Source organism: Burkholderia theae, from assembly GCF_048565265.1.
GTDB lineage: Bacteria > Pseudomonadota > Gammaproteobacteria > Burkholderiales > Burkholderiaceae > Burkholderia > Burkholderia theae.
The window spans coordinates 173015-287528 of the sequence record NZ_CP183462.1 but is presented as its reverse complement, the minus strand read 5'-3'; the positions used below and the strand labels follow the sequence as shown (position 1 = coordinate 287528).

Sequence of the window (114514 nt, the reverse complement as noted above, 5' to 3'; positions counted from 1 at the left end):
GGACTCCGAATTGAACAGCGCAAACTGATCGGCGCGGACCTTTCTCCACGGTATGACCGGCAATTCCATTTGGGCGGTCACGCGGTCCAGTTTTTCCTGGCTCCAGTCCGTGTCGCAGAACATCTCACGCCACGCAAATATCCCGGCGGCCTCGTACAACCTGGCAAATTCCGCAACCGCATACGCCGGCAGTTCCAGTCCGTCACGGTCACTAGCCCATCGCACCGTCATCGTGATGCGAGACAACTGGTTATCCCGGTTCAGGATCAGCCGTTTCTGGCTGGCCGCAAAGCCCATGTGCAGCGCGATGGCATAGCCATTTCCCGACCGGAACGGCTGGGTATCGAACCGCGAAGCGGGAACCGGCATGCACAGGAGACCACTCGCATTTTTCAAGAACAGGGCTTCCAGCAGCGCATCGAAATAGGACAGAAAACCACTCACCGCGTTAGTGTCCGGTTCCTTACGCTGAACGACCAGGTTCCGGGTTACGTCCTCCTGCAATACCCATACCCTGGTGGATGTGAAACTCGACGGAATAAACTGCGCGGATTCAGTCATCATCGCACGCTCGAAATCAGGTGGCAGCCGCATGTGCCTCGATGACCGGCACGCGCAACCGGAACACCTTCGTCGGTGATCTCTTCATCGCCTTCCTCGATCACATTCGGGCGCACTTCAGGATGCTGCGGGCAGGTGATCCGATCACCTTTGCGAGCGACCGCGATATCGCCATAGCTCATGGTTGGCGAGGCACTTACAACCTTGCCGGCGTGGTCGGTCGCGTCGCCGAGACGGATAAGATCAATCATGGTTTGTTCGTTGACAGAAATGGATTCACGAGGTCAGCGGAACGGATCCAGCCGGTCTTGATGTGCCTCTTATCGTCATCTTCGATTAACATATCCGGGTTAACATAACGAATGTACGAATATTTACCTTTTCGCTTAATCACGACAACCACATCACCAGGAAAAAGATAGCCAACCCTATCGATCAAATCAAAATTTCTATAAATAGACGATCTGTTATTTAAAACGCCAATTCCCACACCATAAATTCTCCCAACCTCCGTATACGGAAGACCGCCATCACTCGGAAAAAATCCTGCCGCACTCTGACATCCAGCACGCGGCTTTTCGGTGCTTATCGTGATAGTTTTACTTTTTTTAACAAAAAGCCACGAATAGAAGACGCGGGGTCAATTCGAGCATATTTGTACCTCTGATCACGATAATCGAGATCAAATGTTTCTATTGGAAAACCCCCACCCAAAACGCGAACGGATTTCTTTGTATAAAACAAAAATCTACAATAAAACAATTCATTATGAGCCGAATAATATCCGTACAATCTCCCCCCATCTGAAAAAGTAACAAACCGGGACTCATCGTATAGGAATATCTCCCCTGCAATTGCCCAATGCAGATGTAAGGATCCCACAACAGCACAAAGGAGACGAAGAAGTTTATTTGAATTCATTGTAATATTTCTCCATCCGCGCCGGGTAGACCGGGGGATATCCCGCCCCGTTATAGTTCCTTGCAAATTTCTCCCAGTTCTTTTTTTGAAGAGCACTCAAGGCCCCGACACTGACCTTTGTCATATAAGCCACAAATATCTCGAACTGCTCATCGACACCAGTCATCGCTTTGTTTGCCAGCTCCATTGGACTTGAGTATCCCATTCGATAGTAGAAAAAACCCATGACTTGGAATACCCCCCAGGAACACGCCATAATTGAAGCAGGTAGGTTTAAGTCCGCAGCTCTAGTCAGTCGCTCGTACTGATACATCACATCGCCATCCTCATGCCCCCATCCGCCATCACCCTCTTTTTTCTTACCGATTGAATAGCCACCCGCTTTCGGCAAACAAAGATCTGGAAACTGAGGAAATAAATTAATCATATTGGATAGATTTCGATCCTCCCAACGCGACTCATCTTGTATCGCCCGAAAAAAATAGTGCCGTTCATATCGAATTTTTGGCAATCCATTTTGACAAAATGGAGCACCAGATGATTCCGTCGCCGCCACCGCTTTCAACGCAGCCACCTCAACTTTCAACTCGCCCGCAATTTCCCTAAATTTCAACTCAGAAATCTCAGTTGTTTTTGGATAATTAAGTCGAGAGCCCAATACATTAAATGCAACAGTTGTTGGTTTCTGCGTATCAACGACCTTTTAGTGATGTTCAATTGTTTCTTTTATTTTCTTTTTATGAGTTTTCTTGTCCTCAACCACTTCCTTCTTGCGAGTTGGAAAATCCTTCTTCACTCGCCCTTGCTCAGTGACTTTCTGCGACCAACCAATGTACGGTCCAAATTCGCGAACCAGACGTTCGATGGTCATGATCTCGCCCTGCTGTACAACAGGTAAATCAAGGTTCTGCTCCAGTGCCTCCTTTGGCGTCATCCTCGTAGTTGCTTCGAGGTGATACTCGGGACTGACGATTGTGAAGGCACTGATATCCTTTTTCGGCATCACGGTCGCCTTCAACACGTGTTCCCCACGCCGATTCTTCACTAGAACATCGATCGGCTGGTTACGTGCGGCGTTCTGGATTGTCATCGCGTAGCCATCCGTGTCCGTCACTGCTTCCATCTGGTTATTCATCATTGATGGCATTGAAGTCTCTGCCGGAACTGATGCACCGCTGGGAGCAGAAGCGGATTCCCGTGACGCCGCTGGAACTGCAACTGGCGGATCATCGCTGCCTGCTCCAAGTTTCCATGCAGGGGCTAACGGTGCGCCTGTACCAGCCTTGATTTGCACGGACAACCCTTCGATCGGCTTTTGCAAGGTATCCCTGAACACGAAAGTTACTTCGACATAAGGCGATGGCGTCGCCTTACGAGGCGCCGGTTGAGACTTACGAGACGGATGATTCGGTTGCGTCATCTGTTACCTTTGACAAGTCACTTTAAAAGAACGGGCTGATCTCAAGCCTGTTCTGAACCATCTTCAAGTTCGTGGTGGTCGTAAGCGTCTTCGGTGACGCACCAGTCTCCGGCCCCAATCTCGCATCTGACCGTCGTTGGCTCCGCCGTGCTGACGGTCAGCGTTGCGCCATCGGTCAACATGCCTTGTTGTTTGAGCGTGCCGTCCGGCAAATAGATACGATAGGGTTGGTTCGCCACGGTCAGTCCATCCCCCAGGTTCTCAACAACCGTACTGACATCAAACTTCTGCGTGTAAAGCTCCGCGGGATTCTGCTCCAACGGCGCAACGGGCATGACCGGTAACGGGCAGCGCATGAACGACGCAGCCGGCTTCCCCCATTTCGGCGTCTTTTCGAGAATTGGTCCCGGCGAGCCGTTGATGATGCCGCTACCGTTGATCTGGATATACGAGCCGCCCGCACCAATCCAGATTTCCTTTGATGCACTGAGAATGATCTTTCCGTCCGTGCTCGTAATGGTTAGATCCTTTAGCGCGGCCAGCGCCATCGCATCGCCCTGCGCTTGAATTTCGACTTTCCCTTTCCCCGCGAACAATCGGATGCCGAACTGCGCCGCAAACAACGAGACGGCACCACGCACCGCCGCAATCAGAGAACGGCCGCCCGAAATGCTGATATCCCGACCGGCGGTTACGGCATGATCCCGCTCGCTCACCAAGTGGACACTTTCGGTTGCCGTCACGGCGAAGCCCGCCGCGCTCGCGATCGCCAGATCGGCCCGAGTCATTTCGGGGAACCGGTTGTCGTCTGTGCCAGCGCTGCCGCGCAGCGCGTCGTTTTGCGCCTTCATTGCTGCCGTTGCATCGCTCTGTCTCACGTCCGAATCCTGGGCGCGGTGGCGCTGCGCAAGTTGCGACAGATCCTCATGCTGCTGGCGAGCCTGTGTAAGACGCTGCACCGTCTCACCCATCTCCTTGACGGGTGCCGTCGCCCCCGCGCGCGTCTCGGTCGTTATCAGCATGCCGCGATTGGCGCGCAGCACGCCCCACGCATCGGTTGCCAGTTCCCAGCCGATGCCGCGCGCTTCCTTGCGTCCCGCGTTGCCGTCGATACGCGTGTTGTAGCCGAGCACCAGGCGCGACTGCGCATGGTCGCTCGACACTTGCACCTGCAATTTGCCCGGCGTGTCATCCGTTACGATCTGGTTCGCCTGCATACCTTCCAGATCGCGCGAGCGTATGCCTGACAGCGCCTGATTGTCCGGCAGCACCCACGGCGGTTGGTTGAACTGATTCACCATCCGCGACGACACATACGGTCTGTCCGGATTTCCTTCGTGATAGCTGACCTCCACCTCCTGCCCGATGCGCGGCAGGTAAATGGTCCCGAATCCGCTGCCCTGCCACGGCGAGGCCACCCGCACCCAGCAACTTGAATTCTCGTTGCGTTTGCCGTGGCGATCCCAAATGAACTGCACCTTCACCCGCGCGTAGCCATCCACCCACATCGCCTGTTTTTCCGGGCCAACCACAACCGCCGTCTCCGGGCCACATCGTGGTTTTTCTCTTGGCCGGCTGCGAAAGAACACATTGGCCGGTTGCAGCACGAAATCCGTCACGCACCGGTAGCGCGCTTGGCCGCCCGCTGGCTGACTGGTCTCATCCACGTTGCGGATATCAAGCGTGGTCGCAATCACCAGATACTCGGCGTTGACCTGCCGGTCGGGATGCCCTTTGAGATGGAACGTATGGCCGGTCGTCAGTCCCCGCAGGTTGCCGCGGCCTTTCGCCCGCAGGCGGCGGCAACGCAGCGCATCAACCCGCACACGCGCGAGATGTCCGCCCTCGCCCTGCCATTCGTTCGGCGTGCCCGCCAGCCCTCCTTTGCCCGCCAACGGTTGCGAATAGTTGCCCCAGCCATAGTGCTCGGCATTGGCGAACGGTTCGTCACGGCCGTCATCTTTCGTCACACGCAGATCGGCAAGCGACTGCGTCGAATCGTAATCCGTGAGGCTCACCACGCCCGCCGTCAGCGCACGGGAGACTTTCAGCGTGTGAATGTGTTCCTCGTCGATGCGCGCACCGTCCGGCGCATGCCAGGTAATCGTGTCGTACATGTTGCCGTGCGGCTGGTGAGAACCCGGCGAGTCGCACAGCACCAGCGTGGCGCCTTCCATGAAGAAATACAGTCCCCATTCGCGCCACAGCCGCGTGAGGAAGTCGTAATCGCTCTCCCAGAACTGCCGCACGTAATCACGCTTTGGATAGACGCCACGCAGGCCAGGTGCAGCCAACCTCAACTCAAACGTGAACGGATAGCGCCGGTCCGTCAGGACCGTTTCGGTGATCTCGACTACGCTCTGGTTCTGGAAAATCCGGTTCTCGCGGTTGCGCGTGGCCAACCACAGCCACGGACGCACGGTGAACTGGTAGAACGCATGGCGGTCGTTCGCGCCGGTGCCGTGCACGGCGGTGATCAGGCCGATGATCGTGCGCGTGCCCGCGCCGACGTTGCCCAGGCCGCTGCCGCCGGGCAGTCCCGCGATGAACTCTCCCTTGCCGTCAAATTCGAACGAGACGGCAATTTCGGTGCCAACCAGTTTGTCGGGCTGCACCCGCACCTGTGCCTCGTAAACGGGCAACGTCGGATCATCGGCGGTGATCAGTTCCAGCGTGTACCTGTACAGCCTGCCAAACTTCTCGGTGCCGGTCACACGAGAAGGCACGAGGACAGGCCTGCCGCCCCAGGAAGGCAGCGCCTCGCCGGAAACGGCAAGCGTGCGGGATTGCTGCGGATTGAACATGGCGAATGGAGAACGAATGATTCAGGACGGGTCACCGTAAGCCGGCGGCCGGAACGGCATCGACATCGGGCTGTCGACGCTAAGCACGTGGTGTTCACGACACGTGAGCGGCGGCAGCAGATCTGGCGAACGGCGTGCCTCGGCCGCGTGGTATTCGGGCGGCGCGAACAAGCGCAGGATTTCCGGCACTGGCTTGTCTGAAATGAGATCGAGGTTCTCGTCCGGCCCCAACGGATCAAAGGCCGCATCGACGTTCATCCTGCCGCCGAGCCACGCTTCCATCGAACCAGTGTCGCTCTGCACCGGCTCCGGTTCGGCAGCCTGCGGCGGCATCAAATCGCTTGCCTCTTCGCGCGACGGCCAAACGTCTATCGCGAGCACCACCGACGGATCGATGAGCGCCTGCCAATACTGTCGCTGCAGCGAATCAATGAGATCGCCCACGGCTGATGGGACGCTGCCACCTTCGGCCTGAAACCCACTTCTGTCGTATGCCAAAGGTGAACCGATCAGATCGAACACGGCGTTGTTGTCGTGCAGATTCTGCTGATCATCGTCGTCGTTCATTTCTTTGAGACAAGTTTCGGAGGATTCTCATTTTTTATTGGATTCCCTTCCGCCCGTCTATTGGACAAGTTCCAAAGTCGTCGATAGATGTTATCGAACAGGAAACTTGCATGACGCGTGAAAACACACGGCGCCTCTAACTCCGTCATCGCCCACCACTTATGGACAGGACCAGATCTGTTACTACTCCACATATACTTCGGAGTTCTTGATTCATAAAGGAATCTGGCCGCACCCCGTTACTTGGATATCGCCCGTAAGATGCACGTTCCGCGCGTATTAATAGACAACTTTGTCAATTGTCAATAACGTGATCTGTTATGTACGAGCGGCCACGGCCTCGCCGTCACGGTGCGCTTCGATGCGCCAGCCTGGGTGCCGGTGCGAAGGGCGATTTGTCCACAGATTTTGTTGGCAAGCTTGTGGATATCCTGCGCAAGCGTGCGCTAACTCGTTGATCGGCCAATGGTTCAGGCTTCGCGTCACCCATGCGGCAACGTGCGGCGCGAGCCTGCGCGAAACCGGACGATCCGGCGCCCCGGCAACGCGCCGCCCGCGCCTTGACGCCCGTGCATGCCAAGCGTCAAGATCACGCGAGCCGCACGCGGCCGCGCATCGTCGGTTTCGCGCGTCGGCACACCGTGCCGGCCGTTCCGCCGGCGCCGCACCACAACACAACACATCACTCCGAGGAAGGCCATGGAACACTTCACCGCGTGGCAGTTGCTCGTCTCGCTCGTGCTCGTCGCCGTCGTCGTCTATCCGTATGTCCGCATCGTCCGGCGCACCGGGCATTCGGGCTGGTGGATCCTGACGATGTTCGTCCCCATCCTGAACTTCGTGATGTTGTGGGTGTTCGCGTTCGCGCGCTGGCCCACCGTCGACGATCGGCACGGCTGAATGCCGCGCCGGCGGACCGGCGAGCTTGTCCACAGATTTTGTTGGCAAGCATGTGGATAGCCTGCGCATACCGCAACCAAGCGCTTGATCCGAAAGACCTTGTCCGCGCCGCTTCGAATGCGGCACGCGGCCGGTAAATCGCCAGTCGCGGCCCGTCTCGTCGCGTAACGGGCCGGTCGACCGGCTTGTCCACAGATTTTGTTGGCAAGCATGTGGATAGCTTGCGCATACCGCAGCCAAGCGCTTGATCCGAAAGACTTTGTCCGCGCCGCTTCAAACGCGGCACGGCGGCTCGCGGCGCGCCGAACGCGGCCGCTTGCCGACTTGTCCACAATTTTTGTTGGCAAGCATGTGGATATCCTGAGCATGCGCGACCTAAGTCGTTGATCGCACAACGTTTGGCCGCGCAGGTCACGACTATGGCACGGCGTGCTGGCGGATCCCGTCGCGCACGCCGCACCGCCCTGCTTAACCGAACGTCGCGACCGCGATGCGTGTGGCCGCCGCGATCACGTCCTCCTTCGCCCGCGCATCGGCACGCGTCTGCGTGTAGTACACGGTCAGCACGATTGGCGCACGCGACGGCGGCCACACGACGCCCGCGTCGTTCGTCGTCCCGTAGTCGCCGGTGCCCGTCTTGTCGCCGACCGTCCACCCGGCCGGCACGCCCGCGCGGATCCGCTTGTCGCCGACCTTGTTGCCGCGCAGCCAGGCAACGAGCTGCGCACGCTGCGCGGCCGGCAGCGCGTCGCCGAGCGTCAGCACGCGCAGGCTCGCGGCCATCGCGGCAGGCGTCGTCGTGTCGCGCAGGTCGCCCGGCAGTGCGGTATTCAGTTCGGTCTCCCATCGATCGAGCCGGAACGTGTCGTCGCCGATCGAGCGCGCGTACGCGGTCACGGCCGACGGGCCGCCGAGCAGCTTCATCAGCAGGTTCGCGGCCGAGTTGTCGCTGTACTGGATCGCGGCCGCGCACAGATCGGCCACCGTCATGCCCGTGTCGACATGCTTCTCCGACACCGGCGAATACTTGACGAGGTCGGCCTTCCCGTACGTCACGCGCTGTTGCAGCAACCCCGGACGCTCGACGCTCTGCGCGAGCACCGCCGCACTCAGCATCGCCTTGAACGTGCTGCAGAACGGGAAACGCTCGTCCGCGCGATGCAGCGCGCGCCGGCCGCTCGCGGTGTCGATCGCGCACACGCCGAGGCGGCCGCCGGCGGCACGCTCGAGCGCATCGAACGACGTCGCGGACGAAACGTCCGGCGCACCGGCCCGCGGCGACGCACACGCGGTGACGGCAAGGACGAGCGGCGCCGTCGCGGCGGCCAGCAACAGGGTTCGGCGTTGCGATGAGTAGGTCATGTCATGTGTCTCGTGGTGGAATGGATGCGGAACGAAGGCAAAACGCTGAAGCAGGACGGCGGCCGCCGAGACAGCACTATCGGGACTTTACGGTTGCCTGACAAGCAACGATAATTGAGCGCTGACCAAAGAAAATCTTATGATGAAGCTCCGCCCTCATCTTCCACTCAATGCGTTGCGCGCGTTCGAATCGTCGGCGCGCCATCTGAACTTCACGCGCGCGGGCCTCGAGCTGAGCGTGACCCAGGCCGCGGTCAGCCAGCAGGTGCGCTCGCTCGAGGAGCGGCTCGGCTGCACGCTGTTCACGCGGCTGCCGCGCGGCCTCGGGCTCACCGACGAGGGGCGCGCGCTGCTGCCGGTGCTGAGCGACGCGTTCAGCCGTATCGAGACGGTGCTCAAGCAGTTCGACGGCGGGCGTTTCCGCGAGGTGCTGACGCTCGGTGTCGTCGGCACCTTCGCCCTAGGCTGGCTAATGCCGCGGTTGAAGCAGTTCGGCGATACGCACCCGTTCGTCGAGCTGCGGCTGCGGACCAACAACAACGTCGTCGATCTTGCCGCCGAGGGTCTCGACTTCGCGATCCGGTTCGGCGAAGGCAACTGGCCGGCGACGCGCAACGAGCGCCTGCTCGACGCGCCACTCACCGCGCTGTGCGCGCCGGAGATCGCGCGGCGCCTCGCGCAACCGGCCGATCTCGCGAACGAAACGCTGCTGCGCTCCTACCGCACCGACGAATGGCTCGGCTGGTTCGACGCCGCGCAGCTCGAACCGTGGACGGTCAACGGGCCCGTGTTCGATTCGTCGCGGCTGATGGTCGAGGCCGCGATGCAGGGCGCGGGCGTCGCGCTCGCGCCGGCCTGCATGTTCTCGCGCGAACTGCAGCTCGGCCTGCTCGCGCGGCCGCTCGACATCGACGTGCGCGCCGGCGGCTACTGGCTCACGTCGCTGAAGTCGAAACCGCTCACGCCTGCGATGACACTCTTTCGTGACTGGATCGTGACCGAGGCGGCCGACACGGCGCCGGCCGAGTGACGCTCGCCGCGTTGTTGTCCACAGAAAGTGTTGGCAAGGATGTGGATATCCTGGGTACCCGGGGCCTAACTCGTTGATCGCGCACGAATTAACGTGCCGACGCACGTATCGGGCAGCCCGTCTGCACGGGCTTCGCGCACCGGTCGCCGCATGCCGGATCCTCAACTGTCGCGACGCAATCGATTGCAAGTTGTCCACAGATTTTGTTGGCAAGCCTGTGGATATCCCTCAGATCTGGCGCGTAACACATTGATACAAAAGGGGATTCGATACGGGGACCTTGACCGGTCACCGACGTGGCAGCGCAAGGGCTTTTGCACGGCGCGTGCGGCACGCCCGGCCCGGCGCGCGCAGGTTCTCCACAGATTGTGTTGGCAAGCTTGTGGATATCCTGCGCATCGGCCACCTAACTCATTGAACGCACGGGGTTTTGTGCTTTGTCTGCGGAATCGGGCAGCGCCGGCGCGGCCCATGCGGCAAGCGCCGGCGCCATCCGTGCATCAATGCCGCTCGAGCCCGCCGCGCAATTCGCTCGCCTTGTCGCGCAGCGCCTCGTAACCCGAGCGCGCATGCTCGGGCAGGTCGGGATCGCCGATCAGCGCGCCGAGCGTTTCGATCAGGCTGAACAGGATGCCCTTCGCCGCGCCGACCGCGATGCTCTGCGATTCGATCGACTTGTGCAGGTGGTCGACCGCCGCTTCCAGATTCTCGAGCTTCTGCTCGCCGTCGTCGGGCCGGTTGTCGGTCGTCATCGTCTACCTCCGCATCGTTCAAGGGTCATGTCACGATTCTATGCCGCTGCGCGCGAACATGGCGCGACATCGCGCAATGTCCGCGCAGCGCCGCACCAGGGCCTGTTCCCGCTAATAACGGGCTTGCGAACGTGCCTTGCCGGCTGTCCCCCAAGGGGACTTCCTTCGGGGCGCGTGCAAGAAGCAAGGAGCGCCGTTTGGCCGCGCCAAACAAGCGACGTGCGACGCCGCAATGCGGCCGGCAAGGCACGTTCCCCTGTTTGGAAAAAAACATTCGTGGGGCTGGCCCGTTATTAGCGGGAACAGGCCCTAAAGCACCGCGACCACCTTCACACGGCCCGGCTGCTCCGCCGACGCGACGACCTGGCCGTCAACGCGGCGGAACGTCAGCGACACGGTTTCGTCGCCGACGCGCAGCGCGTCGATCCGCAGCCAGTCGACGCCTTCCGGCAGCGCCGGGCGCTCGACGCGCACCTCGTGGCGCGTCGCGTCGATGCTCACGCCGAGGCACGCCTGCAGCATCATGAACGGCGCGCCGGCCGCCCACGCCTGCGGCAGGCAGGCGACCGGATACGCGGTCGGCGGTTCGCCGCGCCGGCGCGGGAACCCGCAGAACAGTTCCGGCAACCGCATCTCGAAGCTCACCGCCGCCTCGAACAGCGCGCGCAGCAGGTTCACCGCGGCCGTCTTGTCGCCGTAGCGCGCGAGCCCGCGTGCGATGAGCGCATTGTCGTGCGGCCACACCGAGCCGTTGTGATACGCCATCGGGTTGAAGCGCGGCTGGCCGGCCGCGAGCGTGCGGATGCCCCAGCCGGTCTGGAACAGCGCCGAGCCGAGCACGCCGGCGACCGCCGCGCCGCGCTCGGCGTCGGGCAGCCCGAACGCGAGCAGGTGGCCCGCGTTCGACGCGAACACGCGGCACAGGTCGCCATGACCGTCGAGCGCGATCCCGTAGAAATCGCCTTCCGGCATCCAGAACAGCGCGTCGACCTGGTCGCGCAGCGTCTTGGCGCGCAACGCGTAACGCGTGGCGTCGGCCGCGTGGCCGCGCCGGTGCGAACACATCGACATCGCATCGAGCGCCGCGCACGCATAGGCCTGCACTTCGACGAGCGCGATCGGCCCGTCCGGGAAGCGGCCGTCCGCATGGAACACCGAATCGTGGCTGTCCTTCCAGCCCTGGTTCGCGAGGCCGCGCTCCGACGTGCGCTGGTAATCGAGCAGTCCGTAAGGATTGCGGTCGCACTTGTCGATCACCCATTGCGCGGCACGCTCGAGCGCGGGCCACAGCTCGTCGATCAGCGCGTCGTCGCCGGTGCGTTCGACATACGCGCCCGCGAGCACGATGAAGAGCGGCGTCGTGTCGACGCCGCCGTAGTACAGCGCGAACGGCACCTCGCCCGTCGCGGCCATCTCGCTGCGGCGGAACTCATGCATGATCTTGCCGGGCTCCGCATCGCGGAACGCGGAGGTCTCGCGCGCCTGGTGCTCGGCCAGGAACCGCAGCACGCCGCGCGCAAGCGACGGTTGCAGCCACAGCATCTGCAGCGACGTGATCACCGCGTCGCGGCCGAACGGCGTCGAGAACCACGGAATGCCCGCATACGGGTACGGCCCCGTGTCGAGCTGCGTGGTGAGCAGCCCGAGATCCGCGAGCGAACGGTCGAGCCACGCGTCGAACAGCGGATTACCGGTGTTCACGCGCGCCATCGACTCGCGCCGCGCGCGCATCTCGCGGTGCACGCCGACGAGCGCGGTGCGCAGCGCGACGCGGCCGCACCCCGGGCTGTCGGCATGCGCCGCGCCGAGCGTCGCGTCGACAGTCAGGTAGATCGACACGCACGCCTGCGCTGCGATCGTCAGCGTGTAGTCGGCACGATCGACCGACAGCGCATCGGGCGCCGGCGAGAAATACACGGTCACGTTGCGCTCGACGCTGTCGAGGCCGTCGTAACGCAGCCGCACCGCGCCTGCGTCGACGCGCGGCGCCACCACGGTGCCGCGCTTCGGGCGCTGCGTGCCGCGCACCTCGAACATGTCCTTGAAATCGGCCGCGAACGACAGCGACAGCGGCACCTCGGCTTCGCTCGCGCCGTAATTCGTCAACGTCAGCGCTTCGTAAAGCACGTCGCCCGCGAGCACGCGCATCCGTTCGATATGGATCACGCCCTCGGGCGTTTCGTGGCCGCCGAGCGGCGGCAGCGGGCGATTCGTCAGGTGGGCGGTAAACGACGCGTTGTCGGCGCTCGTCGCGCCCGACAGCAGCGACGGCGCGCGGCCGCCGAACGTCAGGCGCCATTTCGACAGCACGCGCATGTCGTCGACGAACAGGCCGTCGTCATGACCGCCGATGTCGCCGAGCGCGTCGCTGACCACGAACGCATCGCCGGATTTCAGCACGTACTGGTTGTTGCGCGCGAGTGCCTGCGGATCGGTCTCGGGCGCGATGAATGCGGGGCCCGACGCTGAGGTCGGGGCAGCGGGCGCAACCTGCGGCGCCTGCGTCGTCGTGGCTTCGGCGTGATTCGGCATCGATGCTCCTGTGTCGAGGCGCAACGCGCGGCGCGCGTCGCGTGTTTCGCACAGGATAGGCCAGAACCGATCACGCGTGCAGCGCCGCTCCAGCGCGTCATTGAGATTCTGTTGACATTGATGGCCGGCCCGCCGTGCGTCGCGAAGAATGGCGCCCTGTTCAGCGACGCCGAGCCGACACGGCCGTTCGTCATCACAAGACTTCCACCCGCCCCATGCAATTCGTTCACTACAAAGACCGCGAGTACGGCGTATTCGCCGTTCAACGCGCCAATCAGCGCTGGGACGGCGTCTACGAACTCCGTACGCGCCATCCCGCTCCGCCACGTGTGCGCCGCTTCATCGTCGCGTCGATGTTCGGCTTCGATTCGAAGCTGAGCGCGATGCACGACGCCGAGCGCAATGCGCGCGCCGATATCGACCACGGCCTCGGCTGCGATCCCCGCGCCGGCGACTGACCGTCGCCCTGCCGTGACCGTGCCCTCGCCGCTGTCGTCCGTCGCCCGCCCGATGCGTCGTGCCGCGCGGGTCGCCATCTTCGCCGTACTGCTGAATGCGCTCGCGCCGGCGATCACGTCGGTGCAGGCAGCCTGGCGCGACGACGCGGAAACGACACGGGCCGTGCTGCAACTCGTGCATCTCGCCGACGAGAGTCATGGCGCGCACGCGGATCATGCCGGCACGCCCGCGCACGATACCGGCGCGCATCACGGGCACGGCGACGATACATGCCCGTTTTGCCATGTTCACGCCGGAAGCTTCGGCCTTCCGCCCTTGCCGCCGCAAGCGGTGCCCCTCCTCGCGTTCGCCGAACGGCCCCCGGCCGCACGCGCGCGGATGCTTCGTCATGTGCCGCCGTGGCCGCACGCGTTCTCGCGCGGCCCGCCGCGCGCCGGTTGAATTCACGGCCGCGCGGGCATTCGTTCCGGTCTTGCGTCATCCGGCTGCACGGCGGCTTCTCGCCGCCGCGTACGGGACACGCTGCGCGCAGTTTTTTGCATGCACGAATCATCCATAGGAATCCAAATTGTTTACCCATCGCTTTCCGACGCTCAAGCGCCATGCTCTTTCGGCGGCAACGGCCGTCGCCCTCTCCGTCGGCTTCGCCGCGACGCCCGCCGTCGCGCACGAGTCGCCCGTCGCCGGCCTCACGCCGGACAGCCACGCGCCCGCCGGCGTCATGTATGACCACATGCACAAGAAAGGCGGCTGGATGATCGGCTACACGTACTCGCATCAGAACACCGGCGGCGCCGTGAAACGCGACGGCCAAAGCGTCGACGATCATGCGCTCGCGATGGCCGGCTACACGATGAAGCCGACCGGCATGCAGATGAACATGCACATGCTGCACCTGATGTACGCGCCCAGCGACGCATTCAACCTGATGGTGATGCCGATGTACATGGACATGCCGATGACGATGCAGGGACTGTCCGGCGGACACGGTGGACACGGCAGGCACGGCGGCGGACATGGGACGGGCGGTGGCGAGATGTCGCACGGGGCGTCCGGGCTCGGCGACACGGTCGCCGCAGGCCTGTTCCGGCTGTACGACGACGGCCGTCATCACCTGCATGCCGGCCTCGGCATCAGCATGCCGACCGGCTCCGTGTCGCGCCGCAACGGGGACGGCACGTTCGCCCACTACGGGATGCAGATGGGGACCGGTACCTGGGATGCGATCCCGAGCATCACGTATACCGGCCAGATGCAGCGCTGGAGCTGGGGCGCGCAGGCGCTCGCGCAGTTACCGATGCAGCACGCAAACCGTTCGGGCTACCGTGTCGGCAACCGGTTCGAGGCGAACGCCTGGGGCGCCTTCCGGCTGACGCCGTGGCTGAGCGCGTCCGCGCGCCTGAACTACACCGCGCAGGGTGCGATCCGCGGCGCCTACGACGGCCCCGTACACGTCGCCAGCCCGGACGATCTGCCCGGCAACTATGGCGGCCGCGTGCTGAAGGTCGGTGCGGGCCTGAACGCCGTATTCCGCTCCGGGCCGCTCAAGGGGCACCGGATCGGCGTCGAGTACCTGACGCCCGTTGCGCAGAACCTCAACGGCTATCAGCTCGAGCAGCGCGCTGCGTTATACGCCAACTGGTCAATCGCGTTCTGATGGCCGGGGCGGCGGGCCTGCCCCGCCGCCCCGCGCCGGTCAGAACTTCCACAGGATGTTGCCGAGCACCGCGTTGTCGCGCACGCCGCTGCCGTACTGGCCGCTGTACGTGAGGCCGAGCGTCAGGCGCTTCGTGATGTTCGCGTCGATGCCGGCTTCGAGCACCGCGCTGTCGCGAGCAATCGGCACGCCCGACACCTGGAACGACGTGCCGCCGCCCGCGAACGTGAACGCCGACGACGGGTGCACGTTGCCGAACGCGTGCCGCCAGCCGACCGTCCCGCGCGCGGTGAACGTACCGCTCGCGATCGAGCCGATCTGCGACGCCGCGCGCAGGCCGAGCGTCGAGAAGCCCACGTGGGTCGTCTCGCCGCCGGCGCGCAGCGCGGCCGCGCCACCGCTTTCCGTATAACCATCGGTATGCAGGTTCACATACGCGAGGCCCGCGAACGGTTCGATCGCGACGGGCCCGACCGGCAGCGCATAGCCGACTTCGCCGAACACCTGCGCCGAATTCGCGTCGTAGCCGGCAGAGTCGTGATCCGAGAAGCCCGCGAAGCCCGGATTACGGTCGCTGTTGATCCGGTACCACGTGTACGACGCGCCACCGCGCACGCCGAGCGCACCGTACTGCGCGCCGCCGTACAGCGACAGGTAGTAGCTGTTTACCGACGCCGACGAGCTCTGGTCGTTGTCGAGCGAGCTGTGCGTGACGCCCGCGGCCAGACCCGCACGCCACTTGTCGTTGAGCGCCATGTCGGCACCGGCGATGAAGCCCGTCATGCTGCGGTTGATCGTCGATGCATTGCCGTCGCCGGTGAGCCGGCTGCGGCCGCCGAACGCCTGTCCCCACACGACCGGCTGATACGGCGTGCCGCCGTAGCACCCGTCGCGCGAACCGATCCGGCGTTCCGGCGGCAGCGTCGGGTCGACCGCGCCGGCCGTGTTGTCGCCGCACAGCGCGGCGCCACCGGACGACAGCGCGGCGAGCGGGCCCGATCCGGGCGCGAGCCCCTGGCGGACGCGATCGGTCACCGCATCGCGCACATAACGACTGTCGAGCAACAGCATGCTCTTCATGCTCGCCTGCAGTTCGCCGTCGAGCAGCCCGTACGCACGGCGCGCGGTGCCCGCGTCGGTCGTCAGCACCGCGTCGTAGAGCGGGTTGCCGGCGCCGAGCCCGCCGAGCGCGGTCGCGACTGAACGCTGGTTGGGCGTCGTTGCCACGTCGGGCAGCGAGGTGCCGTTCGCGACGAGTCGCAGGTACACGTGGTCCGGATCGTAGCTGAGCGTCGGCATCAGGAACGCGTAGTTCGCACTCACCTGGCTGAATGCGCCCTGCACGCCCGACGTTGCGGTGAGGATCGTGTAGGTCGTGCTCGGCTGGTAGCCGTTCTGGTTCGCGAGCACCTGCACGGTGCCGCCGTTCAGCGTCGCCGTACCCGTCGCGGCGACGCTGCCGCTTTGCTGCGGCGCCGCCGCGACCTGGAACGTCGAGCCCGGCTGGAACGTGACGTTGCCGGCCACGTTCAGCGCCGCACCCGGCTGCGTTGCGGCCGCCGTCGCGCCACCCTGCACCACGAGGCCGCCGACAGTGCCGGTGCCCGTCAGCGTCGCGCCATTCTGTACGGTCACGGCCGACTGGCTGAGCGAACCGTTGACGGCGAGCGTGCCCGCGCTGACCGTGGTCGGCCCGCTCAGCGTGTTGGTGCCCGTCAGCGTCAGTTGCCCGCTGCCAGCCTGCGTCAGCGCGCCCGTGCCGGACAGCACGCTGGCCACCGTCACGTTGCCGGATTGATTGAAGATCAGCGCGCCGTTGTCGACGACGTTGCCGGCGATGCTGCCCGACGTGCCGCCGTTGCCGAGCTGCAGCGTGCCGCCGGTGGCGATCGTGGTGCCGCCCGTGTACGTGTTGCTGCCGGTCAGCACCTGCGTGCCGCTCGCGACCGTGACACCGCCCGAGCCGCCAATCGTGCCGCCGAATGCGGTGCCGCCGCCGTTCAGCGTCAGCGCGTTGGCACCGAGGCTCACATTCGTGCCAGCCCCGCCGGACAACGCGCCGATCGTCTGCGCACCCGTCGCACCGCTCGCGTCGAACGTCGCGCCCGTGCCGGCGAGCGTCACCGCGCCCGTCGACGCGAGGCTGCCGCCCGCGCCCAGCGCGAGCGTGCTGCCGCCGTTGATCGTCGTGCCGCCCGTGTACGTGTTCGCACCCGTCAGCGTTTGCGTACCCGTACCGGCAACCGTCACGCCGCCCGCGCCACCGATCGTCCCGCCGAACGTGCCGGCGCCGCTGCCGCTCAGTGTCAGCGCGTTCGTGCCGAGATTCACGCTGGTGCCGGCCGCGCCCGACAGCGTACCGATCGTCTGCGCGCCCGTCGCGCCGCCGAGGTTGAACGTCGCGCCCGCGCCGGCGAGATTCACCGTGCCGGCCGACGCGAGACTGCCGCCCGCGCCGAGCGCGAGCGTGCTGCCGCCGTCGATCGTCGTGCCGCCGGTGTAGGAGTTCGCGCCCGTCAGCGTTTGCGTGCCGGTGCCGGCCAGCGTCACGCCGCCCGTGCCACCGATCACGCCGCCGAACGTGCCGTTGCCGCTGCCGTTCAACGTCAGCGCGTTGGCGCCCAGGGTCACGTTCGTGCCGGCTCCGCCGGTCAGCGTGCCGATCGTCTGCGCGCCCGTCGCGCCGCTCAGGTTGAAGGTCGCGCCCGTACCGGCGAGATTCACCGTGCTGCCCGACGCGAGGCTGCCGCCGGCGCCCAGCGCGAGCGTGCTGCCGCCGTTGATCGTCGTGCCGCCCGTGTACGTGTTCGCGCCCGTCAGCGTTTGCGTACCCGTACCGGCAACCGTCACACCGCCCGCGCCACCGATCGTCCCGCCGAACGTGCCGGCGCCGCTGCCGTTCAGCGTCAGCGCATTCGTACCGAGGTTCACGTTGGTGCCGGCCGCACCGGTCAGCGTGCCGATCGTCTGCGCACCCGATGCACCGCCCAGGTTGAACGTCGCGCCTGCGCCTGCGAGGTTCACCGCGCCGCTCGCCGCGAGGCTGCCGCCCGCACCGAGCGCCAGCGTGCTGCCGCCGTTGATCGTCGTGCCGCCCGAGTAGGTGTTCGCGCCCGTCAGCGTTTGCGTGCCGGTGCCCGCGAACGTCACGCCACCGGTGCCACCGATCGCGCCGCCGAAGGTGCCGCTGGCGGTCCCGTTCAGCGTCAGCGCATTCGCGCCGAGGTTCACGTTCGTGCCGCCCGCACCGGTCAACGTGCCGAGCGTCTGCGCACCCGATGCACCGCTCAGGTTGAACGTGGCGCCCGTGCCCGCGAGATTCACCGCGCTGCCCGACGCGAGGCTGCCGCCCGCGCCGAGCGCAAGCGTGCTGCCGCCGTTGATCGTCGTGCCGCCCGTGTACGTGTTCGCACCCGTCAGCGTTTGCGTGCCGGTGCCCGCGAACGTCACGCCACCGGTGCCGCCGATCGCGCCGCCGAAGGTGCCGCTGGCGGTCCCGTTCAGCGTCAGCGCATTCGCGCCGAGGTTCACGTTCGTGCCGCCCGCACCGGTCAGCGTGCCGAGCGTCTGCGCACCCGACGCGCCGCTCAGGTTGAACGTGGCGCCCGTGCCCGCGAGATTCACCGCGCTGCCCGACGCGAGGCTGCCGCCCGCACCCAGTGCGAGGGTGCTGCCGCCGTTGATCGTCGTGCCGCCCGTGTACGTGTTCGCACCCGTCAGCGTTTCCGTGCCGGCGCCGGCGAATGTCACGCCGCCGGTTCCGCCGATCGTGCCGCCGAAAGTTCCGCCGCTGCCGGTCAGCGTCAGCGCGTTGGCACCCAGGGTCACGTTCGTGCCGGCCGCACCGTTCAGTACGCCGATCGTCTGCGCACCCGATGCGCCGCCCAGGTTAAACGTCGCGCCTGCGCCCGCGAGGTTCACCGCGCCGCTCGCCGCGAGGCTGCCGCCCGCACCCAGCGCGAGCGTGCTGCCACCGTCGATCGTCGTGCCACCGGTGTAGGTGTTCGCGCCCGTCAGCGTTTGCGTGCCGGTGCCGGCCAGCGTCACGCCGCCCGTGCCACCGATCACGCCGCCGAACGTGCCGTTGCCGCTGCCGTTGAGCGTCAGTGCGTTCGCACCGAGATCGACATTCGTATTGGCCGCGCCGGTCAGCGTGCCGAGCGTCTGCGCGCCCGTCGCACCGCTCATATTGAACGTGGCGCCCGCGCCGGCGAGATTCACCGCGCTGCCCGACGCGAGGCTGCCGCCCGCGCCCAATGCGAGCGTGCTGCCGCCGTCGATCGTCGTGCCGCCCGTGTACGTGTTCGCGCCCGTCAGTGTCTGCGTGCCGGTGCTGGCGAACGTCACGCCGCCCGCGCCGCCGATCACGCCGCCGAAGGTGCCGCTGGCCGTCCCGCTCAGCGTCAGCCCGTTACCGCCGAGCGTCACGTTCGTACCGGCGGCGCCCGACAGCGCACCGATCGTCTGCGCGCCCGATGCGCCGCTCACGTCGAACGTCGCGCCCGTGCCCGCGAGATTCACCGCACCCGTCGCCGCGAGGCTGCCGCCCGCACCGAGTGCCAGCGTGCTGCCGCCGTCGATCGTCGTGCCGCCCGAATACGTGTTCGCGCCCGTCAGCGTTTGCGTGCCCGCGCCCGCGAACGTGACGCCGCCCGTGCCGCCGATCGTCCCGCCGAACGCATGGTTGCCTGCGCCGCTCAACGTCAGCCCGTTACCGCCGAGGCTCACGTTCGTGCCGGCCGCACCGGTCAGCGCGCCGATCGTCTGCGCACCCGACGCGCCGCTCAGATTGAACGTCGCGCCCGCACCGGCCAGGTTCACCGTACCGGTCGATGCAAGGCTGCCGCCCGCGCCAAGCGCCAGCGTGCTGCCGCCGTCGATCGTCGTACCGCCCGTGTAGGTGTTCGCGCCCGTCAGCGTCTGCGTGCCGGTGCTGGCGAACGTCACGCCGCCCGTGCCGCCGATCACGCCGCCGAAGGTGCCGCTGGCCGTACCGCTCAGCGTCAGCCCGTTGCCGCCGAGGGCCACATTCGTACCAGCGACACCCGACAGCGCGCCGATCGTCTGTGCGCCTGTTGCACCGCTCACGTCGAACGTTGCGCCCGCACCGGCCAGGTTCACCGCACCCGTTGCCGCAAGACTGCCGCCCGCACCCAGCGCAAGCGTGCCCGCGTTGATCGTCGTGCCGCCGGTGTACGTGTTCGCGCCCGTCAGCGTCGTAGTCGCCGCGCCGTTCTTCACGAGGCTGCCGGCACCGGCAATCCCGCCGCTCAGCGCGAGCGCGTTGCTGCCACCCAGCGTCAGCGCCGCACCCGTGCCGAGGTTGACCGCGTTGCCGACCGTCAGGCTCGCGTTCGTATCGAGCGTCGCCGAGCCGCCGACGTTCAGCGCGCCGGTGCCGAGCGCCGCGTTGTTGCCGAGCACGAGACCGCCGCTGTTCAGGTTCGTGCCGCCCGTGTAGGTGCTCGCGCCGTTCAGCGTCTGCGTGCCGGTGCCGGCCAGTGTCAGACTGCCCGCGCCGCCGATCGCGCCGCTGAACGTGCCGCTGGCGGTCCCACCCAGCGTCAGTGCATTGCCGCCAAGGTTGACCGTCGATCCCGCGACGCCCGACAACGCACCGAGCGATTGCGCGCCCGTCGCGCCGCTCAGGTCGAGCGCAGCGCCCGCGCCCGCGAGATTCATCGCACCGGTCGTCGCGAAGCTGCCGCCCGCACCCAGTGCAAGCGTCCCGCTGTTGACCGTCGTGCCGCCGGTGTACGTGTTCGCGCCCGTCAACGTCGTGGTCGCCGCGCCGTCCTTCACGAGGCTGCCGGCGCCGGTAATCCCGCCGCTCAACGCGAGCGCGTTGCTGCCGCCGAGCGTCAGCGTCGAGCCGGCGCCGGCGAGGTTGACCGCGTTGCCGACCGTCAGGCTCGTATTCGTATCGAGCGTCGCCGCGCCGCCGACGGTCAGCGCGCCGGTGCCGAGCGCCGCGTTGTTGCCGAGCACGACGCTGCCGCTGTTCAGGTTCGTGCCGCCCGAGTAGGTACTCGCACCATTCAGCGTCTGCGTGCCGGTGCCGGCCAGCGTCAGGCTGCCGGTACCGCCGATCGCACCGCCGAAGGTGCCGCTGGCGGTCCCGCTCAGCGTCAGGCCGTTGCCGCCGAGGGCCACATTCGTACCAGCGACGCCCGACAGCGCGCCGATCGTCTGTGCGCCGGTTGCACCGCTCACGTCGAACGTTGCGCCCGCACCGGCCAGGTTCACCGCGCCCGTTGCCGCGAGGCTGCCGCCCGCGCCCAGCGCCAGCGTGCCCGCGTTGATCGTCGTGCCGCCGGTGTACGTGTTCGCGCCCGTCAGCGTCGTGGTCGCCGCGCCGTCCTTCACGAGGCTGCCGGCACCGGCAATCGCGCCGCTCAACCCGAGGGTGTTGCTGCCGCCCAGCGTCAGCGCGGCGCCCGTGCCCAGATTGATCGCATTGCCGACCGACAGGTTCGCGTTCGTATCGAGCGTCGCCGAGCCGCCGACGTTCAGCGCGCCGGTGCCGAGCGCCGCGTTGTTGCCGAGCACGAGACCGCCGGCGTTCAGCGTCGTGCCGCCCGAATAGGTGTTCGCGCCGGACAGCGTCGTGGTTGCCGCGCCGTTCTTCACGAGACCGCCGCCACCTGCGATCACGCCACCCAGACCGAGACTGTTGCTGCCGCCGAGCGTCAGCGTGGTGCCCGTCGCGATGTTGACGCCATTCGCGAGCGATACGTTGGTGGTCGTATCGAGCGTCGACGAACCGTTGACGTTCACCGAGCCGAGGCCGAGCGCCGTATTGCTGCCGACGACGAGGTTGCCGCCGTTCAGGTTCGTGCCGCCGCTGTACGTGTTCGAACCGGTCAACGCTTGCGTGCCGGTGCCGGACAGCGTCACGCCGCCCGTGCCACCGATCGTGCCGGCATAGGTCGCGTTGCCGCTGCCGTCGAGCGTCAGCGAATTGCCGCCCAGATTCACGTTCGTGCCGGCCGCACCGGCCAGCGCGCCGATCGTCCGCGCACCCGACGCGCCGCTCACGTCGAACGTTGCGCCCGCACCGGCCAGGTTCACCGTGCCGGTTGCCGCCAGGCTGCCGGCGCCGCTCAGCGCCAGCGTGCCGCTGTTGATCGTCGTGTTGCCGGTGTACGTGTTCGCGCCCGTCAGCGTGGTCGTCGCCGCGCCGTTCTTCACGAGCCCGCCGGCTCCGCCGATCGAGCCGGCCAGCCCGAGATTGTTGCTGCCGCCGAGCGTCAGCGTCGAGCCGGTTGCGATATTGACCGCGTTGCCGAGCGTCACGTTTGCGCTCGTGTCGAGCGACGCGTTCGTGTTGACGTTCAGCGCGCCCGTGCCGAGCGACGCATTGTTGCCGACCACCAGGCCGCCACCGTTCAGGTTCGTGCCACCCGAGTAAGCATTCGCACCGGACAGCGTCAGCGTGCCGCCGTCGTTCTTGGTCAGCGCGCCGCCGCCCGTCACCGAGCCCGACAGCGTGAGCCCGGTCGCGCCCTGCACGGTCAATCCGCCGGCACCCAGCGTCACGTTGTTGGCGACGTCGAGTCCGGCCGCCCCTGCCTGCAGCGCGCCGCCATTCGCCGTGACGTTACCGGTGCCGAGCGATGCATTGTTGCCGATGATCGCGACGCCGCCGTTCAGCGTCGCATCCTGCACAGTGGACGCGCCGTTGATCGTCCAGTTGCCGCTGTTGACGTCGAGGTGGTTGAAGTTGGTGTAGTTGTTGACCGCGATCGTGCCGTTCGCGTTGATGCCCTGCTGCAGGTTGAGCGTGTTGTTGCCGCCCGCGCCGCCGTCGACGATGCCCGTCGCCGCGACGTTGAGCGTGTTCGGGCCAACCGTGATGTTGAACGCGCCGCCGGTGCCGCCCGCCGTGTTGACCGACGAGCCCGTCACGGCATTGAACGTGTTGTTGCTGTTCGCGCCCATCGACACGCCGCCGTTGATCGTGCCCGAGTTGGTGAACGTATTGCCCTGACCGGGCGTGCCGTTCGAGCCGAACGATACGCGGCCGTTGATCGTGCCGCTGTTGTTCATGTTGACCTGGCCGCCGCCGTATGCGGTGACCACGGGCGCGTCCGCGCCGACGAGGGTCGCACCGACCAGCGGGTTGGACCCGATCGTGCCGGTGTTTGTAATGTTCGACGTGCCGCCTGTACCGTTCTGGACCGACAGCGCCATGCCCGTCACGCCGCTGATCGCCACGCCGGTCGAGCCGTTCATCGTGCCGTTGTTGACGACGGTGGTGTTCGCGCTCGCGGACGCATTGCCGACCACGGCCCCGCTCGACAGCACGCCAAGGCCCGAGCCGAGTGCGGACGGATCGATCGTGCCGTTGTTGGTCAGCGTGACGCCGTTGCCGGTCAGCGACATCGCGGTGCCACCGACGCCGAGCAATACGCCGACGCTCGCGCCGGGGTTGACCGTCGCGTTCACGTTGTTGGCGCTGTTCGAGTAGCTCGGCTGCAGCGGGTTCGCGATGCCGGAACAGGTTACCGTCGTGCCCGCCGTGCTGCAGGTCGCATAGGCGGGAACGATGCCCGCTCCGGACAGCGCCAGGAAAACACCCGTCGGCAACAGCAGTCTCGGAAACGGCTCGCCGGCTTTTCTCGAACGCGCAAGATTCATGCTTTTCCTCGATTTTGGTTTTGGATTTGATATTGGTATTGCCGTTGTACCGGACGGCATACAGCAGAGAATCACGGACAAAAGCGTGCCCGCCGGCGGTCGCGATGCGACGTCGGCTTATTCATCGATGGCGGGTTGATCGGCCCTGGATTGCGGACGCGTAACTAGTCGAATGACATGACGGTGGCCCCCTGTTTTTCTGCAGCGACTTTCTGGTTGATTTGATTACTGCCCTGCTTTTGTCAGACAAGGCTATATCAAAGTCCTGCCATTTTCCAGTCGATGTTTACCCATTGGATCAAGGGTCAACGAGCATGTATTTTTTACCCGCCAACGCAGGTCGGGCCGTCGCATTCGCAGGTTTTTCGCCTGCTTGTTTTGATCTTTCTCAAAAACGTCGAAATCAACGCATCCGATAAAATGCGGATTTACGACCTCGACACAATGCAGCCGATTATTGCACCGCAATATCTTCATGCCGACAAATTGCCGACACCGATAATCAGCGTCCGTTTAATAATCAAATACGAGCCGGGTTTCCGCGTGCGCGGCGAAATCGCTGCGATTTTCGCGTTGCATCGAACCTGAAACGCGAATCGTTATCGCTTGCCCGTGCAACTATTACTGATATGGCGGTGAGAAAAATGGGAACGCTGCGGCCGGCGTGAAGCGGCAGGAAATCGGAAGGCGGAGAAAATCAGGCACCGGAGGCGTTCACCCCCGTGCGCCACATCAGGAAAACAGGCTCATCAGGTACAGCATCGGCCGGAACGAAATCGGCCTCGCATCGGGATTCACCCACAGACGCAGCGCATACACCGCGTAGGCCGGCACTTCGCGCCAGCTCGAATAGACATCGCGCAACTGGAAGCGGCGTGGATACGCGGCGAAGATGTCGGCACGCGCGATGCCGACGCGCTCGAACGCGAGACGGGCCCGCGCAAGATGGTAGTACTGGCTGACGATCAGCACGCGCGACAGCCGGTGCGCCTGCAGGTACGCAAGTGTGTGCTGTGCGGTTGCAAGCGTGTTGTCGCCCTGGTCGTCGACGGCGATCCGGTCGGCCGGCACGCCGCGCGCCACGAGATAGTCGCGCATGGCCGTCGCCTCGTTCAGCCCGGGCCCGTCGATCGCGCCGCTGACCAGAAACGCCGGGCACTGCCCGGTGCGGTAGCAGCGCACGCCGACGTCGAGCCGGGCCGCGAGCACGGGTTTCGGCGCGCCGGTATCGTCGAGCGCGTTGCCGAAGATCACGGCGACGTCCGCCGGTTGGCTCGGCATCCGCATCCCGTACGCGACGAGCGCGACGGCCGCGGCGACCCAGATGCACGCGATGACAGCCAGCAGGCGGCCCGTTCGGGCCGCGAAGCCCCGTTTGGTGTGGTATTTCAAGGTTTTCGGTCTCTCAGGTCGTCGGGCGGATCGGCCAGCCCGGCCCCGGATGGGCGCGTAACGCTAGCACGGCGCGCTCGCGCGTGTCCACGCGGCGGATCGACGACGGCCCGTGGTCGCGCGGTCGGCAACATGGCCGCCGCAGCGCGCTCGACAAGGAGCCGGTCATCCGGAGATCGAAAGAATGTGAATGGCCGCGCCGCGATGCGCGCCCTGGCCCGCGCCGAATCAGTCGACCGGGCACATCGTGAGCCGCCCCATCGCCTCGCCTGCGCCGCGCACCGCGCAGGTGGCCGGCTCGTCGGCGATCCGGGCCACCAGCCCCGTCTCGTCGTACAGCAGGCGTTCGAGGTCGGCGAGCAGCGCGCCGCCGCCCGTCAGCACCACGCCGCGATTCGCGATGTCGGTCACGAGCTCGGCCGGCGCGTTTTCCAGCACCGACTTCACCGCGCCGATCACCTGCTTGAGCGGCGCGGCCAGCGCGTCCGCGACGTCGTGGTTGGACAGCTCGACCGAGCGCGGCAGGCCGTCGCCGATGCCGCGCCCAACCGCGCGCGTCGACGTGCGCGGCACCGCGCTGGTGGCCGAGCCGATCGTCTTCTTCACGTGCTCGGCCGTCTGCTCGCCGAGCAGCACGCCGTACAGATTGCGGACGTGGTTGACGATCGCCGCGTCGAACTGGCTGCCGCCGACGCGGATCGCCTCGCGGTAGACGATGCCGCCGAGCGAGATGACCGCGACTTCGGTCGTCCCGCCACCGATGTCGATGACCATCGAGCCGACCGGCTCGGTCACCGGCAAGCCAGCGCCGAGCCCGGCAGCCAGCGATTCCTCGATCAATTCGACATCCGATACACCGGCCGCGAACGCGGCCTCGCGGATCGCGCGGCGCTCGACGGCCGTCGCATCGGACGGCACGCACAGCGTGACCTCGACGCGGCGGCTGAAGCGCGAGCGCGTGCGCGACATGTCGATGAAGCTGCGGATCATCTGCTCGGCCGCGTGCGCGTCGGCGATCACGCCGTGCCGCATGGGCCGCACGGCTTCGAGATGCCCCGGTTCCCGGCCGAGCAGCGCTTTCGCGAGTTCGCCGACCGCCTCCAGCGTCGGCCGCGCGTCGGTCGCGCCGGCCTTGCGGAAGCAGACGACCGACGGCTGATTCAGCACTACGCCGCGCTCATGCGTGTAGATCTGCGTACTCGCCGTTCCAGGGTCGATCGCAACGGGTTGCGCAAACAACTTTCCGAACAGCGGTGTCGACATATCAAACCTTTGTGAGCGAACGGGACGGGACGGCCGCACCGCATTCCCGCGGCGCGTCCACGCCGCCCTATCACGAGCTTAGCGGCAAATCGTTCCGATACTTTAGGCAATTCCGATGATTTTTTCGCGACGCAATTGTCAAAAATGCCATTCCGGCCGTTTCCGGCTACGCGACGGCCTCTCGCATTGCGCCTGTAAAACACGGTAATCTCTCGGTCTTGCCTGCTCCCGGCAGGCCTCAGACGCCCGATCACGCCAGATATTTCCACCATGACAGCGACCGTTTTCTTCCGCTGGGCGCGGGTGCGCCCGCTCTGCACGACGCTCGTCGCCTTCTGGTGCTGCACGGTCGCCGCGCAACCGCTGCCGGCCACCGCCACCGCGCCCGCCTCCGCTGCACCCGGCACGCCGGTAGTCGCAGCCGCCGCCGCCCCGACGCCCGCCGTCACGCACGATTGCACGGCCGACGGCGGCCCGGCCGGCCGCCCGTCGATCGGCCTCGTGCTGTCCGGCGGCGGCGCGCGCGGCTACGCGCACCTCGGCGTGCTGAAGGTACTCGAGGAAAACCGCATCCCGGTCGACTGCATCGCGGCCACCAGCATGGGCGCCGTGGTCGGCGGCCTGTACGCGAGCGGGATGGCCGCCGCCGACATGCAGAAGCGACTGTCGGAGGTCAACCTCGCGGATATCGCGTTCGACGTGGTCGAGCGCGCGGACTTGCCGCAAACCAGCCGGGAAGACGAGCGCCTGTACATCAACGGGCTGACGCTCGGCTTCGGCAAGAACGGCGTGAAGGCACCGGTCGGCCTCGTACAGGGCAACCGGCTGCAAGCGCTGCTCGCGAACTGGACGGCCGCCGTGCCGACCAACCAGCCGTTCAACCGCCTGCCGATCCCGTACCGCGCGGTCGCGACCGACCTGCAGACCGGCCAGATGGTCGTGCTCGACCACGGCTCGCTGCCGCTCGCGATCCGCGCGAGCATGGCGATGCCCGGCCTGTTCGCGCCGGCCGAGATCAATGACCGCGCGCTGGTGGACGGCGGCCTCGTCAGCAACCTGCCGGTCGACACCGCGCGGCAGATGGGCGCGAACGTCGTGATCGCCGTCGACATCGGCTCGCAGCTGCGCCCGCTCGATGCGCTCGCATCGCCCGCCGACGTGATGCAGCAGATGGTCGGCATCCTGATTCGTCAGAACGTATCGGCCCAGCGCCAGCAGATCACCGCGAACGACGTGCTGCTCACGCCCGCGCTCGGTTCGCTCGGCTTCACCGATTTCCAGAACGCGCGCCAGGCCATCTCCGCCGGCGAAGCGGCGGCAACCGCGGCGCTGCCGCGCCTGAAGCGCTACGCGCTCAGCCCCGAGGAATACGCCGCCTACCGCTCCGCGCACGCGCAGCCGCTGCCGCCGCCGGTCCGGATCACGCGCATCGACATCAAGACGAGCGGCGGCGTGCCGAAGCGCGTCGTCAGCGACGCGCTGCACGTGAAGCCCGGCGATCTCTACGATCCGCAGACCGTCAGCCAGGATCTGCTCGGGCTGACGACGGGCGGCAACTTCGAGAGCGTCACCCAGCAGGTCGTGAGCCACGGCGACGACAACGTGCTCGAGATCAACGCGCGGGAAAAATACTGGGGACCGAACTTCCTGCTGTTCGGCCTGGGCATGTCGAGCAGTTCGACCGACGAGGGCGGCTTCCGCCTGCATGTCGGCTACCGGCGGCCGTGGCTCACCGAATCGGGCCTCGAGTTCCGCGCGGACACGACGATCGGCAGCGACCTGCAGTCGGCGCGCGTCGAATTGCGCCAGCCGCTGTCGATGGCGTACGGCGTCTACATCTCGCCCTACGCCGAATACCAGCGCCGCTACGCGAACCTGTACGACTCCACCGGCGACGTGAAGATGACGCAGTACCTGATGCAGACGGCGCGCGCCGGGATCGATTTCGGCCTGCCGATCGCGCGGCTCGGCGATTTCCGGATCGGTCTCGGTTACGTGACCGGCCACGGCACGCCGACCTACAACCTGCCGTTCGACGACGGCACCGGCCAGACGCTGCTGTGGCCCAGCTTCACGTCGCAGGCGCTGGTTGCGCGCGCGCGCCTCGTCATCGACCAGCTCGACGATCCGATGTTCCCGCGCAAGGGCTACTACACCGAACTGCGCGTCGAACGCTCGCTGGTATCGCGCAACGGCGAATCGGCGCAGGACTTCGCCGACGGGGTCACCGACGCGCCGTACACCGAAATCTACGGCAAGGCGATGATCGCGCAGCAGTTCGGCCGGCACAGCTTCAGCGCGACGATCGAAGGCGGCAAGAGTATCGGCGGCACCAACCTGATCAACGCGTTCAACTTCACGCTCGGCGGCTTCCAGCATTTGTCGGCCTATGCGGCCGACCAGTTGAACGGCAATGAGCTCGCGTACGGACAGGTCACCTACATGAATCAGTTGATGACGTTCAATGCGTCGCCGATCAAGGCGCTGTCGATCGGCGCCAGCGCGGAGGTCGGCAATGTCTGGTCGAGCGGCGTGAAGGTCGGTGGCGGTACGCTCAAGCAGAGCTATACGTTCTTCACGAGCCTGTCGACCGCATTCGGCCCGTTGTATATGGGTATCGCGCTCGCACCGGGCGGGCGGCGCAACATCTACCTGCAGCTCGGGCGCACTTACTGAGCGCGCGCGACCTTCGTTGCTGCCGAGGCTTCGGCCTCGTGCAGCGACTCGCTAGACCGGCCAGCTGATCTCGAAGCGCGCGCCGCCAAGCTCGACCGGATCGACGACCGCGATCCGGCCGTTGTGCGCATGGAGCACCTGCCGCGTGATCGACAGGCCGAGCCCGTAGCCGCCGGTGCGGCGGTCGAGGCGCACGAACGCGTCGAAGATCCGTTCGCGCTCCTGCTCCGGCACGCCGGGGCCGTCGTCCTCGACGAAGATCCCGATGTTGCCGTGCACGAGCGAGATCCCGACGACGATCCGCGATTGCGCATACTTGCTCGCGTTGCGCAGGAGGTTGCGCATCGCGTACGACATCAGCCGCCGGTCCATCTTCACGCGCAAGTCCGACTCGAGCGCGATGCGCGCCTCGATCGTGCGCTCCGGATACAGCAGCTGCGCGTCCTTGATCTGGTGTTCGAACCACGCGACGGGCGCGGTCATCTCGAGGTTTGACTGCAGCGAACTGTATTCGAGCCGCGCGAACGTGAGGCTCATGTCGATCAGTTCCTCGAGCTCGGTCACGTCCTGCGCGATGCTCTCGAGCGCACCCTGGTATTCGGCCGCGGAAGCCGGCTCGCGCAGCATCTCCAGCGCGAAGCGCACGCGCGCGAGCGGCGTGCGCAATTCGTGCGAAATGCCGTTGGTGAGATCGCGCTGCGCGGCGATCAGCCGCTCCATGCGCATCGCGAGCGCGTTCAACGTGCGCGCCAGCGGGCCGATGATCACGCTGTGCGATTCGCGTGCACGCGTGTTGAAGCGGCCGCCCGTGAAGTCGATCGCGCGTTCGCGCACCATCACGAGATCCGACCAGACGGGCCGCATCCACCGATAGGCCGCGAGCGCGGGCGCGGCGAGCACGAACGCGATCACGATCCAGATGTCGCCCGGCAGCGAGTCGAACGAATGCCACACGACCTGCGGCGACAATTCGACGCACAGCGCGAGCGCCGGCACGAGCGCGGTCAACAGCACGAGGCCGAGCAGATGCAGGTAGGTGCGCACATAAAGGCGCGACCAGCTCGGGATGCGGTCGGCGCGCGTATCGGTCCACGCACGGCGGAAATGCAGCCAGCGCCATTTGACGTAGCGCAGCGTCGGCAGCGGCGGTGCATCGGGGTGCGAACGGGTTCGTCGGATCATCGTGGTTCCCGTCTAGCGGGCGGAATGCCCGCGCGGGACGTGACGGCGTCGCACAAAGGCGGCGTCATTCCCACGCGTGTTTGCTGAATTGATAACCCTTGCTGCGGATCGTCTTGATCCGCTGCGGGTTGCTCGCGTCGTCGCGCAGCTTGCGGCGCAGCTTCGAAATGCGCCCGTCGATCGTGCGGTCGAGGCCGTCGAATTCGACGCCGCGCAACTGCAGCATCAGGTCGTCGCGACTGACGACCTCGCCCGCATGGCACACGAGCGCCCACAGCAGGTCGAATTCGGCCGACGTCAGATCGGGCGTGCTGCCGTCGGGCAGCACGACGGTGCGGTCGGTGCGGTCGATCGAGAACTTGCCGAACGCGTAGCGTTCGGGTTGCTGCGCGTTGCTCTCGGTCGTGCGCACGGGTGCGCGGCGCAGCTGCGCCTTGATCCGTGCGAGCAGGATGCGCGGCTCGACCGGCTTGTGCACGTAGTCGTCCGCGCCGAACTCGAGGCCGAGCAGCTCGTCGAACGGCTCGTCGCGCGCCGTCACCATGATGATCACGCCGTCGTACTGCTTGCGCGCCTCGCGGCAGATCTCGAAGCCGTCCTTGCCCGGCAGGTTCACGTCGAGAATGACGAGATCGGGGCGAATGGACAGGATCGCCGGCACCGCGGCGTCACCGTGCAGCACAGTGTCGACTTCATAGTCGTTCTTGCGCAGGTAGCCGGCGATCAGCGTGGACAGGCGGGTGTCGTCTTCGACGAGCAGGATGCGAAAAGGCATGGGCAGCGGTCGGTTCATCGGGGAAGCCACGGCGGCGCCGGCTGGTGCCGGGCACCGGCCATCGGCCGAAACGTACCGCATGATACTGCGCCTGCCGCTCGTCCGTTTGCCGGTCTCAAAAATAAGGGCGCGATGCCGGGCGCGCTTGACGAATCGGCGCCGAAACGGTTCCATACGGGCTCGCCGGAATCCGGGCCGCGCACCTACCCGCCTGATGTTATGAATTACCAGACGATCCTCGAACGCATCCACACCGAACTCGCCCCCTGGATTGGCCAGGGGCGGGTCGCCGACTACATTCCCGAGCTCGCGAAAGTGCCCGCCGACAAGTTCGGGATGGCCGTCGTGACACTCGACGGACATGTTTACACGGTCGGCGACGCGCACGAGCGTTTTTCGATCCAGAGCATCTCGAAGCTGTTCGCGTGCACGCTCGCGTTCCAGATGCTGGGCGACGCACTGTGGGAACGGGTCGGCCGCGAACCATCCGGCAACGCATTCAATTCGCTGGTCCAGCTCGAAAGCGAGCGCGGCAAGCCGCGCAATCCGTTCATCAACGCCGGCGCGCTCGTCGTCACCGACGTGCTGTGCCGCCGCTTCGTGAAGGCCGAGACGGCACTCGTCGAATTCGTGCGGCGGCTGATCGGCACCACCGACATCGACTACGATTCGCGCGTCGCGCTGTCGGAGCTGCAGCACGCGGAACGCAACCGCGCGATGGCGCACTTCATGGCGAGCTTCGGCAACATGCAGATGCCGCCCGACACGGTGATCGATGCGTATTGCCGCCAGTGCGCGATCACGATGAACTGCGTCGAGCTCGCGCGCGCCGCGCTGTTTCTTGCGAACGGTGGCGTCGCGCCGGCGACGGGCGAGCGGGTGGTCGATTCGAGTTCCGCGAAGCGGTTGTCGGCGCTGATGTTGACTTGCGGTACGTATGATGCGGCGGGGGATTTCGTGTATCGGGTCGGGTTACCGGCGAAAAGCGGCGTCGGTGGCGGGATCGTTGCGGTGCTGCCTGGTGAGATGGCCGTGTGTGTTTGGGCGCCAGGGCTCGATGCGAATGGGAACTCGCTGGCGGGGACGCTGGCGTTGGAGTGGTTGACGACTTATACGGGGAGGTCGATTTTTTGAGGGGGTGAAGCAAGGCGCTCAAGTCCCCAGCACGGTCTTGCCCGAGAAATTTTTACCAAGTCGGACGAGCAAGCTCGAGCCGCCGAAAATTCTCGCACTCCGATCTGCATCGCTTCTGACTGGCGCCGAGTCGGTCAGAGCAATGCTTTTGGCGGAAAATCTTCATAAGACTTCGGGGCATAACCCCAGACTCTGGCAACGTCACCTCTCGCCTCAAATTCGAAGCCTATTTCCGCGAGCTTACTCAAAACAAGCACTGAGTGATCGATGACCTCGTGCCTGAGCGAAGCCTGCTCATGTAACCCGATATCAATCCATTCGACTCCCACGAATGGAAACGGCAGGTGGTAGAACCACTCGACATCCCACCCCGACACATGGCCGTTGACCCATTTTGAACGGTAGGAAGGTCGCCATCCGTCCAGACCGCGCATGAAAGAAATCAGTTCGTTCCATTTTGTGTCATTGGCCAGTGCCCCGGCAAACTTGTTGCGCACCTGGGATAGAATTTTTGCCTTGTCGATACCGCGTGGCACGGCATCAGCCATAGGAAGCTCCGACTGCATGTACTCACCTGTTTCAGTCACGCGGGATGCGATGCGCTTTCGCATAATTGTCAACGATCCAAGCACGGAGGTCGAGTGACCGAAACTGGCCGATATCGGACCGCCAGCCGTTGTCTAGTTCGTGGGAAACACCAGCCCCACTCCACATTCGTCGCACAAGAAACCCTCCTCGGGAGCATTGTGCGGAGTTCCTTCTGTTGACCAGTAGCGCAACGAGGGCACCTCACGCTGTATGTCATCGCGCAGCGCCGGCACCAAGACATCGCGCATATGTACGACTTGGTGAACCTTGGTCCACCCCTCCGTAATTTGTCGCACTGGGTTTCCGGCACCAACGGCGATTTGCACAGCGCGCTCAATATATGGTGACTTGATTGTCATTTCGCAATTACAGCGTCTGCCCAGCATCCTCTCTCGCGGGCTATCGCGCTTTGAGCGATACGCCTTCGGGGAGTGGGCCCGAGGTGAGAACGGCGCTCATGAGCTGAGCATCCTCCACTGACGTTGCAGAAATTCCGATGTCACGATGCAACGGACCAGCGACTCGTAACCGTGCAATGGCCCGCCCATCCCATTGCACGACGACTAAGCCCCCCGCTGCGTTAGCTGTACGTGTCGCCACGCGCTGCGCCGCAGAATCAGTCAATCGAATCGCAACCTCTGAACTCGCCAAGAATCCTGATTTTTCAACATCCTTTTCGGTTATCAATGGCTCCGCAGGAGCTACTTCAAGTGTGATGCGAAGCTTGCCCTTCGTTTGTGTCAACGTATCCAGTTGTTTTGAGCTTGGCCGCCATCCAGTGAAGCGAATTGAAACCAGGTTGCCGTTTACCTGTGCGCTCACTGAATCAAAGAGACTCGGCTTGATTTCCTTGAATCGCCTCTCGACAATACGTGCGACCCGAGCGGTGCCGTCTGCATCCGTACCACTAACCTCCCAACTCTGCTGTGACTCCAACCCGGAAGCTGCCCCCGCAAGAAGCAGGAGAAATGTAAAGACCGCAGTCGCCTTCTTCCAAGAAGTTCTCATTGTTTTCCTGACTCCGATGGTTCACGAAATTTGTTCATTGGTTAAGAGGAGAAACACCATCCAGGCTATCGAATGGCTGCTTTTGGCCGGTAGCCGTCGGCCGCGATCGGCGCTTCCCGACCCGAAGCGGTCTTTCACACGCGCCGAAAGTGGCCGCTCATATCATCAACCGCCCATTGCGAACTACCGCGATCGCTCTCATTTCGTACCAGTAGCCAGTATTGCAGTTTTCGGTCAAGCAGAGATGGCTATTTCGACAGGCCAAACTTTGAAGCGACTCTGGACCAAACCCCACGTTTCTTAGGTGCGACAATAGCTTCTTCTGAAGTGGCTACCGAATGTCCGACGCCGCCCGCTTCTTGAGGACGAGTCGGCGTGGAATTCTCAACCAATTTCGGTTCCAATCTAAAGAACCTGGAATTCAATTGCGCGTTCATATCCCACGGGCAGACACCGAAATTATTAACTAGCGCTTCGTAAAGCATCCGTGAAGTCAGCGAAAACTCAGTCACCTGGAGATTCTCGTCTGGGAGATAGTAGATACGGACAAAGTCTTCCGGGGGCGAGTCTTCGTCCTCTTCGAGGTATGACGGCGCAGTTAGCCAACGAGCTTCGAACTCCTTGGGTAGTCCGTGCTCCCGAAGGGGAGCGCGACCGGGGGACGCAATTGTCTCCAAGCGGGATCGCGTTCTGACGCCGTTTTCGATAAACACGTAGCCGTAGCTGCCGCCCGAATCGTAGTTGCAGAATCCCAGGATGAGCTTCGGCCGATTCAGCGTAGCGAAGATATGACTCGTGTCCGCTTCCTGATTATCCAGAATGTCCCACACAAGTTCGTTGTTGTAGACAAAGCATGTGTCCTGAAAGAACTCCACTATGACGTCTGACGGATTGCGGATATCGAACTCCCACTGATTCGGTCGCGCAATTTCTCGACACGGGCACTTGAAAAGCTCAGACACGAGTTCATTGATAGGCCGGTCGATATCTTTAGAACGAAATGCGATTCCCGCAACAGCGACACCCATAGAGCAGCCTCGAAAAATTGATTTTTGATATTGTCCGGTCTATCCGATTTGGTCGCGCTCCGTCTCGCTTGAAACCCGGACGATCATGGTTCGATATTAGCCGAGTGCCAGCTCGCAGAGGGGGATGTCAACTGCTGAGTGACGAAATCGGGCGTCCGCTTCTGGCCGCGCCCTGACGCCGAGCTTGAAACGGTCGCGAGTTCCCGCTGTCCATGCGCTTCATGCAGCGTAGCCACACCGGGGAGCCTCTTTCCGTTTAGCCCGGTGGGTTCAAAAAGTCAGAGGAGAAGCTATCCGAAAACCCGAGCCCATACCGCCCGAAGCCGTCGCGCGCGGTCTTCGAAGAGATATGAGGCCGCCAGCGTCAAGAGACCTGAAATTGCCCCCGTCAAGAAGTGCTCGACATAGGGGATACGGTAGTGACTCGTGTGCGAGTAGGCGTCGCCCAACGTCGTCAGGGCGCCAACGACCAGCGCATTGCCGTATCGATGCGCGTAGAGTTTCGCCGCAGGCGTGAAAGTCAAAAGTACAGCCAGGAGTCCAGTAAGCAGACCTGTATGAAATGCGATGGTCCAGTGGGCAAAGCTCATGATATTGCCCCAGCTCCCCGGCATGCAGGTCATGCACGCACTGGTCGGCTGCCAGAAACGCTGGATAAACAGTCTGACGCGGTGCTTCCACTCGGTTGACATGATGCCTTCCCATCAATGCCGTCGTCACGGCCGACGCCACCACACGTATCGTTGAAGCCGTTTCCAAACCCTTTAACGAGCTTGCCGCCCTCGTCACGGATGGGTTGGCTGTGCGCCGCAGAGGCCGAGCGATAACTTGGACATCGGGGAATACTACTCCACGATTGGACGGCCGCTGTTTCGACCGGGACCGGAATTCGACTCTTGCGTCCATCGGTGCGGTGCCGTCCATGAAGCGCATCGAACGATGCGCTTCCGCGCGAAGTCGACGTCCGGCATCGACCCGTGACTGCCTTTCGCGCTCCCTCAAACCGGTCATTCAGTAAGCGAGCGGCGCCTCACGTTCAGCTCATTGAAAGAGAATGGCCGCATTCGTCTGAACACTAAGCGTGGCCAACCCACGTAAACGTTGAATGAGTGGTTCACCGTCAACGTCGAAGAAGCAATCCAGCAGACTTTTCGGATCGATGCCCGTTGTTCTCGCCACATCCTCTTTCCAATCCGCGTTAAGCGCAATCGCAGGGGCGTTGGCGAACGCGGTCTGGATAAGATCAAGTTCAGCCAAGAGCAGAGATGCTTCTTCCGGACTCCATTGACCGTCACAGTCCGAGTGGCTAACTAGAACAGGGCAGCGTGTAGCGAAACACCCGCTCTCCACCAAATCGATAACGGTATTGCGAAGGAAATTGAAGTCCGCGTACGAGCCGACTTCAACACCATCAACCTCCTCGCCACCATCATCAAACACACATAGATAGAGACCCATCAGAAATCCTCCCGAACGACTGATTTTTTATACAACCTCATCAGTTCTTCGAGCGATTCGTGGAAAACGCAGCCCTTTGGTACGCGAATGATGAGTTGCTTCTTGCCCTCGACGGCCATCAAGGCAAGTAGTCGGACTTGATAGGTTGCTCGGAGAGCGGACACGTTTTTTATCAGATACATCCTGTTAAATTTTTGCGCGTCGGGCATGGTCCCGCGAGCAACCTGATGACTGGTGTACCTTCTTTTGAGTTCCATGTCAGCCTCCATACTGGAAAATGCTGCGGATGATTGTCGACGACCCAAGCTTCGATATCGAACGGCGGTTCCTGGCCGCTAGCGACCGCTCGCCGGCCGGGATGCCATCAACCCTCCCTCTGCTCCGCCATCTCAGGGACATCGTGGACAACGACGTCGAGATAGCAAACCGTGCTTTCCAACTTCGAATGGCGACACTGACAAGACGCGACCGCGTCCATCACCGAATACACCAAGCAGTCATTCAGCCTGCGCAAAAATTCAACTCGACACCATTACCAACCGGGTCGCTGAAGAATATCTGGACCTGGCCCGTAAGCGGAACGTACTCACGCGTATATGCGACTTTGGCTTCGATCAAATGAAGCGTCATGTCCTCGACGTCCGCACATGAAAAAGCGACGTGATCGAACGTATTGACCGTATGCGACGGGCGAGATTCGTCCGGTCGCGCCTCCGTCAGATGCAGCACGTCGTTCGTGCCGGCGTACAACCAGTACCCGAAGCTCTTGAACGGCGGGCGATACCCTTCCCGCAGGCCGACGATGTTCACGTAGAAGTCCCGGAGCACGTCGAGCGTCGACCGATCCGCGCGAAGGTTGTAGTGATTGAATCCGGTAATCGGCATGAAATATTGCTCGCGTCGTTACACCCTGGAATAAGATCGCTTCTCACCGGGCGTTGGTTGGCACCCCGGGAATTGCACGCCAGTATATTCCCGGCGTGCGGCGATGTGATGCCGACGCGATTGACCACGCATACGAACAGATCGATTTTCCGAACTACCGAACCGACTACGAGAGAACGTCATTCATGAATCAGGAAAACGTATCGCATATCTCGATGGCAACCCGCACCAACACAGGCGACAACGGCAACACACACGCTGAAAGCACGGCGCCCCGGATTCCGGCCATCGAACCATCGAAAACCGCGTTGCTCGTCATGCATTACCAGACCGACATCCTCGGACTCTTTCCGTCGGTCGCGCCCGAGTTGCTCGCCAATACGCGCCGGCTATGCGACGCGGCGCGGGCCGGCGGCGTCGGCGTCTGGTTCGCCAATCTCCGGTTCAGCCCCGGTTATCCGGAAGTCAGCCCGCGCAACAAGAATGGGCAAGGCATCAAGCAGCTCGGCCTCTTCATCGACGACGGCCCGTCGCCGGAACTGGGCCGGCAGGCCGACGAGCCGCTGATCGTCGCGCACCGCGCCAGCGTGTTCTTCGGCACCGATCTGCAGGCCCGGCTGGTCGCGCAAGGCGTCGATTCGCTGATCATGGTCGGCATCGCGTCGACCGGCGTGATGCTGTCGTCGATCGGCTACGCGAGCGACGCGGACTTCCGCCTGTATACGGTCAAGGACTGCTGCTACGACCCGGACCCGGTGGTCCACGAGCACCTGTTTTCCACCGCGTTCGAATCGCGCACGACGGTACTGTCGCTCGCGGACGCGTTGCGGCTGCTCGGGTAACGAACCCGCAGCCTCGCCCGGAACCGCCCGCGCAAAAACGGCTTACCGGGCGGTTCCGATGCCCGCCGGAATGAGATCGGGCCGGCCAGGAACTGCTCGCGCTCGTCGCCCGAAACCGGTGTATATTGCCGACCGATATGCCTGCATGCGCGCCGTCGACGGCGCGCCCGACCTCACCGAATGCCCAGCCCATCCGCCCTGCCGACGCCTGCCGAATTGAACCGCACGCTACCGTTCGCGGCCGGCGCGCGGCCGTGGCGGCTCGTGCGTTATGCGTGCGTCGACTGGCTCGGCATCCTGCTGTGCTGGGCCGCGATCCGCTTCGTGCCGAATCCGTTCGTCTATGTCGCCGCCGTGCTGCTGATCGCGGGCCGGCTGCAGGCTTTCGGCGTGATCCTGCACGACGCGTGCCATATTCCCGCGCGGCGCATGACGCTGCCGCTCGCGCTCGTCGAGGCGCTCGCCGGCTGGACGATCGGCTCGTCGATCGCCGCGATGCGCTATCACCACCTGCGCCATCACCGCGCGGTCGGCACCGCCGAAGATCCGTACCTGCACCGGCTGGCCGCACGCGGCGGCTGGGTGCAACGCGCGATGATGCTGCGCGGCGCGCTGCTGCCGGTCTGGTGGCCGCTGCGTGCGCTGATGGCGCCGCTCGCGCTCGCATGGCCCGCGTTCCGGCCGTGGTACGCACGCGGCTTCATGCAGGACCGCTCACGCCAGGATCTGCGCCGTCACCCCGAAGTCATCGCGTGCGCCCGCGCCGACCTGCCGCATTGCGCGGGTTATCTGCTCGCGATCGCCGCCGTCGTGCACTGGGATCTGCCGTTCTTCACGTACTACGGACTGCCGTGGATCGTCGGCGGCATCATGAATGCGAACCGCGTGCTGCTCGAACACGACCACGTCGAGATCGACGAACGCTCGCCGGAATCGATCTGGCGGATGACGCGCACGATGACGTTCGGCTGGATCGGCAAGCTCGTGCTGTATCCGCGCAACATCGGCTATCACCAGGTGCATCACGCGTATCCGGCGCTCGCGCTCGAGCACCTGCCGGCCGTGCACCGCCATCTGACGGACGGCATCGCGTTCGCTCCGCCCCGGCCGGACCCGGCCAACCCCGCGCATTAGACGTCCCTCATCGCGCGGCCACGTATGCCGCGCCTACAGTTCGAACCGCATCACTTTCTCGCCGCACTGCTCGGCCGGCAGCGGCTCGCCGCGCTTCACCGCGTCGAGCAGCCGGTCGATCGCGACATGCACGATGTCGGCGCGTACGTTGTGCGGGCGGAACCCCGGCGCGTTGTCGAGGCCCTGCCGATGCGCGCGCATGATCCGCACGTCCTGCTGAATCACGAGGTGCGTATACAGGTTCAGCAGCGGCCGCAGCGCGCGCAGCATCCAGCGCGGCAGCCGGAAGCGATACGCAATGTAGGTGTAGACGCGCGAGCGGCGCGCATCGATCGGCGTGATCTGGCTGACGATCAGGAACCCGGAACGCTCGCCCCACAGGTAATCGCAGCGCGTCACGTTCGGCGCGATGAAACGGTCGACGTGCGCGAGCGGCACGCGATCGGGGTTCGTGAGCCAGTCGAGGCAAAAGCCGATCTTGTCGTCGCCGTCGTGGTAGGTGACGGCGACGCTGTCCGGCGTCGCCGCGACGGTCGCTTCCATCGCCTGGCCGCGGCTGCTGCGGAAAATCCCGTCGTGCACGAATACCGTATGCGGTACGTCCATGAAGTTCTGCGCGAGCATCGCGATGTCGCCGTCGAACGTGTTGACCATGTAGTACGACTGCCACGGCGCGGCGTCGCGGAACGGCATCCGGAAGATCGCGCGCGCCGACGGGTCGCCGGCGCCGAGATACACCCACACGAGCCCGTCGAGCAGTTGCACGGGCAACGTGCGCTGCCGGAACGGATAACGACCGGGCGTGCCGGTCGACCGCGTGCCGTCGATGCTCGGCACATGGACGACCTGCCCTTCGCCATCGTAGCGCCAGCCGTGATACGGACAGACGAGCGCATCGCCGTCGACCTTGCCGGCCGACAGGCGCGTGCCGCGATGCACGCACTGGTCAATCAGCGCGGCGATCCGGCCGTCGCGCTGCCGGAACAGCACGATGCCGGTATCGAGAATCCGGACGCCGAGCGGCTTGTCGCGCGGAAGTTCGCGTTCGGTGCACGCGACGAACCATTGCTCGTGCAGGCCGTCGGCCGGCGGCACGGGTTCGTGCGCAGGCGCCGCGTCGCGCGACGGGCAATCCTGCCCGCATCCACGGGGTTCGGTCATGTCGTTCATTGGATCATTCATCCGTCATCGCGAGCAGCGCGTCGGCCACCGGCAGCCGCGTCACGAGCACGCACGGCTTCACGTCGCCCGCACGGATACCGGCTCGTTCGGCCGCATGCTGCAGCAAGTCGCCGAGCCGCGCGTGCGATCCACCCAGGTGTCGCACGCGCAGCGGACCGAGCTGGCCGATGCGGCGCGCATGCGCGTAATGGAACGCCTGCGCCAGCGCCGCTTCGACGGCCGCGCATAGCGCGTCGGCTGCGTCATCGCCAATCTCGCCTGCGACGCACAGCACATAGTGCGGCAGCGCTTCCCGCGCGGCGCACGGCACGATGCATGCACCGACTTCGCCGTGCTGCGCGCGTGCCTCATTCAGCGCATCGGCCGCAATCTGCTCGTCGAGCTTCTCGCCGACGAGATCGACGCTCGCCGCCGCGCGTCCGACGAACGCAATGCGCGGCGTGCGCGCGGTCATGCCAACCACGCGGACGCGATCGCCGAGCGCATAGCGCATGAGCCCGCCGCCCGTGGTCAGCAGAACCTGTGCTTCGTCGCCGGGTTGCAACCCTTCGGCGTCGCACACGCTGCCGTCGTCGCGCACGAATTCAAGGTAGTGGCTGCCGATCGCGAGCGGGCAGCCGTCGCCCGCGCCGAACGGAATGCTGGCGACGCCTTCGGTCGCGAACAGCCCCTTCGGCAGCCATTGCACACCCGGGAATCGCGTACGCAACGCATCGGCGTAGTGCTGGCTCGGGCCGTCCAGCCAGCAGCTCACGGCAGCCAGACGCGGCCACAGCGCGCGGCAATCGCCATCCGCGATCGCTCGGCGCAGCGCCGCGCGACGCTCGGCCGGCAACGACGCATCGACCCATGCAAGGTCGCGCGCGCCGTCGGCATCGTCGCGATCGAATAGCGGACGCAGCACGCTCGTCAGGAACGTCGGGCTCCACACGCTGATGAACGCGAGCGTTTCGTCGGCGACCAGCGCGCGCAGCGTCTCGCGCCGCCACGTCGACACGTCGCCGGTCAGCGGCGGCACCAGCAGCTTCGACGCGAGCGCGGCCGCGCTGCTGTCGCCGAGGTAATCGAGATCGCTCGCCGAGCCGACCGGAATACCGTTCGGTGCAACGCCGGGCGCCTGCAGCGGCGGCGACATCGACCAGTACGCGCGCCCTTCCCCGAGCGCCGGGCACGCGCGATGCATGTCGGCCAGCCATACGATCATCGCGGCCTGCAGCTCGCGCAGGAACGCGGGCGTGTACGGAATCAGCTTCTGGCGCGCGGTGCTGCCGCTCGTCCGTTCGAGGAACACCGGACGCTCGGCGGTCAGCACCGGTTCCGAGTCGTGCGACACACGTTCGAGCCACGGCAGGAAATCGAAGGCCGCATGCACGGGCACACGCTCACGGAACTGCGCGGGGCTGCCGATCCGGTCGAAGCCGAAGCGGCGTCCGAACGCCGTATTGCGGTTTGCCGCGAGCAGCGCCATCAGCCGTTGCGCCTGCGCTTCACCCGGCGCTTCGAGGCTCGCCAGCCAGCGGTCGACGTCCGGCTGCGCGGCGCGCGCGAACGTGCGCCATGCGTCGGCCGGGCTGCGGGCGGAGGCGTCCATCAGAAATAGGTCTTGTCGAGTTGCGCGAGATCGTCGGGCAGCCGGCGCGGCGGCGCGAAGATCGTGAGCCAGCCGTACCACAGCGGTCGCGTCTCGCGCTGGTCCGACGCCGCATGCATGTCCTGCCAGCGCAACGCGGGCCGGCGATGGTGCGTCAGGTTGTAGTTGAAGTTCAGCAACAGCCAGCGCACGGGTGTCGGCGCGCGCATGTTGTACGTGCCTTCGACGACGTCGAGCGGCGTGCGCATGTGGTACACCCACTGCAGCGACGACCACGAGAACGCGAACGCAACATACGCGACCAGCACCGCCGACGCCGACCAGTCGAGCAGCCAGCCGGCCAGCAGCCACGCGCCGACGGAAGCCAGCGTTTCGTAGCGAATGCGGCGGAAGTCGGCCGTCGTGAATTCCTTGAAGGCGGCCGCGTAGGTGTTGTCGTCGCCGCGCGCGGCAAGCCGCTGCATCGTGCGGCCGGGCACCAGCGCGAGCACGAAGCTGCCGACGAAACTGCCGAGCCAGATGCCGCCGAGGATCGCCGCGTAGTATTCGATGCGCTTGCGCAGCAGCGATTCGTCCGCTGTCGCGAAATCGGCGCGCTCGGCGCGCGTACGATTGCGCACGTGATGGCCGAGATGGTTCACGTGAATCAGCGTCGCAGCCGCGCCGAACATCGTGGAAGCCCACCACATCATCATATAATTCGCGATCGGCCGGCGATGCCCGAACCCGTGAAAGGTTTCGTGCATCATCGAGAACACGCCCTGCATCACGAGGCAGAACGGGATGAGCACGAGCCACTTGATCGCGCCGGCACTCGTATGCGAGAGCCAGGTGAGCGTGCCGGCCCACACCATGCTCTGCAGCGCGAGCACCAGCAGGTTCGCGCGATCGTAACGTCGGGTCTGCGCCGCAGCGGCCTGCGCGCTCGGTCGGTTCATGGCTCGGAATGGCGGTTGTTTGCACGGGAGGATACATCAGATGCGTCAGCCGCCGATAACGGCCCGCGCCCCGTCCCCGACGGGGCCGAACTAGCATGCATCCGTTTCGCCGCCCCCCCGCCGCCAACGCCGCGTCGCGCATGCCGCCGCGCGACGTGCACTTCGCGATCGACGCGCGCATTCCGCGCTTCTGGTATCGCGGCACCTGCCATGTCACGCGCTTCTTCGACGCGTTTTCCGTGATGTTCCCGCTCGGCGAGCGCTTCTTCATCGAAAGCGTGCGGCCGTTTCGCGACCGCGTCGGCGGCGATGCGTCGCTCGCGGCCGACGTCGATGCGTTCGTGCGGCAGGAAGCGTCGCATATCCGCGTGCACCGGCTCTACAACGCGCGCCTCGCGTCGCAGCGCGTGCCGGTCGACGCACTCGAAGCGCTGCTCGAAAAACGCCAGCGCAATGCCGCGCGCCAGGTATCGCCCGTCACGCGGCTCGCGCTGACGGCGTGCCTCGAACACTACACGACGATCCTCGCGCACCGCCTGCTGAGCGACCCGGCGATCCTCGACGGCGCCGATCCGACGATGGCGGCCGTGTGGCGCTGGCATGCGATCGAGGAAACCGAACACAAGACCGTCGCGTTCGACGTGTTCACGGCGGCGATGCCGAACGCGGCGCGACGCTATGTCGTGCGCTGCGCGGCGATGCTCGGGATCTCGGTCTACTTCGTGGTCGACCTGATCTTTTTCGTGCACCGCCTCGTCGCGGTCGACGGTCAGACGTGGAATGCGCGCGGCTGGCTGCAATTGCTGCGCTGGCTGTTCGTCGCGCCGGGCATCTTCACGCGCGTGATGCCACTGTGGCTGGCGTGGTTCTCGCCGCGTTTCCATCCCGATCACATCGACAGCGACGCTGCGCTGCGCGCGGCGCGCATCGCGCTCGAACCGTATCTGGCCACCGCCGAACGCGAACCGGAGTCGCATGCATGACGCGCGCGCCGTGGACGCCCGACGGGTTCGACGACTGGCGCCGACACTATCCGGCGACCCCGTTCGCACGAGCTGAAGCGCCGCTCGACCGGACCGACGCGTTCATCGACGGCTGGACGCGGCGTACCGCCCGCCTGCCGCTGACGACGACGATCGTGCTTGTCGCCGGCCTGTATTCGGAATGGCTGCCCGGTTGCAATCGCGGCGCGCGGCAGACGCTCGGCGCGGCCGGCTATCGCGTGCTGACGGTGCCCGTGCGTTCCGCGCGCGGCGTGTTCGATCAAGGTGCGCATATCGGCACGTACCTGCGCACGCACCTGCCGGCCGGCGGCGAATTCGTCGCGCTCGCACACAGCAAGGGCGGCATCGATACGCTCGCCGCGCTGGTCGGCGACCCGGCGCTGTCGGCGCGTTGCGCGGGCATCGCGCTCGTGCAGCCGCCGTGCGGCCCGTCCGCGATCGTCGACACGATCTTCCGTCACGGCGTGCCGCCGCACGTGGCCGCGCCGTGGCCCGACCGCATCGCGCAGCGCCTGCTGCGCACGCGCTGGGCGAACGCCGGCACGCGCGACATCAGCAGCCGGCGCGATCCGCGCGTCGGCGCGATGCTCGCGGCGCTGCCGCGCGACCTGCATCTCGTGCATGGCGTGAGCTGGTCCGTCGAAGCGTCCACGCGCTTCGATTCGCACCATGGGCGGCTGAACGGCCATCGTCCCGGCTGCGCGCACGACGGGCAGTTCTATCTCGAACATCAGGTGATGGCCGGCATCCCGCAAATCTGCCTGCCGCGGCTCGATCACGGCCAGCCCGTGCTCGGCGGGCTCGGCTTCGACGCCGGCCGCTTCTGGCTCGCGCTCGCCGACCTGCTGCACGTCACGCGCGGTCAGACGAGGTAGATCTCGAAACCCGGCACGCGGCCGGCCAGCAGACCGCCGATCGGCTCGGCCGGCTCGCCGGTCGACAGCGTATAGAGATCCATCGGCGTACGCGCCGCGCGATAGCGCGCGAGCGCCGGCCATAGCGGATCGCCGTCGTACAGGCACAGCTGCATCAGCGCATGACCGTTGCGCACGCGCAGCCACGCGGCATCGAGCAGCGCCGCGAACACGGAGGGATCGCGGTCGCGCACCTGCAGGTGCGTCAGGTAGACATCGCGCAGCGGCTCACCGGGTGCTGCGATACGCGGGCGGCGCAACGCGGGCGCAAGCGCGTTGAATGCGACGCGGATCGCCTGCAGCGGCAACGGCAGCCGTTCGAGCACGATCCGCTTGATGTCGCCGGCATCCCACGGCGCGACGCAGCCAAGCACGTTGCCGCGCGCGTCGAGCGCCAGCAGGAACGAACCGATGCCGAACGCCGGCCATGTGTCGAGCCGGCGCGCGAACTCGTCCGCGGAAAACACGCTGCCGAACGGCTGGCGGCGCGATTCGGCATCGAGAAACGCGCGCAGCGCGTCCGCGTGATGCGGCTGCGCGTCGACGATCCGGACGCCGGGCGCGTTGCGCGGCGCGGACGACAACCCGCGCTGCGCGTAGACCGACACATTCTCGTAGCCGTGCCAATGAGAAAAACGCAGCCGGTTCTCGCGCCGCGACCGCGCAAGCGACTGCATCGCGAGCCGGTTGTCGCGAATCATGCAGCAGTACGCGTGCTGCACGCCGGCTTCGGTGCGCAACGTCGCGAAGCGGTCGCGCACCGAGTCGGTCCACTCGCGCGACAGGCGCCGGTCGGGCATCAGGCGCAGATCGCCGAGATAGGCGACCGGCTGTGCGCGCTCGCCGAGATAACCGTCGCGCACGACGAGGCTCGCGAGCCCCTTCAGCGACGCCTGCTCGCCCTCCGCGAGCCATACCTCATGATGCGGCGCGTGACAGCGATGCAGCGCGAAGTAGTCGGGTGCGCGATCGAAGCGCAGCGGCAGGCTGCCCTGCATCGCATGGCGGGCCTGGAAATCGAGGATGCGCGCGTTGTCGGCCGGTTGCGCGAGACGGATCCGCATGCGTGCGGCTCACGCGCCGTCAAACAGTCGGCGCGCGAGCGGCCGCAGGTTCGACGCGGACAGTTCGCACAGGCACACGAGCTCGTCGCCTTGCGCATAGCCAGGGTTGCGTGCAAGGAAGTAGTCGACGTCAGCGAGCCGCCGGTGCGCGACCGGCACCTCCGCGAGCGTGGGCGTCAGCCGGCCCTGCGGCGTGTCGAACGACAAGAGACCGGTGACCGGATCGTATGCGTGCCCGTAGCGGCTGGCGGCCAGGTGATCCATCAGGTCCTGCGTCGCCGGTGCGGTCAGGTTGTCGGCACGCGGCGCGTAGTCGCGCGCGAACGCGCGCAGGTAGCGATAGGTGCGATGCCCCTTGCAGATCAGGAACCAGTACAGCGGCACGGCGGGCGCCTGCCGCCATACGTCGCCCGCGTGGCGGATCCACGCGAACGCGAGATGCTGCGTGCCCCAGTGAGCGGGATCGATGATCGTATCGCCGGAAAAGATCACGCGGATCGATGCGTCGCGCCAGTGCGTCTCGTATTGCTTGAGCGTCGAGAAGCCCTGGATCGCGCCGCCGCTGTCGCGCAGCACGATGCAGTGCGTCTTGTCGCCGAGGTCGCGGTCGAACTGCGCACGCGCCGTGTCGCAATAGGACGCCGCATACAACGAGAACATCCGGTCGATGTCGTCCGGGCCCAAGGCCGCACGTTCGACGGCAGTGGCACGCAACTCCATCGGGGCACTCCTGCAAGACTGAACACCTTGCTATGATAGCCCGTTACCCGCCCGCTCCCGCCATGTCCCAGGTCCTTGCCCGCCAGGATGCGAACGACACGCCGATCGCCCGGCCATGGCTGCTGCTCGCCGCCTATCTCGTCGTGACGGGTGCACTCTACCGCTTCGTCACGCACATGCCGCTCGGCCCGGTTACGCCGATTTCGGCGAGCGCATTCGATCGCGCGATTCCGCTGCTGCCCGGCACCGTACCGCTCTACCTGAGCTACCTCTTCGTGATGCCCGCGCTGGTATGGCTCGGGCGCGGCCGCGCATGGCTGCTGCCGGCGTTCTTCGCGGGCGCGCTCGCCGCGGGCCTTTGCCTCGTATCCCATCTGCTGCATCCGACCGCCGTCGCATGGCCGGCCGCCGATAGCGGCTGGATCGCGTGGCTGCAACGAATTGACACGCCGCTTGCCGCGTCGCCGAGCGGGCATGTCGCGCTGCCGGTCGCGATCGCAATCGTGCTGCTGGCGCTGCGACGGCGAACCGCCGTGCTGTTCGTCGCATGGAGCGCGCTGCTGATGGTGACGGTGCTGACCACCGGCCAGCATCGCGCCGTGGATGTCGCATGGGGCGGCGCGGTCGGCATCGCGGCCGGCGCGGCGACGCTCGCGTTGCTGCGCGCGAACGCCGACCTGCGCACGATGGCGGCCGCGCTGCTCGAATGGGCGTGCATCGTCGTTGCGATCCGCGTGGCCGTCGCGCTCGGCGCGTGGTACCTGTATGCGCTTGCCGTGCTCGTCGTCGCGACGCGGCAGCACGCGCTGTTCATCCTGTATCACGACGCGGCCCACTATCACGTCACGCGCCGCCGCGGTGTCAACGACTTCCTGATCAACCTGGCGATCGGCGTGCCGGGGCTCGTGCCCGTCGAGTTCTACCGGCCGCTGCATCTCGCGCATCACCGCCATCTCGGCACCGTGCAGGATCCCGAGCGCCAGTTCCTCTATCACGACCAGCCATGGCGATTCCGGCCGCTCGATGCATGGCCGCTCGCGCGGCAGTTCCTCGGCGATCTGTTCGTGCTGAACATGGTGCGCAACATGGCGGCGTTCCGGCGCGCGGGCGGGCAGAACACGCGGCTCGGCCGACCGTTTCAGGCGGCCGCGGCGGGCTGGGTGGCGATCGTCGCGCTGCTCGTGTGGGCCTGTTCCGCGCGGACGATCCTGTTGGTCGCGGCGCTGTGGTTCGCGCCGCTGCTCACGCTGTCGGTGCTGCTGCAGAAGATCCGCAGCATGGCCGAGCACAGCGGCGGCCCGCATGCGACGCCGGGCTGGGCCGACTGGACGTATTCATGGCGAACGGGATGGATCGGCCGCGTGTTCGTGTGGCCGTATCACATCAACCTGCATCTGCAGCATCACCGCAACCCGGCGGTGCCATGGCATGCGTTACCCGACACGGTCGCGGACGACGAGCATCAGCTCGACGCGCCGGAACTGGCCGGGCTGCTGTGGTCGGGTATTCCGCCGAAGCGGTGACCGGCAACGACGTGCGCGATGTCGCGCACGCCGAAGCCCGTTCGAGGGCGCCGACCACCCTCTCCGTTACTTCGCGATATACACGCCCGACGTCGGGCACGTGCCCTGCGTATTACCGTCCGTCACGAGCGACGCGGCACTCGGGAACTGCGTGGTCGCGCTCGTCTTCACCGCGATCCACGCTTCGGTGAAGTAGCTCACGCCATTCGTCTTCGTGCACTTCAGCGACACCGCGCTGCGCGTATTGCTGCCGAACGCGCCTTCGAACGCGGACAGCAACTGGTTGCGCGTCACCGTCTTGCCCGCGTTCGCCTGCAGGTACGCGTTGAACGACGTGTTGCCAAGCCGGCTGATCATGCCGGCCGCCTGGTTCCAGTACGCATCGGGCGACGCCGAGTCCGAACAGGTGCCGTGCTTGAACCATTCGTGCTTGTCGAGGCACGACGCGACACCCGGCATGTACGTCGACAGCGTGTTGCGGGTCGCGCTGCTGATCGGGTACGCATCCATGCTGCACCACTGGTGCGCGTTGTCGAGGTCGATGTCGCTCTGCGGCACACCGCAGTAGAACGGCTGGTTGCCGTCATAGCGGTTCGGCCACAGCCCATGCAGCGACAGGCTCGTCGCCGCATACGTGCCGGCGAGGTTCGTGCATTCGGGCGTGTCGTGCGACGCGCAGAAGCCGGGCTCCCACGAGGCGGCGAGCAACAGGTAGTCGTAGCTGGACTGCGCGGTGGCGTGCAGCGAGGCGGATGCGACGGCGAGTGCGGCAGCAGCGCGGGCGAGCGTCTTGAGCATGGCGTTTCCTCGGAAAAGGCTTGCGGTCGCGGGATGCGCCGCAAGATTGTCGAATGTCTGCCCGCGATTGTTGCAACCGCAACGTGGCACGAATGTGAAGGTGGCCGAATTATGTGCGGTGGCACGGTCATACGCTGGCGCGCCACACGATACCCGAGCGGAGCGCGGGGGCAGGAACCGATTCCGCGTCCTGCCCGCTACCGCACACCGTTGACGCGTGCCGCCGTTCAGGCAGCACGCCGTCGCTCACGATCCGGCGCCCAGTTGCGTGCACGCACGCGCCGAGGATTCGGGGCCTTCGAGCGCGAGGATCTGCCATACGCCGACGCTGACGCGCTGGCGCGCCGCCGGCGACGCATCAGCCAGCAACGCCTCGACGCGCGGCGCCGCGTCGGGTGCCTTCTGCTTCAGCGCCGCGTGATGCCGCGCGCGCGACGCCGGCTCGGATTCGTAGACGTCGCACAGGCGCACCATGCCGGCCAGGCCCGCGAGATCGTCGTCCTTGTCGATCGCGGCCGGCTCGACGGGCACGAGGCCCTTGCGCTCCGCCGCAGGCAGCTTGTCGCGCGCGCCTTCGTCGATCGACGTGGCGGCCGTCGGCGGCAGGCCGCCGATCGCCGCGACGATCCGGCTGCCCGCGGCGATCATGTCACCCTGGCACTCGATCTTCTCGTCGGCCGTGACGTTCGAGCAAAACGACACCGAAGTCCGGTACACGTCGTTGCTCATGCGCGGCACTTCGTCCTCGGCCGCATGCGCGAGGCCGGCGCTCGCCAGCGCCAGCGAAACGGGAATCAGGATGCGGAAAGCGCTCGTCTTGTTCATTTTTATTCGTCTGTGGGTTTTTATAACGGGCAACATCGCCGGGCTGTAAAGTGGCTAGCCCTGCGGCGCCGGGCCCTCGTCCGGCGCCACGCGATCACTTCATCGACGCCGCCTCCGATCCGCCGGACGACAGCGCCGCGCTGTCCTGCTCGCGCCACGCGCGGCGCGACGCCATGATCGCCTTCACCGCCGAGCGCGCAACCTTCCACCACGCGAACGGCCGCGGGTCGGCGAGCATGCTGAGCGCGCGCGCATAGTCGAGCGTGAGCCCGGGCGTCCACGCCATCGTCACCGCACGCTTGCGGATCTGCGCGGCGACCCACAGCTCGGGTGTGAGCAGCAGCCGCACGAACGCGCCCCATCCGGCACCCGCGCCCTTCAGCCGCCACACCGCGCCGTCGAGCGCCGCTTCGAGCGCGTTCGACACGGTGCTCGAGCAGTTGCGGTACGTGAGGTTGTACGTCACGTTCTGCCGGTACGACGACCAGAATGCGTCCAGCTTCGCCGGATCGTAGTTGCGGATGCGCACGCGCACGGTGGACGGGCACCACGCGTTCGACTCGGTCGCGTAGTCGGGCTGGAACAGGCCCGGCACGTCGTTTTCGCGGGTTGCGCGCAGGATACGCGTGAATTCGTCCGGAGAACGATCGATCTCGACACCCGGATACAGGCTGATATAGATGCCCTCCGGCGACTCCAGCGCCGCATGTCCGGTCGAGATCACGCCGTTGGCGTCCACCGCCGCGATGTAGCGGTCGATCACCGGATAGCGCTGCGCTTCGGCCTTCGACGTGCCGGCCGGCGTCCACACGTGCACGGTGAGCGCGTGCTCGCCGTCGGCCGGCGGGCCGTCCCATTCCGATTGCGCGAAACGCGGCCGGTCGCGCGCATCGTCGAGGTCGGGTGCGAGCGCCGGTGCGGGCGACGTCGCGAATGCGGGATTGCGCGTGAGCCGCCGCACGCGCGCGGCGAGACTCAGCATGTGCATCCCGCCGAATATCAGCAGTAGTCCGAGGCAGTACGGCACGGTACCCACGTAGTGCGTCGGGTACGGCTGGAAGAAGAACACCGCCAGCAGGATCTCGACCACACCCCACGCGAACGCGACGTTCCAGCGGCGGTAGCGCACCATCCATGCGGATGTGCACTGCAGCAGCCCGTCGACGAGGAACAGCATGCCGAAGATCATCGACAGCAGGAAGTGGCCGTGGTGATGCCCCGCGAACACGAGCCCCGCGGCCACCACGACCACGATCCCCTTCACGTAGCGCAGGATACGCTGCCCGCCGACGCCGCTGCCGGCCACCGCGAGCGTCGCGAGCCCCTCGATCAGGAACAGCCATGCAAACAGCTCGATCGGGAAATGCAGCGCGCCGTCGAGCGCGTCGACGAAGATGACGACGCCCGCGACGACCCACAGCCAGCCGAGCACGGTCAGCCCGCGCCAGCGGGTGCGCAGATATTCGATGCCCAGCAGCAGCAGGATCAGTCGGACCATCGCGCCCTCGTGTCATTTTTCGGGAAACGCGCGGCCTCGCGTTTCCTGTCGTGTCGACCGCGCGTCGTGCCACGCATCGGCCGGCAGGCGGCAATACGGGCCGGCACGTCATGCCATCGACATGACCGATGGCGGCCGGCGTGTGCCGCTCTCGCCGAATAATAAGATATGGCGGAGCCGGTTGAAAGCCTGAAGAAAACGTTTTCGGCGGGCCCGCGGCGCCTGATACGGTGCAATCGGTAATGCTGCCGTGGCAGATTTCCCGTTCGACAATGCACGGCGGATACGCGAGAATCCGGCTTCCGAGGGCGAAAGCCTCTGAACCGCACCAGACGGGACTACAACAAACATGAACGTATCGATCACACGCCGGCGCCTGCTGGCCGCCGGTTTGGCCACGAGTTGCGTCGCGCTGTCGGGCTGTTTCACGCCGAAGCTGTACGAGGACGACGCGTACAGCGAGGACGTGTCCGGATTCATGATTACCAAGGACGGCAAAAAGCTGGTCGTCCTGGGCACGCGCTACCACTACATCTTCGATCTGCCGGCTCAATTGCGGCCGGTGCTGCAGTCCGGCTATCGGACATCGCTGCGCACGACGTTTATCGGCTTTCATGCGAGCGGCGGCAGCGTCACCGGCCACTACCGGATCGTCTTGCCGAAGGATGCATCGGACGACGATCGACAGGCCGCTGCCGCCGACGGATTCACCAGTGCGCCGGCCGGGCTCGTGCTCGAAGGCGACATCGGCGGCAAGCGCTATTCGACGGAAGGCTTCGCCGCGCAGGACAAGGCGGCCACGCAGCCGTTCAACCGGCCGTACTCGATTTACGTCAAGCAATCGCCGTCCGCCCTCGGCATGGGGCTGCGGATTCTCGCCACGCCGGTCACGGTGGCCGCCGACGGCGTGCTCGTGCTGGGCGGCGTTGTCCTGGTTCCCGTCGCGCTCGTCGTGCTCGAAGCGCAAGGCGGGTTCCACTTCCATCCGTAGCCGGCGGAACGCGCACGTCGGCGCGACGGCCGTATCGAACGGAGCATCGCCATGACCGCATCACCGCTTCACACGCCCCCGCTCGGCCCGCAACTGAAGCGCTGGCGCCTGCTGCACCGCGTGAAGCAGAGCCACGCCGCCGAGTTGTTCGGCGTCGCGCAATCGACGATCTCGCGCTGGGAGGCCGGCATCCAGCAGATGTCGTCCGACGAACGCGCGACGGCCGAGCGGCTGCTCGCCGCGCGCCTCGACTCCGCGGGCGACCACGCGCTTGCGCGGCTCATCGCGGGCAGCGCGGGCCGCATGCATCTCGTGTGCGACCTCACGCACCGCCTGCTCGCGTCTTCCCCCGCGCGCGCGGCCGAGTTCTCGCAGCCGTTGCCGATGCTGCTCGGCACGTCGCTGTGGCGCTACGCGACGCCGAAGATCGTTCGCATGGAAGCCGCGCTCGACACGCTCGGCTGGCACGACCACGCGGGGCCGCCGAGCGTCGAGTTCGACACCGGCGCGAATGCGTCGCGCGTCGTGCCGATCCGCGGCAGCCTGTGCCGCTGGACGCGGATGACGCTGTCGGATGGTTCGGCCGCGCGGCTCGTCGAAACGCTCTAGCGCGCCGCGCATATTTCATGCGTGGACGAATTGCGCGCGGCCGGCTTACGCTTGCCTGCTCATCGCAAGGACTCCGATCATGAACCCCGACACGATCCACGCGCGGCTCACTTTCCTGCGCGAAGCCGAACGCCTGAAGGATGTGCTGCGCAGCGGCCACACGTCGGCCGGACGCGCGGAAAGCACGGCCGAGCACAGCTGGCGGCTGTGCCTGATGGCACTCGTGTTCGCCGACGCGCTGCCCGGCATCGATACGCTGAAGCTGCTGAAGCTGTGCGTCGTCCACGATCTCGGCGAGGCGCTGCACGGCGACATCCCCGCGATCGAGCAAGCCGCGCACCCCGACAAAAGCGCGCACGAACGCGATGATCTGCTGACGCTGACGGCGCCGCTCGATCGCGCGCTGCGCGACGAGGTCGTCGCGCTGTGGGACGAATACGAGGCGGCTGCGTCGCCGGAAGCGCGCGCGGCGAAGGCGCTCGACAAACTGGAAACGATCCTGCAGCACAACCAGGGCAGCAATCCGCCCGATTTCGACTACGCGTTCAATCTCGGCTACGGCCGGCGCTATACCGACGCCGCGCCGCTGTTCAGTGCGATCCGCGACATCGTCGATGCCGATACGCAACGCAGGATCGACGCGGGCGGGCACCCCGCGTAAGCTCGCGGTGTCGGGCGCGCGGCACCGCGCGCCCTGCTCGCCCGAGGCCTTCCGCATGACGCAAAATATCTACGACGACCCGGCCTTCTTCGAAGGCTACAGCCGCCTGAACCGCTCGGTCCACGGCCTCGACGGCGCGCCCGAATGGCCCGCGCTGCGTGCGCTTCTGCCGGACCTGCGCGGCCGCAACGTCCTCGACCTCGGCTGCGGCTACGGGTGGTTCAGCCGTTGGGCAGCCGACCAGGGCGCGGCAAGCGTGCTCGGCGTCGACGTGTCCGAACGCATGCTCGAACGCGCGGCGTCGAGCGCATCGCACCCGGCGATCACGTACCGCCGCGCCGACCTCGAAACGCTCGCGCTGCCGGATGCCGCGTTCGATCTCGCGTACAGCTCGCTCGCGTTCCACTACATCGCGCACCTCGACACGCTGCTGCGCACACTCCATCGCGCGCTCGTGCCGGGCGGGCGGCTCGTGTTCTCGATCGAGCATCCGGTCTACACGGCGCCGCGCCGGCCCGGCTTCGTCGTCGATGCGCAGGGCAACCGGTGCTGGCCGCTCGACGGCTACCAGCGCGAAGGCGAACGCGTGACCGACTGGCTCGCGCCGGGTGTCGTCAAGCAGCACCGCACGCTCGGCACGCTCGTCAACCTGCTGATCGACTGCGGCTTCACGCTCACGCACCTGGACGAATGGGCGCCGACGCCGGAACAGGTCGCAGCGATGCCCGCGCTCGACGAGGAACGCGACCGGCCGATGATGGCGATCGTCGCCGCGCAGCGGTAACGCGGATCTCGGCACGCGCGCGGGCCTTCGTCCGCAAGCGTCATAGATCGCAACAATGACGCCGTCGCGTCCCCGCGCCGGCGTGGCATTCGCACAATTCAGCACAATTTCCACACGACTTAGGCGCCGTGATGCTCTTGAGTCAACACCTCTTCCCGAACCATTGGGATAAAACAAAAAATTAATCTCAATTTAATTTAACAAAATTTGCAATTTGACACTCAGAAACAATTTATCAATCTCAAAAAAATAATTGATTGGAAAATCACCACCATCAACCTAACCTAGCAAACACACGAATTCAAAAAAATGAAAACATACAAAAAATCTTCAACTCAAATCCTCCCCACGCAAACAAGTCTTGAAATTTTCCTCAACCCTCCATAAAGGAGAATTCGATGAATATCAAGCCACAACTTTTGACAAGGAAGATTATCCGATCGACTGCAGTAACCTTTGGCATGGCCCTCATGCTGCTCCATCCCGGCATTGCCACTGCCGATGGTCTTGCCAATAGCATTCTCGAGGGACCAAACGGCTCGAACCAACGCGCATTCACGAACTGCGCCATCTCTTACACGATGTGCATCCAACGATATGGCAGCAGACCCGGCAGCAATTCTGGCATGACGAAATGCGCAGATTGTCTGAATAGATGCAATCGCTCGAATGGATGGTGGCCGATGATAAGCGGCTGCACCGTGTAAATACCAACTCTTTCGCCGCGAGCGCCCCAATTTGGCAAACGAGAAATATCAATCAACAAACACCAATCATCATTCACACGCGGCGAATTTGCCATTTTATTAAAAATCACCTAGCATTCGTCAACTTCAAAAATCACACTCGAGGCACCTCAATGAGTTCCAACACACCTCATACAAAAATACTTCACGTGACATTCTCAGAGGCTGCCTTCGACGCTGTTTCATCTGCAGTCTCAACAAAAAACATAACTGGGTCGTGCATTCTCATCAATGGAGACTGGCACTTCGGGCCACTCAAAAACCGTAGCGCCCAAACGCTCACATCGTGGTTTATCGAACATTTTGGCTATACACCAGAAAATCCAATAACTCACAACCCGTCTATTTCCCTCGATGAGTCCAGGGAAATTTACGCGTGGATAGATGCATTTTCATCCGATGAGTATGCAAATTTTCTACACTGGATAAGCACAAGCAGGCCACGTCAATTCTCCCTGATTCCGCACAACAGCACTCACGTTACCTCGACATCACCGAACTCCGAGAATCTTGCCGAGTTCCTTGATCACGCCATTAAAAATGGGGCGAGAGAAATTGACGCATACATTCAGGAATGGAATACGTTGGTCAATGAAAATTCCGACTTCAGGTTAATCAACCCTGCTGGAAAACTCCAATCCTTCACGTCATCAAGTTTCGACAAATACATCATCGATTCCGTTGCGACCGACTGGGAGCCCTCGCCGTTACCAGTACTGCGCGCAATGGAACACCTCCATGCCGAGCGCCAGCAATTTCCGGGTGACATTTTTCTATACCAGCGACTTGAGCAGCTAGCCACGAAAGGCATCATAGAAAAACAGACTGACTCAGACATTACACAAACCCAGATACGGCTGGCGACCCCGTGAGCCACACTTCCGCACAATCGCACGGACTACGATATTCAATCACCATGCCCGGAAATTCGAAATTGCAAGCAGCGTTGCTTCTGGTCACCGTCCTTGCCGCCATGCACAGCGCTTCATTTGCTGCCCAAGAAGAGAAATTGAAGCAGATCCTTCAAGAGAAAATTCCTGAGCTAAAAATAGAAGGCGTCCGCGAATCTCCAATCATTGGCTTATACGAAGTAGTCGCCAACTCTCGAGTTTTCTACAGTGACCAGATGGGCAGGCACGTGATCATTGGAAACATAATCAATGCCACCACTCAACAAAATCTTACAGAGAACCGCTTCAATGAAATCAATCGCATAGCCATTTCCGACCTTCCATTTCAGCACGCAATAAAAATAAAAAACGGAAACGGCAAACGAATAATCGCCACCTTCTTCGACCCAAATTGCTCATTCTGCAAAAAAATGAGTCCCGAACTGGACAAAGTCCCAAACGCAACTATTTATATTTTCCTGCAAGCCACCCTTTCGCCCGACTCCGTCGCAAAATCCGAGATGATCCTTTGTTCTGACAATCCGCCTCTGGCATGGAAGCAGTGGGTGCAAAGAGGGAAAATCGCCGCACGTCGGACGCCGTGTCAATCCGCCGTCATCCAAGAGTTAATCTCATTGGGGAAAAAACTGAACATCAAGGGAACACCTACCACATTCCTGCCGTCCGGCGAAAGGGTCGAAGGATTTATTTCCGGAAAGGATTTGACCACCAGAATCGACCAAATGTAACGACCTCCGCTTTCCGACCTCTTGTTCGCCGCAAAACCGCGAAGACCGTTTTCCTGTCGCTCGCAGTCGACGAGCTAAAGTGCGCAATTACGGTCACCGCGCACTTGAACTCGCTCGCCAATTCCACCCATTGCACCGATGACAGCGCTCAGCATTCGATCCGACAGTGTCGTTCGCACAATTCAGCACAATTTCCACACGATTTGTCGTGAATTCCTCGCTTACCATGAGCGCCTGATTCGAATCGGCACGCCCGCGCGATGCGTACGCGGATTCCGTCGCGGGCAACGCGCCCGACATGCGACGCCGACCGGATCGTCCCGGTCGGCCGCACGCATCGCCGGCGCCCGCTTCATCCTCGCTGCGCTCTCATGACTCAGAAGACCCATCGCCGCCGGCGCATCGTGCTGGCTTCCCTCGCCGTCGTCGCGATCGCCGCTGGCGCCACGCTGAAGGCCTGCGCACCCGACAAGCATCCGCAGTACCTGTCCGCGCCCGTCACGCGCGGCGATCTCGAGAACGCGGTGCTCGCGACCGGCGCGCTGCAGGCGTTCAAACAGGTCGACGTCGGCGCGCAGGTGTCGGGGCAGTTGAAGACGCTGAAGGTGAAGCTCGGCGACAAGGTCGCGAAGGGCCAGTGGCTCGCCGAAATCGATCCGGTGATCTCGGAAAACGCGCTGCGCCAGGCGCGCGCCAGCGAAGAAAGCCTGCGCGCGCAGCAGCAATCGACCGCCGCGCAACTGACGCAGGCGCAACTCGCGTTCCGGCGCCAGCAGGCGATGCTGCCCGACGATGCGACGTCGCGCGAATCGTTCGAGGCCGCGCGCGCGACGCTCGACGTGCAGCGCGCGACGCTCTCGTCGCTCGCCGCGCAGATCCGCTCGGCCCGCATCCAGATCGAAACCGCACAGGCCAACCTCGGCTATACGCGCATCGTCGCGCCGATCGACGGCGAAGTCGTCGCGATCGTCACGCAGGAAGGCCAGACCGTGATCGCGCAGCAGCAGGCGCCGGTGATCCTGAAGCTCGCGGATCTCGACACGATGACCGTGAAGGCGCAGGTGTCCGAAGCCGACGTGATCCGCGTGAGTGCCGGCCAGACCGCGTATTTCACGATCCTCGGCGAACCGGACAAGCGCCACTACGGCAAGCTGCGCGCGATCGAGCCGGCGCCGCAAAACTTCGCCGACGCGCAGAGCGCGCTCGGCGGCGGCGCAGGCGGCGGCTCGAAGCCGAACGCCGCCGTGTTCTACAACGCGCTGTTCGAAGTGCCGAATCCCGAGCATCGGCTGCGCATCTCGATGACCGCGCAGATCAGCATCGTGCTCGGCAATGCGCGCAATGCGCTCAGCATCCCGGCCGCCGCGCTCGGCGAGAAGCACAAGGACGGCACCTATGCGGTGCGCGTGCTGCGCGCCGACGGCAGCACGGAAACGCGCAACGTTCGCATCGGCATCAACAACAACGTGCGCGTCGAGGTGCAGGCCGGCCTGAAGGACGGCGAGCGCGTCGTGATCGGCGAAGCTGCCGCGGACGAACACGCGCCGCTGGCGGACGCGGTGTGACGATGAGCCAGCCCCTGCTGAAACTCTCGAGCGTCACGCGGCGCTTTCCGGCCGGCGACAAGGACGTCGTCGTCCTGCACAACGTCAACCTGTCGATCCAAGCGGGCGAGATCGTCGCGATCGTCGGCGCGTCCGGTTCCGGCAAGTCGACGCTGATGAACATCCTCGGCTGCCTCGATCATCCGAGCGAAGGCACCTACACGGTCGGCGGACGCGACACGCACATGCTCGACAGCGACGAGCTCGCGCAGCTGCGCCGCGAGCACTTCGGCTTCGTGTTCCAGCGCTATCACCTGCTGCCGCACGTCGACGCGGTCGCGAACCTCGAAATGCCCGCGATCTATGCGGGCACCACGCGCACGCAGCGGCACGAACGCGCACGCGAGCTGCTCGCGCGCCTCGGGCTCGCGGATCGCGCGCACCACCGGCCCGGGCAACTGTCCGGCGGCCAGCAGCAGCGCGTGAGCATTGCGCGCGCGCTGATGAACGGCGGCCAGGTGATCCTCGCCGACGAGCCGACCGGCGCGCTCGACACGAAAAGCGGCCAGGACGTGATCCGCATCCTGCACGAGCTGAACGCGCTCGGCCATACGATCGTCATCGTCACGCACGACAAGGACGTCGCGCGCCACGCGCGGCGCATCATCGAGATCAGCGACGGCGAGATCGTCGCCGACCGGCCGAATCGCCACTATGCGGAAGCCCTCGCGGAAGTCGGCATCGGTGCGGACGATGCGACGGCCGGCACGCCGTCCGCAGGCGAAAGCCACGACACGCCACCGCCCGCCGGCGCCGACGCCGAAACCGGCACGCGCACGCGCCGCTTCGCGGCCGGCACCGGCCGTTTCGCCGAAGCCTGCCGGATGGCGTGGATCGCGCTCGTGTCGCACCGGCTGCGCACGCTGCTGACGATGCTCGGCATCATCATCGGCATCACGTCGGTCGTGTCGATCGTCGCGATCGGCGAAGGCGCGAAGCGCTACATGCTCGACGAGATCGGCAGCATCGGCACGAACACGATCAACATCTATCCGGGCACCGACTGGGGCGACAGCCGCGCCGACACGATCCAGACGCTCGTGCCCGCCGACGTCGCCGCGCTCACCGAGCAGCCGTACGTCGACAGCGCGACGCCCGAAACGTCGCGCACGCTGCTGCTGCGCTACCGCAACGTCGACGTCAACGCGCTCGTGAGCGGCGTCGGCGACCGTTTCTTCCAGGCGCGCGGAATGCGTTTCGCGCTGGGCGTTGCGTTCGACGAGGATTCCGTGCGCCGCCAGGCGCAGGTCGCCGTGATCGACCAGAACACGCGCCGCAAGCTGTTCGGCGCGACGCGCAATCCGGTCGGCGAAGTGATCCTGGTCGACAACGTGCCGTGCGTCGTGATCGGCGTCACGGCCGACAAGAAAAGCGCGTTCGGCAGCGTGAAAAGCCTGAACGTGTGGGTGCCGTACACGACCGCGAGCGGGCGCCTGTTCGGCCAGCGCTATCTCGACAGCATCACCGTGCGCGTGCGCGACGGGCAACCCAGCGCCGCCGCCGAGAAAAGCCTCGAGAAACTGATGACCCAGCGCCACGGCCGCAAGGACTTCTTCACGTACAACATGGACAGCGTGGTCAAGACCGTCGAGAAAACCGGCCAGTCGCTGACGCTGCTGCTGTCGCTGATCGCCGTGATCTCGCTCGTCGTCGGCGGGATCGGCGTGATGAACATCATGCTCGTGTCGGTCACCGAGCGCACGCGCGAAATCGGCATCCGGATGGCGGTCGGCGCGCGCCAGTCCGACATCCTGCAGCAGTTCCTCGTCGAGGCCGTGCTCGTCTGCCTGCTCGGCGGCACGATCGGCATCGCGCTGTCGTTCGGGCTCGGCGCCGTGTTCTCGATGTTCGTCGCGCAATGGAAGATGGTGTTCTCCGCAGGCGCGATCGTGACGGCGTTCGTCTGCTCGACGCTCACCGGTGTGATATTCGGCTTCATGCCCGCACGCAACGCGTCGCGGCTCGATCCGATCGATGCGCTCGCGCGCGACTGACGGAGCCCTGCCATGACGTTTTCCTCACCGCTTCGCCGCCTGGGCGCATTCGCATGCGCTGCCGCGCTGCTGGCCGGCTGCACGGGCGCCCGCCATGCACCGCTGCCCGCCGTCGCGATGCCCGCGAACTGGGCGGCGCCGGTCGCGGCCGACGCGCCGGTCACGACGCGCGACTGGTGGCGCAGCTTCGGCGATCCGCAACTCGACCGGCTGATCGACGACGCGCTGCGCGCCAACAACGACCTCTCGATCGCGGCGATCCGCGTGTATCGCGCGCAACTGCAGGCCGGGCTCGTCGACACGAACCTGACGCCCACCGTGTCGCTCGGTGCGAACGGCGCCGTGTCGCGCACGCTCGATACGCACCAGATGAGCCGGTCGAGCGGCGTCACCGGTTCGCTGAGCTATGAAATCGACCTGTGGGGCCGGCTGGCCGCACTGCGCGACGCCGCGCGCTGGGAAGCCGACGCGACGGCCGCCGATCTCGAGGCCGCGCGGCTGTCGCTGATCGGCACGACCGCGTCGCTGTACTGGCAGATCGGCTATCTGAACCGGCAGATCGCGCTCGGCGACGCGAACATCGCGTATGCGGCACGCACGCTCGCGATCGTCCGGTCGCAGCACACGGCCGGCGCCGTATCGGGGCTCGATCTCGCGCAGGCCGAACAGAGCCTGTCCGCGCAACGCGCCGCGCAGACGCAACTGATCCAGCAGCGCACCGAGAACCGCCACGCACTCGCGATCCTGTTCGACCGGCCGCCGCAACAGCTCGCCGCCGAACCGGCGGCGCTGCCCGACGCGCCGCCGCCGGAAGTGGCGGCCGGGCTGCCGGCCAGTCTGCTCGGCCGGCGCCCCGACCTGCGTGCGGCGGAATTCCGGCTGCGCGAATCGCTCGCGCAAGTCGACGCGACGCGCACGAGCTTCTACCCGACCTTCACGCTCACCGGCAGCGCCGGCACGTCGAGCACGAGCCTCGAGCGCGTGCTCGCGAATCCGGTCGGCACGCTCGGGCTCGGCCTCGCGCTGCCGTTCATCCAGTGGAACACGATGCAACTGCAGATCAAAGTGTCGAAGTCGCAATACGAGGAAGCGGTGGTCGGGTTCCGTCAGCGCCTCTATACGGCGCTCGCGGAAGTCGAGAATGCGTTGTCGGCGCGCGTGCAGCTCGAACGCGAGGCCGAGCAGCGCGCGCTGTCGCTGGCGCAGGCGCAGCGCGCGGAGCAGCTGGCTGCCGCACGGTTCGCGGCCGGCGCGACCGCCGTGCAGCCGTGGCTCGACCAGCAGCAGGTACTGAGGAACGCGCAGAGTGCCGACGAACTGACGCGTCTGAACCGGCTCAACAATCAGATGACGCTCTATCGCGCGCTCGGCGGCGGGACGTCCTGACCGGCGGGCAAGCGCGCCGGTCAGGGCGCGTCATTCGCACACGGCCGCCCCGCGCCGCGCCGGCGCGAACGCCACCGCGCTCGCGGTCGCGAGCACGGCCACGCCCACCGCGCCGTACACCATCACCCAGCCGAACCCGTGCACGAGCGCCGCGTGCAGCGCCGCGCCGGTCGGGTCGGCCTGCGCGAGCGCCGGCGCGATCTGCTGCAGCCCGTCGGTGCGGCCCGACGCGATCTCCTGCGCGAGCCGGCGCAGCGCCGCGTCGCCGATCGTGCCCGCGACGCCGGCCCTCAGGCTCGCGACGATCCCCGCGACCAGCACGAAGCCCATCGCCGCGATATTCAGCGCGAGCGAGATCATCCGCGCGCTCATGTCGATGCCCGATGCCATCCCGGCCCGCGAACTCGGCACCGCGCCCGTCGTCGTGTTGGTGACGGGCGTGTTCGTGAGCCCGAGCCCGATGCCGGCGATCACGCAGCCGGGCAGCATCGTGAGCCAGCTCGCGTGATCGGCCGCGCTGCCGAGCCGCATCAGCGCAAAACCGGCCGCGATCGTGAACAGCCCGCCCGGGATCACGACGCCCGGCCCGTAGCGCAGCGCGAGCCGTTCGCCGAACGGCGGCGCGACCAGCGTCGGCAGCGTGTACGCGAGCAGCGCGAGGCCGGCCGTCACGCTGTCGTAGCCGAGCGCGACCTGGAACCAGATCGGCAGGTAGATCATGAACGGCCAGAAGCTGAAGTTCATCCCCATCGAGCCGAAGATCGCGCCGGTGAACGCGCGGATCCGGAACACGGAGAAGTCGAACATCGGCCGCGCGCTCGCGCGTTCCGCGACAAAGAAGCCCACGAGCGCCAGCACGGTCGCGCCGAGCACGCCGAGGCCGGCCGCGCTCGTCAACCCGAGCGCCGCGCTCTGCGTGATGTAGAACGCGAGGCCGAGCACCGCGAGCGACAGCGTGACGATGCCCGCGACATCGAGCGTGCCCGCATGCGGATCACGCGATTCCTGCACCGCGCCGCCGATCAGCGCGAGCGCGATCGCCGCGAGCGGCGCATGGACGAGGAACACCCACGGCCAGCTTGCCAGCGCGACGATCGCGCCGCCGACGATCGGCCCGAAGCCGAGCCCGATCCCGAACACGATGCCCCAGATCCCGAATGCCCGGCCGCGCTCGCGGCCCTCGCGGAACTGGTGCGACAGCACGGCAATCTGGCAGATCAGCATCGCGCCGCCGCTGGCGCCCTGCAGCAGACGGCCCGCGACGAGCACCGGCACGTTCGGCGCGAGCCCGCACAGCAGCGACGTCGCGCCGAACAGCACGGTGCCGATCACGTACACGCGCTTGCGGCCGAACCGGTCCGCGAGCGTGCCGGCCGCCATCAGCACCGTCGTGCACGCGATCGTGTACGCGTTCATGATCCACTGCATGCCGTTGAAATCGCCGTGCAGCACGTGTTCGAGCGTCGGCAGGATCACCGGCACGCTCGAGATTTCGAGGCCGAACATCAGCGACGTGAGACAGACGGCCGCGAGTGCGACCGCATTCCTGCGGGAGTCGGATAGCGTCATGCGTATTGCGCCGCGGCCCGGCGACAGGCCGCGCGCCTCCAGTGAGAGGGGTTCGCTGCGTGCGGCCGGCAACGCACGCTGAACGGGAATCGGTACTATAGTGAGAATTTCCCTCCCCATTGACGCACGCATTTCTCGGAACTGGGGAATCACAGGACCCAATCAACGCAAACCTGCCATGACCGACAGACTCGACGGCGTGACGACCTTCGTCCAGGTGGTGGAATCGGGCAGCTTCGCGCTCGCCGCGGAGCGGCTCGACATGACGCGTTCGGCGGTCGGCAAGGCGATCGCGCGGCTCGAGAAACGGCTCGGCGCGCGGCTGCTGCAGCGCACGACGCGCAGCCAGAGCCTGACCGACGACGGCCAGGCGTACTACGACCGCTGCGTGCGCGCGCTGTCGGAACTGGAAGCGGCGGAAGCCGATCTCGACTGCGGCCGCAACGAGGCGCGCGGCAAGCTGCGGCTGAGCGTGCCGCTCGCGTTCGGGCACCACTGCGTGACGCCTATCGTGCTCGACCTCGCGCGCACCTATCCGCACCTGCGGATCGACGTGTCGATCACCGACCGCTTCGTCGATCTCGTCGAGGAAGGCATCGATCTCGCGGTGCGGATCGGCACGCTCGCGGACAGCACGAGCCTCGCGGTGCGGCGGCTCGGCACGCAATACGGCAGCCTCGGCGCGGCGCCGTCGTATCTTGCCCGCTACGGGATGCCGAAATCGCTCGACGATCTGAAGAACCACCGGACGATCGCGTATTCACGCTCGGGCGTGCCGCAGCCGTGGGATCTGCGCGCGCCGGACGGCTCGACGGTGCGGGTCGACATGCAGCACCAACTGAGTTTCGACGACGTGCAGGCAATCGCGGCGGCCGGCGCGTCGGGGTTCGGGATCGCATGGCTGCCGAGCTGGCTGCTCGATCACTACGTGCAGCGCGGCGAGATGGCGGTCGTACTCGACCGCTGTTTTGTGTGCGAAGGCGACATCCACGCGATCTGGCCGAAGACGCGCTACCTGCCGCGCAAGACGCGTTGCGTGATCGACGCGCTCGCGCAGGCGGTGCCGCCGATGATCGAGCGCCGCGAAGAAGTGGAGTGAGAGGAGATGAAACCGACGCGCCGTACGGCGCGTCGGGCCATCACGCCCCGCCGAGATCGACGAGCGGATGCGCGAACAACTTCCACGGCGACGTCAGGAAATGCCGCACGCGTTCGGCGCGCACCTCCACGAGCGACGCGGGCGCCCAGCGCGGCTTGCGATCCTTGTCGACGAGATGCGCGCGCACGCCCTCGCAGAAGTCGCCTTCCTCGATCGCGCGCGCGACGATGCCGAGCTCCATCCGGAACGATTCGGCGAGCGTCATCTGGCGGCCGCGCAGCAGCGCCTCGCGCGTGACGGACAGCATCGTCGGCGAGTGGCTGGACAGCGCGTCGAGCGTCGCCTGCAACCATTGACGGTGCTCGCGCGTCAGCTCGTCGCGTGCGAGATCCTGCGTCAGCGTCGCGACGATCCGCTCGACGGTCGAGCGCTTGTCGAAATGACGGACGATCCACGGCATCTGGCTGTCGAGCGCCGCATGCGGCACGACGTTGCACGGCGGCTCGAACACCTTGCGCAGCGCCGGCAACGCATCGCCGTCCCACTTGACGGACTCGATGCGCGTCTCGAACGTGTCGAGCCACGCGGACGGCACGCACAGGTCCGCGAGCTTCGCGCTCAGCGCGTCGGCACCCGACAGCATCGCGCCGGTCAGCCCCACGTACAGTTCAAGCTCGACCGGCATGCGCGACAGGAAATGCGTCGCGCCGACGTCCGGCACGAGACCGATGCGCGTCTCGGGCATCGCGATCTTGCTGCGCTCGGTCGCGACCCGCAACGTTGCACCTTGCGCGAGCCCCATGCCGCCGCCCATCGTCACGCCGTCCATCAGCGCGACCACCGGCTTCGGGAACGTGTGGATCGCGTAGTCGAGCCGGTATTCGTCGACGAAGAACGGCAGCCAGGTCTCGCGCTGCGCGACCATCCGGTACAGCGCGCGCACGTCGCCGCCCGCGCAGAAGCCCTTCTCGCCCGCGCCGCGCAGCACGACCGCGACGATCTGGTCGTCGTGACGGCAACGCTCGAGGAGCGCGGCCAGCTCGCCGATCATTGCGTACGACAGCGCGTTGAGCGCGGCCGGCCGGTTCAGCGTGATCAGCGCCACGCGGTTCACCACGCGGAACAGCACGTCGGATGCGGGTTCCGTGACGGTGTCGTGAGTCGTGACCGGCGAGCTCATCGTTGCGGTTCTCCGTCGGTGTGCCACTGCGGCGCGCGCTTGCCGAGAAACGCGGCCACGCCTTCGCGCGGATCGTTCGTCTCGAACAGGTCGACGAAGCGTTCGCGCTCGACCGCGAGCGCCGCGCTGCGCGGCACACCGCGGCGCGCGAGGCCGATCAGTTCCTTGCTGTATGCGACCGCATGCGGGCTCTGCCGCGCGACGTTGCGCGCCAGCGCCAGCGCCGCATCGCGCGCCGCGCCGCTGTCGACCACGTCCTCGACGAGGCCGATCCGGAGCGCCGTCGCCGCGTCGACGCGCGCGCCGGTCAGGATGATCTTCTTCGCCCAGCCTTCGCCGACGAGCCAGGGCAGCGTCTGCGTGCCGAGCCCGCACGGCAGCAGGCCGACCGATGGCTCGGGCAGCGCCATCTGCGCATGCGTCTCGGCGATCCGCAGGTCGCACGCGAGCGCGCATTCGAGGCCGCCGCCCATCGCATAACCGTTGATCGCCGCGATCGTCACGACGCGCGCATCGTGCAGCGCCTCGAACGCCGCGCCGAAGCGCGACGCCATCGCCCGCGCGACCGCGCGATCGCCGTCGGCGAACGTGTTGAGGTCGGCGCCCGCGCTGAAGAACTTCGGGCCGTCGCCGGTGATCACCAGTGCACGCACGCGCGGGTTCGCATTCAGTTCGGCGACGGTTTCCTGCAGTTGCTGCAGGCCGTCGGCGGTAAAGGCATTCGCGGGCGGACGCTTGAGCGTCGCGCACGCGATCGCGCCGTCGTCGACGTAGTCCAGTTCGATCATCACGCGTCCTTCTTCGTTGCCGGTTGGTACAGGCGGATCACCGCCGAGAAATCGAGTTGCCCGTCGCCACGGATGCTCATCGTCTGGTACAGCTGCTGCGCGAGCGCGCCGAGATAGACGGGCTGGCGCGCCTGCTTCGCGGCGTCGTTCGCGAGGCCCAGATCCTTCAGCATCAGGTCGGTGCCGAAGCCGCCCGAGTAGCCGCGCGACGACGGCGCGGTGTCGATCACGCCCGGATACGGGTTGTAGGTGTCCGAGCTCCAGCAGCGGCCCGTCGACGTATTGACGATGCCGGCCAGCACCTTCGGATCGATGCCGAGCGCAACGCCGAGCGACATCGCCTCCGACACGGCCGCCATCGAGATGCCGAGCACGAGGTTGTTGCAGACCTTAGCGACCTGCCCCATGCCGGTCGCGCCGCAATGGACGATGTTCTTGCCCATGCCCGCGAGCACGGGTTTCACGCGCTCGAAATCGGCATCGCTGCCGCCGACCATGAAGGTCAGCGTACCGGCCGCCGCGCCGCCGGTGCCGCCCGATACCGGCGCATCGACGAATGCGCCGCCGTGCTCGCGCACCAGCGCGCCGAACGCCTGCGCGCTCGCCGGGTCGATCGTGCTCGAATCGATCACGGTCGCGCCCGCGCCGAGGCCGGCCAGCACGCCGTTCTCGCCGGACAGCACCGAACGCACGTGCGGCGCGGCCGGCAGCATCGTGATGACGAACGTCGCGCCAGCTGCCGCGTCGCGCGGCGACGCCGCCACCTGCGCGCCGGCGTCCTGCAACGCGCGCAATGCGTCCGCGCTGAGGTCGAACGCGTGCACTTCATGGCCCGCTTTCAGCAGGTTCAGCGCCATCGGCGCGCCCATGTGGCCGAGGCCGATAAAACCGATTTTCATGTTCGTGTCCTCCCGGCTCAATGCAGCCGGATCGTCGTGTTCACCGGGCCGGCCGTCGTGTCGTCGTCGAACCAGCGCGCGGTGACCGTCTTCGTCTGCGTGTAGAACTGCACGACCTGCTTGCCGTACGGGCCGAGATCGCCGAGCTTCGAGCCGCGCGAACCGGTGAAGCTGAAGAACGGCACGGGCACCGGAATCGGGATGTTGATACCGACCTGGCCAATGTCGATCTCGCTCTGGAACTTGCGCGCGGCCGCACCGCTCTGCGTGAACAGGCCCACGCCGTTGCCGAACGGATTCGCGTTGACGAGCGCAATCGCGTCGTCAAGCGTGTCGGCTTCGAGCACGACCAGCACCGGGCCGAAGATTTCATGCGTGTAGACCGACATGTCGGTCTTCACGCCGGAGAAGATCGTCGGGCCGATGAAATTGCCGTGCTCGTAGCCGGGCACCGCCACGCCGCGGCCGTCGAGTTCGAGCTTCGCGCCTTCCTCCACGCCCGCTTCGATCAGCGACAGGATGCGTTCCTTCGCGGTCTTCGATACGACCGGGCCGACGTCGGTGCCGGCTTCCGCGCCCGCATTCACCTTCAGAAGCTTCGCCTTCGCGACGAGATCGGGCAGCCAGTCGCGCGCTTCGCCCACCAGCACCGCGACCGACGTCGCCATGCAGCGCTGCCCCGCCGCGCCGAAGCCGGCGCCGACGAGCGCGTTGATCGTCTGCTCGCGGTTCGCATCGGGCAGCACCACCGCGTGATTCTTCGCGCCCATCATCGACTGCACGCGCTTGCCGTGCGCGCTGCCGAGGTTGTACACGTGCGTGCCGACGGCAGTCGAGCCGACGAACGAGATCGCCTTCACGAGCGGATGCGTGCAGATCGCGTCGACGACTTCCTTGCCGCCGTGCACGACGTTCAGTACACCTTTTGGTACGCCGGCCTCGATCGCGAGTTCGACGAGCTCCATCGTCGACATCGGGTCCTGCTCGGACGGCTTCAGCACGAACGTGTTGCCGCACACGATCGCCATCGGGAACATCCACAGCGGAATCATCGCGGGGAAGTTGAACGGCGTGATGCCCGCGCACACGCCGAGCGGCTGGCGCAGCGTGTAGGTGTCGACGCCGCCTGCGACGTTCTCCGCGAATTCGCCGAGCTGCAGCGAGCCGATCGAGCACGCGTGCTCGACCACTTCGAGGCCGCGGAAGATATCGCCTTCGGCATCGGGAATCGTCTTGCCCTGCTCGGCCGTGAGCGTCTTCGCGATGCGCTGCTGGTTCGTGCGCACGAGATCCTGGAACTTCAGCATGATGCGCATGCGCGCGGCGATCGGCGTGTTCTTCCACGTCGCATAGGCGGCGTGCGCGGCCTGCACGGCCGCGTCGACTTCGGCGACGGTCGCGAACGGCACGCGCGCGAGCACCTGCTGCGTCGCCGGGTTGACGATGTCGCGCCACTCGTTCGTGGCGGACTCGACGAAAGCGCCGTCGATCAGCAGCTTGACCGTCGGCACGTCTTGCCCCGTACGGGGCGTCGGATTCGCGTTCATCAGTTGACTCTCCTTGGGAGTGCCGCCGCGCGACGTCGCGCGCAGGCAGCCGGTTCGATGCATCGGCGGGCCGCGCAACACGCGCGGCCCGCGGTCGGTCATTTCAATTCGGCGGCGAAATCTTCTTCCCAGTATTCGCCGGGCATCCGCGCGGTTGCGTCGTCGCCGCGCTCGATCTCGCGGCGGCGCAGCTCGACGCGGCGGATCTTCCCCGAGATCGTCTTCGGCAGCTCCGCGAACTGCAGGCGGCGGATGCGCTTGTACGGCGCGAGTTTCTCGCGCGAGAAACGGAAGATCTCCAGCGCGAGCGCCGGGCTTTCCTCGTAGCCCTGCCGCAGCGTGATGAAGGTCTTCGGCACCGACAGCCGCACGGGGTCGGGGCTCGGCACGACGGCCGCCTCGGCGATCGCCGGATGCTCGATCAGCACGCTCTCGAGTTCGAACGGGCTCAGCCGGTAGTCGGACGACTTGAACACGTCGTCCGCGCGGCCGATGTACACGTAATAACCGTCGTCGCGGCGCATCGCGATGTCCGACGTGCGGTAATGGCCGTCGCGCATCGCGTAGGCCGTCGCGTCGGGGTTGTTCGCGTAGCCGGTCATCAACCCGACCGGGCGCGTGACGTCGGCGCCGATCGGCAGCGCGACCTCGCCCTCTTCGACGGGCGCGCCATCCGGGTCGAGCAGCGTGATGCGGTAACCGGGCAGCGGCCGGCCCATCGAGCCCGCGACGACCGGCTGGCCCGGCGAGTTGCCGATCAGGCAGGTCGTCTCGGTCTGGCCGTAACCGTCGCGGATCGCGATGCCCCACGCCTTCTTCACGCGTTCGATGATCTCGGGATTCAGCGGCTCGCCCGCGCCGACGATCTCGCGCAGCTTCACGTCGAACGATGCAAGCGGCTGCTGGACGAGCATGCGCCACACCGTCGGCGGCGCGCACAGCGTCGTCACCTGGTATTTGACGAGCGCATCGAGCACGACCTTCGGCTCGAAGCGCGCGTAGTTGAATGCAAACACGCACGCCTGCGCATTCCACGGCGCGAAGAAGCAGCTCCACGCGTGCTTCGCCCAGCCCGGCGAGCTGATGTTCCAGTGGATGTCGCCCGGCTGCAGGCCGACCCAGTACATCGTCGACAGATGGCCGACCGGATAGGTGCGGTGCGTATGCTCGACGAGCTTCGGTTTCGACGTCGTGCCGGACGTGAAGTACAGCAGCATCGGATCGCCCGCGTGCGTGACGGCGTCCGGCTCGAACGCGACGCTCGCCGCGTAGCCGTCGTTCATCGCGAGCCAGCCCGCGCGCGGCGCGCCGGCGACGATCTTCTGCGCAAGGCCGAGGTCGGGCTGTTCGAACTTCTCGGTTTCGTTCTCGTCGACGATCGCGTATTTCGCGCCGCCGAGCTGCACGCGGTCGCGCACGTCGTCGGGCGACAGTTGCGTGGTCGCGGGCAGCACGATCGCGCCGAGCTTCATCGCGGCGAGCATCGCGTCCCACAACTCGACACGGTTCGGCAGCATCAGCAGGATCCGGTCGCCGCGCACGACGCCGATCGAGCGCAACCAGTTCGCGATCCGCGACGAACGCTCGGACATCTGCGCGAACGAGTACGGATCGCCCGTGCCGGTCGCCGCGTCGACGATCCACAGCGCGGGCTGGTCATTGCCGCGCGCCATCGGGTCGAAGTAGTCGAGCGCCCAGTTGAACGCATCGAGCACCGGCCACTCGAAATCGCGGTAGGCGGTTTCGTAGTCGGTGCGATGGCGCAGCAGAAAGTCGCGTGCGTCCAGGAATGCCTGTACCGTCATCGTCTTCTCCAGTCTCCATGCCTCGCGGTCAACCGGCGCACGCGCTGCAGCGCATGCCCGATTCTTCCCTCTTGCGCGGCGCACGGTCACGTCGTTGCGTGCCGCGTTCACCGCCTTGCCCTCGTGCCCTTCGTGATACTGACGCCGGAACGGCCGGCACGGCTCACAGCTGCCGCGCGATCACCATCCGCTGCACTTCGCTGGTGCCCTCGTAAATCTGCGTGATGCGCGCGTCGCGATAGTGGCGCTCGACTTCGTAATCGACCAGGTAGCCGTAACCGCCGTGGATCTGGATCGCGTCGGTGCACACGCGCTCGGCCATCTCGGACGCGAACAGCTTCGCCTGCGACGCTTCCGACAGGCACGGCAGCCCGGCCGTGCGCAGCTTCGCCGCGTGATGCACGAGCAGGCGCGCGGCGTTGATCTGCGTGGCCATGTCGGCAAGCTTCTGCTGGATCGCCTGATGCTCGGCGATCGGCTTGCCGAACTGCACGCGCTCGCCCGCATAACGACGCGCCTTGTCGAACGCCGCGCGCGCGATGCCGAGCGCCTGCGCGGCGATGCCGATGCGCCCGCCCTCGAGGTTCGACAGCGCGATCTTCAACCCTTCGCCGCGATTGCCGAGCAGGTTCTCTTCCGGAATCGCGCAGTTCTCGAACGTAATCGGGCACGTATCCGACGCGCGGATGCCCATCTTCTTCTCGGGCTTGCCGACGATGAAGCCCGGCGTATCGGTCGGCACCAGGAACGCGGAAATGCCGCGCTTGCCGGCCTCCGGGTCGGTCATGGCAAAAACGATCGCAACACCCGCGCGCTGGCCGTTGGTCACGAACTGCTTCGCGCCGTTCAGCACCCATTTCCCGTCGCGCAGCTCCGCGCGCGTGCGCAGGTTGTTCGCCTCGGAGCCGGCCTGCGGCTCGGTCAGGCAGAACGCGCCGATCACGCGGCCGCACGCCATGTCGGCCAGCCAGCGATCCTTCTGCGCCGGCGTGCCGAAACCGAGGATCGGCCCGCAGCCGACCGAGTTGTGCACGCTCATCAGCGTCGCGCACGCGGCGTCGCCGGCGGCGATTTCCTCCATTGCCAGCGCATACGCGACGTAGTCCGTATACGAGCCGCCCAGCTCCTGCGGCACGATCATCCCGAGCAGGCCGAGCTCGCCGAGCTGAGCAACGACGGCGTCGGGCAGCTGCGCGTCGTGGTCCCACTGCGCGGCGTTCGGCGCCAGCACCTCGGTGGCAAAAGCGCGCGCGGCGTCGCGGATCATCCGCTGGTCTTCGGTGTAAAGCTCGTCCATGGTGCTGCTGTCTCCCGCGGCCGCCGGGCGCGACCGTCCTTGCGTTTCGATGCAACAAGTGTAGGCAAGCGCGCGCGACTGTTCGATGCTCGCGTCGCTCATTTACACTGAGCGTTTTTGCCACACCGGCGGCACGATGAAGCAGGAAGACAAGGGAACCATCGCGATCAGCCTCGTCGCTTACAGCGTCGCGCTCGCCACCCGGCGCGGCGTCGCGGCGGAGCCGCTGCTCGCGCAGGCCGGCATCGCGCCCGCGCTGCTCGGGCAGCCGCGCGCACGCGTGTCCGCGCAGCAATACGGCGCGCTGTGGAACGCGATCGCGCGCGCGCTCGACGACGAGTTTTTCGGGCAGGATCGCCACCCGATGCGCAGCGGCAGCTTCATCGCGATGAGCCAGGCCGCGCTGTCCGCGCGCGACGGGCTGCACGCGATGGCGCGCGCGGTGAATTTCATGCACTGCGTGCTCGACGACCTGCACGCGGAGCTCGACGCGAACCCGCAGCGCGTGCGGCTGCGCTTCGTGCACCGCAACACCGGCGCGACGCCCGCGATGTTCACGTACGCGACCTATTTCATCATCGTCTACGGGCTCACCTGCTGGCTGATCGGGCGGCGCATCCCGCTGCTGCATGCGAGCTTCCGCTGCGACACGCCGCCCGCCGACCACGAATACCCGTCGATGTTCTGCGACGACATGCGCTTCAACGAACCCGATTCGTATGTCGATTTCGATCCCGAATTCGCGACGCTGCCCGTCGTGCAGAACACGAAGACGCTGAAGACGTTCCTGCGCAGCGCGCCGGCAAGCTTCATCGTCAAGTACCGCAACCCGAACGCGCTCGCGCAGCGCGTGCGCGCGGTGCTGCGCGGGATGCCGCCCGCCGCGTGGCCGGGCGCGGGCGGGATGGCCGCGCGGCTGCACGTGGCCGAGGCCACGCTGCGCCGCAAGCTGCACCAGGAAGGCCACGCTTACCAGTCGATCAAGGACACGCTGCGGCGCGATCTCGCGTTCGAGGCGCTGGCCGACCCCGCGCGCACGATCGCCGACGTCGCGGCTGCAACCGGTTTCGCGGAGCCGAGCGCGTTCTACCGTGCGTTTCGCAAATGGAGCGGGCGCAGTCCGGCCGACTATCGCGACGAGGTGCTCGCGCGGGGCGGCGGCTCGGTCTGAACCCGGTCCCAACGGCCCCGGTTTCGCGCTTTGCGCCGAAACCGCCTAATCTTTAAGCATCGGGCCAACGCCCTTTCCGCGAGCCGGGCGGCGCGCGGCCGCGCGCCGCCCGGACGCCCCGATGCGCTTTCACCGTCATGAGCCGCCGCCGGCGCTTGCCGCGCCCGGCGGTCGCCCCCGTCACCCGCTGTCCGCGCGGGTCGCACGCGCCGCGCTGTTCGCGGCGCTGCTCGTCGTATGCGCGGCCGTCGCCGCGCCGCCGCCCGCCGCTGCCCCGGCAGTTGATCGTCCAGTCGTCGTGATCCCCATCAACGGCGCGATCGGGCCGGCCAGTGCCGATTTCATCGTTCGTTCTCTGGAACGCGCGGCACGCGAGCACGCGCCGCTCGCGATCCTGCAGCTCGACACGCCCGGCGGCCTCGACACGTCGATGCGGCAGATCATCAAGGCCATCCTCGGCTCGACGGTGCCGGTCGCCGCGTTCGTCGCGCCCGGCGGTGCCCGGGCCGCCAGCGCGGGCACCTACATCGTCTACGCCAGCCACTTCGCGGCGATGGCGCCCGGCACCAATCTCGGCGCGGCGTCACCCGTGCAGTTCGGCATCGGCGGCGGCGGCGCGCCGGGCGCGAACCCGGCTACGCCGCGGCCGCCGGGCGCTTCGGGCGCATCGAACCCTTCCGCTACGCCCGCCACGCCGGTCGCGCTGCCGAACGACACGCAGTCGACCGAAATCCGCAAGGCGACCCAGGACGCCGCCGCGTACATCCGCGGCCTCGCGCAATTGCGCGGGCGCAATGCCGAATGGGCCGAGCGCGCGGTGCGCGAAGCCGTCAGCCTGTCGGCGAACGAGGCGCGCGCGCAGCACGTCGTCGACCTGATCGCGCTGGACCCGGCCGACCTCGCGCGCCAGCTCGACGGCCACAGCGCGACGACCACCGCCGGCACGCTGCGGCTCGCGACCGCGCATGCGCCGCTCGTCGTGGTCGAACCCGACTGGCGCAGCCGCTTCCTGTCGATCATCACCGATCCGAATGTCGCGCTGATCCTGCTGACGATCGGCATCTACGGGCTGTTCTTCGAATTCGCGAACCCCGGCTTCGTGCTGCCGGGCGTCGTCGGCACGATCTGCCTGCTGGTCGGGTTGTTCGCGATGCAATTGCTGCCGATCAGCTATGCGGGCCTCGGCCTCGTGCTGCTCGGTCTCGGCTGCCTCGTCGCCGAGGCGTTCCTGCCGACCTTCGGCGTGCTCGGTTTCGGCGGGATCGTGTCGTTCACGATCGGCGCGCTGATGCTGATCGACAACGACGTGCCCGGCTACGGCATTCCGTGGCCCGTGATCGCGAGCCTTGCGCTCGGCGGCGGGCTGCTCGTCGCGGGCGTGTCGAGCGTCGCGCTGCGCGCGCGGCGGCGCCCGGTCGTGACCGGCGCCGAAGCGATGGTCGGCAGCATCGGCGAAGTGCTCGACGACGGTTTGCTCGCCGACCAGCCGCACGGTGCGGCCGGCCCCGCGCCATCGGCCGCGGGCTGGGCGCGCGTGCACGGCGAGCGCTGGCGCGTCGCGAGCAGCGTGCCGCTCGCCGCGGGCTGCCGCGTGCGCGTCACCGGCCGCCACGGCCTGCTGCTCACCGTCGCACCGCTCTACGACGTGCCCGCGCCAGAACAACAACACCAGGGAGCATCAACATGATGGGCTACACCTTCGGCTTCAGCAGCGTCCTGATCGTCTTCGTCGTGGTGCTCGTCGCGTCGTCGATCCGCATCTTCCGCGAGTACGAGCGCGGCGTCGTGTTCATGCTCGGCCGGTTCTGGAAAGTGAAGGGCCCGGGGCTCGTGCTGATCATCCCGATCGTCCAGCAGGTCGTGCGGATCGACCTGCGCACCGTCGTGTTCGACGTGCCGCCGCAGGACGTGATTACGCGCGACAACGTGTCGGTGAAGGTCAATGCGGTCGTGTATTTCCGCGTCGTCGATCCGGAGAAGGCCGTGATCCAGGTCGCGCGCTTCTTCGACGCGACGAGCCAGCTGTCGCAGACGACGCTGCGGTCGGTGCTCGGCAAGCACGAGCTCGATGCGCTGCTGGCCGAGCGCGAACAGTTGAACGCCGACATCCAGAAGACGCTCGACGCGCAGACCGACGCGTGGGGGATCAAGGTGTCGACGGTCGAGATCAAGCACGTCGACCTGAACGAGACGATGGTGCGCGCGATCGCGCGGCAGGCCGAGGCCGAGCGCGAACGGCGCGCGAAGGTGATCCATGCGGAAGGCGAACTGCAGGCGTCCGAGAAGCTGCTGCAGGCCGCGCAAAAGCTCGCGCAGGAGCCGCAGGCGATGCAGCTGCGCTACCTGCAGACGCTGACGACGATCGCGGCGGACAAGAATTCGACGATCGTGTTTCCGCTGCCGATCGATCTGCTGGGGGCGTTGCTGGATCGGTTGGGCAAGCCACGCGAACACTGAGACGCGCGGCGCCGCCATCTATCCCACTGGACGCCAGACCACGACAGCCCGGCGCCCGACACACGTCAGGCCAGCAGCTTGCGCTCGGTCTTGCCGTACTTGATCGACTTCTCGTCCGGGATCATCAGGCCCGTGTGCTCGTCGCGGCCCTGCAGCAGGAAACGCGCGTCCGACTTGCCGATCTGCTCGGCCGCGAGCTTGCTGTCCGCGCCGATCTCGCCCTTCTTCATCCGGTTGACGATCACGCCGGCCGCGGTGTCCTTGAAGTCGCGCAGCATCCACGCGTCGCCGTCGCTGTCGCCGAACACCAGCAGCGGGCCATAGCCCTTCTTCGATTCGAGCACGTTGCGGATCCCCACCGTCTTGCCGGGCCCCCAGTTGAAATGCCAGCCGGCCGGGTACGTGCTCGTGTACTTGCCGTCGCGCATGTCGAGACGCAGGCCGATCACGTTTTCGGGCGGCACGCCGTAGCCATAGTTCGGATTGCCGGCGAACACGCGCACGACGTCGTCGAGCGACGCGGTGCTCACGTACACGTCGATGCCGTTCGCGCGCAGCGTGTGCATCACCGCGCGGATTTCCTCATGAATGCGGATGCCGTGGAAATGCGTGTCCGCCACCACGCCGGCCTTGCCCGGCAGCGTCTTCGGGCTTTCGTAGCGGACCTTGCGCAGCGCGTCGCCGATGCCGTAGTTGTCCGACGCTTCCGCCATCGCCTGCAGCTCGGCGGTCGTCATGTTCTTGTAGAAGTAGATGATCCACTTGTAGCCGACCTCGAGCGGATGCGTGTCGCAGATCGCGTCGTACATGAAGTACAGCTTCGCGCGGAAATCCTTGAACTGGTCGGTCTCGCGAATCTCGTCGAGGCTCTTGCTGCCGCCGAAGCCCGTGTAGTTCGCGTACAGCCAGCGATAGTCGGATTCGACGTCGGCGGCGAGGTTTTCCATCGTCACCGGCTTGCCGTCGGTCGTCGTGTAGTCCTTCATGAACGCGCCCTTCGGCACGTCCTTCCACATCACGTCGACGAATTCGTCCGGCGTCAGCTTGTACTGCAGATGGTTGATCTGGTACATCAGCAACGCCTCTTCGCAGTCGTTCATGATGCACGTGTTGTCCCAGTCGAACACCGCGTACGGGCGGCGCTTTTCGTCGTAGCGCGCGCTCGCGACGCCATGCTGGTCGAGCACCGCCTGCAGGCGCGCGGCGTTGAACGGCGACCAGCGGCCCGGGTCCAGCGCATCCGGCGCGGTTGCGCGCTTCGCGTCGGCCGTGCCGGCCTTGAACATCAGCGACGTCGCAGCGGTCGCCGCGGCAAGGGTATTCATGAACTTGCGGCGTTGCATGGTCTCTCTCCGTGGAAATAATGTCGAATCGGCTTCGGTCGCCACCCCGTACGACGCACCGGCGGCTCGGCGCCGCCGCGAAGCCGGGGCGGCTTCGAATTGGGGGCGAATGATGTGACGAAATTATTTCGTCAATTTGACAACGTCACATTGCGACGCGACGGGGACTTGATCCGGCGCGACATGCCGGGTCGCCACAACGCGGCCGCGCGCGCGGCCATCCGGCCCCAATCCCCGCAAACCTAGAGGCTCCCCTCCATTTCGGCCCTGCATTAGGACAAATCCTCACCCGTGGGGGATGGCGTGCCACGCCGAACCGGCTATGATCGTTACATCACTCAATGACACATTAAATGCTGACTGAATAACCCGCGACGGCGACGCCGGGGGTGCGTTCCGGACAGCGCCCGATTGGAGACGCATCATGGCCGACCACCCGCTGCCGGAAGTCCACCTCGACGAGCTGCCGCAATTCCGCGCGGTCCAGCAGCTTGCCTACCGCTGTGTCGAAACCGTCGGCGCGATGCTCTACCCCGGCATCACCGAGAAGGAGGCCGCGCGCCTGCTGACCGAATGGCTGCAGGACAACGGCGTGCACGACTGGCTGCACAAGCCGTTCGCGTGGTTCGGCGACCGCACCGCGTTCGAGGGCTTCTCGGGCCTCAAGCACATGGGCGGCTTCAATCTCGCGTTCTTCCCGAGCAACCGGCAGCTCGAGACCGACATGCCGGTGATCCTCGACGTCGCGCCCGTGCTCGACGGCATCGTCGCGGACGTCGGCTACGCGCACTGTCTCGGCGACAACCCGATCCTCGAACAGCTGCAGGACGACCTGATGGACCATCGCGACATGATCGTGCGGCTCGTGAAGGAGCGCCGGCCGATGGCCGAGGTCGCGCAGGCAGTCGATGCGCTGTGCCGCCGCCAGGGCGTCGAGCCGCGCCACAAGGCCTATCCGTTCAAGGTGCTCGCGCATCGCGTCGCGAAGATCCACAAGCTGTCGACGCCGCGCTTCGTCGCGCGCTTCGGGCTGAACGCGACGCGCAACCTGCTGCTCGACCAGGGCCGCGCGGCGAAGCAGCAGGGCTGGTCGCCGCTGTGGTCGATCGACCGCCGCTCCGAGCATGCGCCCGTGCCGGGCCTGTGGGCCGTCGAGCCGCATCTCGGTTTCGCCGGCGTCGGCGCGAAATTCGAAGAGCTGCTCGTGATCACCGACGACGATGCGTACTGGCTCGACGACGACCTGCCGCACGTGCGCCGCTGGCAGCGCCGCCAGGCCGAGCGCACGCAGGCCGTCGCGACCGTGCCGGCCGCCGCCTGACGCACCCGCGCGTTTCCTCCCGAATCCCTGAACGACGGACTCACGATGCAGCCTCTTTCCGACGAAGCGCCGCTGGCCCTGTTCGAATCGGTTCATAGCGAGACGGCGGTCGCCTCCGGCGACCTGACGCTCGCGGTCAGGACCTGGGGCGACCCGGCCCGCTCGCCGGTCGTGCTCTTGCACGGCTATCCCGACGACAGCAGCGTCTGGCAGCAGGTCGCGCCGCTGCTCGCGCGCAAGCACTACGTGATCGCATACGACGTGCGCGGCGCGGGCCTGTCCGGCGTGCCGAAGCGCACGGCCGACTACCATCTCGCGAAGCTGACCGACGACTTCATCGCGGTGATCGACGCGCTCTGCCCCGGCCGCGCGGTGCACCTGATCGCGCACGACTGGGGCTCGATCCAGGGCTGGGAATTCGTCACCGATCCGCGCCTGGCCGGCCGCATCGCGTCGTACACGTCGTGCTCGGGCCCCTGCCTCGACCACGTCGGCTTCTGGCTGCGCGAGCGCGTGCTGCGCCCGACGCCCGCGTCGCTGGCCAAGCTCGGCGGCCAGCTCGTGCGCTCGTGGTACGTGTACCTGTTCCACCTGCCGTTCATCCCCGAGCTCGGCTGGCGGCTGTGGCTCGGCCGCGCATGGCCGGGCCTGCTGCGCCGGATCGAGAAGACGCCCGTCGCGCCGCGCCCGACGCAGGCCGACGACGGTGCGCGCGGCGTGCGCCTCTATCGCGCGAACTTCATCCGCTGCCTGTTCGCGCCGCGCGAACGCTACGCGCATGCGCCCGTGCAGACGATCGTGCCGCTCGGCGACAAGTACGTGAGCCCCGCGCTGTCCGAGAACCTGTCGCGCTGGGTGCCGCAGTACTACCGGCGCGAGGTCGCGGCCGGCCACTGGCTGCCGCTCGCCGATCCCGCGCGCTTCGCGGGCCTCGCCGAACAACTGATCGACGCGGTCGAATCGGGCACCGAACCGCCCGCGCTCGCGAACGCGCGCCGCCGCGCGACGAGCGGGCGCTTCAGCGGCAAGGTCGCGGTCGTCACCGGCGCGGGCAGCGGCATCGGCCGTTGCGCGGCCCTCGCGTTCGCACGCGAAGGCGCGACGATCGTCGCGTGCGACATCGATCTCGCGAGCGCCGAGCGCACCGCGCTGCTGATCGGGCTGACCGGCGCGCAAGCCCACGCGAAACGCGTCGACGTCGGCGCCGCCGACGAGATGGAAGCGCTCGCGGCGTGGGTCGGCAACGAACTCGGCGGCGCGGACGTCGTGATCAACAACGCGGGCATCGGCATGGCCGGCGGCATCCTCGACACGAGCACACGGCACTGGGAGCGCATCCTGCACGTGAACCTGTGGGGCGTGATCCACGGCTCGCGGCTGTTCGCGCAGCAGATGGCCGCGCGCGGCAGCGGCGGCCACATCGTCAACACCGCGTCGGCCGCCGCGTTCGGGCCTTCACGCGACCTGCCGGCCTATGCGACGACCAAGGCCGCCGTGCTGATGCTCAGCGAATGCATGCGCGCGGAACTCGCGGAGCAAGGGATCGGCGTGACGGCCGTGTGCCCCGGCTTCGCGGAGACCGGAATCATGGCGTCGACGCAATACGCGGGCGCCAATGCGCAGGACGAAGCGCGGCTGCGCAAGCGCGCGACGAAGCTGTACCAGATGCGTGGCCTGAAGCCCGAAACCGTCGCGCAGGCGATGGTCGACGGCGTGCTGCGCAACCGCCCCGTCGTCGCGGTCGGCGGCGAAGCGCACGCGATGCGCTTCGTCGGCCGTTTCATGCCGTGGCTCGGCCGGATGATTGCCCGCGTCAGCATGGCATCGCATTGACGGCGCACGACGCCGCACAGGGAGACACAGATGACCGCAACCGCCGACTACCACAAGATCAAGGCCCGGCACGTGAAGTTCGACTTCAGCGACACGCCGATCACCTGGGTGCCGAACGACCCGGGCAGCACGCACATCATCAACACGCTGAACCTGCTGTTCCCGGAAGGCGAGCTGTGGTTCTGCCGCGTGTACAACAAGGCGCTGCCGCTGATCACCGATGCACGCCTGCGCGACGAGGCCGAAGGCTTCCTGCGGCAGGAAGCCGTGCATTCGCGTTCGCACGGCGGCGTGCTCAAGCACTACTACGACCGGCACGGGATCGACACGAAGCCGTTCACGCAGAAGCTCAACCGGCTGTTCACGCGCGTGCTCGGCGAACAGCCGCTCGGGCTGAAGATCGGCCACACGCGTTTCTGGCTGCGGCAGCAGCTCGCGGTGATCGCGTCGCTCGAGCATTTTTTCGGTTATCTCGGCAACTGGGTGCTCAACGCGCACGGGCTCGACGAAGGGAAAGCCGACCCGACGATGGTCGACCTGCTGCGCTGGCACGGCGCCGAGGAAGTCGAGCACCGCACCGTCGCGTTCGACATCTACCGGCACCTGGGCGGCAACTATGCGGAACGCTGCGTGCACATGACGTTCGTGATCCTGCTGCTGCTCTACTACATCACGACGGGCGCGAAGTTCATGTACCAGCGCGACCCGGCGGCCGGCCGTTATCCGGGCTTCGTGCGCGCGTGGTGGCAGGGTTCGCGGCGCGGGCACCTGCCGTCGTTCTGGAAGGTGATCGGCGCGGCGCTGCGTTATTACAAGCCGAGCTATACGCCGCACCACGAGGGCTCGACCGAACAGGCGCTCGCCTACCTCGCGCGCTCGCCGGCCGCACAGGCGGCCGCGCACGGCGGCAACTGGGGCACGGCGAAGGGGGCGTAACCGGGTTTCTTGGGGGCGCGGCGGGCGGCGCCCGCCGAAATGCGTACAATCGCGGCTTCATTTCCCGGAGGTGCCGCGATGGCCATGAAGAAAACCGATCTCGAAAAGAACAAGGCGCTCAAGCTGACGCAAGCGATGAAGCAGTCGGGCGCCGCCCGTTTCGGCAAGGGTGCCGAGGACGCGGCAAAGCTCGACCGCCGTGCGCAGCGCAAGCTCGACCAGGAACAGGGGCTCGTGCCGTTCGCATGCAAGCTCAACGCCGAGCTCGTCGAACAGCTGAAGGCGCGCGCGGCAACGCATCCGGACGGGATGACGGGCCTGCTGTCCGAACTGCTCGTCAACGGGCTCGCGCAGCGCGACGCGTAACCGCCACGTATCTCGAAATTGCCGTTGACATCGTAGCGCTGCCACGACACACTCGTTCGCATGCCTATGCTCAAGCCCGTCGCCATCGCGCATAAAACACCAGTGAACGCCCATGCGGGGCGATCACCGGGGGCGCTTGTGCGTTAGCATCGAGATTCAGACACGCATGTCACAAGGCCTCACCGGAAACGGATGAGGCCTTTTTGTTCTGGTGCGCGTCATCCTGCCCGGCTCAACGGATGGAGATGACGATGGACCAAGCAAGCCGCCTGATCGTTTGCCCCGATCGATGTCGCACCGACTCGATCGCGTTGCCGCGCGTCACGATGCATTTCACGGTCGCGCCGAGCAAGGTACTGACGTGGCGCGCGCAGCGCGACGCCGAGATCCGCGTGCACGACGCGACGCTGTGGATCACGCGCATCGGCAGCGTCGACGATTACTGGATACGCACCGGCGACGTGCTGCGCGTGCGGCGCGGCGATCGCATCTGGATGAGCACCGACGACGACCGCCCGGCCGAGGCGTCGATCACGACCGCGTACGCGATGAAGCGCGACGCGTGGCATCAGCGTGCGCTTGAATGGATGCGCGGCATGCTGCGCGGACGATGTCGAAGTCGCGCATGACGAACGACTCTCCGCACATATCTCGAAAATTGTCATTGACAACGCCGCACCGCGGCGACAAACTCGTTCGCATGCCTACGTACAAGCTCATCGCCATCGCGAATCATTGCCCGGTGAACATTCGAAAGAATGGGTCACGGGAGGCGCTTGTGCGTTAGCATCCGAGCAGTACCGCATGTCACACAAGGCCTCACCGGAAACGGATGAGGCCTTTTTGTTCTGGTGCGCGCCATCCGTCCTCCGGCTCAATCAATGGAGAAGACGATGGACCAGGCAAGCTCGTTGTTTGACCGTCCCGATCGGCGCCGCGCCGGCACGATCGCGTTACCGACTGTCGTGATCCGTTTCGCGGTCGCACCGCGCACGACGATGACCTGGCGCGCGCCGCAAGACGCGGAGATTCGCGCGCACGACGCGGCGCTGTGGATCACGCGTCCGCCGAGCGTCGACGATTACTGGGTGCGGCCCGGCGACGTGCTGCGCATCGCACGCGGCGACCGCATCTGGCTCGGCACCGATGGCGACGGACCGGCCGAAGCGTCGATCACGACCGCCTACGTGCGGCGTGGCGAGCGGTTCAGACGCACGCTCGCGCAAGTGCAACGTTGGCTCGTCGGGGTATGGCGAAGAAGTGGATAAGCACGTGGAAAAGCGACGCGCCGTCACGCACGCGAGACGCGGAACGGTCGTGACCGGAAACGGACGCACCCGCGGCGCAACGCGCCGCAGGTGCGCATCGAATGACGCGGCACGCCGGTGCGTGCCGCGAGCGATCGCGCGCCGTGCGCAGCCATCGGATACAGCAGGTGCATCAGGTGCTGGCGGCGAGACGCGGGCCCGTGCTTCGGGGAGTTGAATCGAGCTCGGGTCGTTGCGAAGCCTGCGAGGTCACCCACGGATCGATGCCCTGCTTCTGCACCTCTTCGAGGAATGACACACGTGTGCGCCAGTAATCCGCCTGTAATTTCGCATCGATGACGCGCTGTTCGGCTGAGAACAGTTCCATGCGCGCCGTCACGAGCATTGACGCAGCGGTTTTTTCCGGCGTGGGGGCGTGTCGCATCGCCCAACGGCTGATCCAGTTCAACATGCTGACCTCCGTGATTACGGACGAACCCGCATCGGGCAATCGCAATCGGCCGTGCCTGCCCGAACGCGCAACGGCCTTGACCGCCATTCACCGCCTGGCCTGCACGGACTGCGACTCCCCCGCGTCGGCAATTACCGGCCGGCGTGTGCATGCGCGGTGTATCTATCCTAGAAAGACTTGCCGGTTTACGCGATGGGGTCTTGCAATCTTTTACACAGAAACCACAGTCACCCCCGCATCGCGATATGACAGTTGCGGACGGGACGGCTTCGGCGCACGATAGCCCGATATCTGAAACCGCCTGGACTGACGAATGGCCGCTGCACGGCGCCGTGCATCCGCACCGGCCACGCATGCGCATTCGCCCGCACGCGATTCCTGCACCGCGTTCGTGCAGCATGCGGGCGCTCCGTTTCAGTCCGATGTCATCGCCCGCCACGCACGATGCGGCCGGCGCGCCGTTGCGCACGCATCGGCCTGCTTCACCCTTTCTTCCTGGTCCCCTTCCCGCCGTTTCTACCGTTTCCGACGGCTCGTTCCGTCCGAACCGGTAAAATGCGCGCCTTCGCCGCGCGGCCGGGCTGCCAGACCGTTCGCGCGCAGGCAGCCGATCATGCCCCCAACTATATCGTCCGAGCTATCCGCGCTATTACAATCCGCCGATAGCCGGGCAATAGTGGCTGGTTACAGTTAGCCGGCCGCGCGCTGCCTTTACAACAATTCGGCACAACAAGCAACACGACAACCCGACCGGAGAAACGCCTTCATGGAATCCATCAAGCGGTATTTCGGCTTCGCTGAAGCCGGCACCGACTTCCGCACTGAAATACTCGCGGGCGTCACCACGTTCCTGACGATGGCCTACATCATCTTCGTCAACCCCGCGATCCTCGGCGACGCCGGCATGCCGAAGGAATCCGTGTTCGTCGCGACCTGCCTCGTCGCGGCGCTGGCGTCGATCATCATGGGGCTGTACGCGAACTACCCGATCGCCTGCGCGCCCGGCATGGGCCTGAACGCGTATTTCGCGTACACGGTGGTCAAGGGGATGGGCTTCACGTGGCAGGCCGCGCTCGGCGCCGTGTTCATCTCGGGCTGCCTGTTCCTGCTCGTCACGCTGTTCCGCGTGCGCGAGGCGATCGTCAACGGCATTCCGAAATCGCTGCGGATATCCATCACCGCGGGTATCGGCCTGTTCCTCGGCATCATCTCGCTGAAGACGTCCGGCGTGATCGTCGGCAACCCGGCCACGCTCGTCACGCTCGGCGACCTGCACAAGCACGACACGATCCTCGCGATCGTCGGCTTCTTCACGATCGTCACGCTCGACCACCTGCGCGTGCGCGGTGCGATCCTGATCGGCATCATCGGCGTCACGATCCTGTCGTTCTTCTTCGGCGACAACCAGTTCCACGGCGTGTTCTCCGCGCCGCCGTCGATCGACGCGACGCTGTTCAAGCTCGACATCCGCGCCGCGCTGTCGACCGGCATCATCAACGTGATCCTCGTGTTCTTCCTCGTCGAGCTGTTCGACGCGACGGGCACGCTGATGGGCGTCGCGAACCGCGCGGGCCTGCTCGTCGAAGGCAAGATGAACCGCCTGAACAAGGCGCTGCTCGCCGACAGCACGGCGATCGTCGCGGGCTCGGTGCTCGGCACGTCGTCGACCACCGCGTATATCGAAAGCGCATCGGGCGTGCAGGCCGGCGGCCGCACGGGCATGACCGCGCTGACCGTCGCCGTGCTGTTCCTCGCGTGCCTGTTCATCGCGCCGCTCGCCGGCGTCGTGCCGGCATACGCAACCGCGCCCGCGCTGCTGTACGTGTCGTGCCTGATGCTGCGCGAGATGGTCGAGGTGCCGTGGGACGACGCAACGGAAGCCGTGCCGGCCGCGCTGACCGCGCTGCTGATGCCGTTCACGTACTCGATCGCGAACGGTGTCGCGTTCGGCTTCATCTCGTACGGCGGCCTCAAGCTGCTGACGGGCCAGGCCCGCACGGTCAAGCCGATCGTGTGGGTCATCGCGGCCGTGTTCCTGTTCCGCTTCTTCTATCTCGGCAGCGAGTGATCGAAGCGCGGCGGCACGCCGCACGACGAAAAACGCCACCCTCGGGTGGCGTTTTTTATTGCCGCGTGATTTCTTACGCGATCCTCACGAACCGGCGCGTTCGATCATGCCGACGCACGAGCAGCCGGCGCGGCCCGCATACGAAAATGCCGCCCGGTTCCGCCGAACGGCATTGCATGGACGGCAACGTCTCCGCGTGCGCATCGTCCGCGACGCGCGCCGCAAGTCGAGTGTCGTTTCGTCAGCGCCAGTTGGCCTCGTAGAAGCGCACGTAACCGCTGCGCAGCGTCACGCATTGCGCGCGCGTTTCCGACAGCAGGCGCCGTGCGGCCGCCTCGATGCGATCGCGGTGCTGGTCGAATGCGCCGACCATGTCCTCGAAACGCGGCGATGCCGCGCCGAAGTGATCTTCCAGCGCCTCGGCGGTGATCTGACATTGGACGCGCTCGCCATTGACCATCGCCGTGAACGCAAGCATCAGGTCGCGCCCCGAATACTCGGGCTTCTCGTTCGTGAAATGGATCTGCATGGAAGCCGCCTCAACCGGTAGAAAACGAATGACCGCGTCCGTCGTCCCCTACCGGCCGGACGAAATGGACACGGGCTCGCCAGCGGAGGCACCGTCCACGGGGTGTTGGCGCGGACAATGCATGCCGGTTGACTTCCACTTTAGACGGTTTCGCGCAGGAGACAAATATTCCGGTGTGCGTCGTTCCGACGCGCATTTCGTCTGATCAGCGCGACATCCGGCACCCTTTCGGAAACGGGCGTCAGTGCGGATCGGTCGGCCAGACGTTGAGCGCGACCGCGGCCGTCGTGACGCCCACCGCAATCGCGGCCGCCCCGTATCGCACCGCATCGGTCAAATCGAACAGCAACCCGTGGATCGCCACGGCAATGCCGCCCAGCATGATGAATGTGGCGATGGCCGCCAGCACGACTCTCAGTTCCGTCCGAACCATGATGCGTCTCCCGAACGGATGCATGTCGCGTCGCATGCATGTTGCAATGCGGAACACGGCGCGTGCGTGCTCCATTTCCATCATTGCAGGCGGGCGCTTAAAAGCAAGGGGATTTTGTTCGCGGTCGCATATCGCACGTGGCGCTTGTATGATGATGCGTACCCGGATGGTCGGCCTGCGTGCACCGATGGTGCGCCGCAAGCGGAACGTGGATTCCGCAGACGGTTTCGGCGCAAGCGCTTCGGCACGTGGCGACGCGCTGGATGGGCCGATCGAGGAACTTGGGGTCCGAGTAAGCGCTGAAGCGCTGACCGAGGCCGACCGCGAAGCATGGGATCGGAGTAAGCGCTGAAGCGCCAACTCGGATCGACCGCGAAGCATGGGGTCCCAGTAAGCGCTGAAGCGCTAACTGGGACCGACAGGAGACAAGTCATGCCGCAACCCTTCGTGCTGCCCGCCACCGCGGGTCGCACCGACCTGCTTGCGCAGGCGCATGCGCGTTCGACCGCGGTCGGCCTGCGCGCGCACGAACGCCCCGATTTCTCGCCGCTGTCGCGCATCGCGCTGCGCGAACTGCTCGACACGAACCACGCGCTGTTCTCGCACGCGCGCCCGGTCATGGAGAACCTCCACGCGCAAATCGCCGATACGCAAAGCCTCGTGCTGCTGACCGACGCCGACGGCGTGATCCTGCACAGCATCGGCGACGCGGACTTCATCGAGAAAGCCAACCGCGTCGCACTGTGCACCGGCGTGTCGTGGGCCGAAGGCGCGCGCGGCACCAACGCGATCGGCACCGCGCTCGCATCGGGCCAGGCCGTCGCGGTGCATGGTTCCGAACACTTCCTGCGCGCCAACCACATTCTCACCTGCTCGTGCGCGCCGATCTTCGATCCGTTCGGCCGCACGCTCGGCACGCTCGACGTCAGCGGCGACCCGCGCGGCTCCAGCCCGCATACGCTCGCGCTCGTAAGGATGTCCGCACAACTGATCGAGAACCATCTGTTCGCGAACCAGTGCGCGGATGCATTGCGGCTGCGTTTTCATGCACACGAGGAATGCGTCGACTCGCTGTTCGCCGGGCTCGTCGCGTTCGGCCCCGACGGCGGACTGATCGCCGCGAACCGCAGCGCGCAATTCCAGCTCGGCGCGCCGTTCGATGCACTGCAGCATCAAGGCAGCGACGCGCTGTTCGGCATGCGCTTCGGCCAGCTCGCGCAGCAGGCGGCGCGTGCACCCGGCGCGACGTTCCGCCTCACGCTGCCAACCGGCGTACGCGTGCTCGCGCGCTGCGAATTCGCGGAAGCGCACCGGACGGCCATCGCGGTCACGCCGCCCGCACCGGCCGCACGCGTGCGCGCGCCGGACCCCGACGCGATCACGTTCGCGACGCTCGACACCGGCGATGCGCGGATGGCCGCCGTGCTCGAACGCGTCGCGAAGATCCGCGGGCGCGACCTGCCGCTGCTGATCCTCGGCCAGACCGGCACCGGCAAGGAATGGCTTGCCCGCGCGCTGCACCAGGCATCGCCGCGCGCGGATGGCCCGTTCGTCGCGGTCAACTGCGCGGCGCTGCCCGATTCGCTGATCGAGGCCGAACTGTTCGGTTATGAGGACGGCGCGTTCACGGGCGCGCGCAAGCGCGGCAGCCCCGGCAAGATCGTGCAGGCCGACGGCGGCACGCTGTTTCTCGACGAGATCGGCGACATGCCGCTCGCGCAGCAGGTCAGGCTGATGCGCGTGCTGCAGGAACGCGCGGTGATGCCGCTCGGCGGCGCGCGCGCGGTGCCGGTCGACGTGCGCGTGGTCTGCGCGACCCATCGCGACCTGCGCGCGATGATCGCGGAAGGCACGTTCCGCGAAGACCTGTTCTACCGGATCAATGGGCTAGCCGTCACGCTGCCGGCGCTCGCCGCGCGCACCGACCTGCCCGCGCTCGTCGACCGGATTCTCGCGCGGCTCGCCCGCAGCGAACCGATGCCGCGCCGCCTCGCGCCCGACGTGCTCGACGCGTTCGCGCGCCACCGCTGGCCCGGCAACCTGCGGCAGATGACCAACGTGCTGCGCACGGCCGGCATGCTCGCCGAAGACGAAGCCGAAATCACGCTCGCGCATTTGCCCGACGATTTCTGGCTCGACTGCGACGACGCACCGGCCGCACCGGCGGCGGCAACCCCCGCCGCATCGGCCGACACGCGCGAAGGGACGACGCTGCAAAGCCATCAGGCCGCGGTCATCGACGCGGTGCTCGCGCGGCACGGCGGCAACGTGTCAGCGGCCGCGCGCGAGCTCGGTCTCGCACGCAATACCGTGTACCGGTACCTGCGCCGCCATTGACGCCCGCGGCCGGCGGGCGCCGGCCGCATGCGGGTTCGGGTATGCTTGGCGCGTATCCGCCGAACCGCCGCCCGCATCACTCATGACCGATCCAGACCACCCGCCCCTCGTGCGCATCGAGCCGCTCGGCGCGACCTTCGACGCGCCCGATTCGCTGACGCTGCTCGAAGCCGCCGCATTCGCGCGCGTGTCGCTGCCGCGCTCGTGCCGCAACGGCACGTGCCGCAGTTGCCTGTGCCGGATCGTCAGCGGCAGCGTACGCTACACGATCGAGTGGCCGGGGCTGAGCCGCGAGGAAAAGGCCGACGGTTATACGCTGCCGTGCGTGGCCGTCGCGACGTCGGACATCGTGCTCGACATCCCCGACGCGGTCATGCTCGACTAGACGCGTCGCGCGAAGGCGCGCGACATGAACGATCAGGGCTGGGCCGCGCAGATGACACTGATCACGAAATATCTGGCGAAGCACGCATAGCGCGCCGCCACGCCGCGTGTTCTCCCCGTCATGCGCATGCACGCATGCCCGTGTCGCGACGTGCGTGGCATAATCCGCTCCATCGTCGCCCACACGCCGCCGCGTATCGCATGCTGAGTCGTCGTCTCCGGAAGATCGGCAGTCTGATCGGGATGCTCGCCATCCTGATGACGGCGCTCGCGCCGACGATCTCGCAGGCGCTGACGACGCAAGGGCGCGTCGACGCGCTGCTGGCCGGCTACTGCACGGCCGCACCGGCCGCCGCCGGTCACGCAACCGATGCGTCGTCGAAAAGCCTGCAGGCCCATCTCCAGGCATGCGGCTATTGCAGCCTGCTTGCCCATACCCCCGCACTGCCCGCGCCCGAACTGACGTTCGCGGCCAACGTGCACGTCATCCAGCACCGCGAAGCCACCCGCTTCGAAAGCCTGCGCCGTGCGCTGCCGCTCACGGCCGCACAACCGCGCGCCCCTCCGCTCGCGTCCTGAACCGTTGTCATCACGCGTGATGCCCTGGCGCATCGCGCGGTCCGCGCACGCCACCGGCGTGCGTGACGTGTCACGTTTCGAAGGACGATCATGTCTCACCGTGTTGCGCGCGGCGTCGTGCCGTGCGTGCGGTTGGCCGCTTCCGGTTCGCACCACCGCGCCGACATTCGCTCACAGGCGAACGTCCGGCAGCGCACGTCCGTTCCGACGGCAGCCGGCATCGTAGCCGTTGCGATGCCGCTCGCACATGCGTCCGTCGAATCCGTCTTTCTCCATCCGATTCGCCACTCGCAGATCCAGCCATGAAAACCACCTCGTTCGTTCGCGGCGCACTCGCCGCACTCGGCTTCGTCGTCATCCAGGCCGCCCATGCCCACGCGCATCCGAAGACGCAGGAGCCGGCCGCCAACGCCACGCTCTCGAGCGCACCGCACGCGGTCACGATCGATTTCAGCGAAGCGCTCGAACCGGCCTTCAGTTCGATCTCCGTCACCGACAGCCGCGGGCAGTCGGTCGCCGACGGGAAATCGGCCGTCGACGCCGGCAACCGCAAGCGGATGCGCGTCGCGCTGGCCAACCTGACGGCCGGCGCGTACACGGTCGCGTGGATCGCGGTGGCCAGCGACGGCCATCGCACGCAAGGCCACTACACGTTCACGCTGAAGTGATGCACGCGATCCCCCCTGTATCCACCCATAAGGAGAACCAACCATGAAACGTTCGATTCCGACCAGCCTGCTCGTCACGCTGCTGGCGCTGCAAGCGCCCGTCACGTTCGCCGCGCCGGCTGTGCAGGCCGACGCGTGCTGGATCCGCGCGATGCCGGCGACGGTGCCGTCATCCGGCTACTTCACGCTGAAGAACGACGGCGACGCGCCCGCCACGCTGACGGACATCGACTCGCCCGCGTACGGGATGGCGATGGTGCACGAAACGCAAACGAACGGCAGCACCGCGAAGATGGTCCACGTCGACGCGGTCGCGGTCCCCGCGCACGGCACGGTGACGTTCAAGCCGAAGAGCTATCACGTGATGCTGGAGCAGCCGCGCCAGGCCGTCGCGCCCGGCGCGAAGGTGCCGCTCCGGCTGCATTTCGCGGACGGTTCGACGGTGTCCGTGACCTGCGACGCCAAGGCGCCTTCGTATAGCGGCCAATAGGCCGCATCCGCCACGACCGATGGAGACGAACATGAAGAACCGCCTGCCGCTGGCCGACCTGATCGTCCGTTACCGGACGCCGCTCAATATCGCCGTGCTGATCGCGTGCGGATTGTGGGCCGCGTGGATCGCGTGGATGACGCGGCCGGCCGCGATCGATACGCCGCCGTCGATCCCCGCGTACTGCATGCGCGACGCAAGCTGACGCGCCGCGACGGCACGGTTCCGGCGGCGGCCCGCGCCATTATTGGCGTGGCATCATCGGTTCATCCCGCCCGCCGGAACCGTCTCTCGGAGCGATGCATGTCGATTCAGACCTGGATGCTGTTTGCCGCTGCGTATCTCGCCACGACACTGTCGCCGGGGCCCAACGTGCTGCTCGTCATCCGCAACACGGTGCGCTACGGCACGCACGGTACTGCCGCGACGATCGCGGGCAACCTCGTTGCGCAAGGCGTGGTCGTGCTGCTGGTCGCGCTCGGCGTCGGCGCGGTGCTGGCCGCGATGCCGCCGCTGTTCGTTGCGATGAAGGTCGTTGGCGCCGCGTATCTGATGTTCCTCGGCGTCCGGCAGCTGCGCGGCGACCGGAAGACCGCCACGTCGGACCGCGAAACGGAACGCGCCGTGCCCGATCGCCGGAAGCTGTTCCGCGAAGCGCTGTTCGTGTCGGGCAGCAATCCGAAGACGATGATCTTCCTGTCGGCGTTCATGCCGCAGTTCATCGTGCACGATCGCCCGCTCGCGCTGCAGTTCGTCGTGATGTACGCGACCATCGCGTGCACCGTCGTCGTGGTTCACAGCATCTATTCGGCCGGCGTGCGCCGGTTCCATCGCGGCTTCGGCATGAGCCGCGCGGTGCGTGCGCTCAAGCGGGCCAGCGGGCTGCTGTTCGTCGGGCTCGGGATCAAGCTGCTGACTGCGCGGCAAGCGTAAGCGGGCGCGATTCCGTCACGGCCGGTGCGCGGCCAGCGCGGCCGTGATGTCGTCGAACGACGGCCGGGTATCGACGTCCTCGTTCAGGCACGCCGCCGCCAGCGCATCGAGCACGTGCCTGCCGGCCCACGCACGCGGTTCGCAGCGCTCGAGCAACTCGCCGAGCAGATAACCGAACGCCCTTACCTCGAGCCGCTCGAACTTGGCGCCGCGCATGGCGTCATTCACGTCGTAGAGCGACGCCGCACCGAAATCCCCGAGCAGCGCGCCGCCTTCGCCATCGTGCAGGATGTTGTGCGCATACAGGTCGCCATGCATGATGCCGCGTGCGTGCAGATGGCCCGCGACCGACGCGATGCCGTGCGCGATCCGCACCGCTGCCGCCGGGTCGAACCTCGCGTCGGCCGCATACACGTCGCGGGTGCAGGTCGCGAAGCTCGGCGGCCCGGCGAGGTTCGTGAGCGCGGGATCGATCAGTTCCATCACCAGGCCGTGCGCGCCGTCCGGATGCCCGCGCACCTTGCCGATCACCGGGATCATGTTCGGGTGGCGGCCCGCGTGCAGGCACGCTGCCATTTCGCAATCGGGCAGCCCGTCGCTCGTCACCGCGCCCTTGAACAGCTTGACCGCGACCGCTCGCGGCGCATGGCCTTGCGCCGTCCATTGCGCGCGGTAAATCACGCCCGATGCGCCTTCGCCCAGTTTCTGCCCACACGCGAGCGACGCCCAGTCGACGTCCGCCACGTCCGGCCCGGCGGACGCCGCGGCCTCCGGTGCCGCGCCGAACGGATTGCCGGCAGCGGCGAGCCATGCGAGCCGCGGCAGGCGCAGCAACCAGTCCGGCAGGTCGTCCAGACGATTGGCCGACAGACGCACCAGTTCGAGTGCACGGCACGCGGCCATTTCGACCGGCAGCGCGCGCAGCCGGTTGCCGGCGAGCATGAGCTTCTGCAAGCGCGAGCAGTCGCCGATGTCGCCGGGCAGCGCATCGATTTCGTTGTCGGTCAGAATCAGCCAGCGCAGCGCGTGCGGCAGCGAGCCACGCGGCACCGTGCGGATCCGGTTCGCCTTGAAGCCGATCATGTCGAGTTGCGGGCACGCGCCGAGCACGTCGGGGAATGCGGTGAAGCGGTTGCCGGACGCGAACAGCACGCGCAGGCGATGCAGCCGCGGCAGGTCGTCCGGCAGCGCGGACAGTGCATTGCCGGTCAGGTCGAGCACTTCGAGCGTGTCGGCGAGGTCGAAGATCTCGCGCGGAAATTCGGTCAGCCCGCATGCGAGCTTCAATTGCCGTGCGCCCGACAGTTGTCCGGCCTGCAGTTGTTCGAGGGTAGATGTCACGGTGGAAAGCGGATGGCGGTTGCGATGGTCGTCGGACCGATCGCACGAATTTTACCGGGATCGCTCTCGCATACACCGCAATCGTGTCACACCCCCTTCACAAACGCGCAATGTGGCGCTAGAATTGCGCCCCTTGCAGTGCCGACGTGGTGAAATTGGTAGACACGCTATCTTGAGGGGGTAGTGGCGAAAGCTGTGCGAGTTCGAGTCTCGCCGTCGGCACCAGACGCGGTTTTACCGTGTTTCGCACCTATTCAAAGACCCGCGACAGCGCATGGCTTCGCGGGTTTTTTGTTGTCGTCGCGTTCGATACGATGCCGTTGCAATCCGGCGTAGCGCTGCAATTCGCGCTTACCGCTGCATATCGACCAGGATCTTTGCGTTCGCGCCGGACTCGACGCGCTCGTGGGCCTTCGCGATCTCCGACAGCGGAAAAATCTCGACCTGCGGGTGTTGCAGCACGCCGCGCTCCAGCAGCGGGGTGAGCGCATCGATGGCCGCCTGCCTGACGGCGACCGGCAGGTTGTAGACGATAAAGAATCGCAGATTCGCGAAACCGACGATCATCGGCCTGAACGGAACCTCGATCACGCCCGCGCCCGAGCCGTAAATGATCACCTCGCCGCCAAACTTCAACAGCTCGCCATATTTCCCGGCATTTGCCGCGGCGTCGACCTCGATGATGACGTCCACCCCTTTGCCGGACGTCATCTCGCGCACCGTGGCAGTCACGTCCTGCACGTTGCGATTGATGACCCACTCTGCACCGAGCCGGGACGCGAGCCGGCACTTCTCGTCGCTGCCGACTACGCCAATGACCCGCGCGCCCGAAAACGCGGCCAACTGGGTCGCGTAGCCGCCTACCGCGCCGGTCGCACCGTAGACCAGCACCGTCTTGCCGAGCAGCCCGCCGCACGCGTACACCGCATACCAGGCCGTCAGCAGCGGAATGCCCAGCGACGCGCCCGTCTCGGTCGAAACGTTGTCGGGCAATGGCGCAACCTGGTCTTCGGGCAACGCGATCAGCTCCGCTGCCGTGCCGAACGGCCGACGCCACTGGCCATTGATCGTCCAGACGCGCCGTCCGATCCATTGTTCCGGGACGCCGGCCCCCACCGCCTCGACAATGCCGGCGCCGTCACTGTGAGGAATGACGCGCGGAAACTCCATCGCAGGGCTTGTCACACCCGATCGCGATTTGACGTCGGAAGGATTCACGCCCGAGTGCGCAATGCGGACGAGGACTTCACCCGCTTCAGGGGTGGGATCAGGCTCGTCGCCGACGACAAGAACGTCCTGAGCCGAGCCTTTTGACGAATAGTGGGCAGCCTTCATATCGATCGACCTCCAAGCCGGTTCGGTGAAGCGCGGTCGCATCCCTGCCTTGCGGCTCAATGCAATATTGAGCGCACGGCGTGATCCTTTGCTCGTGGACGCGCTTGTAGAAAAGTGACGATACCGGCGATCCGCTCCAGACTCGCCGGCTACGCCACTGTACCAAGATTGCGCATCGCCTCGCGCGCCGGTTCGACGAACTGCGTCGCGCGCACGTTCGGATCGCGTCGCGGTTTGATGTCAGTGGGAAACGGTTTCGCCGGCTGCGCAGGGCGGTGCCTGACCGCACATCGTTGCGGCTCGACTCATATCCAATATATATCGGATAACGATATATTTTTGCGATGGAAGCATACGCCGCGTCACGCGTAGTGACGACACGTTTCAGGCGCCGGGCATGCCGGCGCCGTTCACCACCAAGCGGAAAGCATCGTGTCGTCAGGCTTCACTTCGCGACGCTTGCGTGGATCTCGGCGATATAGCCGCCCGGGAACTGGACGATTGCCGCGTTACGACCGTCGGACGCGAACGGCGGCACGAGCACGGTGACACCGGCTGCCTTGGCCTTCTCCAGCGTGGCGGACAGGTCCGCCACTTGATAACCGGTCATTTCGTGCCCGAACGGGTAAGGCAGTTGCCCATTGGTCACGAGCACGGTGATCTTGCCGAATCCCGATTCGATCCGGACACGGCGATAGGTGCCGTTCGGCTGCCCGATCTCGATACCGGGCGCGTTGGCCACGTCGGACACGACCTTGCCGTTCGAGAACTTGACGAAATCGTGAACGAATTTATGCAGGTTATTCCGCGATACGTACACCCGATTCTCGGGAATCGTCTGCAACGCATCGTAGTGCGGCGCCTGCGTATGCCAGTAGAGCTGCATCCTCACGCCGCCCGGCCACGAGATGACCGCATCGCGGCCGATCGGATCGGGGAACGTGTCCACGAGCACATCGGCGCCGTGTTCGCGCGCCACCTTCATCGCCACGTCCATGTCGGTCACGAGATAACCGGTGCGCTCCGTGCCGAACGGCGACGGCACCGGCGTCTTGAAACCGAACACGGAGATCGTGCCCGACGGCGTGAACACAAGCTGCGACATCGTCTGGCTCGGCGTCGGCGTGACCTGGAACACGCCCTGCTTCGACTTGCTGCCGCCGAACGTCGCGACGAAGCTGTCGGTGAAACGGTCAAAATCCCCGGGCGCCACGTACACGTGCGTCGTGTCGTATTGCGGACCGACGGCGAGCGTCGGCGCAAGCGTGGAGACGGCCTTGGGAGGCGTTGCGAACGAAGCGGGAGCGGCGACGAAGCCACTCGCCAGCATCAGGGCCAACCATGCGGCGCGAACTGTCTTCATGACCGGACTTCCTTCTGGTTTCAATGGGCGGCTCGAACGATCACGCGCGCCCATCGCCGTCCTCGCGCTGGACATCACCGAGCAGGGTGACGAGGACCAGCGCCGCAATCAGCCCCAGGTGCTCGAAGAAGCTGTTGAGCGCCATGAAGTGCGCCGTGCCCGTCTGGTTCCAGAAGTCGTTCGCCACGCACATCGCAACGAGCGTCAGCATGCCGAGGCTGCCGGCACCGAGCCACGTGAAGCGGCGAAACACCACGCATAACGAACCGCCGATCTCGACCACAACTGCCAGTGCAGCCCACAGCGCGGGCGGGTGCAAGCCGAAACGCGCCTGCTCCGCGACCGCGCCGTCGAAATCCAGCGCCTTCGCGACGCCGCCGATCAGAAAGGCGGAGACCAGCGCAAGCCGTACCAGCGCTCCGACCCACGGCTGCGAAAGCAGGACTCGAATCCACCCGGGGCTGTACCGGCCAGTTGCAGTCGACATGTCAGATCGCCCAGCAGGAACAACCGAACGCGCCCCAGAAGCCCTTCGCGTCCGACGTCGGCAAAGCGCTGCCCCATGCGCTCGCATGCGCATGGGCGTGCACGTTGCAGGCGCTCGCGCAGGCACACATCGCAGCGGCGGCCGCACGCTGCAGCGGTGCACCGCTGCGCTGCGTCGCGCCCCAACCGCCGTAACCGCAGTACTCGCGCACGGGCGACCAGTCCGGCATCGCGGGCGGAATCGGCGCATCGTGCGACGCGAACGGGCCCGCGCCCCATACGATCCTGCCGCCGACCACGGTCAGCAGCGCGGTCGTATCGGCGATATCGTCTTCCGCGCACGTGAAGAAATCGCGATCCGGGACCACCAGGTCGGCGAGCTGCCCGACCGCGACACGCCCTTTCTTGCCTTCCTCGTTCGAGAACCACGTGACGTACTCGGTCCACATGCGCAGCGCGGTCTCGCGATCGAGCAGGTTGCGTTGCGGATACATGCGCAGGCCGCCGACCGTCTTGCCCGTCACGAGCCACGCGAGCGACACCCACGGGTTGTACGACGCAACCCGCGTTGCGTCGGTGCCGGCCGAGACCTTGATGCCCTTCGACAGCATCTTCGCGACGGGCGGTGTCGCTTCCGCCGCCTGCGCACCGTAGCGCTCGACGAAATACTCGCCCTGGTACGCCATCCGGTGCTGCACCGCGATGCCGCCACCCAGTGCCGCGATGCGGTCCATCGATTTTTCGGTAATGGTTTCCGCGTGATCGAAGAACCAGTTCAGCCCTTCAAGCGGGATGTCCTTGTTGACCTTCTCGAACACGTCCAGCGCGCGGCTGATGGTTTCGTCATAGGTCGCATGCATGCGCCACGGCCAGCGGTTCTGCGCGAGCACGCGCACGACGCCTTCGAGATCGTCTTCCATCTGCGCCGGCAGATCCGGGCGCGCGACGCGGAAGTCTTCGAAGTCGGCCGCGGAGAACACCAGCATTTCACCCGCGCCGTTGTTGCGGAAGTAGTCGGTGCCGTCGTGATACTTCGTGCTCTTCGTCCAGTTCACGAAGTCTTCCTTCTCCGCGTTCGGCTTCTGCGTGAACAGGTTGTACGCGATCCGGATCGTCATCTCGCCCGCATCGTGCAGCTTGCGGATCACTTCGTAATCGTCGGGATAGTTCTGCGACCCGCCGCCCGCGTCGATCACGCCCGTCACGCCGAGACGGTTCAGCTCGCGCATGAAGTGGCGCGTCGAGTTGTACTGGTATTCGAACGGCAGCTTCGGCCCTTTCGCGAGCGTCGCGTAGAGGATCGTCGCGTTCGGGTTCGCGAGCAGCAGCCCGGTCGGGTTGCCCGCGGCGTCGCGCAGGATCGTGCCGCCCGGCGGCTCCGGCGTGTCCTTCGTGTAGCCGACCACGCGCAGCGCCGCTGCATTCAGCAGCGCGCGGTCGTACAGGTGCAGGATGAACACCGGCGTATCGGGCGCGGCCGCGTTGAGTTCGTCGATCGTCGGCAGGCGCTTCTCGACGAATTGATGTTCGGTGAAGCCGCCGACCACGCGCACCCACTGCGGCGCGGGCGTGACGGCAACCTGCCGCTTCAGCATCTCCATCGCGACCGCGAGCGAAGGCACGCCGTCCCAGCGCAGCTCCATGTTGTAGTTCAAACCGCCGCGAATCACGTGGCAGTGGTTGTCGATCAGGCCCGGCAGCACGGCACGGCCACCGAGGTCGACGACTTTCGTCGCGCGGCCGGCGAGCGGCATGACGTCCGCGTCGTTGCCAACCGCGACGAAGCGGCCTGCTGCTATTGCCACCGCTGTCGCGGTGGGGTTCGCGCGGTCGAGGGTCGTGAACCTTCCGTTGCGGAGGATCAGATCCGGTTGGGTCTCGGTTGCGGTCATATGCGTCACCTCGCTTCGATCAGAAGCCAAAAAGCTGTTTGAGGGTGGGGAGGGCCTGCACGCCGATCACCATGCCGAGCAACCCGACAAGGGCAATCAGCGGCGGTGCGGGAGAACGAACCTTGATCGCGCTGTAAATGACGCCGATCAGCAAGCCCGCACCCAGCGAAACCAGATAAGGTTCCATACGATCAATTTCCCGGACAAGTTGAATGGCAGGCCGTACGCCCTGGCAAACGCCCGGCGGGCGGCATCCGTGTATCGAACGGATTCCGCCGCCCGCGTTTGCGTATCGCCGATGTCACGCGTTCACAGGGAACGCGCGGCATCGGCATCGACAGTCGCGATCGACTGCGCTCACTTCGCCGGCACGGGCGCGAGCGACTCGTGCGGCGTCGCGGTGCGCGGTGCGGTCTTGTGGACCATCGTGTACGCGTAGTCCACGCCCATCCCGTACGCGCCCGAATGCTCTTTCGCGATCGCCATCACGGCATCGTAAGTCTCACGGTGCGCCCAGTCGCGCTGCCACTCGAGCAGGACCTGCTGCCACGTCACCGGCACGACGCCGGCCTGCACCATCCGCTGCATCGCGAAGTCGTGCGCATCCTTCGACGTGCCGCCCGATGCGTCGGCGACCATGTAGATCTCGTAGTCGCCTTCGAGCATCGCGCAGAGCGCGAACGTCGTATTGCAGACTTCCGTCCACAGGCCGGAGACGACCACCTTCTTGCGGCCGTTCGCGGCGAGCGCGTCGCGCACCTTCTGGTCGTCCCACGAGTTCATCGACGTGCGTTCGAGCGTCTTCTGGTTCGGGAACACGTCGAGCAGTTCGGGATAGGTGTGACCCGAGAAGCTTTCGCTTTCGACCGTCGTGATCGTGGTCGGGATGTTGAATGCCTTCGCTGCCTTCGCGAGCCCGACGACGTTGTTCTTCAGCGCCTGACGATCGATCGACTGCACGCCGAACGCCATCTGCGGTTGCTGGTCGATGAAGATCAGCTGGCTGTTCCCGGGGGTGAGTACTTCAAGCTTCGGATTGCTCATGACGGTGATGTCCTTTGACGCGGAGAAAAATGAAACCTGCCTCGCCGACCATGCCGGGGAGGCGCCTGATGCGCTGTGCCGGGAGGTTCGCCTGCCAGCCCGTGTCATTCAATACGCAAATTCATGGTAACGCCACTTAATCATTTCGATTAATAAAATACCCAAAACTCAGCCTTAAAAGTTCTTAAATCAATTGAATTCAATGGTCACGATCGGCGCTGCCTGATACGCTGGCAACAGGCTTTACACAAGGCATTCGCGCGGTATTTGTCGGTAGTTATCCGTATTTTTCACACGGTTGCCATTTGCTTATGTGGGTTTTATGAAACCGTATATTTCTTCGCTATTCGCCGGAATTCTCGCCGGTATCGTTTACTACGTGATCGGCGTGCAATCACCGGCGCCGCCTACCGTCGCGCTAGTCGGTCTGCTGGGCATCCTTGCCGGCGAACAGATCCTTCCGCTCGCACGCCGGATGCTGTCGGGGAACCGACTGGGCACCGCGTGGAGCGAAGCGAAGTGCAGCCAGCACATGTTCGGGCCCCTGCCCGGCGCGCATGCGTCCAATGCCGCGGCGAAGCGCCCGCCATCGACGCCGACGTGACGCACCTCGATTGACCTGACTCGGGCGCGCCGACTGCCGCGCGCCCGGCTTCCGCGGCCAGCACCACGCGTTGCCGGCGCGGAAAACCGGTACATATGAACATTGACGCTCGGGGCGCTGTCGACGACCTGCCCCGCCGTCCGGTTCCGGTACCCGGACGAATTGTTCCGATTCGTATTGGACTCCGCGGGTCTTGGCGATAACATGACAGCCCGACGCCCCCCGTGGAATTCACTATGAAGCTGTCATTCGAAGCGCTCGAAGCGCTGGACGCGATCGACCGCACCGGCACGTTCGCCGAAGCCGCGGAGCTCCTGCACCGCGTCCCGTCTGCGCTGACCTATCTCGTGCAAAAGCTCGAGAGCGACCTCGACGTCGCGCTGTTCGATCGCAGCGGGCGCCGCGCGAAGCTCACGCACGCCGGTCGCGTGGTCGTCGAAGAGGGCCGCCGGCTTCTGCATGCGGCCGAACAGCTCGAACTCAAGGCGCAGCGTGCGCAGCAAGGCTGGGAAACCGAGGTTCGCATCTGTATCGACGAGATCCTGCCGTTCGAGGCCTTGTGGCCGTACGTGCACACGTTCTACGGACTCGAGATGAACACGCGGCTGCGGCTGTCCACCGAAGTGCTCGGCGGCACCTGGGATGCGCTGATTTCGCGCCGCGCGGATCTCGTCGTCGGCGCGGCGGGCGAACCGCCGGAACTGCCGGACATCGTCGCGCGGCCGATCGGCACGCTCAAGCACGTGTTCGCCGTCGCCCCCACCCATCCGCTCGCGGCACTGCCCGAACCGCTGTCGATGGCGTCGGTCGTCGAGCATCGCGGCGCCGTCATCAGCGACACCTCCCGCGAACTGCAGCCGCGCTCGGTCGCCATCGATGCCGGGCAGCCGTATATCGCGGTGCCCACCCTCGCCGCGAAACTGGCCGCGCAGTGCGAAGGGCTCGCCGTGGGCACGCTGCCGGATTGCATCGCGGCACGCGCGATCGCGCAGGGCAAGCTCGTCGCCCGCCAGGTGACCGGCATGCGCGACACGACCCATTGCTATATCGCGTGGCGCGGCGACGAGGCCGGACGCGCGCTGCACTGGTGGGTCGATCAACTCGCCCGCCCCGACCTCGTCGACCGGTTCACCGCGTTCGCCTGATTCCGCCGCCCGGGCAATCTTCCATCGCGTCAGCCGAACGAATCGTGCAGGCGTTTCATCTCCTTCTCGAGCCACTCGATCAGGCTGAACGACGCGTGCTCCTTCGCGGCCGGCGGGATCATCATCTTCTCCTCGGTCGCGATGTGCTCGGTGAGCGATTCGCACATCAACCGGCCCAGTTCCGGTTTCCTCGCAATCAGCGGCGTCAGGTCGCGACTGCTCAACTGATAGACCGTCACGCCAGTCACGGCGTAGACGCTCGCGTGAAGCCGCGTTCCAGCCAGCACGACGGACTGGCCGATCGCATCGCCGGGCGCCATCCGCCTGACTTCGATGTTGCCCGTGGCACTCGGTACGAACACCGACGCGACACCGGACCCGACGATGGTCAGCAGGCGTGAATCGGAATCCGATGCGTAGATCACCTCGCCCTTGTGGAACACACGGGACACCAGCGCATCGGCCAGCACCGCCAGATCGGCGTCGTCGAGCTGCTTGAAGAGGTCGACCGCGTGCAGCAGCCGTTGACCGCGCGACACCGGACGGTGCTCCGCCGCCGACCCCGCAAGCGGGCGCAACGCGATGTCCGCGGCGGCCAGATGCCGGTGGGCCAGATCGTAGAGCCGGTTGCGGACCACGCCCTTTTTCTGCAGCGAGTCGACGTAACAGACGAGCTCGTATTCGATCGCGTTGGCCCTGAACGCCTTGACGACCGACACCGGCGCCGGATTCGTCAGCACATCCAACGAACTGGCCGCGGCCCGATCGAGCGCATTGACGACGACGGCTGGCCGCACCTGGGGATCGATCTCGACCGTTAGCGTCACACCGTGCACGCTCACGGGTTCGCTGAGATTGACGATCGTCGCTTTAGCGGCAACGCTGTTGAGCACGACGACGAGGTTGCCGAGGCTGTTGATCATCTTGGTCGCGCGCCAGTTGCTTTCGACGATCCGCCCTTCCAGATCGCCGATCGATACCGTATCGCCAAGCCGAAACGGCTGGGTGGTATTCAGGACCAGGCCCGAGAACACATCGTTCAGCGTGTTCTGGACCGCCAGACCCAGGATCACGGCCATCGCACCCGACGTCGCGACCACGCCGCTCAGCGGCAGGCCAAGCACGTAGCCGAGCGCGGCTACCGCGGCGGCGCCGAACACGGCGCCCGCGGCGATGTCGTGAAACAGCCGCTGGTTGCGCCACGCGCGCGGCAGCAGCAGATGGTCCAGCATCAGGCTGAACACCAGCGCGAACTGCAGCCACCACGCGACACCGACCACCTGAATCGCCAGCCGATCGAATCGGTCGGGCGACGGTGGCACCGCGAGCGGGCTCACGCCGGTTGCGAACAGCACATAGGTCAACGCGGCGAACGACGCGCAGCGCCACACCGCTTTCGTCGTGGAACGGCCATGCCCGAGCAGCCGCCAGGCGACGAGGTCGGCAACGACGATCGGCACGCCATAGGCGACCGTAGCGGACAGGTTCAGCATGCCGGATCGGGATGCGGACGCGCGGAAAGGTCGGACCGGGCAGGATTCATGCGTGAGTCGCTCGATTGCGCGCGAAGTCGCCGCGGCGGAGCAGTCGCCGCCGGCCTCCCCACGCTGGCATTCAGTGGCGTCGCGATATCGATGAGCGGCCGTGCAAGCAGTCTCCTGATCGCACGCCGGCCCATCGCCGACGGTCCCCGTGCAGGCAATGTAGACGCACCGGCCGGCCAGGTCCTGTGTTCAGGCTGAAACGTTCTGAATTCGTCGGCGGCGCGCGCCGTTACGCGTCGCGTCGCGGCAACTCGGCCTCGCCCGCCTCGAACCCGAGCGCGTGCACTTCGGACCATGCGTCGTGTACAACCTGTGTCGGCCCCGAGGTATGGGCGAGCGCGGCGGCATAGGCGGCCAGCAGACGCACGCGCGCATCCTCGCGCTCGCGCGTCTCGTCCACATTCCGCATCGCATCGAGCGCCGCGCGCGCGCGTTCGCGACACTCGTCCACGAGCGACAGGTCGAACAGGCACGGGACCGCGACAGCCGCAAGCGCGATGCCGACCTCCGCATCGCCGTTCGGCGAGAAGGCCCAGTCAAGTGCCGCGCGCAGATTGCCGAGTTCGCGGCGAATCACGTCGAGCCGCGATTCGGCCAGCGACCCGTCGTCGCTGCCCGGCGCAAGCCTGAACAACGTATGGAAGTAGTTCGCATGCGCGCGTGCCGCGGCCGCGCATTCGCCGTTGTTCTCGAGCTGCTTCAGCGCATAGGCGCGCGTCGTCGTCAGCAACCGGTAGCGCGGCCCGCCGTGTGCATTCTCGAGGCTCAGGAGCGACTTCGATACGAGGCCGGCGATCGTGTCGAGCAGGTCCGCATCGGCCAGCCCCTTCATCCCGACGATGTCGCGCACCGCGTCGATCGAGAAACTGTCGCGGAACACGCCGAGCCATCGCAACAGCAGGCGCTCCGCATCCCCAAGCAGGCGGTAGCTCCAGTCGTACATCGCCTGCAGCGTCTGATGCCGGGGTAATGCGGTGCGAAAACCACCGGTCAGCAACCGGAAATGGTCGTCGAGATGGGCGGCCAGCACGTCGATGCCGAGCACGGCCGCGCGGGCGGCGGCCAGTTCGATGGCGAGCGGCAGACCGTCGAGGCGTCGACAGACCGACGCCATCAGCGCCAGGCTCCGTTCGTCGAGCGGAAAGCGCGGGTCGGCGGCACGCGCGCGCGCCGAGAACAGTTGCACCGCGCTTGCGCTCAGGGTTTCGCCTTCGTCGGCGCCCTCGCCGGGCACCTCGAGCGGTGGAATCGGACACAGCCGTTCGCCCTGGATACGTAGCGCCTCGCGGCTCGTTGCGAGGACGTACAACCCGGCATCGGATTCGGTCAGCGCGGTCGCGATCTGCGCGGCGGCGTCGAGCAGATGCTCGCAATTGTCGAGCACGAGCAGCATCCGCCGATGCGCGACGCTCGCCAGCACCGCTTCGAGCGTCAACGATCCGGCCGGCTGCACGATGTCGAACGCGCCCGCCAGCGCGTCGGGTACGAATTGCGGACAGGCCACCGTGGCCAGCGACACGAACGCGGCACCATCGGGAAAGCTCGCCTCGGCCCGCATCGCGGCTTCGATCGCGACCCGCGTCTTGCCGATGCCGCCCGCCCCGACCAGCGTCACGACGCGCGCCGTGTCGAGCGCCGCAAGTACATCGGCGACGGTCTGCTCCCGGCCGACGAGTGCGGTCGGCGTGGGCGCCAGCCGCGATGTCGCGGGACGCACGGGCGCCGCGCCTTCGGTTTGTCCGCCGACCAGCCGATAACCGCGTCCGGGCACCGTGATGATCAGGTTCCGGTCGTCGGCCAGCGCCTTGCGCAACGCGGCGATATGCACCTGCAGGTTGTTTTCCTCGACGATCGTGTGCGGCCACACGCGCTGCATGATCTCGTCCTTCGACACCAATGCACCGTTCGCCCGAATCAGCAGTTCGAGAATTTCGAACGCACGACTGCCGATACGCAGCAGCTTGCCGTTCGCGCGAATTTCACGTCTGTCGAGAAAAACGTGAAGCGTTCCAATCCGGATCATGGGAATCTTTAATCGATTTCATTCATCGATGCCCTGTCAAAAATGACACCGATTTGCCGCAATGCTACGGCATTTGTGTTGCAAAATGATTCAAATTATCAGAACGGAAGATGCAAATTTTTTGAATTGATGAAAACCACGATCACCGCGACACGAACAGTGTGCACGCCGCGGCCCGCCCAGAACGGCCCGCCACGGGATCCCGCATTTTCTTCAATGCGCGAAACAGCAATTCACCAATGAACTCGTTTCATACGATAAAACGATCGCTAATTCGGAATTCATTTTTCGACCGATTCAATTGACGTGTCGAATTGAACGATTGGCGTTTACAGCCAGGTAAAAACGACGTGCAAGGTCCACCGGAACCGATTCCTGACGCGACGATCGGTCGGTTTTTCCTTTTCAGGACGATTCAGGCTCCGCTAAGGACATTCAGCCGCGCAACGCGAGACGATACTTCGACGACGCCAGTGTCGAGCGACCGCCGTCGCGCCGCAAGGAACACGACCATGGGCAACCGCATCGCCGGCATCCGGATTCCCGACAGCCCCATCGCACGGGAGGCCGCCGCGATCGTGCGCGCCAGCGAACCGGAACTCCTGGCCCGGCACGCGCTGCGCGTGTTCGCGTTTGCATCGATCATCGGGCTGCGTCGCAACATCGCGTTCGACGCCGAGCTCCTGTACGTCGCCGCGCTGTTCCACAACTTCGGGCTGACGGAGCATTACCGGCATTCGCGCCGGCGCTTTGAAATCGACGGTGCGAACGTCGCTCACGCATTCCTCGGAGGATACGGCGTCGCCGCCGACGATGCGGCGGAGGTGTGGCGTGCGATCGCGCTGCACACGACCTTCGGCATTCACCCGTACATGACACCGTTGACCGCGTTGCTCGGCGCAGGCATCGAGACGGATCTCTTCGCGCGGCACTTCGACGAAGTGAGCCGCTCCGAACGCGACGAGATCGTGAACGCGTGGCCGCGCGGCCCGTGTTTCAAGGAGCTGTTCCTCGAGGCGCTCGCCGCGGGCACCGCGCATCGCCCCGCCACCGCGTTCGGCAACGTCTGCGCCGACGTGCTCGAGCGTTGCGACCCGGACTATCGTCGGACGAATTTCTGCGGTCTGGTGCTCGGGTCGAAATGGACGGAGTGAGCAGGCCGGTCGGCCGTGCGCACTCCGTCGCGTCAGCGCCGCCGCGTCACGCGCGAACGAACGCCAGCAGTTCGTCGTTCAAGCGTTGCGCGTGCGTCAGATACAGCGCATGCGGGCCGCCCTCGTAGATGCTCAGCGTCGCGTGCGGTACACGCTTCGCCGCGACGGCGCCCGTGAGCGCGAGCGGCACCGTCTGGTCGTCGTCGCCGTGAATCACGAGCGTCGGGATGTCGAACTTGTCGAGATCCGCCCTGAAATCGGTTTCGGAAAACGCGCCGACGCAATCGAGCGTCCCCTTCAAGCCGCCTTGCAGCGCCATGAAGGACGACCAGTCGAGCGCGGCGCGCGAGATCGCCGACGTGGGCCGGTTCGAACCGGTGAACAGCGGCCAGAAATTCTCGAAGAATGCCGCGCGATCGGCCATGATGCCCGCGCGAATCCCGTCGAACACGGCCACGTCGACGCCTTCCGGATGGTCGTCGCGCCGTGCGACCAGCGGCGTCACCGACCCGACCAGCACGGCCTTCGCGATGTGTCGCGTGCCGTGCCGGCCGATGTAGCGGGCCACTTCGCCGCCGCCCATCGAGAAACCGACGAGCGTCACGTCGCGCAGCCCGAGCGTCTCGATCAGCGTCGCGAGATCGTCCGCCAGCGTGTCGTAGTCGTAGCCCGTCCACGGCTGGCTCGACCGGCCGAAACCGCGCCGATCGTACGCGATGCCGCGAAAGCCGTTCGACGCGAGATGATGCATCTGGACGTCCCACATGTCCGCATTCAACGGCCAGCCGTGAATGAACACGACCGGGCGCCCCGCGCCCCAGTCCTTGTAGTGAATCGAAACGCCGTCGCGTGTCGTGAACGTGCTCATCAAGATTCCTCAGCGGTGAAAATACGGCGGCCGCCGGACGTGGCCGGCGGATGGGGCACATCGTTCCGGCGTCACGAAAGGGACAGCCTGACGATGAACCGGTCGAGTTCGGACGCGAGGATCACCTCCCAGTAGTTCGCGGGGCGCTTCGCGCCGCGCCACTGCGGCTTGTAGATCGCGTCGCCGGTGTGAATCGTCTGCCCCGTCAGTGCGCAGCGACCGAGGGAGCGGGACTTCGCGCTGATCCAGCGCTGCTCGTCATAACGACAGCGCGTCGGATCGCTCCACGAGATCAACACCGACGAATCGGTCTGCCGCTCGGCCGCGACGATCGCGCACCGGCGGCGCGCACCGCCGCTCGACGCGGCCGGCGTTTCGTCGCGATGGCGACGGCGCGCGGCGTCCGGGTCGCGCAGATGCGGCGGTGCGCAGCGGCTCGCGGCGGGCGACGGGTCGAGCAACGTCATCACGTGCTCCCAGCGATTGAATTCGTCCATGGCGGCGTATCCAGGCAAGTGGCGAGGGGTCCGGATGTCGTGCATCCACCGCATCGCGAACGTCGTCCTTCGACGCGAACCGGCACTGACCCGCGACGGGATGACCTGATGCTGACAATAGCGGGCCGCCGCTGAAGAGTCTTGATTCCATGCTTAATTTTTCTGGCACGCGTGCTCGCGCGGCGAATGGCGCGCGCCGCCGCCGCGTTCAAGACAATTCAGCGGGAATTCAGTACAGGCCGCATGGCCCCGCGATAGGCTCCAGTCGGCGTTCGTTCGCTACCTCGCGTGCCTGCCGGCCCGCAACCGCGAACGCACGCCGGCTGCCGGCGGGAGTGCCGCCTGCGGGCAGAACCGAACCATCCATTCATTCAACGCGGCATCGTTGTACCGCACGTTCAAGGAGCCTCAATGCGTCCCGCAGATTCCGACGCCGTTCCCTCGGCACGCCGCCGAGACATGCTGCTCGCCGGCGCGACCGCCGTTGCAGCCGCCGCGCTGCCGGCTGCCGCCGCAGCCGCCGCCCCGAAACACGCCGCTTCCGGCCATCAAGGAGCCCATGCGATGAACACGATCACCACCCAGGACGGTACGCAGATTTACTTCAAGGACTGGGGCAGCGGCCGCCCGGTCGTGTTCTCGCACGGCTGGCCGCTGTGCGCCGACGCATGGGACCCGCAGATGCTGTTCCTGGTACAGCACGGTTATCGCGTGATCGCGCACGACCGCCGCGGTCACGGCCGTTCGAGCCAGCCGTCGCACGGCAACGACATGGACACGTATGCCGACGATCTCGCCGCGCTGATGAATGCGCTCGACCTGCGCGAGGCAACGCTCGTCGGCCATTCCACCGGCGGCGGCGAAGTTGCGCACTACATCGGGCGTCACGGCACGAAGCGCGTGTCGAAGGCCGTGCTGATCGGCGCGGTGCCGCCGCAGATGGTGAAATCGGCGTCCAATCCGGGCGGTTTGCCGATGGACGTATTCGACGGTATCCGCAAGAACGTTGCCGAGAACCGCTCGCAGTTCTACAAGGATCTCGCCGTGCCGTTCTTCGGCTTCAACCGTCCGGACGCCAAAGTGTCGCAAGGCACGATCGACGCGTTCTGGGCGCAGGGCATGATGGGCGGCGCCTATGGCCAGTATCTGTGCGTCAAGGAATTCTCCGAGGTCGACTACACCGAAGACCTGAAGAAGATCGACGTCCCGACGCTGATCCTGCACGGCGACGACGACCAGATCGTGCCGATCGACGATTCGGGCCGCCTGTCCGCGAAGATCGTGAAGCACGCGCAACTCAAGGTGATCCCCGGTGGCGCGCACGGAATGTGTGTCGTCAATGCCGACCAGATCAATGCCGAGCTGCTCGCATTCCTGAAGGCGTAAGCGGCGCCGCACGGCGCGCCGGACCATCGCGCCGGCGCGCCTTTTAGCATTTTTCAGGATTTTTCAGGTCGCCGCCATTCCGTTGCGACATGCGCGATCGTTAAGATCGTCGATGCGCGACCTGCGCCGATCCGGCCTCGGGCTCACGGCGCACGCGCCGGCCTGAGCAGCATCCCGATCAACACCCCCGCGACCGCGAACGCCGTCGCGACCTGGAAATTGTCGGCCAGCGCGAGCGTGGTCGCCTGGACGCGGACCGCCCGGTCGAGCAGCGCATACGCCGCCTGGTCGCCCGTCGCGAAGGTCGCGCCATGCGACACGAGCGACGCCGCGCCGGCCCGCAAGCGCTCCAGCGTTTGCGGATCCGACAGCGTGACATGCAGACCGACGAGATTCGAATGGGTAGCCTCCATGATGCGCTGGATCACCGCGATCGACGTCGTGCCGAGCTGCCCGCTCAGCAGGCGCGTCGTCTGCACGACGGCGCCGAAGGTCAGCGCATGCTCGGCCGTCACATGCTTGCCGAAGAAGAACACGACCGAGGTGAGCGCCATGGTCTGCCCCAACGCCTGAAGCAACTGCGACGGGATGAAATCGGGTTCGGCCCAGGCCGACGTGAGCTGCGCGCCGAGCTCGAACGCGACCGCCACCATCGCGAAGCCGATCACGATCAGCCGGCGCGGATCGACACGTTGCAGCAGCCATGCGACGCACGGCGCGAACAGCAACTGCGGAATCGCGATCCAGCGCAGCGTATCGCCGATCTGCAGCGGACGAAGCCCGTAGGTGCTTGCCAGAAACGCCGACGGAATGAAGCTCGTGTTGAGCACGGTGAAGCGCACGAGGCCGACGAGCAGGATCAGCAACGCGACGTTGGGCAGCGCGAGGTAGCCGAGATCGAGCCCGGCCCGTCGCGACGCCAGTTCGTGGATCAGGAACGCGGCCACCATCACGATGCCGATGCCCAGCAGCGCAACGATCAGCGGCGACTGGAACCAGAACAGCCGCTCGCCCTGATCGAGCGCGATGCACAGGCACGCGAACCCGCCGGCGCCGAGCAGCATGCCGCGCGTGTCGATGCCGGACGCGAAACGCTTGATCGGCTCGTTGGACAGCGACAGCATCAGGCACACGATGAACGGCACGGTCAGCAGCGCGTTCTGCCAGAACAGCCAGCGCCAGCTCAGGTGTTCGCTGTACCACCCTTCGAGCGTGGCCGACAGGTTGAGCGACATCTCGAGGTTCATCGCATACGCGGCGATGCCGAACGGAATGAGGCGCGGCGGCAGCGTGCGGACGACGAACCCGACGGTCAGCGGCACGAACACGCCGGACGCGAGGCCCGCGAGGCTCTGGAACACGATGAACGTGCCGAAGTTCGTGCACAGCGGCAACACGCTTTCGACCACCAGGAAAATCGCGGCGCCCGCCAGCAGCACGCGACGCGTGCCGAACACGAAGGCGGCCGCGATCGCGAGCGGTCCGACGAACATCTGCGACGCGATGAACGCGGTGTTGATCCACGCACCTTCGTCGAACCCGACGCCGAGCGCGCCGCGCACGTCGGCGAGCCCGAGCGATGTAATGCGCGACGTCAGTGTCGAGATGATCGCGCCGAGCAGCACGGCGACGATCGCGGCGATCGAGCGAAACGTCGGTATGTCGGCGGCCAGCGTCGTGGCCGGCCCCGGTGTCGCGCCACCGGGGGCGAACGTGGTGTTCATCGTCGAGCGGCTCCCGCACAAAAAGCTCGCGCAAGCATAGCGCGATGTGAAGAACCCTGTCTGTTTGATGGAGTATCCCGACCGTGACCCCGAACTCGCCGGACACGCCGTCCGCTCCCGTCGCGCGATCGCGCAAGTGGCCGGTCGTGCTGATCGCCGGATCCGCGCTGCTGCTCGTCGCGCTGCTGGTCTATGAATTCGACGCGCATGACCGCGGCACCGACGATGCGTACGTGACGGGCCACCTGCACGTGATCTCGCCGCGCGTGGCCGGCACGGTCGAGCGCGTACTGGTGAACGACAACCAGTTCGTGCACGCGGGCGATCCGCTCGTCCGGCTCGACCCGCGCGATTTCGACGTACGCGTCGCGCTCCAGCGGGCACGCGTTGCGCAGGCGCACTCCGACGCAAGCCGCGCGAAGGCGCTGGTCGAGCAGGCCGACGCGACGCTCGTGTCCGCGCAGGCCGACACCGAGAAGGCCGAACTCGATTACGCACGGGCGCGCGAACTGACTCGCGAAACGCCGCGCGGATTGTCGCAGCAGGAATTCGATGCCGCCAACGCGGCACGCAAGTCGGCCCGCGCGCGCATCGACGCGGCCGACGCGCAGCGGCGCAGCGCGCAGGCCGCGTGGCAGGCCGCCGATGCCGTGTCGAACCAGAACGACGCCGAGTTGCGCGATTCACTGCTGCAGCTCGAGTACACGACCGTCGTGGCGCCGTCGGACGGTTATGTCGGCAAGAAGACCGTCGAGACTGGCGAGCATGTCGCGCCCGGCCAGGCGCTGCTCACGCTCGTCGAGCCGCACCCGTGGGTGGTCGCGAACTTCCGCGAAACCCAGCTCCGGCACGTCCGCACCGGCGACGTCGTGCAGTTGCGCTTCGACGCGCTGCCGGACCGCACCTTCAGCGGGCACGTCGACAGCCTGTCGCCCGCGACGGGCGGGCAATTCTCGCTGCTGCCGCCGGACAACGCGACCGGCAACTTCACGAAGGTCACGCAGCGGGTGCCCGTCAAGATCCTGCTGGATGGCCCGGCTTCGGCCGAGCCGCGCATTCGGCCCGGCCTGTCGGTGATCGTGTCGCTGCAACGCGAGCGCGCGCAACCATGACCCGCATCGCCGCCCTGCTCGCCGCCGGCCTGCTGAGCGCATGCACGATCGCGCCGCGCCCGCTTGCCCCCGTGCCGGTCGGAACCGACCGGTTCCGCCATGCCGAAACGGCGAACGAACCTGCATCGCCGCTCGTCGAGTGGCCCGCATGGTTCGGCGCGCCGCCGCTCGTCACGCTCGTCGATGCCGCGCTCGCCGGCAACCAGGACATCCGCGCCGCCGCCGCGCGCGTCGACCAGGCGCAGGCGCTGCTCGGCGAGCGCGAAGCGGCACTGTCGCCAACCGTCGGCGTCGATCCGTCGTTCAGCCGCGCGCGCGTGTCCGGCACGGTCGACAACGCATTGCCGAAACGCACGATGCACAACTGGTCGGTGCCGTTCAACGCCAGCTATGAAGTCGATCTGTGGGGGCGCCTGCGCGGCGACGCGGAGATCGGCAGGCAGAACGTGCTGCAAGCGGCCGCGGATCGCGCGGCCGTTCGCCTGCGCGTCGCGACCGATGTCGCGAGCGACTACCTGACGCTCCATTTCGTCGAACGGGATCTCGCGACGCTCGCCCGCGCGATCGAGCTGCGACGCACCGCGCTCGACGTGATCGCCGCCCGCGTGCGGGCCGGCGCGGCGAGCGATCTCGACGCGCTGCGCGCGGCGGCCGATCTCGATACGGCGCGCGCCGATCTCGCGGACAGCCAGCGGCTGCGCGACAACCTCGTCGACGCGCTCGCCGTGCTGACCGGGGTCTCGCCGACCGCCTTCGCCGTCGCGCCGACCGCATCGGCCATTCGCGTGCCCGATGTGCCGCCCGGCCTGCCGTCCGCGTTGCTCGCGCAACGGCCGGACCTCTACGCAGCGGCGCGCCGCGCCGACGTGGCGTCGCTCGAAATCGGCGTCGCCCGCACCGCGTGGCTGCCGACGTTGACGCTGACCGCACAGGGCGGATTCGCGAGCCGCGACCTGAGCACGTTTCTCGACCGCAACAGTTCGCTGTGGGGCCTCGGGGCGAGCGTCGCCGAGACGTTGTTCGACGGCGGCAAGCGCGACGCCGCGGTAGCCGCCGCGACGGCAGGCGCGGACCTCGCCGACGCGAACTATCGCGCGACCGCGCTCGGCGCGCTGCGCGAGGTTCAGGACGCACTCAACGACATCACCGCGCAGAAGGAGCGGATCGTGCGCTACGACAGCGCGGCGCACGCCAGCGAATCCGCGGCGCGGTTGTCGCTGAGCCGCTACGCGCACGGCTACGTCAGTTATCTCGAAGTGATCGATTCGGACCGCGACGCACTGAATGCGCAACGCCAGTTGATTCATAGCCGCCAGGCACTCGCCATCGCGACCGTCAATCTCGTACGTGCGCTGGGAGGCGGATGGACGCCGCCCGCGTCGACACAGGCAAGCGATGCAAAACACGCCGACCGGTTCTGAAGAAAAATGAATGCGCCCGCCGCGTTTCTTCGGAAGGCATCACGTATTTTCATATCGCTCTTCAGCTTACCTAACGTTTTTTGTGTTGCTCCGCACCGGTGCGCCGCATAGATTGATCACAACCGAATTCACCGATGCGAGACCCGTCATGGATCGCCTGAAAACACTCGAGATACTCAGGACGGTTGCCGAACTGGGCAGCTTCACGAGAGCCGCCGAGGCCCACCGGCTCGGCGTCTCCTGCATCAGCCGTACGATCCAGTGCCTGGAGACGTCGCTCGGCGTGCTGCTGTTTCACCGCACGACGCGCAAAGTGACGCTGACGCGCGTCGGCCAGGACGTGCTCGAGCAGGCGGTCGCGCTGCTGCAGCAATACGAGCACTTTTCCGTCTGCTGCCACGCCAATGCCAACGAGATGCAGGGTGACATCTCGCTCGAGGTGTCGAACCTGTTCGGCGTCGATCGCCTCGTGCCGGTCCTGGCCGATTTCAATGTGCAGCATCCGCTCGTGCGTATCCGCGTCGACTGGGTCGATCATCCGAGCGCGGCGCTCAGCGGCGAAGCGGATCTGTCAATCGTCACCGAACGAACGTCGAGCCTGACATGCATCGAGCGCCGCCTCGGGCGCATCCCGATGGGCCTTTACGCGAGTCCGCGGTTTCGCATCGCGCGCGGTGCGGCGAAGCATCCGCAGGCGCTCGAACGCCTGGACGTGCATCGCGGCAAACCAGGTAGCGGCGGTTCAGCGTGGCCGCTGCGACACCGGCGCACCGGCGCGACCGCCGAGATACGGCTGGCCGGCGCGATCCGCTCGAACTGCCTCGATACGCTGATCCTCGCGACGACGCGCGGCACCGGGTTCGCCGTGCTTCCGGAGCATCTTGCGCGGCCGCTCGAACGCAACGGCGAACTGGTTCGCCTGCTGCCCGACTGGCGGGTCGACGACCTCGACGCGTCGCTGCTCTATCACTCGCGCCGGAACCTGCCGGCGCGCATCCGAACGCTCGCCGAACATCTCGTCGCCGCGTTCGACGACAACCCCGCCGCGCGGCACGACGCGCCCGTCTTCACGCACCTCGTGGATGCCGACAGCGCAGTCGCCGCCTGAATGCCAGTGTTCGCGTCTTCGCGTCCGCGCCCGACGTCGTTTCGTCGAACGCACCAGCGCGCACGCTCAATCGCGCGCGCCCGCCGGGCGCACGCCCAGCGCTTCGGCCTGGCGCACAAGGTCCGGCAGCGTGCGAACCTGCATCTTCTTCATCACCTGGGCCCGATGCACCTTCACCGTGATTTCCTGCAGCCCGAGATTCGCTGCGATCTGCTTGTTCATCTGGCCCGCGATCACATGGCTCATCACTTCGCGTTCGCGCGGCGTCAACGACGCGTAGGCCTGGCGCACTCCGTCCAGCGCACGCTCGCGCGCGAAGCGCTCGCTGTCGCGGGCCAGTGCGCGATCGACGGCATCGAGCATCGTTTCGTCGTCGAACGGTTTCGTCAGAAAGTCGAGCGCACCGCCCTTCATCGCCTTGACCGTCGTAGCCACGTCGCCGTAACCCGTCATGAACAGGATGGGCACGCTCAAGCCCGCACGCACCGCTTCCTCCTGAACGGCCAGCCCGCTCTCGTCGGCAAGACGCACGTCGAGGATCAGGCAGCTCGGCACGTCGGGCCGCTCGAACGCGAGAAACGCCCGCGACGACGCGAATGTCTCGACGCGAAATCCCGCCGAACGCAACAGCGCGCTCAACGCGCGCCGCAGCGTTTCGTCGTCGTCGACCACATAAACGATCGGCGCGGGATCGCCCGCGCCCCGGTTACCGATCGACGTCATATCCGGCGTGCTCGCCATCGCATTCCCTGTGTAGGCATCCGCTTCATTATCGAATGATAAACTAAGACAAGACCAAGCGGAAACACCGCACCGCGAACGCGGCGTGGCCAGTCGACGGGCCGCCTCTCATGCAGGCGGCGCGCCGGATGCGACGTGATCGATCAGATTGAGCATGTCGTCCGATGGAAACGGCTTGCGCAGGAACGCGATCGCGCCTTGTGCGAGCGCGCGGCGCACCGAGTCGTCGTCGCCGTGCGCCGACATGAAGATGACCGGAATCGTCGACTTGCGCTGAACCAGCAGGCGCTGAACGTCGAGACCGCTCATACCCTTCATCTTCAGATCGACCAGCACGCAAGCCGCGTCGTCCAGCGGACCGGTCGCGAGAAATTCCTCGCCCGACGCGAACGGCAATGCGGTATGGCCAGCCGATTTCAGCAAGCCGGCAAGACTCTTACGGACCGACGCATCGTCATCGATGATGCAAACAATGGCCATGAAATGAGAACCTGAGAATTTTGTCAATCCAGAACATCGCGACTCGGCTTCCGT

103 protein-coding genes, 1 tRNA gene and 1 pseudogene (1 of these 105 only partly in view) are annotated in these 114514 nt (G+C 66.1%); 51 read left to right on the top strand and 54 right to left on the bottom strand.

Going from position 1 to position 114514, the window contains the following annotated elements:
• The 6 genes from ACN22W_RS18790 to ACN22W_RS18765 all read right to left on the bottom strand — a co-directional run.
• Window positions 1-564, bottom strand: the 5' portion of a protein-coding gene (locus ACN22W_RS18790; protein ID WP_419688953.1) for a hypothetical protein. It extends 33 nt beyond the left edge of the window; the window shows 564 of its 597 coding nt (coding positions 1-564); its start codon is at window positions 562-564; its stop codon lies off the left edge, out of view.
• The gene (locus ACN22W_RS18785; RefSeq protein ID WP_129515484.1) at window positions 561-812 is read right to left on the bottom strand and encodes a PAAR domain-containing protein; all 252 of its coding nucleotides are present in this window, start codon (window positions 810-812) and stop codon (window positions 561-563) included. Before ACN22W_RS18785 ends, ACN22W_RS18790 begins: the two co-directional genes overlap by 4 nt.
• 656 nt (window positions 813-1468) lie before the next feature.
• Window positions 1469-2140: an N-acetylmuramidase domain-containing protein gene (locus tag ACN22W_RS18780; protein ID WP_419688952.1), complete on the bottom strand. Its 672-nt coding sequence runs from the start codon at window positions 2138-2140 to the stop codon at window positions 1469-1471.
• Window positions 2141-2185: 45 nt separating this feature from the next.
• Window positions 2186-2902, bottom strand: a complete 717-nt coding sequence (locus ACN22W_RS18775) for a hypothetical protein (protein ID WP_419688951.1) — start codon at window positions 2900-2902, stop codon at window positions 2186-2188.
• A gap of 41 nt (window positions 2903-2943) precedes the next feature.
• Entirely contained in the window at window positions 2944-5706 is a 2763-nt protein-coding gene (locus ACN22W_RS18770) for a type VI secretion system Vgr family protein (RefSeq protein WP_419688950.1), read from the bottom strand.
• Between the two features lie 21 nt (window positions 5707-5727).
• Window positions 5728-6273 carry a TagK domain-containing protein gene (locus ACN22W_RS18765; protein WP_419688949.1) on the bottom strand — a complete coding sequence of 182 codons (546 nt, stop codon included), beginning with the start codon at window positions 6271-6273 and terminating at the stop codon, window positions 5728-5730.
• Between the two features lie 699 nt (window positions 6274-6972).
• Here ACN22W_RS18765 and ACN22W_RS18760 point away from each other — a divergent pair.
• Window positions 6973-7173 carry a membrane protein gene (locus ACN22W_RS18760; protein WP_048245797.1) on the top strand — a complete coding sequence of 67 codons (201 nt, stop codon included), beginning with the start codon at window positions 6973-6975 and terminating at the stop codon, window positions 7171-7173.
• A 468-nt stretch (window positions 7174-7641) separates the two neighbouring features.
• Here the strand turns inward: ACN22W_RS18760 and blaPEN-bcc are convergent, their stop codons facing one another.
• Window positions 7642-8535, bottom strand: coding sequence for a PEN family class A beta-lactamase, Bcc-type (blaPEN-bcc, locus tag ACN22W_RS18755; RefSeq protein ID WP_419688948.1), 894 nt, complete (start codon window positions 8533-8535; stop codon window positions 7642-7644).
• A 139-nt stretch (window positions 8536-8674) separates the two neighbouring features.
• Between blaPEN-bcc and penR the strand changes: the two genes are divergently transcribed.
• The gene (gene penR / locus ACN22W_RS18750) at window positions 8675-9565 is read left to right on the top strand and encodes a beta-lactamase transcriptional regulator PenR (RefSeq protein WP_419688947.1); all 891 of its coding nucleotides are present in this window, start codon (window positions 8675-8677) and stop codon (window positions 9563-9565) included.
• A 500-nt stretch (window positions 9566-10065) separates the two neighbouring features.
• On the opposite strand, the gene ACN22W_RS18745 is transcribed toward penR, so the two are convergent.
• Window positions 10066-10317 (bottom strand): hypothetical protein, encoded by a 252-nt coding sequence (locus ACN22W_RS18745; RefSeq protein ID WP_048245793.1) that lies wholly within the window; start codon window positions 10315-10317, stop codon window positions 10066-10068.
• 309 nt (window positions 10318-10626) lie between these two features.
• Entirely contained in the window at window positions 10627-12849 is a 2223-nt protein-coding gene (locus ACN22W_RS18740) for a glycogen debranching N-terminal domain-containing protein (RefSeq protein WP_419688946.1), read from the bottom strand.
• Between the two features lie 215 nt (window positions 12850-13064).
• On the opposite strand from ACN22W_RS18740, the gene ACN22W_RS18735 reads away from it, so the two are divergent.
• From ACN22W_RS18735 to ACN22W_RS18725, 3 genes are all read left to right on the top strand, one after another.
• Window positions 13065-13307, top strand: a complete 243-nt coding sequence (locus tag ACN22W_RS18735) for a hypothetical protein (protein ID WP_419688945.1) — start codon at window positions 13065-13067, stop codon at window positions 13305-13307.
• Window positions 13308-13326: 19 nt separating this feature from the next.
• Entirely contained in the window at window positions 13327-13749 is a 423-nt protein-coding gene (locus ACN22W_RS18730; RefSeq protein ID WP_419688944.1) for a DUF2946 domain-containing protein, read from the top strand.
• Window positions 13750-13876: 127 nt separating this feature from the next.
• Window positions 13877-14965: a hypothetical protein gene (locus ACN22W_RS18725; RefSeq protein ID WP_419688943.1), complete on the top strand. Its 1089-nt coding sequence runs from the start codon at window positions 13877-13879 to the stop codon at window positions 14963-14965.
• Window positions 14966-15004: 39 nt separating this feature from the next.
• Here ACN22W_RS18725 and ACN22W_RS18720 read toward each other — a convergent pair whose 3' ends face one another.
• A complete protein-coding gene (locus ACN22W_RS18720; RefSeq protein ID WP_419688942.1) occupies window positions 15005-23605 on the bottom strand; it encodes an autotransporter-associated beta strand repeat-containing protein in 8601 nt (2866 codons plus the stop codon).
• Here ACN22W_RS18720 and ACN22W_RS18715 point away from each other — a divergent pair.
• The gene (locus ACN22W_RS18715) at window positions 23604-23744 is read left to right on the top strand and encodes a hypothetical protein (RefSeq protein WP_164992049.1); all 141 of its coding nucleotides are present in this window, start codon (window positions 23604-23606) and stop codon (window positions 23742-23744) included. The two genes, ACN22W_RS18720 and ACN22W_RS18715, sit on opposite strands and share 2 nt — an antisense overlap.
• Before the next feature lie 143 nt (window positions 23745-23887).
• On the top strand, window positions 23888-24193 hold the full coding sequence (locus ACN22W_RS18710; RefSeq protein ID WP_419688941.1) for a hypothetical protein: 306 nt from the start codon (window positions 23888-23890) through the stop codon (window positions 24191-24193).
• A gap of 144 nt (window positions 24194-24337) precedes the next feature.
• Here ACN22W_RS18710 and ACN22W_RS18705 read toward each other — a convergent pair whose 3' ends face one another.
• Together ACN22W_RS18705 and ACN22W_RS18700 are read right to left on the bottom strand one after the other, a co-directional pair.
• Window positions 24338-24997, bottom strand: coding sequence for a YdcF family protein (locus tag ACN22W_RS18705; protein WP_129515498.1), 660 nt, complete (start codon window positions 24995-24997; stop codon window positions 24338-24340).
• A gap of 228 nt (window positions 24998-25225) precedes the next feature.
• The gene (locus ACN22W_RS18700; RefSeq protein ID WP_048245785.1) at window positions 25226-26260 is read right to left on the bottom strand and encodes a rod shape-determining protein; all 1035 of its coding nucleotides are present in this window, start codon (window positions 26258-26260) and stop codon (window positions 25226-25228) included.
• Window positions 26261-26530: 270 nt separating this feature from the next.
• On the opposite strand from ACN22W_RS18700, the gene ACN22W_RS18695 reads away from it, so the two are divergent.
• Window positions 26531-28936 (top strand): patatin-like phospholipase family protein, encoded by a 2406-nt coding sequence (locus ACN22W_RS18695; protein WP_419688940.1) that lies wholly within the window; start codon window positions 26531-26533, stop codon window positions 28934-28936.
• A gap of 51 nt (window positions 28937-28987) precedes the next feature.
• Here the strand turns inward: ACN22W_RS18695 and ACN22W_RS18690 are convergent, their stop codons facing one another.
• Together ACN22W_RS18690 and ACN22W_RS18685 are read right to left on the bottom strand one after the other, a co-directional pair.
• On the bottom strand, window positions 28988-30118 hold the full coding sequence (locus ACN22W_RS18690; protein ID WP_419688939.1) for an ATP-binding protein: 1131 nt from the start codon (window positions 30116-30118) through the stop codon (window positions 28988-28990).
• Window positions 30119-30182: 64 nt separating this feature from the next.
• Complete coding sequence (locus ACN22W_RS18685; protein ID WP_048245782.1) at window positions 30183-30893, bottom strand: response regulator; 711 nt, start codon at window positions 30891-30893, stop codon at window positions 30183-30185.
• 219 nt (window positions 30894-31112) lie between these two features.
• Here ACN22W_RS18685 and ACN22W_RS18680 point away from each other — a divergent pair, with 219 nt between their 5' ends.
• On the top strand, window positions 31113-32027 hold the full coding sequence (locus ACN22W_RS18680) for a glutaminase (protein ID WP_048245780.1): 915 nt from the start codon (window positions 31113-31115) through the stop codon (window positions 32025-32027).
• Between the two features lie 134 nt (window positions 32028-32161).
• On the opposite strand, the gene ACN22W_RS18675 is transcribed toward ACN22W_RS18680, so the two are convergent.
• From ACN22W_RS18675 to ACN22W_RS18645, 7 genes are all read right to left on the bottom strand, one after another.
• Window positions 32162-32575: a DUF6678 family protein gene (locus tag ACN22W_RS18675; protein ID WP_419688938.1), complete on the bottom strand. Its 414-nt coding sequence runs from the start codon at window positions 32573-32575 to the stop codon at window positions 32162-32164.
• 439 nt (window positions 32576-33014) lie between these two features.
• On the bottom strand, window positions 33015-33623 hold the full coding sequence (locus tag ACN22W_RS18670; RefSeq protein ID WP_419688937.1) for a hypothetical protein: 609 nt from the start codon (window positions 33621-33623) through the stop codon (window positions 33015-33017).
• 248 nt (window positions 33624-33871) lie between these two features.
• Complete coding sequence (locus ACN22W_RS18665) at window positions 33872-34651, bottom strand: hypothetical protein (protein ID WP_419688936.1); 780 nt, start codon at window positions 34649-34651, stop codon at window positions 33872-33874.
• A 290-nt stretch (window positions 34652-34941) separates the two neighbouring features.
• A complete protein-coding gene (locus ACN22W_RS18660; RefSeq protein ID WP_419688935.1) occupies window positions 34942-35343 on the bottom strand; it encodes a hypothetical protein in 402 nt (133 codons plus the stop codon).
• A 349-nt stretch (window positions 35344-35692) separates the two neighbouring features.
• Entirely contained in the window at window positions 35693-36109 is a 417-nt protein-coding gene (locus ACN22W_RS18655) for an Imm70 family immunity protein (RefSeq protein ID WP_419688934.1), read from the bottom strand.
• Window positions 36109-36366 (bottom strand): hypothetical protein, encoded by a 258-nt coding sequence (locus ACN22W_RS18650; RefSeq protein ID WP_419688933.1) that lies wholly within the window; start codon window positions 36364-36366, stop codon window positions 36109-36111. The genes ACN22W_RS18655 and ACN22W_RS18650 overlap by 1 nt, the downstream gene beginning before the upstream one ends.
• A 244-nt stretch (window positions 36367-36610) precedes the next feature.
• The gene (locus ACN22W_RS18645) at window positions 36611-36994 is read right to left on the bottom strand and encodes a VOC family protein (RefSeq protein ID WP_419688932.1); all 384 of its coding nucleotides are present in this window, start codon (window positions 36992-36994) and stop codon (window positions 36611-36613) included.
• Between the two features lie 185 nt (window positions 36995-37179).
• Here ACN22W_RS18645 and ACN22W_RS18640 point away from each other — a divergent pair, with 185 nt between their 5' ends.
• Window positions 37180-37836 (top strand): cysteine hydrolase family protein, encoded by a 657-nt coding sequence (locus ACN22W_RS18640; RefSeq protein ID WP_419688931.1) that lies wholly within the window; start codon window positions 37180-37182, stop codon window positions 37834-37836.
• A 180-nt stretch (window positions 37837-38016) separates the two neighbouring features.
• Window positions 38017-38970 carry a fatty acid desaturase family protein gene (locus ACN22W_RS18635; protein WP_419688930.1) on the top strand — a complete coding sequence of 318 codons (954 nt, stop codon included), beginning with the start codon at window positions 38017-38019 and terminating at the stop codon, window positions 38968-38970.
• Window positions 38971-39003: 33 nt separating this feature from the next.
• Here the strand turns inward: ACN22W_RS18635 and ACN22W_RS18630 are convergent, their stop codons facing one another.
• The 3 genes from ACN22W_RS18630 to ACN22W_RS18620 are packed head-to-tail and all read right to left on the bottom strand — an operon-like array spanning window position 39004 to window position 42681.
• Window positions 39004-40131 carry a Rieske 2Fe-2S domain-containing protein gene (locus ACN22W_RS18630; RefSeq protein WP_419688929.1) on the bottom strand — a complete coding sequence of 376 codons (1128 nt, stop codon included), beginning with the start codon at window positions 40129-40131 and terminating at the stop codon, window positions 39004-39006.
• 13 nt (window positions 40132-40144) lie between these two features.
• Window positions 40145-41743, bottom strand: coding sequence for a GH3 family domain-containing protein (locus tag ACN22W_RS18625; protein WP_419688928.1), 1599 nt, complete (start codon window positions 41741-41743; stop codon window positions 40145-40147).
• A complete protein-coding gene (locus ACN22W_RS18620; RefSeq protein ID WP_419688927.1) occupies window positions 41743-42681 on the bottom strand; it encodes a fatty acid desaturase in 939 nt (312 codons plus the stop codon). The genes ACN22W_RS18625 and ACN22W_RS18620 overlap by 1 nt, the downstream gene beginning before the upstream one ends.
• A gap of 95 nt (window positions 42682-42776) precedes the next feature.
• Between ACN22W_RS18620 and ACN22W_RS18615 the strand changes: the two genes are divergently transcribed.
• Together ACN22W_RS18615 and ACN22W_RS18610 are read left to right on the top strand one after the other, a co-directional pair.
• The gene (locus tag ACN22W_RS18615; RefSeq protein WP_419688926.1) at window positions 42777-43664 is read left to right on the top strand and encodes a metal-dependent hydrolase; all 888 of its coding nucleotides are present in this window, start codon (window positions 42777-42779) and stop codon (window positions 43662-43664) included.
• A complete protein-coding gene (locus ACN22W_RS18610; RefSeq protein ID WP_419688925.1) occupies window positions 43661-44560 on the top strand; it encodes a hypothetical protein in 900 nt (299 codons plus the stop codon). Before ACN22W_RS18615 ends, ACN22W_RS18610 begins: the two co-directional genes overlap by 4 nt.
• Here the strand turns inward: ACN22W_RS18610 and ACN22W_RS18605 are convergent.
• Window positions 44548-45663 (bottom strand): hypothetical protein, encoded by a 1116-nt coding sequence (locus ACN22W_RS18605; protein ID WP_419688924.1) that lies wholly within the window; start codon window positions 45661-45663, stop codon window positions 44548-44550. The two genes, ACN22W_RS18610 and ACN22W_RS18605, sit on opposite strands and share 13 nt — an antisense overlap.
• A gap of 9 nt (window positions 45664-45672) precedes the next feature.
• On the bottom strand, window positions 45673-46383 hold the full coding sequence (locus ACN22W_RS18600) for a hypothetical protein (protein WP_419688923.1): 711 nt from the start codon (window positions 46381-46383) through the stop codon (window positions 45673-45675).
• 62 nt (window positions 46384-46445) lie between these two features.
• Here ACN22W_RS18600 and ACN22W_RS18595 point away from each other — a divergent pair, with 62 nt between their 5' ends.
• Window positions 46446-47906 carry a fatty acid desaturase gene (locus ACN22W_RS18595; RefSeq protein WP_419688922.1) on the top strand — a complete coding sequence of 487 codons (1461 nt, stop codon included), beginning with the start codon at window positions 46446-46448 and terminating at the stop codon, window positions 47904-47906.
• Window positions 47907-47972: 66 nt separating this feature from the next.
• Here the strand turns inward: ACN22W_RS18595 and ACN22W_RS18590 are convergent, their stop codons facing one another.
• From ACN22W_RS18590 to ACN22W_RS18580, 3 genes are all read right to left on the bottom strand, one after another.
• Complete coding sequence (locus ACN22W_RS18590; RefSeq protein ID WP_193099994.1) at window positions 47973-48704, bottom strand: ribonuclease T2; 732 nt, start codon at window positions 48702-48704, stop codon at window positions 47973-47975.
• Window positions 48705-48950: 246 nt separating this feature from the next.
• Window positions 48951-49529 carry a hypothetical protein gene (locus tag ACN22W_RS18585; protein WP_419688921.1) on the bottom strand — a complete coding sequence of 193 codons (579 nt, stop codon included), beginning with the start codon at window positions 49527-49529 and terminating at the stop codon, window positions 48951-48953.
• A gap of 94 nt (window positions 49530-49623) precedes the next feature.
• Complete coding sequence (locus ACN22W_RS18580; protein WP_419688920.1) at window positions 49624-51027, bottom strand: HdeD family acid-resistance protein; 1404 nt, start codon at window positions 51025-51027, stop codon at window positions 49624-49626.
• A 349-nt stretch (window positions 51028-51376) separates the two neighbouring features.
• On the opposite strand from ACN22W_RS18580, the gene ACN22W_RS18575 reads away from it, so the two are divergent.
• The 9 genes from ACN22W_RS18575 (at window position 51377) to ACN22W_RS18535 (ending at window position 61441) form a co-directional block, all read left to right on the top strand.
• Window positions 51377-52018 carry a hypothetical protein gene (locus tag ACN22W_RS18575; protein WP_419688919.1) on the top strand — a complete coding sequence of 214 codons (642 nt, stop codon included), beginning with the start codon at window positions 51377-51379 and terminating at the stop codon, window positions 52016-52018.
• 51 nt (window positions 52019-52069) lie between these two features.
• Window positions 52070-52627, top strand: a complete 558-nt coding sequence (locus ACN22W_RS18570; RefSeq protein WP_419688918.1) for a helix-turn-helix domain-containing protein — start codon at window positions 52070-52072, stop codon at window positions 52625-52627.
• A 79-nt stretch (window positions 52628-52706) separates the two neighbouring features.
• Window positions 52707-53288 (top strand): HD domain-containing protein, encoded by a 582-nt coding sequence (locus ACN22W_RS18565; RefSeq protein ID WP_419688917.1) that lies wholly within the window; start codon window positions 52707-52709, stop codon window positions 53286-53288.
• Between the two features lie 55 nt (window positions 53289-53343).
• Complete coding sequence (locus tag ACN22W_RS18560; RefSeq protein ID WP_419688916.1) at window positions 53344-54072, top strand: class I SAM-dependent methyltransferase; 729 nt, start codon at window positions 53344-53346, stop codon at window positions 54070-54072.
• A 655-nt stretch (window positions 54073-54727) separates the two neighbouring features.
• Entirely contained in the window at window positions 54728-55690 is a 963-nt protein-coding gene (locus ACN22W_RS18555; RefSeq protein WP_419688915.1) for a DUF3658 domain-containing protein, read from the top strand.
• Window positions 55687-56457: a DsbC family protein gene (locus ACN22W_RS18550; protein WP_419688914.1), complete on the top strand. Its 771-nt coding sequence runs from the start codon at window positions 55687-55689 to the stop codon at window positions 56455-56457. Before ACN22W_RS18555 ends, ACN22W_RS18550 begins: the two co-directional genes overlap by 4 nt.
• Before the next feature lie 371 nt (window positions 56458-56828).
• A complete protein-coding gene (locus ACN22W_RS18545; protein WP_419688913.1) occupies window positions 56829-58022 on the top strand; it encodes an efflux RND transporter periplasmic adaptor subunit in 1194 nt (397 codons plus the stop codon).
• Between the two features lie 2 nt (window positions 58023-58024).
• Window positions 58025-60055 carry a MacB family efflux pump subunit gene (locus tag ACN22W_RS18540; protein WP_419688912.1) on the top strand — a complete coding sequence of 677 codons (2031 nt, stop codon included), beginning with the start codon at window positions 58025-58027 and terminating at the stop codon, window positions 60053-60055.
• Window positions 60056-60067: 12 nt separating this feature from the next.
• On the top strand, window positions 60068-61441 hold the full coding sequence (locus ACN22W_RS18535) for an efflux transporter outer membrane subunit (protein WP_419688911.1): 1374 nt from the start codon (window positions 60068-60070) through the stop codon (window positions 61439-61441).
• Window positions 61442-61471: 30 nt separating this feature from the next.
• Here ACN22W_RS18535 and ACN22W_RS18530 read toward each other — a convergent pair whose 3' ends face one another.
• Window positions 61472-63010: an MFS transporter gene (locus ACN22W_RS18530; RefSeq protein WP_419688910.1), complete on the bottom strand. Its 1539-nt coding sequence runs from the start codon at window positions 63008-63010 to the stop codon at window positions 61472-61474.
• A 178-nt stretch (window positions 63011-63188) separates the two neighbouring features.
• Here ACN22W_RS18530 and ACN22W_RS18525 point away from each other — a divergent pair, with 178 nt between their 5' ends.
• A complete protein-coding gene (locus ACN22W_RS18525; RefSeq protein WP_129515532.1) occupies window positions 63189-64109 on the top strand; it encodes a LysR family transcriptional regulator in 921 nt (306 codons plus the stop codon).
• A 40-nt stretch (window positions 64110-64149) separates the two neighbouring features.
• Here ACN22W_RS18525 and ACN22W_RS18520 read toward each other — a convergent pair whose 3' ends face one another.
• The 6 genes from ACN22W_RS18520 to ACN22W_RS18495 form a co-directional block, all read right to left on the bottom strand.
• Window positions 64150-65289, bottom strand: coding sequence for an enoyl-CoA hydratase/isomerase family protein (locus ACN22W_RS18520; protein WP_419688909.1), 1140 nt, complete (start codon window positions 65287-65289; stop codon window positions 64150-64152).
• Window positions 65286-66077 carry an enoyl-CoA hydratase gene (locus ACN22W_RS18515; protein ID WP_419688908.1) on the bottom strand — a complete coding sequence of 264 codons (792 nt, stop codon included), beginning with the start codon at window positions 66075-66077 and terminating at the stop codon, window positions 65286-65288. Before ACN22W_RS18515 ends, ACN22W_RS18520 begins: the two co-directional genes overlap by 4 nt.
• Window positions 66077-66976, bottom strand: coding sequence for a 3-hydroxyisobutyrate dehydrogenase (gene mmsB, locus ACN22W_RS18510; RefSeq protein WP_419688907.1), 900 nt, complete (start codon window positions 66974-66976; stop codon window positions 66077-66079). Before mmsB ends, ACN22W_RS18515 begins: the two co-directional genes overlap by 1 nt.
• Before the next feature lie 17 nt (window positions 66977-66993).
• Entirely contained in the window at window positions 66994-68523 is a 1530-nt protein-coding gene (locus ACN22W_RS18505) for a CoA-acylating methylmalonate-semialdehyde dehydrogenase (RefSeq protein WP_343493397.1), read from the bottom strand.
• 98 nt (window positions 68524-68621) lie between these two features.
• Complete coding sequence (locus ACN22W_RS18500) at window positions 68622-70328, bottom strand: AMP-binding protein (protein ID WP_419688906.1); 1707 nt, start codon at window positions 70326-70328, stop codon at window positions 68622-68624.
• 163 nt (window positions 70329-70491) lie between these two features.
• Window positions 70492-71625, bottom strand: coding sequence for an acyl-CoA dehydrogenase family protein (locus ACN22W_RS18495; protein WP_048243653.1), 1134 nt, complete (start codon window positions 71623-71625; stop codon window positions 70492-70494).
• A gap of 136 nt (window positions 71626-71761) precedes the next feature.
• On the opposite strand from ACN22W_RS18495, the gene ACN22W_RS18490 reads away from it, so the two are divergent.
• The 3 genes from ACN22W_RS18490 to ACN22W_RS18480 all read left to right on the top strand — a co-directional run bounded on the left by ACN22W_RS18490 (window position 71762) and on the right by ACN22W_RS18480 (window position 75253).
• Window positions 71762-72796: an AraC family transcriptional regulator gene (locus ACN22W_RS18490; RefSeq protein ID WP_419688905.1), complete on the top strand. Its 1035-nt coding sequence runs from the start codon at window positions 71762-71764 to the stop codon at window positions 72794-72796.
• A 121-nt stretch (window positions 72797-72917) separates the two neighbouring features.
• Window positions 72918-74483, top strand: coding sequence for an NfeD family protein (locus tag ACN22W_RS18485; RefSeq protein ID WP_419688904.1), 1566 nt, complete (start codon window positions 72918-72920; stop codon window positions 74481-74483).
• On the top strand, window positions 74480-75253 hold the full coding sequence (locus ACN22W_RS18480) for a slipin family protein (RefSeq protein WP_048243566.1): 774 nt from the start codon (window positions 74480-74482) through the stop codon (window positions 75251-75253). Before ACN22W_RS18485 ends, ACN22W_RS18480 begins: the two co-directional genes overlap by 4 nt.
• Window positions 75254-75318: 65 nt before the next feature.
• Here ACN22W_RS18480 and ACN22W_RS18475 read toward each other — a convergent pair whose 3' ends face one another.
• A complete protein-coding gene (locus ACN22W_RS18475) occupies window positions 75319-76596 on the bottom strand; it encodes a haloacid dehalogenase-like hydrolase (protein WP_412024014.1) in 1278 nt (425 codons plus the stop codon).
• Window positions 76597-77020: 424 nt separating this feature from the next.
• On the opposite strand from ACN22W_RS18475, the gene ACN22W_RS18470 reads away from it, so the two are divergent.
• The 6 genes from ACN22W_RS18470 (at window position 77021) to ACN22W_RS18445 (ending at window position 82320) form a co-directional block, all read left to right on the top strand.
• Window positions 77021-77917, top strand: coding sequence for a M24 family metallopeptidase (locus ACN22W_RS18470; RefSeq protein ID WP_129515540.1), 897 nt, complete (start codon window positions 77021-77023; stop codon window positions 77915-77917).
• A gap of 45 nt (window positions 77918-77962) precedes the next feature.
• On the top strand, window positions 77963-79750 hold the full coding sequence (locus ACN22W_RS18465) for an SDR family oxidoreductase (RefSeq protein ID WP_419688903.1): 1788 nt from the start codon (window positions 77963-77965) through the stop codon (window positions 79748-79750).
• Between the two features lie 30 nt (window positions 79751-79780).
• Complete coding sequence (locus tag ACN22W_RS18460; protein ID WP_419688902.1) at window positions 79781-80686, top strand: metal-dependent hydrolase; 906 nt, start codon at window positions 79781-79783, stop codon at window positions 80684-80686.
• A 78-nt stretch (window positions 80687-80764) separates the two neighbouring features.
• Window positions 80765-81052 carry a hypothetical protein gene (locus ACN22W_RS18455; protein WP_048243557.1) on the top strand — a complete coding sequence of 96 codons (288 nt, stop codon included), beginning with the start codon at window positions 80765-80767 and terminating at the stop codon, window positions 81050-81052.
• A 251-nt stretch (window positions 81053-81303) separates the two neighbouring features.
• On the top strand, window positions 81304-81681 hold the full coding sequence (locus tag ACN22W_RS18450) for a DUF2917 domain-containing protein (protein ID WP_419688901.1): 378 nt from the start codon (window positions 81304-81306) through the stop codon (window positions 81679-81681).
• Between the two features lie 264 nt (window positions 81682-81945).
• Entirely contained in the window at window positions 81946-82320 is a 375-nt protein-coding gene (locus tag ACN22W_RS18445; protein WP_419688900.1) for a DUF2917 domain-containing protein, read from the top strand.
• A 172-nt stretch (window positions 82321-82492) separates the two neighbouring features.
• On the opposite strand, the gene ACN22W_RS18440 is transcribed toward ACN22W_RS18445, so the two are convergent.
• Window positions 82493-82771: a hypothetical protein gene (locus tag ACN22W_RS18440; RefSeq protein WP_129515545.1), complete on the bottom strand. Its 279-nt coding sequence runs from the start codon at window positions 82769-82771 to the stop codon at window positions 82493-82495.
• Between the two features lie 766 nt (window positions 82772-83537).
• Between ACN22W_RS18440 and ACN22W_RS18435 the strand changes: the two genes are divergently transcribed.
• The gene (locus ACN22W_RS18435; protein WP_193099967.1) at window positions 83538-84839 is read left to right on the top strand and encodes an NCS2 family permease; all 1302 of its coding nucleotides are present in this window, start codon (window positions 83538-83540) and stop codon (window positions 84837-84839) included.
• Window positions 84840-85080: 241 nt separating this feature from the next.
• On the opposite strand, the gene ACN22W_RS18430 is transcribed toward ACN22W_RS18435, so the two are convergent.
• On the bottom strand, window positions 85081-85368 hold the full coding sequence (locus ACN22W_RS18430) for a DUF1488 domain-containing protein (RefSeq protein ID WP_048243539.1): 288 nt from the start codon (window positions 85366-85368) through the stop codon (window positions 85081-85083).
• 241 nt (window positions 85369-85609) lie between these two features.
• Window positions 85610-85885: a DUF2964 family protein gene (locus ACN22W_RS18425; RefSeq protein ID WP_226800497.1), complete on the bottom strand. Its 276-nt coding sequence runs from the start codon at window positions 85883-85885 to the stop codon at window positions 85610-85612.
• A 64-nt stretch (window positions 85886-85949) separates the two neighbouring features.
• Here ACN22W_RS18425 and ACN22W_RS18420 point away from each other — a divergent pair, with 64 nt between their 5' ends.
• The 9 genes and pseudogenes from ACN22W_RS18420 (at window position 85950) to ACN22W_RS18380 (ending at window position 91192) form a co-directional block, all read left to right on the top strand.
• The gene (locus ACN22W_RS18420; protein WP_419688899.1) at window positions 85950-86153 is read left to right on the top strand and encodes a hypothetical protein; all 204 of its coding nucleotides are present in this window, start codon (window positions 85950-85952) and stop codon (window positions 86151-86153) included.
• A gap of 80 nt (window positions 86154-86233) precedes the next feature.
• Window positions 86234-88138, top strand: a complete 1905-nt coding sequence (locus ACN22W_RS18415) for a sigma-54-dependent Fis family transcriptional regulator (RefSeq protein WP_419688898.1) — start codon at window positions 86234-86236, stop codon at window positions 88136-88138.
• An 82-nt stretch (window positions 88139-88220) separates the two neighbouring features.
• The gene (locus tag ACN22W_RS18410) at window positions 88221-88523 is read left to right on the top strand and encodes a 2Fe-2S iron-sulfur cluster-binding protein (protein ID WP_412024007.1); all 303 of its coding nucleotides are present in this window, start codon (window positions 88221-88223) and stop codon (window positions 88521-88523) included.
• Between the two features lie 3 nt (window positions 88524-88526).
• Window positions 88527-88613: pseudogene (locus ACN22W_RS18405) on the top strand (vanillate O-demethylase oxidoreductase VanB); the annotation flags it as partial.
• A 110-nt stretch (window positions 88614-88723) separates the two neighbouring features.
• Window positions 88724-89101: a DUF2946 domain-containing protein gene (locus ACN22W_RS18400; protein WP_343493414.1), complete on the top strand. Its 378-nt coding sequence runs from the start codon at window positions 88724-88726 to the stop codon at window positions 89099-89101.
• 302 nt (window positions 89102-89403) lie between these two features.
• Complete coding sequence (gene copC / locus ACN22W_RS18395) at window positions 89404-89769, top strand: copper homeostasis periplasmic binding protein CopC (RefSeq protein WP_419688897.1); 366 nt, start codon at window positions 89404-89406, stop codon at window positions 89767-89769.
• 43 nt (window positions 89770-89812) lie between these two features.
• On the top strand, window positions 89813-90259 hold the full coding sequence (locus ACN22W_RS18390) for a copper chaperone PCu(A)C (RefSeq protein WP_419688896.1): 447 nt from the start codon (window positions 89813-89815) through the stop codon (window positions 90257-90259).
• A 31-nt stretch (window positions 90260-90290) separates the two neighbouring features.
• Entirely contained in the window at window positions 90291-90464 is a 174-nt protein-coding gene (locus tag ACN22W_RS18385; RefSeq protein WP_193099962.1) for a hypothetical protein, read from the top strand.
• 98 nt (window positions 90465-90562) lie between these two features.
• Complete coding sequence (locus tag ACN22W_RS18380) at window positions 90563-91192, top strand: LysE family translocator (RefSeq protein WP_419688895.1); 630 nt, start codon at window positions 90563-90565, stop codon at window positions 91190-91192.
• 15 nt (window positions 91193-91207) lie between these two features.
• Here the strand turns inward: ACN22W_RS18380 and ACN22W_RS18375 are convergent, their stop codons facing one another.
• Window positions 91208-92533 carry a leucine-rich repeat-containing protein kinase family protein gene (locus ACN22W_RS18375; RefSeq protein WP_419688894.1) on the bottom strand — a complete coding sequence of 442 codons (1326 nt, stop codon included), beginning with the start codon at window positions 92531-92533 and terminating at the stop codon, window positions 91208-91210.
• 140 nt (window positions 92534-92673) lie between these two features.
• Here ACN22W_RS18375 and ACN22W_RS18370 point away from each other — a divergent pair.
• A tRNA-Leu gene (locus tag ACN22W_RS18370) sits at window positions 92674-92758 on the top strand.
• Window positions 92759-92884: 126 nt separating this feature from the next.
• Here ACN22W_RS18370 and ACN22W_RS18365 read toward each other — a convergent pair.
• The 6 genes from ACN22W_RS18365 to ACN22W_RS18340 form a co-directional block, all read right to left on the bottom strand.
• A complete protein-coding gene (locus ACN22W_RS18365; protein WP_419688893.1) occupies window positions 92885-93868 on the bottom strand; it encodes an NADPH:quinone reductase in 984 nt (327 codons plus the stop codon).
• Window positions 93869-94313: 445 nt separating this feature from the next.
• The gene (locus ACN22W_RS18360) at window positions 94314-95231 is read right to left on the bottom strand and encodes a VOC family protein (protein WP_419688892.1); all 918 of its coding nucleotides are present in this window, start codon (window positions 95229-95231) and stop codon (window positions 94314-94316) included.
• Window positions 95232-95271: 40 nt separating this feature from the next.
• A complete protein-coding gene (locus ACN22W_RS18355; protein ID WP_419688891.1) occupies window positions 95272-95718 on the bottom strand; it encodes a DoxX family protein in 447 nt (148 codons plus the stop codon).
• A gap of 1 nt (window position 95719) precedes the next feature.
• On the bottom strand, window positions 95720-97609 hold the full coding sequence (locus ACN22W_RS18350; RefSeq protein WP_419688890.1) for an amidohydrolase: 1890 nt from the start codon (window positions 97607-97609) through the stop codon (window positions 95720-95722).
• A 19-nt stretch (window positions 97610-97628) separates the two neighbouring features.
• Window positions 97629-97796: a DUF1427 family protein gene (locus ACN22W_RS18345; RefSeq protein ID WP_412023996.1), complete on the bottom strand. Its 168-nt coding sequence runs from the start codon at window positions 97794-97796 to the stop codon at window positions 97629-97631.
• 170 nt (window positions 97797-97966) lie between these two features.
• The gene (locus ACN22W_RS18340; protein ID WP_412023995.1) at window positions 97967-98653 is read right to left on the bottom strand and encodes a hydrolase; all 687 of its coding nucleotides are present in this window, start codon (window positions 98651-98653) and stop codon (window positions 97967-97969) included.
• A 322-nt stretch (window positions 98654-98975) separates the two neighbouring features.
• On the opposite strand from ACN22W_RS18340, the gene ACN22W_RS18335 reads away from it, so the two are divergent.
• Window positions 98976-99257, top strand: coding sequence for a XapX domain-containing protein (locus ACN22W_RS18335; protein ID WP_419688889.1), 282 nt, complete (start codon window positions 98976-98978; stop codon window positions 99255-99257).
• Between the two features lie 236 nt (window positions 99258-99493).
• Complete coding sequence (locus ACN22W_RS18330; protein WP_419688888.1) at window positions 99494-100402, top strand: LysR family transcriptional regulator; 909 nt, start codon at window positions 99494-99496, stop codon at window positions 100400-100402.
• Between the two features lie 29 nt (window positions 100403-100431).
• Here the strand turns inward: ACN22W_RS18330 and ACN22W_RS18325 are convergent, their stop codons facing one another.
• Complete coding sequence (locus tag ACN22W_RS18325; RefSeq protein ID WP_419688887.1) at window positions 100432-101895, bottom strand: mechanosensitive ion channel domain-containing protein; 1464 nt, start codon at window positions 101893-101895, stop codon at window positions 100432-100434.
• A gap of 280 nt (window positions 101896-102175) precedes the next feature.
• Window positions 102176-103969, bottom strand: coding sequence for a winged helix-turn-helix domain-containing protein (locus ACN22W_RS18320; RefSeq protein ID WP_419688886.1), 1794 nt, complete (start codon window positions 103967-103969; stop codon window positions 102176-102178).
• 512 nt (window positions 103970-104481) lie between these two features.
• Here ACN22W_RS18320 and ACN22W_RS18315 point away from each other — a divergent pair.
• A complete protein-coding gene (locus tag ACN22W_RS18315; RefSeq protein ID WP_419688885.1) occupies window positions 104482-105123 on the top strand; it encodes an HD domain-containing protein in 642 nt (213 codons plus the stop codon).
• A gap of 46 nt (window positions 105124-105169) precedes the next feature.
• On the opposite strand, the gene ACN22W_RS18310 is transcribed toward ACN22W_RS18315, so the two are convergent.
• Both ACN22W_RS18310 and ACN22W_RS18305 read right to left on the bottom strand, forming a co-directional pair.
• Complete coding sequence (locus ACN22W_RS18310; RefSeq protein WP_419688884.1) at window positions 105170-105991, bottom strand: alpha/beta fold hydrolase; 822 nt, start codon at window positions 105989-105991, stop codon at window positions 105170-105172.
• A 71-nt stretch (window positions 105992-106062) separates the two neighbouring features.
• Window positions 106063-106488 carry a DUF3331 domain-containing protein gene (locus tag ACN22W_RS18305; protein WP_419688883.1) on the bottom strand — a complete coding sequence of 142 codons (426 nt, stop codon included), beginning with the start codon at window positions 106486-106488 and terminating at the stop codon, window positions 106063-106065.
• A 564-nt stretch (window positions 106489-107052) separates the two neighbouring features.
• Between ACN22W_RS18305 and ACN22W_RS18300 the strand changes: the two genes are divergently transcribed.
• Entirely contained in the window at window positions 107053-107874 is an 822-nt protein-coding gene (locus ACN22W_RS18300) for an alpha/beta fold hydrolase (protein ID WP_412023986.1), read from the top strand.
• Window positions 107875-108017: 143 nt separating this feature from the next.
• Here ACN22W_RS18300 and ACN22W_RS18295 read toward each other — a convergent pair whose 3' ends face one another.
• Entirely contained in the window at window positions 108018-109598 is a 1581-nt protein-coding gene (locus ACN22W_RS18295) for an MFS transporter (RefSeq protein ID WP_419688882.1), read from the bottom strand.
• 83 nt (window positions 109599-109681) lie between these two features.
• Here ACN22W_RS18295 and ACN22W_RS18290 point away from each other — a divergent pair, with 83 nt between their 5' ends.
• From ACN22W_RS18290 to ACN22W_RS18280, 3 genes are all read left to right on the top strand, one after another.
• Complete coding sequence (locus ACN22W_RS18290; RefSeq protein ID WP_419688881.1) at window positions 109682-110710, top strand: HlyD family secretion protein; 1029 nt, start codon at window positions 109682-109684, stop codon at window positions 110708-110710.
• Window positions 110707-112131: an efflux transporter outer membrane subunit gene (locus tag ACN22W_RS18285; protein ID WP_419688880.1), complete on the top strand. Its 1425-nt coding sequence runs from the start codon at window positions 110707-110709 to the stop codon at window positions 112129-112131. Before ACN22W_RS18290 ends, ACN22W_RS18285 begins: the two co-directional genes overlap by 4 nt.
• 85 nt (window positions 112132-112216) lie before the next feature.
• Window positions 112217-113239, top strand: a complete 1023-nt coding sequence (locus ACN22W_RS18280; protein WP_419688879.1) for a LysR family transcriptional regulator — start codon at window positions 112217-112219, stop codon at window positions 113237-113239.
• A gap of 66 nt (window positions 113240-113305) precedes the next feature.
• On the opposite strand, the gene ACN22W_RS18275 is transcribed toward ACN22W_RS18280, so the two are convergent.
• Window positions 113306-113962, bottom strand: coding sequence for a response regulator transcription factor (locus tag ACN22W_RS18275; protein ID WP_419688878.1), 657 nt, complete (start codon window positions 113960-113962; stop codon window positions 113306-113308).
• Window positions 113963-114088: 126 nt separating this feature from the next.
• The gene (locus tag ACN22W_RS18270; protein ID WP_412023980.1) at window positions 114089-114460 is read right to left on the bottom strand and encodes a response regulator transcription factor; all 372 of its coding nucleotides are present in this window, start codon (window positions 114458-114460) and stop codon (window positions 114089-114091) included.
• Between the last annotated feature and the right edge of the window lie 54 nt (window positions 114461-114514).

Coding starts and splice junctions, on each gene's coding strand:
- ACN22W_RS18485 (WP_419688904.1), top strand. CDS start 72,918: ATGCGCTTTCACCGTCATGAGCCGCCGCCGGCGCTTGCCGCGCCCGGC.
- ACN22W_RS18380 (WP_419688895.1), top strand. CDS start 90,563: ATGTCGATTCAGACCTGGATGCTGTTTGCCGCTGCGTATCTCGCCACG.
- ACN22W_RS18740 (WP_419688946.1), bottom strand. CDS start 12,849: ATGCCGAATCACGCCGAAGCCACGACGACGCAGGCGCCGCAGGTTGCG.
- copC (WP_419688897.1), top strand. CDS start 89,404: ATGAAAACCACCTCGTTCGTTCGCGGCGCACTCGCCGCACTCGGCTTC.
- ACN22W_RS18720 (WP_419688942.1), bottom strand. CDS start 23,605: ATGAATCTTGCGCGTTCGAGAAAAGCCGGCGAGCCGTTTCCGAGACTG.
- ACN22W_RS18500 (WP_419688906.1), bottom strand. CDS start 70,328: ATGACGGTACAGGCATTCCTGGACGCACGCGACTTTCTGCTGCGCCAT.
- ACN22W_RS18685 (WP_048245782.1), bottom strand. CDS start 30,893: ATGCCTTTTCGCATCCTGCTCGTCGAAGACGACACCCGCCTGTCCACG.
- ACN22W_RS18465 (WP_419688903.1), top strand. CDS start 77,963: ATGCAGCCTCTTTCCGACGAAGCGCCGCTGGCCCTGTTCGAATCGGTT.
- ACN22W_RS18300 (WP_412023986.1), top strand. CDS start 107,053: ATGAACACGATCACCACCCAGGACGGTACGCAGATTTACTTCAAGGAC.
- ACN22W_RS18645 (WP_419688932.1), bottom strand. CDS start 36,994: ATGCCGATTACCGGATTCAATCACTACAACCTTCGCGCGGATCGGTCG.
- ACN22W_RS18580 (WP_419688920.1), bottom strand. CDS start 51,027: ATGGTCCGACTGATCCTGCTGCTGCTGGGCATCGAATATCTGCGCACC.
- ACN22W_RS18690 (WP_419688939.1), bottom strand. CDS start 30,118: ATGATCCGACGAACCCGTTCGCACCCCGATGCACCGCCGCTGCCGACG.
- ACN22W_RS18475 (WP_412024014.1), bottom strand. CDS start 76,596: ATGCAACGCCGCAAGTTCATGAATACCCTTGCCGCGGCGACCGCTGCG.
- ACN22W_RS18670 (WP_419688937.1), bottom strand. CDS start 33,623: ATGAGAACTTCTTGGAAGAAGGCGACTGCGGTCTTTACATTTCTCCTG.
- ACN22W_RS18635 (WP_419688930.1), top strand. CDS start 38,017: ATGCCCAGCCCATCCGCCCTGCCGACGCCTGCCGAATTGAACCGCACG.
- ACN22W_RS18555 (WP_419688915.1), top strand. CDS start 54,728: ATGCAATCGCTCGAATGGATGGTGGCCGATGATAAGCGGCTGCACCGT.
- ACN22W_RS18785 (WP_129515484.1), bottom strand. CDS start 812: ATGATTGATCTTATCCGTCTCGGCGACGCGACCGACCACGCCGGCAAG.
- ACN22W_RS18590 (WP_193099994.1), bottom strand. CDS start 48,704: ATGCTCAAGACGCTCGCCCGCGCTGCTGCCGCACTCGCCGTCGCATCC.
- ACN22W_RS18340 (WP_412023995.1), bottom strand. CDS start 98,653: ATGAGCAATCCGAAGCTTGAAGTACTCACCCCCGGGAACAGCCAGCTG.
- ACN22W_RS18665 (WP_419688936.1), bottom strand. CDS start 34,651: ATGGGTGTCGCTGTTGCGGGAATCGCATTTCGTTCTAAAGATATCGAC.
- ACN22W_RS18450 (WP_419688901.1), top strand. CDS start 81,304: ATGGACCAAGCAAGCCGCCTGATCGTTTGCCCCGATCGATGTCGCACC.
- ACN22W_RS18360 (WP_419688892.1), bottom strand. CDS start 95,231: ATGAAGACAGTTCGCGCCGCATGGTTGGCCCTGATGCTGGCGAGTGGC.
- ACN22W_RS18460 (WP_419688902.1), top strand. CDS start 79,781: ATGACCGCAACCGCCGACTACCACAAGATCAAGGCCCGGCACGTGAAG.
- ACN22W_RS18680 (WP_048245780.1), top strand. CDS start 31,113: ATGAATTACCAGACGATCCTCGAACGCATCCACACCGAACTCGCCCCC.
- mmsB (WP_419688907.1), bottom strand. CDS start 66,976: ATGAAAATCGGTTTTATCGGCCTCGGCCACATGGGCGCGCCGATGGCG.
- ACN22W_RS18355 (WP_419688891.1), bottom strand. CDS start 95,718: ATGTCGACTGCAACTGGCCGGTACAGCCCCGGGTGGATTCGAGTCCTG.
- ACN22W_RS18530 (WP_419688910.1), bottom strand. CDS start 63,010: ATGACGCTATCCGACTCCCGCAGGAATGCGGTCGCACTCGCGGCCGTC.
- ACN22W_RS18335 (WP_419688889.1), top strand. CDS start 98,976: ATGAAACCGTATATTTCTTCGCTATTCGCCGGAATTCTCGCCGGTATC.
- ACN22W_RS18515 (WP_419688908.1), bottom strand. CDS start 66,077: ATGATCGAACTGGACTACGTCGACGACGGCGCGATCGCGTGCGCGACG.
- ACN22W_RS18575 (WP_419688919.1), top strand. CDS start 51,377: ATGAACGTATCGATCACACGCCGGCGCCTGCTGGCCGCCGGTTTGGCC.
- ACN22W_RS18745 (WP_048245793.1), bottom strand. CDS start 10,317: ATGACGACCGACAACCGGCCCGACGACGGCGAGCAGAAGCTCGAGAAT.
- ACN22W_RS18445 (WP_419688900.1), top strand. CDS start 81,946: ATGGACCAGGCAAGCTCGTTGTTTGACCGTCCCGATCGGCGCCGCGCC.
- ACN22W_RS18520 (WP_419688909.1), bottom strand. CDS start 65,289: ATGAGCTCGCCGGTCACGACTCACGACACCGTCACGGAACCCGCATCC.
- ACN22W_RS18400 (WP_343493414.1), top strand. CDS start 88,724: ATGCTGAGTCGTCGTCTCCGGAAGATCGGCAGTCTGATCGGGATGCTC.
- ACN22W_RS18495 (WP_048243653.1), bottom strand. CDS start 71,625: ATGGACGAGCTTTACACCGAAGACCAGCGGATGATCCGCGACGCCGCG.
- ACN22W_RS18285 (WP_419688880.1), top strand. CDS start 110,707: ATGACCCGCATCGCCGCCCTGCTCGCCGCCGGCCTGCTGAGCGCATGC.
- ACN22W_RS18330 (WP_419688888.1), top strand. CDS start 99,494: ATGAAGCTGTCATTCGAAGCGCTCGAAGCGCTGGACGCGATCGACCGC.
- ACN22W_RS18470 (WP_129515540.1), top strand. CDS start 77,021: ATGGCCGACCACCCGCTGCCGGAAGTCCACCTCGACGAGCTGCCGCAA.
- ACN22W_RS18660 (WP_419688935.1), bottom strand. CDS start 35,343: ATGTCAACCGAGTGGAAGCACCGCGTCAGACTGTTTATCCAGCGTTTC.
- ACN22W_RS18315 (WP_419688885.1), top strand. CDS start 104,482: ATGGGCAACCGCATCGCCGGCATCCGGATTCCCGACAGCCCCATCGCA.
- ACN22W_RS18605 (WP_419688924.1), bottom strand. CDS start 45,663: ATGCGGATCCGTCTCGCGCAACCGGCCGACAACGCGCGCATCCTCGAT.
- ACN22W_RS18650 (WP_419688933.1), bottom strand. CDS start 36,366: ATGGAACTCAAAAGAAGGTACACCAGTCATCAGGTTGCTCGCGGGACC.
- ACN22W_RS18310 (WP_419688884.1), bottom strand. CDS start 105,991: ATGAGCACGTTCACGACACGCGACGGCGTTTCGATTCACTACAAGGAC.
- ACN22W_RS18325 (WP_419688887.1), bottom strand. CDS start 101,895: ATGCTGAACCTGTCCGCTACGGTCGCCTATGGCGTGCCGATCGTCGTT.
- ACN22W_RS18655 (WP_419688934.1), bottom strand. CDS start 36,109: ATGGGTCTCTATCTATGTGTGTTTGATGATGGTGGCGAGGAGGTTGAT.
- ACN22W_RS18760 (WP_048245797.1), top strand. CDS start 6,973: ATGGAACACTTCACCGCGTGGCAGTTGCTCGTCTCGCTCGTGCTCGTC.
- ACN22W_RS18525 (WP_129515532.1), top strand. CDS start 63,189: ATGACCGACAGACTCGACGGCGTGACGACCTTCGTCCAGGTGGTGGAA.
- ACN22W_RS18410 (WP_412024007.1), top strand. CDS start 88,221: ATGACCGATCCAGACCACCCGCCCCTCGTGCGCATCGAGCCGCTCGGC.
- ACN22W_RS18545 (WP_419688913.1), top strand. CDS start 56,829: ATGACTCAGAAGACCCATCGCCGCCGGCGCATCGTGCTGGCTTCCCTC.
- ACN22W_RS18735 (WP_419688945.1), top strand. CDS start 13,065: ATGCAATTCGTTCACTACAAAGACCGCGAGTACGGCGTATTCGCCGTT.
- ACN22W_RS18480 (WP_048243566.1), top strand. CDS start 74,480: ATGATGGGCTACACCTTCGGCTTCAGCAGCGTCCTGATCGTCTTCGTC.
- ACN22W_RS18350 (WP_419688890.1), bottom strand. CDS start 97,609: ATGACCGCAACCGAGACCCAACCGGATCTGATCCTCCGCAACGGAAGG.
- ACN22W_RS18695 (WP_419688940.1), top strand. CDS start 26,531: ATGACAGCGACCGTTTTCTTCCGCTGGGCGCGGGTGCGCCCGCTCTGC.
- penR (WP_419688947.1), top strand. CDS start 8,675: ATGATGAAGCTCCGCCCTCATCTTCCACTCAATGCGTTGCGCGCGTTC.
- ACN22W_RS18345 (WP_412023996.1), bottom strand. CDS start 97,796: ATGGAACCTTATCTGGTTTCGCTGGGTGCGGGCTTGCTGATCGGCGTC.
- ACN22W_RS18700 (WP_048245785.1), bottom strand. CDS start 26,260: ATGTCGACACCGCTGTTCGGAAAGTTGTTTGCGCAACCCGTTGCGATC.
- ACN22W_RS18630 (WP_419688929.1), bottom strand. CDS start 40,131: ATGACCGAACCCCGTGGATGCGGGCAGGATTGCCCGTCGCGCGACGCG.
- ACN22W_RS18765 (WP_419688949.1), bottom strand. CDS start 6,273: ATGAACGACGACGATGATCAGCAGAATCTGCACGACAACAACGCCGTG.
- ACN22W_RS18320 (WP_419688886.1), bottom strand. CDS start 103,969: ATGATCCGGATTGGAACGCTTCACGTTTTTCTCGACAGACGTGAAATT.
- ACN22W_RS18715 (WP_164992049.1), top strand. CDS start 23,604: ATGCTTTTCCTCGATTTTGGTTTTGGATTTGATATTGGTATTGCCGTT.
- ACN22W_RS18385 (WP_193099962.1), top strand. CDS start 90,291: ATGAAGAACCGCCTGCCGCTGGCCGACCTGATCGTCCGTTACCGGACG.
- ACN22W_RS18595 (WP_419688922.1), top strand. CDS start 46,446: ATGTCCCAGGTCCTTGCCCGCCAGGATGCGAACGACACGCCGATCGCC.
- ACN22W_RS18620 (WP_419688927.1), bottom strand. CDS start 42,681: ATGAACCGACCGAGCGCGCAGGCCGCTGCGGCGCAGACCCGACGTTAC.
- ACN22W_RS18295 (WP_419688882.1), bottom strand. CDS start 109,598: ATGAACACCACGTTCGCCCCCGGTGGCGCGACACCGGGGCCGGCCACG.
- ACN22W_RS18625 (WP_419688928.1), bottom strand. CDS start 41,743: ATGGACGCCTCCGCCCGCAGCCCGGCCGACGCATGGCGCACGTTCGCG.
- ACN22W_RS18775 (WP_419688951.1), bottom strand. CDS start 2,902: ATGACGCAACCGAATCATCCGTCTCGTAAGTCTCAACCGGCGCCTCGT.
- ACN22W_RS18415 (WP_419688898.1), top strand. CDS start 86,234: ATGCCGCAACCCTTCGTGCTGCCCGCCACCGCGGGTCGCACCGACCTG.
- ACN22W_RS18365 (WP_419688893.1), bottom strand. CDS start 93,868: ATGAAGGCTGCCCACTATTCGTCAAAAGGCTCGGCTCAGGACGTTCTT.
- ACN22W_RS18770 (WP_419688950.1), bottom strand. CDS start 5,706: ATGTTCAATCCGCAGCAATCCCGCACGCTTGCCGTTTCCGGCGAGGCG.
- ACN22W_RS18535 (WP_419688911.1), top strand. CDS start 60,068: ATGACGTTTTCCTCACCGCTTCGCCGCCTGGGCGCATTCGCATGCGCT.
- ACN22W_RS18540 (WP_419688912.1), top strand. CDS start 58,025: ATGAGCCAGCCCCTGCTGAAACTCTCGAGCGTCACGCGGCGCTTTCCG.
- ACN22W_RS18610 (WP_419688925.1), top strand. CDS start 43,661: ATGACGCGCGCGCCGTGGACGCCCGACGGGTTCGACGACTGGCGCCGA.
- ACN22W_RS18430 (WP_048243539.1), bottom strand. CDS start 85,368: ATGCAGATCCATTTCACGAACGAGAAGCCCGAGTATTCGGGGCGCGAC.
- ACN22W_RS18640 (WP_419688931.1), top strand. CDS start 37,180: ATGAATCAGGAAAACGTATCGCATATCTCGATGGCAACCCGCACCAAC.
- ACN22W_RS18425 (WP_226800497.1), bottom strand. CDS start 85,885: ATGATGGAAATGGAGCACGCACGCGCCGTGTTCCGCATTGCAACATGC.
- blaPEN-bcc (WP_419688948.1), bottom strand. CDS start 8,535: ATGACCTACTCATCGCAACGCCGAACCCTGTTGCTGGCCGCCGCGACG.
- ACN22W_RS18565 (WP_419688917.1), top strand. CDS start 52,707: ATGAACCCCGACACGATCCACGCGCGGCTCACTTTCCTGCGCGAAGCC.
- ACN22W_RS18455 (WP_048243557.1), top strand. CDS start 80,765: ATGGCCATGAAGAAAACCGATCTCGAAAAGAACAAGGCGCTCAAGCTG.
- ACN22W_RS18675 (WP_419688938.1), bottom strand. CDS start 32,575: ATGGCTGATGCCGTGCCACGCGGTATCGACAAGGCAAAAATTCTATCC.
- ACN22W_RS18600 (WP_419688923.1), bottom strand. CDS start 46,383: ATGGAGTTGCGTGCCACTGCCGTCGAACGTGCGGCCTTGGGCCCGGAC.
- ACN22W_RS18440 (WP_129515545.1), bottom strand. CDS start 82,771: ATGTTGAACTGGATCAGCCGTTGGGCGATGCGACACGCCCCCACGCCG.
- ACN22W_RS18505 (WP_343493397.1), bottom strand. CDS start 68,523: ATGAACGCGAATCCGACGCCCCGTACGGGGCAAGACGTGCCGACGGTC.
- ACN22W_RS18560 (WP_419688916.1), top strand. CDS start 53,344: ATGACGCAAAATATCTACGACGACCCGGCCTTCTTCGAAGGCTACAGC.
- ACN22W_RS18710 (WP_419688941.1), top strand. CDS start 23,888: ATGTTTACCCATTGGATCAAGGGTCAACGAGCATGTATTTTTTACCCG.
- ACN22W_RS18615 (WP_419688926.1), top strand. CDS start 42,777: ATGCATCCGTTTCGCCGCCCCCCCGCCGCCAACGCCGCGTCGCGCATG.
- ACN22W_RS18420 (WP_419688899.1), top strand. CDS start 85,950: ATGATGATGCGTACCCGGATGGTCGGCCTGCGTGCACCGATGGTGCGC.
- ACN22W_RS18570 (WP_419688918.1), top strand. CDS start 52,070: ATGACCGCATCACCGCTTCACACGCCCCCGCTCGGCCCGCAACTGAAG.
- ACN22W_RS18270 (WP_412023980.1), bottom strand. CDS start 114,460: ATGGCCATTGTTTGCATCATCGATGACGATGCGTCGGTCCGTAAGAGT.
- ACN22W_RS18585 (WP_419688921.1), bottom strand. CDS start 49,529: ATGAACAAGACGAGCGCTTTCCGCATCCTGATTCCCGTTTCGCTGGCG.
- ACN22W_RS18390 (WP_419688896.1), top strand. CDS start 89,813: ATGAAACGTTCGATTCCGACCAGCCTGCTCGTCACGCTGCTGGCGCTG.
- ACN22W_RS18490 (WP_419688905.1), top strand. CDS start 71,762: ATGAAGCAGGAAGACAAGGGAACCATCGCGATCAGCCTCGTCGCTTAC.
- ACN22W_RS18435 (WP_193099967.1), top strand. CDS start 83,538: ATGGAATCCATCAAGCGGTATTTCGGCTTCGCTGAAGCCGGCACCGAC.
- ACN22W_RS18305 (WP_419688883.1), bottom strand. CDS start 106,488: ATGGACGAATTCAATCGCTGGGAGCACGTGATGACGTTGCTCGACCCG.
- ACN22W_RS18275 (WP_419688878.1), bottom strand. CDS start 113,962: ATGACGTCGATCGGTAACCGGGGCGCGGGCGATCCCGCGCCGATCGTT.